This is a genomic window from Eubacteriales bacterium (assembly GCA_041390245.1).
Taxonomy (GTDB): Bacteria; Bacillota; Clostridia; order Christensenellales; family JAWKQI01; genus JAWKQI01.
The window spans coordinates 57672-173014 of record JAWKQI010000002.1; the positions used below are offsets into that span (position 1 = coordinate 57672).

A 115343-nucleotide genomic window follows, 5' to 3' on the forward strand; every position below is an offset into this window, starting at 1 on the left:
CACTACCTTCAAAAACCTATACTGTAATCGACGGGGTTTTAAGTTTTTCATACTGCAAAAACACCGGCATTTCATTCAGCTTTTTAGATAATATACCCACTGTCTTATTGGTGGTTTTGATACTGATGATTTTAATCGGAACCATTATATGCTTAATCAAATTTAAAAAAGAAGGCCGTTTATTTTCTATTGGTCTTGCATTTATAATTAGTGGGGCCGTAGGTAACTTGCTTGACAGGATATTTAGAATAATAGAACTGGACGGCGTTTCAAAAGGATATGTAGTAGATTTTATACGTTTTGACTTTATGACATTTCCCGTATTCAATTTTGCGGATATTTGTATAACCACAGGCACTTGCCTGCTTATTATCTATGGCATCATAGAGATGAAAAAAGAATTTAAAAAAAAGAAGCTATTAAAACAAAATGGCAAATGATTTAACTATAGAAAAAAGAACAATACTTAGCAATGATTTAACTATAGAAAAAAGAACAATACTTAGCGCTGAGACTATAAGGCTAGATACCTATTTGGCCCAAGAGTTTAAAGACTATTCACGTTCTTTTTTTAAAACGCTTATTTTAGATGAGCGCGTTTATGTAAACGGTAATATAGCCAAGGCCAACCATAAGCTGCGTGAAGGCGATGAGGTTGAAGTCCGCTTTAAAAAGCCGCAGGAAATAGATTTAACGCCGGTAAATATTCCGTTTGACATAGTTTATGAAGATGAATATTTAGCAGTAATCAATAAGCCCAAGGGGCTGGTGGTGCATCCTGCGGCCGGCAACTATACGAATACACTTGTCAACGCCCTGCTCTATAAAATAAAAGACTTATCAGGCATAAACGGCGAAATACGCCCGGGAATAGTGCACCGCTTAGATAAGGATACTTCAGGGCTCATGCTTATAGCCAAAAACGATTTTGCACATAAGTCCTTAGCCGACCAGATAAAAAACAAGACTGCAAGCAGAAAATACTTGGCCATAGTTCACGGCAACATAAAAGAAGACGAGTTTACAGTAGATAAACCCATTGGCAGGAGTAGGTCGGACAGGAAAAAGATGGGTATAGTATCTAACGGCAGAAATGCAGTAACGCATTTTAAAGTGCTTAATCGGTTTATAAACTATACTTTAGTAGAGGCACAGCTCGAAACCGGGCGGACGCACCAGATAAGGGTACATCTAAAAAGTATTGGGCATCCTGCCGCAGGGGACAAGGTTTATGGCCCTAAGTCCGTCGCGCTTACAAAAACAGGGCAGCTTTTACATGCGTACCAGATAACTTTTTTACACCCTAAGACAAATGAAAAGATGACATTTACAGCCAAACCTGAAAAAGAATTTGAAAAAGTTCTTAATGATTTAAGAAAAAGTAATAAATAGTTAATAAATTTTTGTGGACAAAGCTCAATACATGTGCTATTATTAAATAAAAATTTTCCTTTAAATTGGTACAGAGATACCGGTAAGGTTATAAATGAGTATATTTATGTATGTTTAACCTTGCCGAAAAGCAAGGTTTTTTTTTGAGAAAGGTTTGCCTTATGAATGAAAAAGCTTATATAATGGATGAACAGGCAGTGTTTCGAGCGCTAAAACGCATGTCACATGAAATAATCGAAAGCAATAACGGCGTAGACAACCTTGCACTGATCGGCATACAAAGAAGAGGCGTGGTTTTAGCTAAGGCAATACGAAATTATATAAAGGAATTTGAAGGTGCTACAGTGGACATGGGGGTACTGGATATAACGTTTTATAGAGACGACTTATCATTAACAGCAGTACATCCGGTATTAAATTCTACGGATATTACTTTTGATATTAATAACAAAAATATAGTTTTAGTTGACGACGTGTTATTTACAGGAAGGACGGCAAGGGCTGCAATGGAAGCAATAATAGACCTTGGGCGTCCTAAATTTATAAAACTGGCCGCCCTTATCGACAGAGGGCACAGGGAGCTCCCGATAAGAGCTGATTTTATCGGTAAAAATGTCCCTACTGCGACAAATGAAATAGTTTGTGTTATGGTTAATGAATTCGACGGTAAAACAGGCGTTTATATTGAGAAAAAAGAAAATTAAAGCTTACATCGTATTGTAAGCTTTTTTATAAACAAAAATATTAAAATGGTGGTTATATGAAACTTTCATCAAAAGATCTGTTAGGGCTTAAAGATCTGTCAAAAGAAGAAATAGTGCTTATTTTAGACACGGCCACAACTATGAAAGGCCTTTTAAAAGGCAACGCTAAAAAAATGCCGCATCTTCAGGGCAAGTCTATTATTACACTGTTTTATGAAAACAGCACCCGTACAAAGACTTCATTTGAACTTGCCGGAAAATTTTTGGGGGCTTCGATGAGCAGTATATCCGCTTCCGCTTCAAGCGTCCAAAAAGGCGAGAACCTGATCGATACGGGAAAGACGCTGGATGCAATGGCAACGGATATAATCATAATGCGCCATCCGATGTCCGGCTCTGCTGCGCTTTTGTCTCAGTATGTCTCGGCAGGAATAGTCAATGCCGGAGACGGCATGAACGAACACCCGACGCAAGCACTTTTGGACATGTATACTATGAGGGAAAAATACGGGAATCTGGAGGGCTTAAACGTCTCTATATTCGGCGATGTGCTGCATAGCCGCGTAGCCAGGAGCAACCTGTGGGGGCTATCCAAGCTGGGAGCAAACGTAACGTTTTGCGCTCCTTATACCTTTTTGCCAAAAGATATAGATAAAACTAAAGCTAAAATCACATCGGATAAATTCGCGGCTGCAAAAGGAGCGGACGTTTTAATGGGTCTTAGGATCCAAAAAGAAAGGCAGTCCGGTGGGTTGTTCCCATCCGCAAGTGAATACAATGCTAAATTCGGCATAGACACCGAAGTTTTAAAACTTGCTAAAAAAGATGCGATAGTCATGCACCCGGGCCCAGTTAACCGCGGAATCGAGATAACGTCTGAAGTGGCAGACTCAAGCCAATCTGTGATAAACGAACAGGTTACAAACGGGCTTGCGGTTAGAATGGCTCTACTATACCTTTTAACTCGGAGGAATATAAATGAGAATATTGATTAAAAACGGTACTTTAATAAACCCCATGGGAAAAATCAGCGGAGACGCAGACATTTTAATCAATGGTTCTTCAGTTGAAAAGATAGGCAAAAATATAAATACCGCTGCTGATAAAGTCATCGACGCTAAAGGAATGCACGTTTTCCCGGCTTTCAACGATATGCACTGCCATCTGCGCGACCCAGGGCAAGAATACAAAGAAGACATAATTTCAGGCACCAAAGCGGCAGTTGCCGGGGGCTTTGCCTCCGTTGCATGCATGCCGAACACGGTTCCCGTTATAGATAACGCTGCACTTATATCCTACATAGTAAATAAAGCAGACCAAAGCGGGTATTGCAAAGTATATCCCATAGGTGCGGTAACCAAAGGGCAAGACGGCAGTGAACTTGCTGAAATGGCAGCTATGATAGATGTCGGCGCCGTCGCTTTTTCAGACGATGGGCACCCCGTCTTAAATGGCAGGATTATGAAAAACGCGCTTCTTTACGCAAAGAGCTTTGGCGCTTTAATAATATCCCACTGTGAGGACTTAAGCATAAGGGGAGAAGGCGTTATGAACGAAGGGTACTACTCCACAATTCTTGGCTTAAAAGGCATATCAGCATCTGCAGAAGAAGCAATGGTAGCAAGGGAAGCCTTGCTGGCACGTGATACTGATTCTAAAGTCCATATAGCGCATATATCTACAAAAGGCTCGGTTGAAATAATACGCCTTGCCAAGAAAAACGGTATTTCAGTCACATGCGAAACATGCCCGCACTACTTCAGCATGGACGATTCTTGGGTAAAATCTACTGACGCAAATACCAAAGTTAACCCTCCGCTTAGGAGTAAAGAGGATGTTTCCGCGATAATCGAGGGGTTAAAAGACGGAACTATAGATGCAATAGCAACGGATCACGCTCCTCACCATAGGGATGAAAAACTAATTGAATACGACATGGCAGCATTTGGCCTGTCCGGGCTTGAAACGGCATTTTCTTTGGCAATAACGAACCTTTACAATAAAAAGGCACTTACACTTAACGAAATAACAATGCTTTTATCCTATAACCCGGCCAAGCTTCTAAATGTAGAAGGCGGTACCGTTGAAGAAGGTAAATCCGCCGACATAACCATAGGAGATTTAAACGAAAGTTATATCCTAAGCGAAGAAAATATGTACTCAAAGGGCAAAAATACGCCGCTTATAGGCAAAGAATTAACGGGGCGGATAAAATACACGATAGTTAACGGAAAAATAGTTTTTGAAAACGGAAACATAAAATAAGCAGGAGAAATAAATGCGAATAGACGACCTTATCGTAAAAATTAAAGATACCAAATGCCCGGTTTGCTTGGGACTGGACACTGCATATGAATACCTGCCCGAAGGCTTTTTAAAAAGCGGCGGTAATGCATTTAAAAAAGCGGCGGCCGGAATCTTTGACTTTAACAAAGGCATAATCGATGCAACTTGCGATTTGATACCCTCTGTAAAAGTACAGGTAGCATACTATGAAAAATACGGAGTCAGCGGTATGCAGGCCTTCTTTGATACTATTGAATATGCGAAGAAAAAAGGGCTTATAGCAATAGCCGACATCAAAAGGAACGACATCGGCGCAACGGCTACAGCATATGCAAACGCATATTTAGACGGCACAGATATAGACGGGGAAGATGTGCTAGCTTTTGATGCCGATTTTATAACAGTAAACGCATACCTTGGCGCAGACGGCATCAAACCTTTTATAGATGCATGTAAAAAGACCGGAAAAGGTCTTTTCTGCCTGGTAAAGACATCTAATCCATCTTCCGGAGAATTTCAGGACCTTACGGTAAACGGCAAACACTTATATGAGCTGGTCGGCGAAAAAGTAAGCGAGTGGGGAAAAGACCTTATTGGAAAATATGGGTTTTCGTCTGTCGGCGCAGTCGTTGGGGCTACTTATCCGAAACAGGCCAGCGAGCTTAGAAAGCTTATGCCAAAATCATTTTTCTTGATACCGGGATACGGTGCTCAGGGGGCAAGTGCAGACGATATAGTAGCAAGCTTTGATAAAGACGGCCTTGGTGGGATTATAAATTCCTCCCGAGCTATATTACTTGCATATAGAAAAGATAAATATCCAAACCTAAGTTTTGATAAAGCCGCAAGGCAGGCGGTTATAGACATGAGAGAGGACATACTGTCTAGTTTTAACAAGAATAAGATAAACTTATAAGTTTTTTAGGAGATGATACAAATGGCTTACTTAACATTAGAGGACGGAACGGTATACAGCGGCACCTCGTTCGGCGCAAAGACAAATGCTTTCGGCGAAGTCGTTTTCAATACCGGGATGACAGGCTACCAAGAAGTTTTGACAGACCCGTCGTATTGCGGGCAGATAGTCACTATGACTTATCCGCTTATCGGCAACTACGGCGTAAATGTTGAAGATGCGGAATCTAAAAAGCCGCAGGTGAGAGGCTTTATCGTGCGGGAGATGTGTGAAAACCCAAGCAACTGGAGAAGCGAAAAGCCCCTTGAAGAGTACTTGATCGAAAACGATATACCAGGAATTCAGGGAATCGATACGCGCGCCTTGACAAGGAAGATAAGGGAATTCGGCACGATGCGCGGGCTTATTTCTCAGGAGATGCCAACAAAAGAGGATATAGAAGAAATAAACGAATATTCCTTTTCAAATCCTGTCGATATAGTAACATGCAAGAAGCCATATAAATTGGGGACAGGCAAAAGCGATAAAAAAGTTGCGGTTTTAGACTTTGGGCTTAAACAAAATATATTAAGAAGCCTTTTAAGAAGAGGCCTAGATATCTGCGTTTATCCAGCCAAGACCTCTACCGAAGAGATATTAAAAGGCGGCTACTCCGGCCTGATGCTGACAAATGGGCCCGGAGACCCCAAGGACAATGAAGAAGTTATTGAAAATATAAGAAAGCTTTATGGTAAGCTGCCCATTTTCGGTATATGCCTCGGGCACCAGCTCTTGGCCTTAGCAGCAGGTGCTGACACTAAGAAATTAAAATACGGGCATAGGGGGGCTAACCACCCGGTTAAAGATTTAAAACGCGACAGGGTGTATATAACCTCTCAGAACCACGGTTATACGATAGTTGAGGATGGCCTCCCTAAAAATATGGAGGTTAGCCATATAAACCTAAACGATAAAACTATTGAGGGCATTAAATTCACCGATGCGCCCGTCTTCTCCGTGCAGTTTCACCCCGAAGCATCGCCGGGGCCTGAAGATACAGCGTATTTATTCGATGAATTTGTTAAATTGATGAACGAAAGGTAAGCAACATGCCAAGAAAAAAAGATATACGAAAAGTACTGGTTATTGGATCTGGCCCTATCATTATCGGCCAAGCTGCGGAATTTGACTATGCAGGCACCCAGGCCTGCCGTGCACTTAGGGAAGATGGGGTCCAAGTCGTTTTAATTAATTCAAACCCTGCAACGATAATGACGGATACGGCCATTGCAGATAAAGTTTATATAGAACCTTTAAACGTAGAGGTAATAAAAAATATAATTTCAATAAATAAGCCGGATGGATTACTTGCAACATTGGGCGGGCAGACCGGCTTGAACCTCGCCATGGAGCTGTTTGAATCCGGCTTTTTAGAAGAACAAAACGTCTCTCTTCTCGGAACTAACATAGAGTCTATAAAAAAGGCGGAAGACAGGGAAGAGTTTAAAAAACTGATGCAGGAGATAGGCGAGCCTGTTATAGACAGCGTCATCATATCCAAAGTTGAGGAAGCACTTGACTTTGCGGGCAAAGCAGGCTATCCGCTGGTTATCCGCCCTGCATATACCCTTGGCGGCACAGGCGGCGGCATCGCATACAATGAAGACGAGCTTATAGAAATCACCAGGACGGGGCTAGACGCAAGCCGCGTTACGCAGGTTTTATTGGAAAAATGCGTTTCAGGGTATAAAGAAATAGAATACGAAGTTATAAGGGATGCAAAAGGCAACTGCATTACCGTTTGCAACATGGAAAATATAGACCCGGTCGGCATACATACAGGGGACAGTATAGTCGTTGCTCCTTCGCAGACTCTAAGGGATAAAGAATACCAGCTGCTTAGAAGCGCAGCTATAAAGATAATTAATGCCCTGAAGATAGAAGGCGGATGCAACGTACAGTTCGCCCTTGATACGGACAGTATGAAGTACTACGTTATAGAAGTTAATCCAAGGGTCAGCCGTTCTTCTGCGCTTGCTTCAAAAGCAACGGGGTACCCGATAGCTAAGATAGCTACCAAGATAGCTATAGGCTATGGGCTAGATGAGATCTTAAATGCGGTTACAGGCAAAACTTATGCTTGTTTCGAGCCGACACTAGACTATGTAGTAGTAAAATTCCCTCGCTGGCCTTTTGATAAGTTTACTACGGCAGACAAAACGCTTGGCACCAAAATGAAGGCGACAGGGGAAGTAATGTCCATAGGCTCTAATTTTGAGGCGGCTTTCTTAAAGGCAGTCCGCTCCCTTGAGCTTAATTTTTACTCTATGGAATTTCCGATTGCAGAAAAATTAAGCAAAGACGAATTGATTGAAAATATCAAAAAGCAGGATGACGAACGCATATTCTTTATAGCCCAGGCTATACGCCTAGGCATTTCGCTTGAGGAATTATTTGATATCACCAAAATAGACATGTGGTATCTAAACAAATTTAAAAATATAATAAAACTTGAAGAACAGGCCAAAAAGATGTCTTTTAAAGACCTGGATAAAGACACTCTACTTGAATATAAGAAACTAGGTTTTTCAGACTTTGCACTTGCCAAATGGTTTAAAACATCTGAAGATGAAATTCGCGCTTTAAAGAAAAAGAAAAACATCTGGCCTTCATATAAGATGGTAGACACCTGCGGAGCCGAATTTGATGCTGTAAGCCCTTATTACTACTCTACATATGAGCATGAAAATGAGGCCGCTAAAACTAAAAACAAAACCGTAGTAGTTTTAGGCTCCGGCCCTATACGTATCGGCCAGGGCGTAGAATTCGACTATTGTTCGGTCCACTGCGTCATGGAGCTTAGAAAATTAGGTTTTGACACAGTTATCATAAACAACAACCCTGAAACGGTCTCAACTGATTTCGATACATCAGACAGGCTTTATTTTGAGCCGCTAACGTCTGAAGAAGTGCTAAACGTATTAGAACAGGAAAATCCTTTCGGTGTCGTGGTGCAGTTCGGCGGACAGACGGCAATAAAACTTGCAAAGGCAGTTAAAGACCATGGATACAGTATCTTAGGTACTTCTCTTGAAAATATAAACGCCGCAGAAGACAGGAAGGAATTCGACGCGCTTCTAGAAAGGCTAAATATCAAACGCCCGAAAGGAAAGACGGTATTTACCGAAGACGAAGCTGTTGCAGCAGCTAAAGAGCTTACATATCCGGTACTTGTCCGCCCCTCATACGTCTTGGGTGGCCAGGGCATGGAAATAGCCTGGGATGAAAAGGGTATAAGGGAATATATGCGTATAATATCTCGCGTCCATCAGGAACACCCTATTTTAGTCGACAAGTATATGCTGGGCAAAGAAGTGGAAATAGACGCGATATGCGATGGGGAGGATATCCTTATTCCAGGGATAATGGAACATATAGAAAGGGCAGGCGTACATTCTGGAGACAGCATATCAGTCTATCCACCTAAGACGCTTTCCTCAAAACAGCAGCAGAGGCTTAAAGACATAACAGAGCAAATCGCTCTGGCGCTTAATGTAAAAGGTCTTGTGAATATACAGTTTATAATCTACAACAATGACATATACATCATTGAAGTCAACCCGCGTTCCAGCCGTACCGTACCTTATTTAAGCAAAGTAACGCTGGTTCCTATGATCGAGCTTGCCGTTAGGTCTTCTCTTGGCGAATCTTTAAAAGACATGGGATATGGAACAGGCATCTACCCAAAGAGAGGGATAACGGCAGTTAAAGTACCGGTATTCTCATTTGAAAAACTTCCGGACCTAGAAGTTACTTTGGGTCCTGAGATGAAGTCTACCGGCGAAGTGCTGGGTATCTCAAAAGATTATTCAGAAGCTTTATTAAAAGGACTTATGGCTGCCGGCCTTTCTTTCCCGACAGTCGGCGGAGCAGTGTTATTGACAGTTGCAGACAATGATAAACAGGAGCTGCTGCCTTTGGCCGCTATAATCAACTATTTAGGTTATGATATATATGCAACACCGGGAACGGCAAACCTGCTTAATTTTAATTATATACCTGCAAACAGTGTAAATAAGATAAGTGAAAAATCGCCCAACATAAAAGACCTTATAAAGAGTGGAAAGATAAAGTTCATTATAAACACGCCGACAAAGGGTAGAGATGCCAAAAGAGACGGATTTAGGATAAGAAGGATGGCAGTTGAGAGAAGGATCCCTTGCTTTACGTCGCTTGATACGGCACGCGCCCTTCTTGAGAGCATGAAACTTGAAAAAACGGAAAAAGATATAGTACCAATTAGCCTGGATGAAATAAGGGAGATAGAAAATGGCTAAAATGATATGCGCCTCAGTGTTTCATAACAAGCGTATCGCAAAAGATATCTTTGAATTAAAGATGTACTCTAGCGATCTTAAAAATATAGGCTTTGTCCCGGGGCAGTTTGTTAATATAAAGATACCAGACAGCCCTGACCTAATGCTTTTAAGGCCAATGAGCATAAACTCTTATGACGCCTTAAACGGTTTTGTTACGTGCGTTTACCAAATAGCAGGGGAGGGGACGCGCAGGCTATCGTATATTCATCCAAAAGACAATATAGACATATTGCTGCCGCTTGGAAACGGCTTTAACATAAAGCAAAGTTATAAAAAGATACTTTTAATCGGCGGCGGAGTCGGTGTGTCGCCTCTAAGGGCGGTTGCCGAAACTAAAAAGGCCTCCTTTGATGCGGTATTAGGCTTTAAGTCTAAAGATTACGCCTGCCAGTTAGATGAATTTAGCAATTTAACTGATAATTTGATAATTGCAACGGAAGACGGCAGTATGGGCGTAAAAGGGTTTGTCACCGATGCGCTAAACACTGTAAAAGAAACCGAATACGACGCTGTCTTTATATGCGGGCCTCGGCCTATGGCCGGCGCTCTTAAGAGATATTTTTCAGCCAGCAAGCTAAAAGAGATATTCATCTCAATGGAAGAAAGAATGGGGTGCGGAACCGGCGGATGTGCGGTCTGCGCTTGTAAAATAAAAAGGGACGGGCACGAAACTTATTTAAAGGTATGCAAAGACGGCCCGGTATTTTCCCTGTCCGAGGTGGTATTATGAGCGTTGATATGTCTGTTGAATTTTTAGGATGCACTTTTTCAAACCCTATAGTAGCTGCATCCGGTACATTTGGCTTTGCCAAAGAATATGCGGATTATTTTGATTTGTCGCTTATAGGCGGAGTATCGCTAAAAGCGCTTACTTACAATGAAACCATAGGAAACCCTCCGCCGAGGATAGCAGAAGTTAACAGCGGTATTATAAACAGCGTAGGGCTGCAAAACCCGGGCGTAAAAGCTTTTGTTAAAGACATATGGCCAAATATATCCAAAATAAAAACAGTTAAAATAGCCAACATTTCAGGCTTCAGCAAGGAAGATTACCTAAACGTTATAGAAGAATTAAATAATTGCGACATAGATTTATATGAGTTAAACATATCTTGCCCAAATGTGGCGCACGGCGGCGCGTTTTTCGGCAGAGACGAAAAAAAGGCTTATGAAATAGTCAGTGCTGCGAAGAAAAAGGCGGCTAAGCCGCTTATCGTAAAGCTTATGCCTATTTTGCCTTCGTTGGATGCCGTTGCCATAGCGGCTGAGGAAGCGGGAGCAGATGCGCTCTCTTTGATAAACACTCTGCCTGCAATGGCAATAGACGCAAAAAGCAAAAGGCCGGTTTTGGGAAATGTAACCGGCGGCTTATCCGGCCCTGCAATAAAGCCTGTTGCCTTAAAGCTTGTATACGAAGTCTCTAAATGCGTGAAGATCCCTATAATCGGGGGCGGGGGAGTCTTTTCCGGCGAAGATGCGGCCGAGTTCATGCTGGCTGGCGCCTCGCTCGTATCGGCAGGCACGGCTACTCTTGCAGACCCGTATGCCGTATTAAGGATAGTTGATGAATTAAGAAAATACGCTTTAAGCCAAGGTGTAAAACAAATAAAAGAATTAACAAACGCATTGATAGTGGGGTAACATTATATGACTAACGAACAAAAAATTAAAATTTTAAAAGAAATTGAAGTAATGCTGGAAGGGCACTTTTTGCTGACATCCGGCCGCCATTCCGACAAGTATATGCAGTGCGCTAAATTATTTCAGTATCCTAAATATGCCGAAATGTTCGCAAAAGATTTATGCGAGAATTTCAGAAATGATAAAATAGATGTTGTAGTTGGGCCTGCCGTTGGCGGAATTATCCTTGCATACGAAGTATCGCGCCAATTGGATGTGAAAAACGTATTTGCAGAAAGGGAAAACGGTGAAATGTGCCTGCGGCGCGGTTTTGAAGTGCTGCCCGGGCAAAACGTATTGATAGTAGAGGACGTTGTTACAACAGGTGGCTCTGTTAAAGAAGTAATATCTTTAATGAAAGAATTAGGGGCAAACATCTTAGGAGTCGGTAGCGTTGTAGACAGAAGCGCCGGCAAGACGGATTTTGGCTATCCGTTTTTTGCGGTGCTATCTATGGAGGTAAAATCCTACGCACCTGAAGAATGCCCAATTTGCAAAAAAAATCTACCGCTGGTTAAACCCGGCAGTAGAAATTTAAAATAACTGGTCTTATAAATCTAACATCTGCGAAATAGTGTTTATAGCTAAAGCTGTATCGTCGCTGTTTACGCAGATGGAGATTTTAGTTTCGGATGTAGCTATTAATAGGGCAGATATCTTGTTCTGGGTGAATGCCCCTAAAACTTTTGCAGCTACACCAGATTGTTTAGCCATTCCTTCGCCTTCAACCGTTATCTTCGATACGTTGTTGATAGTAAAGATTTGGCTTTTATTTATCTGCTTTTTAATTATCTCAACAGCCTTGTTTAAATCACTTTTCTTTAAGGTGAACGCAATATCAACTATATCATTTTTAGGCGGAGATTGCGTTATTATATCTACAAATATCTCCTCGGCTGCTATTGCACAAAAGATATCCGATATGCATTTGGGTTTAAATGGCATACCGGTTATAGAACACTATAGCTTGATCTACATCGCAAAAAACGTTTGTAAGTTCGCTTTGTTCGGCTAAAATATCTTTCATACCATAAAGCCCCGGAGCTTTTTCAGAGATAAACTTAGCAGCGCGAATAGCTCCAACGGCAAATATCTGCTTTGAAATAGCAAAGTGGTTTATTTCCAAAATCTCATCGTTACCAAAGAACTTGACTTGATGCTCTCCCGGTACAGTACCACCGCGTACTGAATGTATGCCTATTTCATGGTTGGTTCTTTTATCGTTTCTTGAGTGGCGGCCATACGTATAGTCCATAGTGTTTAAATACGCCTCATTTATACTGTTGGCGATAGATAAGGCCGTCCCGCTAGGGGAATCTACTTTTTGATTGTGGTGGGTCTCTATTATTTCAACGTCGTAAGAATACCCCAGAAAAGAAGCAGCCTTTTTGCAAAGTTCCATCTGCAAGTTAACGCCAAGCGACATGTTAGACGCCATAAATATGGGTATAATGTTAGACGCTTCCTCTATTATTGCCAGTTCGTCTGCATTGAAACCTGTCGTTGCAATTACAATGGACATATTTTTACGTTTACAGTATTCAATGTTGTTTGGCAAAGCCTCTGGACGTGAAAAATCTATTAATACATCGGCAGGCAAATCACATTCATTTATATTTTCATATACGGGGAATGGATTTTTATGCGCTGACGTAAATCTGTCTATTCCGGCTATAACTGCAATATTTTCGTTAACAGATATCGTATTTGCCAACACCTGGCCCATCTTGCCGTTAACTCCGTTTAAAATAACTCTAATCATATGTTTTCTCCACTGTTAATCTAATTTTTACTAGTTTATCTTACCTAACTTAGCTAACTCCACTTTTAATTTATCTAATTTATCATAAGACATGTCGCAAAGGGGAAGCCGCAGTTCTCCCATGTCAAATCCCATCAATCTAAGTGCAGTCTTTACAGGTATCGGGTTTACATCGCTAAAAAGCGCAGCCGACAACGGGTTTAACATAAACTGTAATTTCTTGGCCGTATCTAAATCTTTATTTAAATATGCTGTAGCCATATCATGCACTTCTTTTGGCGCTACATTAGCGGTTACGGATATCACGCCCAGCCCGCCTACGGACATTATAGGTATAGCGTGGTCATCGTTGCCTGCATAAAGGTCTATTTTGCCTTCGCATAATCTTGCCATCTCTACTATCTGGGTTATATTGGCGCTTGCTTCCTTAATTCCTACAATGTACTTGTTCTCAGACAGTTTTAAAAGAGTATCCGGTGTAATGTTAAGCCCGGTACGAGAGGGGACATTATACACAATAGTCGGCAGTTTAGAAGCATCTGTCATAGCGTTAAAGTGCTTTATAAGCCCTGCAACAGAACACTTGTTGTAATAAGGAGTGACGGCTAAAATGGCGTCTGCACCTAGTTCGCTTGCTTTTTTTGCCATTTCAACACTTGATACCGTATTATTTGTCCCGGCTCCTGCAATTATAGGTATGCGGCCTGATACACGCTTAACCGTAAAGTCTATTACTGCACATTTTTCGGCAGTTGTCATAGTAGACGGTTCGCCTGTTGTTCCACATACTAAAATCGAGTCTGTTTTGTTGTCAATATGAAATTCTATAAGTTTAGCTAAAGTGTCAAAATTTATTCCGTCCTTGGTAAACGGAGTAGATAGAGCAACACAGCTTCCTTTAAAAACGCTCATTTCTTAAAACCCCCTTAAAACTAAAAATTATCCCTGCTGGCGAATATATTCCTCGGCTATCTGAACAGCGTTGGTAGCTGCTCCTTTTCTTATGTTGTCTGCAACCACGAACATGTTGATTCCGTTATCAACACTGTAATCCCGTCTTATACGCCCGATAAAGACTTCGTCGTGATCTGTTGCAGTTATCGGCATAGGGTAGACGTTGTTTTTGATATCATCTGCTATTACTATACCAGGTGCGTTTCTTAAAACATCTGTTAATTCGCTTAATTCAAAAGCGTTTTCAAACTCAACGTTTATCGCCTCGCTGTGTGAATTGAACACAGGCACGCGCACCGTAGTAGCTGTTACTTTGATAGAATCGTCTCCTAAAATCTTATGTGTTTCTTTTACCATCTTTATTTCTTCTTTTGTATATCCGTCGTCTAAAAACACATCTATCTGAGGCAGTACGTTGTTGAAAATAGGGTAGGTGAATTTCTGAGGAGCCTCGCCGCATATCCCTTTTTCCAAATCCATCCAGCCGCCTCTTCCTGCACCTGATACAGCCTGAAACGTAGTATAGACTACACGTTTTATTTTATATTTATCATGCAGTGGTTTTAATGCAACAACTGCTTGTATCGTTGAACAATTCGGGTTGGCAATTATCCCTTTATGTAATTTTATATCGCCAGGGTAACTTCCGGAACCACTCATAGAGGAACTCTCTGTCCATGCGCCATGCACTTGAATTGTCTATAACGACGGCAACCGTTCTTGGCAAAAATAGGGGCAAAATGTTCGCTTGTAAGCTCCCGACTGAAAAGTGCAATATCGACTTTATTATTAAGAATATTATTTTCGGAGTAAGCTCAATTACCTCATATTCTTTCCCCTAAAAGAGAGCTTTTACCTGCGCTTCTTGCGGATGCAAATAAACAGTACTCGGAAACAGGAGTTTCCTTTCTTCTAAAACCTGTAAAAACTTGCGGCCAACCATTCCTGTTGCGCCGACTACTGCGACCTTATATTGCTTCATGTAAATATCCCTCCGAAAAGATATATAAATAAAAAAACAGCATATTCGTGCTGTTTAAAACTTAAAAACAAATAAAAATTCATATCTAAATTTTAAATACAGCAGCGCTCCACTTAATTAAAGTGACAGTTATACAACTGTTCGTTGTATACCCAGGCAATATCTAGCGTTATCAATATACCTTCGGCATTATTTCCTTTCCTGCATATTACTAAAACGGTTAAACGCCACCTCATAATATGGTACTTTTAAATAATGCACCTCTTAACTGTACAAATATATTTATTTTCAATAAATTATAGCACCCGTCGTTAAGATATGTCAATCTTTATAACTATAATTGAAATAGACACTTTAATAATGTATAATAAAAAAATCAAATTAAATTTTTATGAGGATACCTATGGATATAAATGCTTTAGCCTCAGAAATGAAAAACGAACTTGTAAGAATCCGCCGCGATTTACATAAAATTCCCGAGACAGCATACAGCGAATTTAAAACAAATGAGTATATAATGAGATACTTAAATTCACTTAATGCTGATATCGTTTCCAAAATCGCAAAAACCGGAGTTAAAGCTGTCTTTTATTCCAAAAATGCTACAAAGACTATAGCTATACGTTCAGATATAGACGCTCTTCCGATAACTGAAAACACCGGGCTTTCCTTTGCTTCCATAAATCCGGATTTCATGCATGCCTGCGGGCACGATGCACATATGGCTATGGCACTCGTAACAGCCAAAATAATCAGCAAAATTAGGGACATGCTTTCATGTAACATGGTATTTTTATTTCAACCTGCCGAAGAATCCACAGGCGGAGCCGAACTCATGATAGAAAGCGGCGCGCTTTCAAGCCCTAAAGTTGATGAGATATATGCATTTCATGTTTGGCCGGACGTTCCACTTGGAAAAGTCAGCATAAAAAAAGGCGCAGTAATGGCTAACATGTGTGATTTTGATATAGACATACACGGAAAAAGTGCACATAGTTCAAAACCGGACATAGGAATAGATGCAATTGAATATGCGGCTCACTTTATTGCTTATTGCAAAGATATAGTTAAAAAAGATGAAAACGCAGTTTTAAACATAGGAAAAATTAGTGGTGGAAACAGCAGAAATATAATAAGCGACTTTGTACATATGGAAGGCACTCTCAGGTCTTTTGACGAGGATGTTTTTAATAATTTGCGAAAAAATATTAAGGACAAGCTGTCTAGCCTTGAAAAATCCGGCCATGTAAAGACCAAATATCTTGAAAATACTTTTTTCCCGGCAGTTGTCAATCCAAATGGATTGGCAGATAAAGTAAGTGCTTTACTGCCAAAAGAGTTGCTTTTCGATGTAGAACCAAGCATGGCTTCAGAAGATTTTGCTTATTATCAAAAAGCTGTTCCAGGGCTTTACATGTTTTTAGGCATTGGAACTAACGATAAAACCTTAACGCTGCATTCTAATGACTTCAACTTTGATGAAAGCGTATTGGAGTTAGGGCTTTATATATATTTACATATATTATCGGAGTATATAAGTGGCTGATTCCTACTCTTATTTATCTAAAATATATGATACAATGATGCACGACGTAGACTATGATGCGTGGTCGAAATATATAGCGTCTTTTATAAAAGGCGAATATCCGGATAAAAAAATAAATATTTTAGAAACGGCATGCGGCACCGGAAATATAACGTGGAGACTAGCAAAAGAAGGATATAGCGTCATAGCTTCAGACATAAGCGAAGAAATGCTTGCTAAAGCCGCTCAAAATTTAGCGGCAAACGGGCAAAAGGCTGTGCTTATTATCAAAGATATGCAGAATATAACGCTTAACCACAGTGTAGAGGTAATTATAAGTGTGTGCGACGGAATAAATTACTTGAACGCACAGCAGGTACAAAGGTTCTTCAAAACTGCATATGCCAATCTAAAAGAAGGCGGTATATTGCTGTTTGACATCAGTAGCGAGTTTAAGTATAAAGAAGTTATAGCAAACAACGTGTTTTGCGATGAAGATGACAGTAGTGCCTATATTTGGAAAAATACACTAAATAAAAACTCCTGTGAAATGGACGTAACGATCTTTATAAAAGAAAACGATGTATTTAAACGGTTTTCAGAACAGCACAAACATTATATTCACAGCGAAAAATATTTAAAAGCAAGGCTTTTAAGCGCCGGCTTTTCAAAGGTTAAAACCTTTGATTGTTTTACCAAAGATATGGTAAAAGAAAATTCTAACAGAATACAATTCCTCGCTAAGAAGGGGTAGACATAAATGGCACAATTAATAAAAACACTCATAAATCTAGATGCCGTTGTGGTTGCATGCGACACAACAGATATATGCGAGCATGCAAGGCAGATTCATGGCCTGACATATACTACAAGCGCCGTTTTAGGCAGAGCTTTGACTGCAGCTATAATAATGGGCAATTCACTTAAGAACGCCGATACAAGCGTAACCTTAAATATAAACGGTGGTGGCCCTGCGGGCACTGTAATTACCGTTTCCAACAGCGAATGCGAAGTTAAAGGATATGTGACTAATCCTGCCGTTTCACTCCCGCTTAACGATAAGGGAAAATAGACGTTTCAGGCGCAGTAGGCAGCCATGGGTATTTGACCGTTATTAAAGACCTTAAACTAAAGGACCCGTATATAAGCAGGGTAGCTTTAAAATCCGGTGAAATAGCCGAAGATTTAGCAGCATATTATGCTCAGTCCGAGCAACAGCCAAATATAATATTTTTAAGTGTTATAGTGTCTCCCGGCCTAAATATAAAGGCAGCCGGAGGTATAGCTGTCTTTTGCTTCCGCATGCCTCGGAACAGACCATTTCGGAAATTGAAAACAGAGTGGATAAAATTTCAAACTACTCTAACATGCTTCAAGACAAGACCCCAAGTGAAGCCCTAAATGAGATTTTTAACGGTCTTCCGGTAGATTTTATTGAGGAAGTTACGCCAAAGTATAAATGCAGCTGCAGTAAAGAGCGCCTTAAAAGCGTGATAGTATCTATGGGTCAAAAAGAAATCGAAGACATAATCAAAAAAGATGGAAAAGCGGAAATAATTTGCAAATTCTGTAATAAAAAATACAATTTCAATAAAGAAGAACTTTTATCTTTATTGAAAAAAGCTACAAGTGAGGAAAACAAACTTGAAAGTTAAAAGCGGAAATGTAAGAAAAGCGGAAAATAAAATATTGTCTTTCAACCAGCCTGCACAGTTTTTTATACGGTTAGCAGAGAAGCACCTTGACAAAAATGACTTTTTAGATGCGCTTTACTACTATAGAAAAGCTTCCGATATAGAACCTGGCGATATAGACAACCAGATCGCTATTGCCGAAATTTTAACGGAAATAGGGCATTTTGAAGAATCCAATAATCTATTTTTTAAGCTTTTGAGAAGAAACAGCTATATAATACCAGAATGCTATTTTGGCATAGGATGCAATTATATGGAGCTTGGAGAATTCGAGTTGGCAAAGGAAAACTTCCAAAAGTACCTTGATAAAGACCCTGACGGCGAATTCTATACCGATACCATGGAATTTTTGGATGTATTAAAAGACGAACTGCAAAACAAAGAAATCATAGGTCCTATAGCAGATGTCGCTAACTTAAATAACCTTCAGTTGTCTATTACAGGGAAAGATTTTATAGACAAAGGGGAATACGACGAAGCAATTAAAATACTTGAAAGTATTACTGATATAAACGATTTTTTATATGCAAAGAATAACTTAGCTCTTGCTTATTTTTGCAAAGGGAAATATGACAAAGCGGTAAAAATAACTAAAAATGTATTAAAAAAGCAGCCGAGTAATGTCTATGCGACCTGTAATATGGCAATGCTCATGAAAAAAACGGACAATTTAAAGGAGTATAAACGCTATCTTAATTTAATATCTAATTTTTCAGTCCAGCAGCTAGACGAAATGCAGAAAATTGCACTTACATTTTGTGAACTGGACGAACACAGGCTTGCAAATATAAGTTTAAAAAATATACTTACGTTAAGCCCGTATGACAAAAAAATAATGCATTATACAGCTGTTTCCTATTACAATATCGGCTCTATCTCGGAGGCAAGGGAGCTTTGGCTAGACATCTTAAAGATAGACCCGTTAAACAGCATAGCAAAATATTATATAAGGCTTGTATCAAACCAGGATGAATGCCGCAAAATACCTGTGCTTAACTATGTTTATCAAGTCCCATTCGAGGAAATAACTAGTAGAGTCAAACTGCTAAACAGGTATATGGGATATTCAAAAGATGAATTAAAGAAACTGTGGAGTGAAAAAGGGTCTTTAAAAAGTATACTTTTATGGGGGCTAGAACATGGAGACAACTATATAAAACATGCTATTTTGGATATGGTAGGATCTTTTGAAGACAGCGAAGCTGAGGATATACTTAGAAACTTCATTTTAAGCCACAACGAGCTCGACGACATAAAGAACGAAGCGCTTTTTTTACTTAAAAAAATGGATGCAAAAGAGCCATACAAAGCTTATTTAAACGGTTCGGTAGTAGATGTAAAAGTAGGGGTATTAAAAACTCGGTCCGATATACCAAACACCTATAAAAGAGTGTTTGAACTGGCTTCTGAAAAGACCCAGGTACATGAAAACGAAAAGATCTTAAACAGTATTCTAAAGGCATGGCAGGAATATATAAAGACTTTTGATAAAGAAAAGCTGCCGATAATAAGAAAACCGGAATTGTGGGCAGCTGCCCTGGAGTATCTATGCTCGGTTTCTCAGAAAATAAGCACAGACCTAGATGAGATATGTTCCAGATACGGTGTAAACAAAAATTCGGTTGTAGAGAGATTTGTATACCTAAATGCTCTTGATTTGTTATAATTATAAGTATGGATATTATAGATATAAACGAAAAACTCAATACGTATCTAGATGAAAAGTTGTCTGACATACTAAAAGATGGCCAGAACAAAACGGAAGATGAACTAGAAGAACTAATAGATGAGCTGACTGATAGATGGATTAACCGCCCTCATCAATGGCTTGATAATAAAACATTATCGGAGTACTTTTCTCAGTTTAACAGCGCAGAACAGCTATCAGGTATGTTTTTAAAATATCTGGCAGCTTCATACGAAGTGCCGGATGTTTTGATATACAAAATGATAGATAAAAAAGAGGAAGTCTATCCGTTGCTTACGTTTGCTTTAAAGCAATTTCTCAACGCTGGAGAAGACAAAGAAAACATATGTATTAATATAATATCATTTTTCAACGAAGCTCAGTTGTCCCATCCTTTCGACCTTTACCTAGACAAACTGAAAAAGTCCTCTAAACAGTCTGACTTAAGCGAGCTTATAGTAGACTGCTTTAAAGAATCTTCCGGTGAATTTACAGACAAATTATTCGATGCGTATTATCAAACAGACGAACCTTATGTAAAACTTTGCCTGATAGATATAATTTCATATTTCCCGGGCGATGAACAAACAGTGGAAATGATAGGCAACAGGCTTTTAATAGATGAAAACAACATAGCGTTTTTGGCTAATTGCCTGTCACGGCAATCCGGTGATCTGGCCCTTGATTTTTTAACCAGGGCACTTAATAAACCGGACTTGTCTTACTACGACTATACCGCAATAAAAGATGCGATAGAAGCTTTAGGAGAAGAAGTAAACGCAGACCGTACATTTAACGGCGACCGCGATTATGAGGTATTGAAAGAAAGGGGAGAATGAAATGGCATGCCTGACACTTGAAGACATACGCAGCAATGAAAAAATCAATTACTTGGTTAACTATGCAAACCGTTGTCTTGAACAGATAGGTTATACGGATCATGGCCCTCGGCACGTCGGATACGTAAGCCGTATAGCAGGCAAGCTCTTAAGCGAGCTTGACTACCCGGAACGCAGGGTTGAACTTGCCAAGATCGCCGGGTGGGTACACGACGTTGGTAACATGATAAACAGGAACGAACATGGATTGACCGGCGCAACTATGCTGTTTTCCGTTCTAAACGATTTAAATATGGACATAGAGGACGTATGCGATATTTGTTCAGCAGTCGGCTCACATGAAGAGCAGATGGGTAAGCCGGTAAGCGACATATCCGCCGCATTAATAATAGCGGACAAGATAGATGCATACAAAGCAAGGGTACGTGCAAATAAATACGATCCTAACGATATCCACGACCGTGTAAACTACTCTATCCAAAATACAAACGTGATAGTTGATAAAAATAACAAGACCATAATGTTCGACTTTACCATGGACGCTACATCATCTATCATGGAATTTATGCAATTATACTTAACCCGCATGAAAATGTGTGAGGAAAGTGCTAAGTTCCTGGGATGCAGCTTTATACTCAAAGTAAACGGCACAACTGCTAACAGGCTCATCTCCGTAAAAGGGAGCAATAATGTTTAGATGCTTTGCTTCTTGTTCTTTCGGCCTGGAATCCGAAGTTGCGTTTGAACTTAAAAAAGCAGGCTTTTCAAACGTTAAGTCTTGCGATGCGCGCGTTTATTTCGACGCAAATGAGGGAGACATTTTTCACGCCAACTTGATTTTAAGGACAGCGGACAGGGTTTACATAGAAATAGGCAAATTTATCGCTAATACATTCGATGAACTTTTTAATAAAACGGCATCTTTGCGCTTTGAAGATTATATTCCAAAAGATGCTGCTTTTCCAGTTACGGCTGATTCCGTAAAATCGGATTTAAAAAGCGTTTCTGATATACAGTCTATCTGCAAAAAAGCAATAGTTGAAAGGCTGAAACTGAAATACCATATCTCACATTTCCCGGAATCCAAAGAAAGATATAACGTATATGTAAATATTTTAAAGGATACTGTCACCGTTTCGCTTAATACGAGCGGAGAAGGCCTTAACAGGAGGGGATACCGGATAAAAAATGTTGCGGCTCCAATAAGGGAAACTTTGGCCGCTGGTATACTTCTTTTATCAAGATATAAAGGCGAAAGTAACTTTCTAGATCCGCTTTGCGGTTCAGGCACAATTGCCATAGAAGCCGCATTGATAGCAAAGGGGATACTCCCGGGCGCCAAGCGTTCGTTCGATATAGAAAATTGGCGGGCTTTTGACTTAACTAAACTCAAAGAGCTGCGTTATTCAAAAAAAGATTTAAATAAAAACGTCAAACTGCAAGCATTCGACATAGATGAAAAAGCTGTATACGCCGCACGCGCCAATGCTGCAAGTGCAGGAGTCTTAGGTGATATAGAATTTAAAGTACGCGACGTATCAAAGCTAGAGTTAAAAAATTTTTACGGCAATATCGTCTCAAATCCGCCTTATGCGATAAGGATAGGGGAACAAAATGGGGTAAGAGAGCTATATAAAAATATGGGGAAGGTACTGCTGCCCAACTATAACAGCAATTTAAGCATAATATGCGCAGACGACGAATTCGAACGCTACTTTGGTAAAAGGGCGGATTCAAAGCGCAAACTTTACAACGGAAATATACGCTGTACTCTATTTAAATACAGAAAAAATGCTAAATAATGCGTTATTTCCCGACTATATTATATAAATTTAATTGACTAATCAAATAAAACAGTTTATTATATCTAATATAAAATTCGAAAGGAGTATACTAAATTGACTGAAGGTTTTGCTGAAAGCTTAGGCACGTTTATACCGATTATATTGATTTTCGTAGTATTTTTCTTTGTATTGATATTCCCGCAGAAAAGGCGTGAAAAGAAAATAAAGGAAATGCTTGCAAACATAAAGACGGGTAACAAAGTTAAAACGATTGGTGGTATTTATGGCAAAGTCGTTTCTGTTAAAGATGACTTGATCGTTGTAGAAACAGGACCGGATAAAGCCAAACTTGTATTTGTGAGAGGCGCAATAGCTGCTGTCGATACATCAGACGAAGAAATGGATCTAATCGAATCAAAAGACGTAAAATAAGTTTAAAGTTTAAAAAGGAGGCTTTTTAGCCTCTTTTATTATTCCAAATTATTGATTAATTGTAATTGATTTACCGTTGCTGATACAGTTGACATCGCCGTTCCTGGTCAAGTATACTTTCGTACCTAAATCATCTAAAATCTTCATTATTTTTTTAGACTCTTTATTTTTATCAGAGCAGGTTATCACTGCATATTCAGGATTCACTGCATTTAAAAAATCCTTGCTCATCTTATTATAATCTCCATGATGGGGGACTTTTAAAAAAGTATGTTCCAGGTTCCCCTGGCTGATAATCTCGGTAAGCCTGTCTTTATCTGCATCTCCGGCAAATAAAAGGCTCATATCCCCATGCTTTAAACTTGTTACGAGTGAATAATCGTTGTCATCGTCGTAATTATTTTCTTTAGGCGGATATATGGTAAAATCAGCGGAATCAAGGGTGAATTGCATATTTTCAGTTAAGTTGACAATCGGGATATTTTTATTTAAAACCGCCGAAGAATATTGTATATATTCATTGCTGGTTTTATCGTAATCCGGTTGAATCACCTCACCTACACCTATACTGTTAACTATATAGGGGGCACCACCGATATGATCGTTGTCGAAGTGGGTTATTATTAAATAGTCTATATATCCGATATTATTGTCAATCAAATACTCAAGTATCGTTGAACCGTCATCCGTTTCTCCGGTATCTATTAAAACGCAGTGGCTGCCGGTATCTATCAAAATAGCGTCTGCCTTGCCGATGTCAAAGATTTCTATTTCCACAGTGCTAAGTTCAGTAGTCTGGCTGCTGCATGAGTATAACGTAAATATTCCTAATAACATTGAAATTATAATTGTGATTTTCATTAGTTTTTTCATTTTAAGCCCTTTAAAAAATCAAATTGTATTTTTAATTCATAGTTTAAATTTTAATTTCAGCAATTTCCCGCGTAAACATATTTTAAATGCTTTGCGGCGATATCTTTAAGCCTGTAAATAGTTTCAACTGGGGTAGGGGATTTATCTGCCATTTTATATTGCGGAAAAAACCGGCTAATATGCAGAGGGATTTTATAATCAACCGTTTTAAGCCACTTGGAAAGTGCCTCCATCTCATCATCGCTGTCATTTTCGCCCGGTATTATAAGTACGGTAACTTCTACGTGGCAATGCTTATCCGCAAGCGAAATAGAGCGTTTGACTGTCTCAAGGTCGCCTCCTACCATGTCGTAAAACCTCTTGGTAAACCCCTTAAGGTCTATGTTCATCGCATCTATATAAGGCAAAAGCTCTTTTAAAGGCTGAGTACATATTGTCCCGTTAGTGACTAGGACGGTTTTTAATCCTTCTTTGTGTGCAAGCATAGCACAGTCGCGGACATATTCGTAGCTTATAAGAGGCTCGTTATACGTAAAGGCAATACCGATATTTCCAATAGGCATAAGCTCTTTAGCCTTCATTACCAGTTGCTTAGGCGATACGTAAACCGTTTCAATAAATTCATTTGCCATGGATATATCGTTATTCTGGCAAAACGGGCAGTTTAAATTACACCCGTAACTCCCAACGGACAAAATCATGCTACCCGGGTAAAAACGCATAAGGGGCTTTTTCTCGATAGGATCTAGCGCCATAGAAGTCAGCTTTCCATAGTTATTGCAAGTTATCACTCCGTTTATATTTGAACGCGCACGGCAACGGCCGGTATGTCCTTCTTTTATATTGCAATGATGCGGGCACAAATCACAGATCAAGTATGTCTCACCACCTCGAAACGAAATAGCCTGACCGGTTCTTCCGGCCTTATGTCTGCTTTTTGTTTTGAAATGGCAATTTGCTTTTCAACGCTGTTTACTCCTTCAAGGTTGGGGAGTAACAGCCCGCGCCTGCCTCCGTTTTGCACTATGACTCCATAGCGCTTGACATCTAGCTTATCCGGAGAATCGATTTCTTCGGTTTCTCCTAAAACGTCTACACTATAGGTAAGTTCACCTAATTCATCTTCTCTGACAGTGTCAAACCGCGGATCATCTACCGCGGCAGATATGGCGTTTTGCATTATCTCCTCGGCTACACTGCTCCTGGTTGCTGCAGTTGTGCCTATACAGCCTCGAAGCTGCCCGTATTTTTTAAGCGATACAAATGTGCCAGCCCTGGTGTTAAGCATTTTTTGAGGGACCCAATGCGGCAAATACGCACGTTTGCCTGTTTTTATATATGTTTCAAGGCTGATCCTGGCAAGGCGGACGTATTCATCCTCATTTGCTTTTTCATCATTTAATTTTTTTCTTTCTATCGCTTCATAGCGTGTTCCGAAATCTTTCGTTTTATCTTCTCCTGTAACCTCAAACAACGCAACAGCATAACCTACGCCGAACGGCCCTTCGTAGGAAAGCAGTTCGTGTGTGACAGATTTACAATCTAATGCGCCGGCCATTATCTGAAAAGATTTAAGCCCGCATTCGGCCGCCGCTTCTGCAAAAGCGGGGGAGAAACTAAGTAAAGGCAGAAAATTTCCTGCTTTAAACGCATTTACAAGCTGTTTATCGAATTGCGGGCCTTCAGGTGAAAAACCGTATGGACCGTCTTCCTTAAGCTTATGCGATAAATCGCCACTGGCTATAATCACTATTTTGCGCCCAAGATTATTACAAGCTTTGGCAATGCACTGGCCGAACCTGTAGTGTTCAATAGGCGAAAAGCCAGACAGCCCGATTCGCACGATTTTATATTTAGAATAAACCTTATTTAGGAAATAAAGCGGTATCATAGTCCCATGGTCAAGGGAAGCGTCTCGTTCTCCGAGCGTCCCAGCGCCTATGCCTTCCTGGGCGGCCGTCTTAGAAAGCTCATCTACAAACTCAGTATCGTAATCTACATCGAACTTAACGTTTGGTGCACGGAATACGCCCATATTTCCGGAAGCCGAGCTGCCGGGGGATATATGAAAATAATCCCTGTACATTATAGAATGGGGGCTGGTTATAATTATAGTATCGGGCTTTAATTGGGCGATACGTTTCATGGCTGCCATATAAGCATCTGCCGTTTTTTTGATCTTCTTTTCTTCGCCTCGTCCGACCTCCGGCAGTATGATAGGGGGGTGGGGCACAGCTACTGCTGCGAGAATAGGCATGGTATCAACTCCTTTTTTATCTTTTATTGGCAAAAGCAGTTAATAAAACTATTTTTAATTTTGTCCGGATTATAAATATTTTAACTCAAAATCTTTATAGCAATATTATATCACGTTTTTATGTTAAAGATTTTTAAACAAAAAAGAACCCTGTAAACAGAGTTCAATTGATATTAATATGGAGCTGGTGAGGGGACTTGAACCCTTAACCTGCTGATTACAAATCAGCTGCTCTGCCAATTGAGCTACACCAGCAAATAAAGTTATCAAAATTTAAAAATTCGGGTTTAAAATGGTGGGGCCTCAGGGACTCGAACCCCGGACCAATCGGTTATGAGCCGACCGCTCTGACCAACTGAGCTAAGGCCCCAAAAAAGGATAAATATAAACCCGAAAATGCCCTCGTTACCGCAAAAGTATGGTCGGGGTGGAGGGACTTGAACCCCCGGCCCCATGCTCCCAAAGCACGTGCGCTACCAAACTGCGCTACACCCCGTAAAGGTTTTTTGCGACGAATATTAATATAACGTATTTAAATTTGGTTGTCAATATCTTTTTACAAAATGCCAAAAATATTGTAATATAATTTGAGGTATGTTTTAATATTATCGTATTTAAAATGCTAAGGATATAACTGATGTTTAATAATAATTTATTATATCATATTTCAACTTACGGCTGCCAGATGAACGTTCATGAAAGCGAGAAAATAGCTGGCATATTTGAGAAAAAAGGCTTTGTTAAAGCGGCTTCTAATGATGTAGCGGATATAATCTTATTCAATACCTGCTGCATAAGAGACTCTGCAGAAAAAAAGATTTTAGGCAACTTGGGTGTTATAAAACACATAAAAGCGCATAACCCTAAACTTAAGGTCATCGTATGCGGCTGTATGACCCAGCAGGAAAATACAGCTAAAAAACTAATTACGCGGTTTCCGTTTATAGATGCTGTTTTAGGTACAAACAGCATACAGGAACTTCCGGGTGCAATAGACAAGCTGTTTAGCGATACTGGCAAGATCATAAACGTATATGAAACAAAGGAAATATACGAAAGCAGCGAAGTTAAAAGAAACACTTACCCGCTATCTTATGTGAATATCATGTACGGCTGCAATAACTTCTGCTCTTACTGCATAGTCCCTTATGTGCGGGGAAGAGAGAGGAGCCGCAAAGAAAAAGACATTATAAACGAAATAGCGGGGCTTAAAGAAGCAGGATATAAAGAAGTAACCCTTCTTGGTCAAAACGTCAACTCCTATGGCAATGATTTAAATGATGGGAGCAGCTTTGCCAAGCTTTTGGCTGAAATAGATGAAAATACAGGGATAGACCGGTTAAGGTTTATGACTTCACACCCAAAAGACTTGTCAGATGAACTTATATATGCGATAAGAGATGTAAAATCCGTATGCAATTACATGCATCTGCCGATACAATCAGGCAGCGACCGCATTCTTGGCCTTATGAACAGAAAGTATACTAGGGGAGACTATTTACGCCTGATTGAAAAACTAAGGAAAGCAAACCCCAGTATAGCCCTTTCAACGGACATAATAGTAGGTTTCCCTTCTGAAACTGAAGAGGATTTTAAAGATACTCTAAATTTGGTAAAAGAAGTCGGTTTCGATTCGGCCTTTATGTTTAAATATTCAAAGAGGACAGGCACTAAAGCGGCAAACATGCCTAAACAAGTATCAATGGGGGACAAAACATTAAGAATAAATGCCCTTGTCGAGCTTCAAAAACAGCTTTGCTTTAAATCTAATTTAAAAGATGTAGGCAGGGTGTTTAAAGTCCTTGTCGAAAACACTAGCGTAAGAGACGATACACATTTTTGCGGAAGATCGGATACAAACAAAATGGTTAACTTCTTTTCGGATAAAGACTTGATTGGAAAAATAGTCGATGTTGAAATAACGCAGGCCAAACGCACAACGCTTTTTGGAAAACTGGTATAATCAAAAAGTAGTATTGGGGGAAATGACATGAGCGAATTAACGCCTATGATGCGGCAGTATATGGACCTTAAGGAAAAATACAACGATGTTATTTTGCTTTTCCGTTTAGGCGACTTTTACGAGATGTTTTTTGAAGATGCCAAAATCGCCTCAAGAGAACTTGAAATAGTCTTAACAGGGCGGGACTGCGGCCTTGCTGAGAAAGCGCCGATGTGTGGTGTGCCTTACCATGCAGTAGACGGTTATATAAACAAGCTTATCTCAAAAGGGTATAAGGTAGCTATATGCGAACAGCTGACAGACCCGGCAGAATCTAAAGGCCTTGTCGAGCGGGATGTCACACGCGTCATAACCCCGGGTACAATAATAGAATCTTCTATTTTAGATGAAAAAGAAAATAACTATATAATGAGCGGCTTTTTGTTTGACAATAAAGTCGGCTTTTCTTATGCCGACATATCTACAGGCAGCTTCTTTACCGGTGAAATAACAACGGACACATCTGAAAACAGCGTAGAGAGTTTTTTAAACGAAGTAATCAGGATACAGCCAAAAGAGTTTATATTAAACGATGCGCTTTACATTTATGAAAACAAAATAAACAGCCTTCTTAAGCAGGACAATATACTGATAGAGTGTACTTCCTCTCTTGGCATAGAAAAAGAATTGGCTAAAGAAGCGCTTTTAAAGCATTTCGACGTTGAATCGCTTGAGTGTTTTAGTATAGAGGACAAGCCGTATTCCGTATATGCTGCTGGCGCATTGATGCAGTATTTAAAAAAGACACAGAAAAACGATTTAAACCATATAACGGATATAAAATACTGCTACGACAACACGTATATGATACTGGACGCTTCGACACGCAGGAACTTAGAGCTTACAAGCACGATAAGGGAAGGCTCAAAGAAAGGTTCCCTTGTTTGGCTGCTTGATAAAACCAAAACTGCAATGGGCTCGCGTATGATAAGAAACTGGCTGGTACAGCCGCTGCTTATAGAAAAACATATAAACTTAAGGCTTGATGCTGTAAATGAGCTTTTTGAGGAAAACACAAAACGGGAAGAGATACGCGATGCGCTTAACGGCGTTTATGACATTGAGAGGATAATAAGCAAAATATCTTATGGCAGCCTGGACGCGAGAAACTGCATTTCACTAAAACAGTCCCTTCAAAAGATACCTGCCATAAAAAAAGCAATTAGCACTTTTGACAGGGACATGCTCAAAAACCTGTCTGATAAGCTGGATTTATTAGAAGACATAGTAAAACTTTTAGAAGACTCGATAGAAGAAAACGCCCCGGCAGGGATAAAAGACGGCGGGATAATAAAATTGGGATATAACGCTGAGATAGACAGGCTTAAAAACATCTCGCAAAACAGCAAGGAGTATATTTTAAAGCTAGAGAAAAAAGAAAAAGAAGAAACCGGTATAAAGAATTTAAGGATAGGCTACAACCGTGTATTCGGATACTATATAGAAGTCACACGCTCCAATGCAGACGTCGTGCCATACAGGTATCAGCGCAGACAGACGCTTGCAAATTCCGAAAGGTTCATAACACCCGAATTAAAGCAATTAGAAGACGAGATAATATCCGCAGAGGAGACGTGTAAGAAAATAGAGTATTTAGAGTTCGCTAAGATACGTGCGATACTTTGTGACAACATTTCTAGAATACAGCAAACGGCAAATGTTTTAGCGACCATAGATTCCCTTGCCTCGCTTGCAAAATGCGCATACGACAACGGCTATGTACGCCCGCAGATTACTGACGACGGGCACATAAAGATAGCAAAAGGGCGCCACCCTGTCGTTGAACGCATGGTTTCGGATTTCGTTGCAAACGATTCTTTGATGGATACCGCTGAAAACAGAATGATCATTATAACCGGCCCCAATATGGCAGGAAAAAGTACGTTTATGCGCCAAATTGGTTTAATAACCCTTATGGCTCAGATAGGCAGCTTCGTACCGGCCGAGAGTGCGAATTTATCTATAGTAGACCGTATCTTTACACGCGTCGGCGCATCCGATGATTTAGCTTCAGGGCAGAGCACATTTATGGTCGAAATGAACGAAGTGGCAAACATCTTACACAACGCTACCTCGAAAAGCCTTATAATCCTAGATGAGATAGGCAGGGGCACGAGCACATTGGACGGATTAAGTATTGCCTGGTCTGTTGTTGAATTTATATGCAATACAGACAACATCGGCGCAAAAACGCTTTTTGCAACGCATTACCACGAACTGACAGAACTGGAAGGGCTGCTTCCCGGCGTTAAGAACTACTCCGTTATAGTTAAAGAATACGGAGATGATATAATATTTTTAAGGAAAATAAAGCGAGGGGGGACGAATAAAAGTTTCGGCATAGAAGTCGCAAACCTTGCAGGGCTTCCTAAAGAAGTTATCAACCGCGCCAAAGAGATTTTAAAGAAGCTTGAGCAATCGGACATAAATAATATAGATATTTCCTCTGCAGTTGCTGATAATAATGATAATCCCCATCAGCTAGCAATGTTTTCCGAAAACGCTGAAAAAGAAATTTTAGACGCTTTAAAGAATGTAAATGTCGACAGTTTGACACCTTTGGATGCGCTTAACTTGATTAGTGAATTAAACATACGCGTAAAGAGGATATAGGTATTTAAAAAATGGGAATGATAAGACTTTTAGATGAAAATACAATAAACAAGATAGCGGCAGGCGAAGTCATTGAGCGCCCGGCTTCTATCATTAAGGAACTGGTGGAAAACTCTATAGATGCCGGCGCTAACTTAATTACCATCGAGATAGAGAACGGCGGGATAAAAAAGATCCGCGTTATGGACAATGGCTGTGGAATGGCACCAGATGACCTATCTCTTGCATTCGAGAGGCATTCTACAAGCAAGATAAGCGATTTTACAGATTTAAACGATCTGAACTCCCTTGGTTTTAGAGGCGAGGCTCTGTCAAGTATAGCCGCAGTTTCTATGGCAACTTTAAAAACAAAACGTTCAGTTGATGAAATGGGGGCACAGATAGAAGTATCAGGCGGCAAGGCAGGTGATGTCAAGCCATGCGGCCTTTCTGCCGGCACTTCGATAATAGTTGAAAACCTGTTTTATAATACTCCGGCTCGGTTTAAATTTTTAAAAAGCGTTGCCGCAGAAGCCGCCGCGATAACGGATTTAGTTTCAAAACTTATTTTATCCCATCCGGATATTTCATTTAAATATATAAATAATGGAGCTACTGTTTTTCACAGCTCCGGAAACGGGGATATAATGAATGCCGCTTCGTGTGTATTCGGCAGGGATATTTTAGACAATGTATTTAGTTTAGAATATGTCTTAAATGGGATTCACGTCTTTGGTTACTGCGGTTACCCGCAGTTTTCACAAAAGAGCAGGAGGTACCAATCCGTTTTTGTGAACCGGCGGTTTATAAAAAGCCAGCTTATAGCCTCAAGTGTACAAAACGCCTATTCTGAAAGGCTTCTAAAGGGGCTCTTCCCGTTTGTTTTGCTTTATCTGGATATGCCGGCAAATTATTTCGATGTAAACGTTCACCCTAAATAAGTTGTCTGTTAAATTCAGAGATGAAAAGTCCGTTGAATACTGTATATAGCGCGGTTTTAAACGGCATTAACAGCATAAATATATTTGGTTCAGTAAAAAACGCTAGCCTCAAACCGGATGGAAACGAAAAAAGAGATATTAAAGTATTTTCTGAAACGGTGGGGGAAGAGGAAGCAAAAGAGTGATAAAGAAATTCCTGCTGTTTCTTATAATAGCAACTTAAAGGCTATTATTCCAGACTTAAAGCCGGTATCCTCACTAAACAAAAACACTAAACAAATAGCCATGTCCGATGAAGATGCTTTAATAGATGCCCTTTGAGTTTTACAAAGGCAAAGATGAAACGGATTTAGAACAGCCCTTTTACCGAAACTGAAAAAGAACCTGTTTTATTAAAAACCCGCCTGTAGATAAAGTTCTCAAGAAAAACAGGACATGTTCTTATCCTACGAGATTATGCAAGTGTTTGATTCTTATATCATGTAGAATCCGGAGATGATTGTTTATCATAGATTTCATGCGGCGCATGAATGCTATATGATAAAACGCTTGTCGAACTTAAAACAGCAGTGCATTCTCAGCCGCTTTTGATGCCGCACATAGTCCGCGTTACACACGAGGAAAAATATAATAAACGATAACCTGGAAGCCTTTTCAAGCCTAGGATTTGATATATCTGATTTCGGGGCACTGGAATACCGTGTTTCCGCTGTGCCGTATATCTACGAAAACGATAATTTATCTGCGATGTTCAGCGACATCTTATCTGCCTTAAAGGATTTAGGCCATAAAGACATGGTGTTAAAAAGAGACTGTATGCTGCAGCTGGTATGCAAAAGCGCCAATAAAGCGGGGCATAAATTGAGCGAAAAGGAATAGGCACTCTTGTTAAAACTATGCGGACAGCAAAAAATACCTACTTGTCCTCATGGGCGCCCAATTGTGACAGTTATAAGAAAAAATGAGCTTGAAAAAAGCTTTAAACGTATAGTTTAGCGGGAGAAACGATGGAAAAACCAAACGTCATACTAGTCGTCGGGCCAACCGCCTCAGGCAAGACGGCGCTATCCATTAAAATAGCAAAGAGCGTAAACGGGGAAATAATCTCCGCCGATTCCATGCAGATATATAAACAGCTAAACATCGGCACTGCAAAGCCCTCCGAAGAGGAAAAAGAGGGGATACCCCACTATCTTATAGATGAGGTGGACGTAGATGCCGATTTTTCAGTATCCGTTTTCAAAGACAGGGCTTTTAAATTAATCAACGATATCTTAAACAGGGGTAAAACGCCTGTAATTTGCGGAGGTACCGGGCTTTATTTGAACTCTGTCACATATAAATTGGATTTCGGCAAGACCTCCGCCAACGAGCCTTTAAGAAAAGAGCTTTTAAAAATCGCAGACGAAAAAGGCGCTGATTATTTACATGGCTTATTAAAAGAAAAATCGCCGTCTGCCGCTTCAAGAATACATCCTAATAATATAAAGAGAGTGATAAGGGCACTTGAGCTTATCGAAAACGAAAAAGAAGAACTTGAGTTTAATTTTCAAAAAGAAAATAACGAGTATAACTTTATAATGATAGGCATTAAAATGGACAGGGAAAAGTTATACTCAAGGATTAACGATAGGGTGGATGAAATGGTCTTATTAGGGCTTGTTGACGAAGCCTTTGATATATATAAAAAATACGGAGGAGAGTCTAATGCTTTTTCCGCTATTGGATATAAGGAACTGGTTGACTATTTTAACGGTAATATAAATTTAAACGATGCTGTTTTAAACATAAAACAAGCGACCAGAAGATATTCAAAACGCCAGATCACTTGGTTAAAAAGAGACAAAAGGATAAAATGGTTTAATCTGGATTCCTATAAAAATTTTGATGATTTTACCAATGATATAATAAACTACACAAAAAATTTACTTGATACGGAGAAAAATATTGGAAACTATTGATATCTATACAAATAAATTCGGAGTCAGCAAAAGGGTGTTTAATTTCGTGAGCGAAATAGAAAGTCAACTTAAAGAGGCTTTTTTTCATTTCGACCACATACGTGAAGTAAACCAGCTAAAAGTTATAAAAGCTTTTAAAGACGAGCATATTTCGGCCCGGCATTTTAACCCGTCTACAGGATATGGCTATTCAGACGATTCAAAGACAACTCTGGGTGCGCTTTTTTCTAATATATTCGGCACCGAATCGGCTATAGTAAGCCCTCTTATAGCCTCCGGTACACATGCGCTTTGCCTATGCCTTTTCGGGCTGTTAAGGCCGCTAGACTGTATGATTTCAGCAACCGGAAGGCCATATGATACTATACTTGACACCATAGGGCTAAACGGCAAAAAAGGCCAGGGTTCGCTTATGGACTGGGCCGTTTCATATAAACAGGTTAATCTTTTAGAAGACGGAAATGTAGACTATTTTAAGTTAATAAACAACATAAAGATAGATCCTAATATAAAACTTGTCTACATACAGCGTTCAAGAGGTTATGAATGGAGAGAATCCATTAAAATAAAGCAGATAAAAGAACTTGCATCGAGCATTAAGAAAGTACGCTCCGATGTGATAATTATGGTAGACAACTGCTACGGCGAATTCTGTGAAGAATTAGAACCTACGGACGTCGGCGCAGATGTTGTTGCCGGCTCGCTTATAAAAAATCCCGGCGCAGGCATAGCTCCGACAGGCGCTTATATAGCAGGAAAGACAAAGTATATAGATATGATAGCAAACAGGCTCACGGCACCCAGCCTAGGCACTGAAATAGGCTCTTATGCTGCTTCCTACCTGCCTTTTTATCAGGGCATATACTTTGCACCCCGAGTGGTTTTCGAATCGCTTAAAGGGGCGGTTTTGAACGCTAAAGCCTTTGAAACTCTGGGATATGCAGTTATGCCCGGCGTCAGCAATTCAAGGACGGATATAACCCAATCTATAGCACTTAGAAATAAAGAACTACTATTAAAATACGTAACCGCAATACAAAACGCCTCTATAGTAGATAGCTTTGTAACTCCGGAACCATGGGATATGCCCGGATATGAAGATAAGGTAGTAATGGCGTCAGGAAGCTTTATTCAGGGGTCCTCAATTGAACTGAGTGCAGATGCTCCTATTAAACCGCCTTATATCGCTTATGTACAGGGTGGATTAAGCTATGAAAACTGTAAATTGGCTTTAATGCTGGCTTTAAATGACATGAATTTAGTATTTTAACATCTATATATTATATATCGTTATCTTTATCTAAATCTATAGCTGTCGCGGCTAATTTCCGCTTATTCTCGGTTATAGCGGCATAGTGTTTTCTCGTTGTATTTACGTCCTTATGTCCAAGGACATCAGCTACAAGGTAAATATCCCCGGTATTGTTGTAAAGAAGCGTCCCATATGTGCTCCTTAATTTATGCGGTGAGATATTTTTAAGCGGAGCAGCTATCTTCGCATATTTTTTTACGAGATTTTCTATGCTTCTTACGCACATGCGTTTTTTCTGTATGGACATAAAGAGGGGGGAGGAGAGGGTGTAATCACTACTGGCCTTCCTCTCGTCTAAATACTCATTTATAACGGCAGCGGTTTGCTCGTTAAAGTATAAAATAACGCGGTTTCCGCCTTTTCTGGTCACTATAAACGCATTTTTCTTAAAATCCAGGTCTGAAATATTTAATCCAACTAATTCGCTGACTCTTATTCCTGTGGATAAAAACAGCGTTATTATGGCCGTATCTCTTAATTGGGTAATTTTATGGTACCTTTTTTGCGCATCTGTTAAATTCTCACCGTTTTGTACAGCCGATATTATCTGGCTTATTTCTTCTCCGCTCAAACGTATTATAGGCTTTTCATGGATTTTCGGAGTCTGTATCAATGTAGATATATTTCCCGTAAGGATTCCTTTTTTATAATAGTATTTGAAAAACGAGCGCAGGCTTGCAATTTTTCTGGATTTACCTTTATCACGATTCTCGCGCATTTTATCTTCTTCATTTGAATAATAGGTCAGGTATTCAAAATAAATCTCCAAATCTTTTAATGTGATTTGATTTAAATCGGTAGCCTCAAGTGTAAGTATACTTTTATCAGAAAAAAATTCCGTTTCATTTTTCAGGTAATTAAAAAAAATACGAAGGTCGTACGCATAGTTAAGCCTTGTTAAAACCGATGTGGTATCTTCGGTAGATCTAAAAAAATCTACACAAAACGGCGGCAGTTCTTTAAGTACATTTCGTAATTTTTCTGTTTTTAAAATATTCTGCTGAGCGTGGTAGGAGGTATCCTTAGCCATATTGACCTCTAAATTTGTATTATTTTACTAATTATTATATTATACGCTCATTGCATAGTCAATACTATTCGCAAAACTTGTGTTTTGCGAATAGTTCTATATCGGTATATCAGGGTGTTTTCCCTATATTGTTCTTTACCTGTGTTTGGGCCAGCTTGTCGCACCTGTTGTTATAAACGTTGTCAGAGTGCCCCTCTACCTTATGCCAATAAACTTTCCTTCCTTTAATCTGATTTAAAATTTCTTTCCAGATATCCTGGTTTTCAACAGGTTTCTTCTGAGAGTTTTTCCACCCATTGTTTTGCCAGGCGAGTATCCATCCGTTTAAAAACGCATTGCAGACATATGCGCTGTCTGTGAATACATCTACGCTGCAATTATTTTTATCGATAGCAAGGAGACCCTTTAACACGGCTAAAAGTTCCATCCTGTTATTTGTAGTCTCGCTTATAAACCCGCTGCTTTCCATAGATTGTTCCTTATCGTTTAACAGGATAAAGGCCCATCCCCCCGGCCCCGGGTTATTGGAACACGCTCCATCTGTATAAAGATAGTATTTGCTCATTTTATAAATCATACTTTACGAAAGCTCCCTGGATTTATCCGCGCAGCTCTTTACCGCGTCCATAACAGTGCCTTTAAAGGAATTTTCTTCTAGCACCTTTACTGCTGCTATCGTTGTTCCCCCTGGAGAACAGACATTAGTTTTAAGCTGCATAGGGTGTGCATTAGTATCGAGGATTACCTTGGCCGCCCCCATCACTGTCTGCGCGGCTAATAAAACAGCTTTATCGTAAGGCAATCCCAACAGTAAGCCCGCATCGGCCATAGCGTCTATCAGCATATATGCATAAGCAGGCCCGCTCCCGCTGACAGCGGTTACAGCATCCATCTGTGCTGCAGTTGCATAAGATGTTTTTCCTAGGGACTCAAAAATAGATTTTATAAGCTCCATGTCGCCTTCAGAAATGGTTATCGGCATCTCAAATACCGTCATCCCCTCTCCCACCAAAAGCGGGGTATTAGGCATTATACGGAGCAAGTCTATTGGTTTGCCTAAGATACTTTTTATCTTCTCCGCACTGTATCCTGCTACTATGCTTACAAACGTCTTTCCGGTAATATCTATTTTAAAAATATCCGCAAGAACGTTTTTTATGACATTTGGCTTCACACAAAAGAAAATTATATCGCTTTCAGATATCAGTTTTTGAATTTTGTCAGAAGTATTTACTTTAAATTTATCTTCGATGTTTCTTCTTTGCGCTTCGCTTATATCAAAGACGCTTATGTTCTTGGCAGGGATTATCCCCTTTAAAATTATGCCGTTAATTATGGCGCTTCCCATGTTTCCCCCGCCTATAAAACCTAATTTTTTTTGTGTATCCATATTCAAATTACTCCTATTGACTATAATAAATAAATATAATATAATTTGAAAGTGTTGTAAAGGGGAGTAGCTCAACTGGCAGAGTGGCGGTCTCCAAAACCGTAGGTTGCGTGTTCGATTCGCGTCTCCCCTGCCAATTATATTTTAAAAGAAGCTGAGGCAAAAAATCAGCTTCTTTTTTCATTTTCTCTCATTAAGTATGTTTTTTTTATTTAAGACATATTTTTAATTATCATTCTTAACGAGGCAAATATGATTATTAAAAATATATTCAGCAAACACATACCGGAGACTATCTTGCTATTTACGATATTTTTATCGTTTCTACTGTTTTTTAGCGGCCAATCCTCCCCTGCCGGCTCTATCACAAGTGCAGACGGGCCTCTTAAACTCCCTATCATTATGTATCATGAGATCAAAACTTATAAGCTGGGTAAGGATGTAATAAGCCCGTATGAATTCGAAAGCGACCTTAAGTATTTAAAGGACAACGGCTATAATACGATAACGATGTCCCAGTTGATAGATTATGTATATTACGGTGCCGCGTTGCCTGAAAAACCCGTAATATTGTCCTTTGACGACGGTTATTTAAATACGTATAACTATGCCTATCCCCTTTTAAAGAAATATGACATGGAGGTAGTGCTATCCATTATTGGTAAAAATACCGATGATTTTACAAAAATCCCAGATAGTAATCCAGATTATTCACACGCAACCTGGGCCCAGTTATACGACATGTTTTACTCAGGATGTGCTGAAATACAAAACCATACCTATAATATGCACTCTATAACAAGTAAAAGAGTAGGATGCATGCAGGCTAACTCCGAATCACTTGAAGAATATGAAAAAGTATTGACAGACGATATCTTAAAACTGCAAAACGAGGTGTTCAGCATAACTGGCATGCTCCCGAATACTTTTGCATACCCTTACGGCGGATATAACGACAACACAGATGCAATTTTAAAAAAAATAGGATTTAAAGCAACTTTGACATGTGATTATGGAATTAATCTAATAACGCACGACCCTGAAATCTTGTTTGACCTAAAAAGGATCTGCCGTTCACATGGGGACACTATAGAAAATATCTTAAAAGAAGCGCTGAAAACTATAAGATAACCCTTTAAAAATTTTTCCAATAAAAATGCCGCTAAATTTAAAGCGGCATCTGATATTTTTAATTTACGCTTTTTTAGCGGCTTTTAAAGCCAGATTGAGCGCATGTGAAGCAGAAACGTATCTTATGTATTCCCTTTCGTTTTCAAGCCCGCGGTAAAGAGTCAGTTCAATTACGTCCGAATAGTTTTACTGGAAACCGCCACATATACAAGCCCAACCGGCTTGTCGCTGTCCCCGCTTTCCGGCCCTGCGATACCTGAAACCCCCAGACCTATATCCGCATTAGCTATCTTGCGTATGCATTGTGCCATTTCAACAGCGGTATTATATGAAACTGCCCCGAATTTATCTATGGTATCCTTATTTACACCAAGAATATTAACTTTAGCGTCATTAGAATAAGTACATATGCCCAGTTCAAAAACTTTGGAACTCCCCGGTATCTCTGTAATACGCTTGGATATAAGCCCTCCCGTACAGCTTTCGGCAGTTGCAACCTTTAAATTCTTTTCGGATAAGGCCTTAACAAGTGCGTTCTGAAGGCTATAAGCGTCTATGCCATAAATGTTTTCTGCACCTATTATATTAGTTATATCTTTTATATAGGGGTCTATGATTTCATTGGCTTCTTTTTCTGTATCAGCACATGCAGTTAATCTAAGCAGCATCTCGCCTTCTTTAGCATATGGCGCTACTGTAGGATTTTTCAAATCCAGTATTAACGGCCTTAGCATATTTTCAACCATTGCCTCGCCTAAGCCAAATATATTTATGTTCTTTGATACAAACGTTTTTCCTGATTTTTTCTCTAAGTATGGTAAAACCAAATTATCAAACATCGGCTTCATTTCCCTTGGCGGGCCTGGCAGTAAAATTGCAGTTTTTCCGTTCTCTTCTAAGATTATCCCGGGTGCTGTGCCATAATCATTTTTTAAGACTATAGCCCCCTCAGGTATCATTGCCTGTTTTTTGTTGTTTTCAGAAACCGGCCTGTGTATGCTTTTAAATAAATGCTCTATCCTGTCCAGTGATTCTTTATCTAAATACATGCTTTTATTAAAATAATCTGCAACCGTTTCTTTTGTCAGATCATCATATGTAGGTCCAAGGCCGCCGGTAGTTATAAGTATATCCGCATTTTCAAATGCATCTTTAACGCTTGATATAAGCCTGTCATGGTTGTCCCCTACTACGGATTGATGGTATAAGTTTATGCCAATTCTGGCCAGCTCTTTTGCTATGTAGCTTGCGTTGGTGTTGACTATATCGCCAAGAAGCAGTTCAGTACCAACGCATAATATTTCTGCTGTCATTAAATTATTCCCTTCTTAAATTAATGTTTGCTTTTTCTTTGGTTTTTATAATTAGACATATTGTCCTGCATCCATTTTACAGTATCTTTTAAAGTATTTACTATCGGGCGTGGCTTAAACCCAAGTTCTTTTCTCGCTTTGGCATTTGAAAAATTGCAGTTTGATTTAAGCGTAGATATCGAATACGAAGTAAAGAGCGGCTGGCGGCGTGCTATTTTATAATATAGCTCGGCAAACGGCCCCGTCATCTTTGCAAACGCATACGCAAGCTTGAATTTAGGCGCCTTCACGCCGGTTATGTCTTCAAGATAGTCAAGCAGCATTTTCACGGTGACTTTTTCTCCGGACAGGATATAGCACTCCCCTGCTCTTCCGTTTTTTTCTGCTAAAACAATGCCCTTAGCAACGTCCCTCACGTCTATGAAATTATATGCCCCATCTATATAGGCATACAGTTTTTGTGCCATAAAGTCCAAAATAAGCTGCCCTATATTAGAGAGCTTGAAGTCATAAGGTCCTATAACGCCGGAAGGATGGACAACAACGGCATCGAGGCCTTTTTCAACGCCTTTTAATACAATGCAAGTTGCCATTGCTTTTGTCTTGGCATATGTGCCTTTTACTTTATCCGGCTCAAATTCTTTAGTTTCCATAATCGTCATGTTATTTTTCAGTTCGCGTATAGCGTGTACAGAGCTTGCGTAGACAAGTTTTTTGACATTTTGTTCAAGGCAGACGTCTACGATATTCCTGGTACCTTCAACGTTGACTGAATACATGAGTTTTTTCTTACCGGAGCCTATCCCGATTATGCCGGCAAGGTGAAAAACAGTATCCACACCTTTCATTGCGGTACGGACATCATCTATATTCCTTACATCTCCATAATAAATTTCAACACCCAGTTTTTCAATCAAAGTGCTGTCATCGTTTTTTAATATCAATACACGAATATTATAGCCGTTTTTTAAAAGCTCTTTTAAAAGTGCGCTTCCGATATGTCCTGTTGCACCTGTTACTAAACACAACATATTAAACACCTCTTTAAATTATAATCTTTCTCAATATATATTATAGCCTTATGTGTAAGATATTTATCAAAGTTTTTATGTATAAAAGATAAATTATTTATTAACCTTTTTTTGTTCGATATCAAATGGCCAAACGGCATCTTTGGGCAGCGGTTTTGTTAGATACATCCTATTTAACACGAACTCCAAAACGCTGTTTGGCAAGATAGCCTTTAAAAATACCAGTAGTTTATATTCAAAACAAACAGTATACACGGCGCGCGGATTTCTCTTCTTTATGATTTTTATAATAGTATTAGAAACTGTCTCCGGGGGTTTACCGTTAAGTTCATCTCTAACCATAGAATAAATAGCTCTTTCAGCTTCGGTTTTGTAAGCTGACGTATATATATTTTTTATAAATTTCCTGGATTTTGTAAATCCTGTTTTAGTATCTCCCGGCTGTATTATCGAGCACTTTATTCCAAAAGATTTAACTTCCAGCCTTAAGGACTGGGTAACAGACGTCAAAGCGGCCTTTGAAGCACTGTAAATGGATTGGTATGGTATCGCGATATCCCCCGCTACCGAGCCGGTATTTACTATAAGCCCTTTCCCATTTTCCCTCATATATGGCAGTACAGCGCGGATGACGTTTAAAGTGCCGAAAAAGTTGGTTTGCATTTGATATGAAATTTCATTTAAAGTCATATCTTCAAGCGCACCCGCTATGCCATTTCCAGCGCAATTAATTAAAATACTTATATGCCCATGTTCAGATATTATGCTATCAACGGCCGAAGAGATACTTTCTTCATCGTTAATATCCATCTTTAGCATTTTTATACCCTCATTGTTTAAAGAAGGATTCCTAGATGTTCCGTATACTATAAATCCAAGTTCCAAAAGCTTTTTAGCCGTAGCTTTGCCTATCCCAGAAGATGCACCAGTAACTAACACAACATCGCCGTAACAGTTTTTCATATTTTTGACCCCAATGCTTTTACGTTTTTAAGATATTATAATTATACATTTGTGTATATAATAAAACAATGCATTTAAATCCTTTTATTAAATAAAAAAGCAGAGGATTTCCTCTGCTTTTTTATTTAATAAATTTACTTAAGTATTTTGATGCTCCCGACAAGCGGTAAAGCTTTTCCTGTACCTTGCGCTGCATTAATGATACCTATGATTTCAAGTACTACAATCCCTATCCAAACGATATAGGATAAAATACTGACAACTGTAACTAGCCCTAGCGACAATGTAGCCCACGCAATATTATAAAGTATTGCAAATAAAATAACTGCTGCAACTCCAATGATTGCAACTATCAGCCCTTGATTAGCATGGAACCTTGCAAATTTAGAATTTGGCGCCGCTAAAATAGGTACTAAAACTAGTATACCTAAATAAGACAGAACAGCCATGACCTTATTTTGCTCAATATCCGAAGCTTCGAATCTTTCTTGTTCGCTCATATTAGTTCCCCTTTCTATGTTTGATTTATCTTTATAAGATAAATTTATTACTTTATGCCTATATCATGCCTATAGTGCATATTTTCAAAGTGAATCTTTAATATGTTTTTGTAAGCTTTTTCTCTGGCTGATTTAATATTTGAATCTTTTGCAACTACACCTAAAACCCTTCCGCCTGAAGTTAATATTTTATCGCCTTTTTTAACTGTACCTGCATGATATATAATTATATCATCATCTACTTCATTTAGTCCAGATATTATCTTATTTTTTTTGTAAGAGACTGGATACCCGCCTGATGCAAGCACAACGCATACACAACATTTATTCTCCCACTCTATATTTATATCTTTTAAATTGCCATCTATTATTGAATCGACAATAGTAAGTAAACTGGTCTTTAAAAGCGGAAGTATGACCTGGGTCTCCGGGTCTCCAAAGCGTGCATTATATTCAAGCACGCGCGGCCCGTCTTTAGTGAGTATTAAACCGAAGTAAAGCACGCCTTTAAACTCTCTGCCTTCTTCCCTCATCGCATCTACAGTACGCTGCATTATATTTTGTTCGAAAAAATCTTTGATTTTTTTAGTGTACTTAGGAGATGGTGCAAAAGTGCCCATGCCGCCTGTATTTGGCCCGCGATCATAATCGTAAATTCTTTTATGGTCCTGTGCGCTTATCATAGGTACAACTGTCTTCCCATCGCAGAATGTGAGGATAGAGACTTCCGGCCCCGTTAAAAACTCTTCAACAACGACCCTTTCCCCTGCTGCTCCGAATACCTTTTTTTGCATCATGTCGTTAATGGCATTAACCGCCTCTTTAACCGTTTTGCAAATTACTACGCCCTTACCCAGCGCCAGCCCGTCTGCTTTGATTACAAGCGGCATTTTAGACGTTTTAACATAATCTAAAGCCAACTTATAGTCATCAAATACCTCATACGCCGCAGTTGGTATGCCGTATTTCTTCATAAGGTCCTTTGAAAAGGCTTTGCTGGCTTCTATTATTGCAGCTTCCTTTGTAGGCCCGAACGCTCGTATGCCCTTTTCATTAAGCCTGTTTACGAGCCCTAGAGAAAGAGGGTCGTCGGGCGCTACGAATACTAAATCGAAATTCTCTTTTACTGAATAGTCTGTAATTGCATCTATGTCCGTTGCTTTTATATCTACGCACTTGGCAACTTTGGCTATCCCGCCGTTTCCCGGTGCACAGTATATCTCGCTTACTCTTTCATCTTCAAGTAATTTTAAAATTATGGCATGTTCTCTACCGCCGCCACCGATAACAAATATCTTCATAGTTTCTCTCCAATTAATGTTTAAAGTGCCTCATACCTGTAAATATCATTGCGATACCGTTTTCATCGCATGCTTTTATAGAATCTGCATCTCTTATAGACCCGCCCGGCTGTATAATTGCGGTTACACCCGCTGCCGCTGCTTCCTTAACACAGTCGTCGAACGGGAAATAAGCATCCGATGCTAAAACAGCACCTTTAATTTTATCTTTATTGCTACGTTCAATTGCCGCATCAGTCGCCCATATTCTGGATACCTGCCCCGGACCGATGCCCAGCGTGGTCATATCTTTTGCAACCAATATGGCATTTGATTTTACGTGTTTTACTATTTTCCATGCACACATCAAATCTTTTAATTCTTCTTCGCTTGGGCCTCTCTTAGTTACTACCTGTATCTGACCGCTGCAAAGCTCCCTGTCTGCATCTTGGAGCAATAGCCCTCCCATAACCTTTTTAAAATCCATTTCCAAATCCAAAGTCTTTATGTTTCTTTGTTCTAAGCTTATGCCTTTAAGCTCTAAAACACGAAGGTTTTTCTTTTGGCTTAAAATTTCAAGTGCTTCTTTCGTATATGAAGGGGCAACTATTATCTCCAGAAAGATCTTGGCCATTTCAGCCGCTGCCTTAGCATCTATCTCAGTATTTGTGGCTATTATTCCTCCGTAAATGGATACCGGGTCACTTTCATAAGCCTTCATGTAAGCATCATAGATATTTCCTGCACATGCTACGCCGCAAGGGTTGGCATGCTTAACTGCAACTACTGCAAGCTTGTCAAATTCCCTTAACAGCTCTAAAGCACCGTTCGTGTCGTTTATATTGTTAAAAGAAAGCTCTTTTCCATTCAATTGTTTTGCATCGACTAAAGAATACCCAGTTGTTATCGGGTCTTTGAAAAATGCTGCACGCTGATGTGGGTTTTCGCCATATCTTAGATCATATATTTTTTCGAAAGTAAGCGTCAATTTTTGGGGGAACTCACTTATATCGGCTTTTTTACGCATATAGTCTGCTATAAGCGCGTCATAAGCCGCAGTGTGCTCAAAGACTTTTGCCGACAGCTTGAATTTCAAGTTCGAAGTAACATCCCCTTTGTTTTTGATTTCATCTAAAACCCTGCCGTAATCTTCTGCGTCAACAATAACGGTTACGTCCTGCCAGTTTTTCGCCGCAGCCCTTAGCATAGAGGGGCCGCCTATATCTATATTTTCTATTGCTTCTTCAAGGGAGACATTTGGTTTTTTGATGGTCTGCTTAAATGGGTATAGGTTTACAACTACGATGTCTATGGTGTTTATATCAAGCTCTTTTAACTGTTTCATATGTTCTTCGTTTGAGCGTATCGCCAAAATACCTGCATGGACTTTTGGATGAAGCGTCTTTACCCTGCCGTCTAAACATTCAGGAAACCCTGTTATTTGAGAAACGTTTATTACTTTAACGCCATTTTCCTCTAATGTTTTCTGCGTTCCTCCCGTTGAGACGATTTCATAACCAAAGCCTATTAGACCTTTTGCAAACTCAACGATATTAGTTTTGTCTGATACACTTATAAAAGCACGTTTATTCAATTTATTACACCTCTTTCAAAGAATTTTTGATAGTTACGTTCCGCCCATCTACAAGCAGTCTGTCGTCTACTAATAAAGACACGGCTTTTGGAAGCAGCCTGTGCTCTAATTTCATGACGCGCTGCTGTAAAATTTCGGGAGTGTCCCCCTGTAAAACCTCCGCAGCTGCCTGAAATACTATAGGTCCGGTGTCCATTCCTTCGTCTACAAAATGCACCGTAGCTCCCGTTACTTTAACGCCGTATGCTAATGCAGCCTCATGCACTTTTATACCATAGTGACCTTTCCCACAAAAAGACGGGATTAAAGATGGATGGACATTTAATATTTTATTTTTATATTTAGATACGACCTGTTTGCTTAAAATTGATAAAAACCCGGCCAGAACTATATATTCCGCGCCAAATTCATTTAATGTATTTAGCAGTTTAGTATCATAATCTTGTTCTGATAAAAACTCTTTTTTGTCTATGACTATGCTCTTTATGCCGTTGTCCTTTGCCCTCTCAAGAGAATACACACCGCTTTTTGATGATATGACACAGCATATTCTTGCATTTATTTCGCCTCTTTTAATAGCATCTATTAATGCCTGTAGGTTGGTACCGCCACCTGAGACCATAACGGCAATGTTCTTTATTCGCAAAACGAAATACCCTCCTTATCAGTCACAGAGCCTATCTTATAGGCTTTTTCCCCAAGGAGGCCTGCCTCCGAAATTATCTCTTGCACTACGGACTCATCTACCGCCAATACCATGCCTATACCCATATTGAAGGTATTAAATGCCTGTTCGCGCGTTAGTTCGGCTTTTTTAACCAGATAGTCTATTATCGGGGGTGCTACCCACGAGCCGGTATCGATTTTAATGCCAGTTCCTTTCGGCAGCATTCTTGGTATGTTCTCTATAAAGCCGCCGCCCGTAATATGTGATATGCCTTTTATATTAAATTTCTTGTTTAATTCAAGTATAGTCTTTACATATATCTTTGTCGGTCTCAAAAGCGCTTCTCCAATAGTCTCATTTGACTTTGGAAGTTTTTCGTCTAGCGCCTCTCTTTTCATAGGGACCAGTTTCCTGACGAGCGAATACCCGTTTGAATGTACTCCGGAAGAAGCAAAGCCTATAAGTGCATCGCCGCTTTTTATACTTAAGCCGTCTATAATTTTGTCAATGTCCACTTTGCCTACACAAAAACCTGCTATATCATATTCGCCGGCAGAATAAAAATCCGGCATTTCAGCTGTTTCCCCGCCGATAAGTGCACAACCTGCCATGACGCATCCGTCTGATACGCCTTTTACAATCTGCGCGATGTTTTCAGGCAACAGTTTCCCCGTTGCTATATAGTCTAAAAATAAAAGCGGCTTTGCCCCAGAACAAACTATATCATTTGCGCACATAGCGACGCAGTCTATACCTATCGTGTCGTGTTTGTCTAGTGTAAAAGCCAGCTTCAGCTTGGTGCCGACACCATCTGTCCCGGCTACCAAAGCAGTATTATCATCTAACTTATAAATACCTCCAAAGGAACCTATATCAGTTAAAACGTTGTTATCAAATGTCTTCTTAACATGTTCCTTCATCAGGGCAACGGCCTTGTAACCTGCATGCACGTCTACCCCTGAATCTTTATACGTAATCGCCATTTTTTAGCTCCTAATCATTTTTCTAGTGCAAATTTATCCTCTCTGAATTTGCAGTCTTCCACGTCTATCGGATAATTGCCGTTAAAACAGCCGACGCAAAGGTTTAGTGAGGATCCTTCTACCGATTTAAGCAAGTCTTCAATGCTTAGGTAGTAAAGCGAATCTGCCCCTATTATCTTTCTTATTTCCCTAACGTCATGCTGCGCGCCTATTAATTGATCACAATAAGATGTATCTATGCCAAAATAACATGGGAATTTTATCGGAGGAGAACTTATGCGCATATGAACTTCTTTTGCTCCTGCCAGCCGGAGCATCTGAACTATCTTTTTGCTTGTAGTTCCGCGGACTATAGAATCGTCTATTAAAACGACTCTTTTGCCACGCACGTTCTTTTTAAGTACGTTTAATTTTATTTTAACGCTTCTCTCGCGCAAAAACTGTTCCGGCTGAATAAAAGTCCTTCCTACATACCTGTTTTTCGCAAACACATCTTTATACGGTATCCCAGACTGTTTTGCATATCCAAGCGCCGCAGTTGTTGCAGAGTCCGGAACACCGGCGACGACATCCGCTTCTACCGGATAAGCAGCCGCCAAAAGTGCGCCCGCGTTTTCCCTTGCCTGGTATACATTGATACCGTCTATGTCGGAATCCGGGCGTGCAAAGTAGACATATTCAAATATGCAAAGCGCAGAATCCAGCCTTGCTGCCATCATCTTAGAATGAAGCCCGGTTTTGTCTATTACGACCATCTCACCAGGGTGTATATCCCTTATGAACTCCGCGTCTATAGAATCAAATGCGCAGGATTCAGATGCGATCATATAGCTGTTATCCATCTTTCCCAAGCAAAGCGGACGTATGCCAAGAGGGTCCCTTACGCCTATAAGCTTGTCCTCAGTCATAATGACAAGCGCGTAGGAACCACGGATTTTTTCCATAGTTTTCTCTATTGCATTTATAATTCCGTTGCTGCTGTTTCTGGCGATGATACTTGCTATTATCTCTGTGTCCATTGTCGTTTGGAAAATGGCTCCGTCTTTTTCCAGTTCGCTTCTTAAATTAGCCGCGTTTACAAGATTACCGTTATGTGCCAGCGCCAGGCTCCCGTCGCGAAAACCTATTACCAGCGGCTGAGCGTTTAAAATACTGCTTTTTCCGCACGTAGAGTACCTGACATGCCCGATTGCAATGTCCGCACCGTTAAGCCCATGCAGGTCGCCCCTGAAAACCTCGTTTACAAGCCCCATGTTTTTATAATGGGAAATAGGCTGCCCCGCTTTAGTAACGGCTATTCCCGCGCTTTCCTGGCCTCTGTGCTGCAAAGCATATAATCCAAAGTATGTAGCTTCTGCCGGGTCCATACAATCGTCTGCCTTAAAAACGCCAAATACCCCGCATTCTTCATTCATACTGTCAAACGCTGGTTTAATCCTCTCATAACACAATGATGAATTTTTACAACGTTTCATTTTATTTATGCTCCCATTAACCTATGTAATATTTCCTGATAAGCTTCTTCAACTTTTCCTAAATCACGCCTGAATCTGTCTTTATCCAGTTTTTCTCCCGTTTTTTTGTCCCAGAAACGGCATGTGTCCGGAGATATCTCATCGGCTAAGATTATTTTTCCGTTATTTCTGCCAAATTCAAGTTTAAAATCTATAAGTTCTATTCCAAGGTCATCTAAATATTTACTTAATACTTCGTTTACCTTAAGCGAATATTTAGCTATGGTATCCATCTCTTCTTTGGTCGCAATGCCCATTGCTGCTATATGGTAATCATTTATCATCGGGTCGCCGAGTTCGTCGCTTTTATAGCAGTACTCTAAAACAGTGCTCTTAAGTTTAGTTCCTTCCGGATATCCGATACGCTGGGCCAAGCTTCCGGCTGCGATATTTCTAACAATGACTTCTACAGGGACTATTTCAACTTTTTTGACTAGCGTCTCCCTATCGGAAAGCTCCTCAACATAATGTGTAGGTATCCCATTTTTCTCAAGCAGTTTAAACAGATGGTTGGATACTTTGTTGTTTATAACTCCTTTGCCTACGATGGTGCCTTTTTTAACACCATTAAAGGCCGTTGCGTCGTCTTTATAGTCTACGATAAAAAGCCCCTCATCGTCTGTTTTAAAAACTTTTTTTGCTTTACCTTCGTAAATTTGCTCCAGTTTTTTCATACCCCTTATATTACCTCCTGTATTTCTTTGTCCTGAATGTGAACTTTTTTAGCTAAATCTTTTTTATATTCTTTAAGCTTTGGAACAAGCTCAGTATACTTTAAAGACAATATCTGAAGTGCTAGAACTCCGGCATTTTCTCCGCCGTTTATAGCAACTGTGGCAACGGGTATCCCCTCCGGCATCTGTACCGTTGATAAAAGCGAATCCAACCCGTCCATAGTTGAGGATTTTATAGGCAATCCAATTACCGGCAATGTAGTATATGCTGCCATAACGCCAGCTAAATGCGCTGCCTTGCCTGCCGCGGCTATTATAACTTCTATTCCGTTAGCATAAGCATTTTTGGAAAAATCATGCGCTTCATCAGGCGTCCTGTGTGCTGACATAACCTTTGCAATAACCTCAACACCAAACTCCTTTAAAACATTTATCGTTTTTTCAAGCACAGGGAAATCACTTTTAGAACCCATGATTACAGCAACTTTCATAACAAAATCTCCTTATCAAGCATTCTCTTTTTACATATTAAGTTTATTAAAGTTGATATTTATTGTCAACGAAATTGCCCATAAAAATGAAAAATAATAGGCATAAAGTTCGTTACATTTAGAACTTTATGCCTATTATGCGGTTTTAACGTTCGGATTACTCCCACTCTTCCAGAGCGGCACTTCACTATGGGCTCATGCTTCATTATCATTCGCATTCCCCTCATGTTCAGTGAGTGTTCCGTTCGCTTCTTCCGCCTTTAAGGCGGCGCTCATTCCCACTCTATCGTTGCAGGCGGCTTGCTCGTGATGTCATATACTATCCTGTTGATATGCGGTACTTCGTTAACTATGCGGTTGGATATCTTTTCAAGGATATCATATGGTATCCGCGCCCAGTCTGCAGTCATCCCGTCTGTGCTGGTCACTGCACGAAGGGCTAGCATATAATCATATGTACGCTCATCCCCCATTACACCTACGCTTCTCATACCTGTCAGCACCGCAAAGTACTGCCATATAGTATCGTTTAAAGATTCCTTTTCCAGTTCTTCCCTGTAAATAAAATCCGCCTCTTTTAAAATATCCAGTTTTTCTTCTGTTATATCGCCGATAATCCTGATGGCAAGCCCCGGCCCTGGGAAAGGCTGGCGGTATACCATGTGTTTTGGCATATCAAGCGCATCGCCTAAAGCCCTTACTTCGTCTTTGAAAAGTTCCCTTAAAGGCTCTATTATTTCTTTGAAATCGACGTGGTCCGGCAGCCCGCCGACATTGTGGTGGCTCTTTATGGTAGCCGCATGCCCGAACCCGGATTCTATTACGTCAGGATAGATAGTGCCTTGAGCCAAAAGTCTGTCCCGCCTATCTTTTTTGCCTCTTCTTCAAAGACGCGGATAAACTCCTCGCCTATTATCTTTCTCTTTTTCTCAGGTTCCGTAACTCCCTTTAGTGAGTTTAAAAACCTGCCTTTTGCATTTACGCGTATTAAATTCATATCGTACTCGTTTTTAAATACGCACTCAACCTCGTCTCCTTCATCTTTTCTAAGCAGGCCGTGGTCGACGAATATACAAGTCAAATTTTTACCGACAGCACGGTTAAGTAAAACCGCTGCGACAGAAGAATCTACCCCGCCGGAAAGCGCTAATAATACACGCTGGCCTTTGGTTATATCTTTTATCTTTGCAACAGAGGTTTCTATAAACTTGGAAATGGTCCAGTCACCTGAAACATTGCAGACATTATATAAAAAGTTTTTGATTATCATACTTCCGCAGTCCGTATGCATAACTTCCGGATGGAACTGAACGCCGTATATTTTTTTTGAAGCATCTGCAAATGCGGCTATAGGGCAGTTTGCGGTTTTAGCTATAACTTCAAAACCTCCTGGCAACGCCTCTATATGATCTGTATGGCTCATCCAGCAAAAAGAATTTTGCGGAATGCCTTTAAAAAGCGCAGAATCGCTGTAAGTTATCTGTGTGCGGCCATATTCACGGTTTTTTGCTTTTTTGACATCCCCGCCAAGAGCAATGGATAAAAGCTGCCCGCCATAGCAGATGCCAAGTATCGGCACGCCCATAGAAAAAATCTTCTCATCGCATTTAGGTGCGTTTTCAGCATAGACGCTGCTAGGCCCGCCCGTAAATATGATTCCCTTTGGATTATATTTGCTGATACGCTCAAAGCTTGCATTATAAGGCAGTATCTCACAGTATACGTTATGTTCGCGGACACGTCTCGCAATAAGCTGGTTATACTGCCCGCCAAAATCCAAAACTAAAACAGTTTCGTGCATTATTCCTCTACCTCGTAGTCTATTACCTTCATGATATTGCATACGGCCTCGTCATAAGGCAATTCGTATTCTTTAGCAACCCTAACTACGTCTTCATATTCTGGCTTAAACCTTTCGATTCCGAATCCAGACGCCTTCTTTATCCTTACGTCTCCGTAAGGTGTTTCCTGTGATATAACTTCACGCGTTAAAACTTTTCTGTCCATAATAATTGAACGAACGCCCAAAGTCGTTGTATTTTTAAGTATCAAAGTTTCGAATTTATCTTTTAAATTAGTAGTACAAATGAGGCTTAGTTTATAAGCAGGGCGGGATTTCTTCATATAAATAGGCGTAAAATATACGTCTAGTGCCCCTTGCTCCATAAATTCATTTATGCATGCGCCTAAAGCTTCAGGGGTCATATCGTCTATATTAGCTTCGATAACGGCAGCTTTATCCGCAACCGCATCGTTATCTACTTCGCCCATAAATACGCGGAGTACATTTGGCATTTCTTCAAAATCGCTTTTGCCGATACCGTAACCGATACTATCCGCAATTATAGAAGGAAGATCCATTGCACAATATGCAAAAGTCTTTAATATAGAAGCGCCTGTAGGAGTGGTCCTTTCCCCTTCGCCCTTTGCATAGTACTTTAGCCCTTGCAGTATCTCAGCAGTCGCAGGTGCCGGGACTGGCATTATGCCGTGAGCGCACTTAACAGTGCCGGAGCCAGTATTAATTGGCGAACAAATTATCATTTCTGGTTTTATGATATTTAGCAATACAGCAGTACCGACGATATCGACGATAGAATCGACGGCGCCGACTTCATGAAAATGTATCTCTTCAACAGTAGTCCCGTGGACTTTCGCTTCGGCTTCAGCCAACGTTTTAAATATGCTTTTTGCTATTTGTTTTACTATGATCTCAAGGTCAGACTCTTCGATTATCTTATTTATATCGCTGAGCCCTCTGTGGTGGTGTTCTTCATGTTTGTCCTCTTCATGATGGTGCTCATGATTATGTTCTTCGTGGTTATGATTCTCTTCATGATGATGGTGGTCATGATCATGGCCATGCGGTTTTACTATGACCTCTACAGATGTGCCGGAAATTCCTTTTTTTACGGCCTTTTTTATATCAAGCTCAAATTCATCTCGAATACTTAGCTTGTCCATCTCCTTTAAAAAATCTTCCTTCGCCCCAGATACATCTAGCAGCGCGCCCAGTGTCATATCTCCGCTTATTCCTGAAAAACAGTCAAAAAATAATGCTCTCATAAGTTTTTCTCCTTCAACAAATTATTAATCAAAGATGCTTGGTATCCCGCTCCGAAACCATTGTCGATGTTAACTACTGAAATGCCGCTTGCGCAGCTGTTAAGCATAGTTAACAGAGCGGACAACCCTCCGAAATTAGCGCCGTAACCTACGCTTGTCGGTACTGCGATAATAGGCCTATTCGTAAGCCCTCCTATAACACTTGGAAGTGCACCTTCCATTCCAGCTACTGCTATTATTACCATTGCCTCTCGTAACTTAGGCGTATTTTTAAGCAATCTATGTATTCCGGCAACTCCTACATCGTAGAGCCGTTCTACTTCGTTTCCCATAGCCTGAGCAGTTATCACTGCCTCCTCTGCCACAGGGAGGTCAGACGTTCCTGCACATACTACTAAAATTTTGCCCCCTGAAGTTTCCTGCTTTTCCTTAAAGCAGACCATCATATTGGCAATTTCAGAATACTCAGCGTCAGGATCTATCTTCTTTATTTCATCTGCTGCTTCCTTGCTTATGCGGGATAGCAGAATATTTTTTGTACCGTTTTCGTTCATCGCACGTACAATACATGATATTTGGTCTATTGTCTTGCTTTTGCAGTATATGACTTCGGCAAAGCCTTTGTTTCTCTGCCTTAAATTATCTATTTTTGCAAATCCCAAATCCTTATATAATAAATTTTCCAGCTGGCATTTAGCCTCGTCAAAATTTGTTTTACCTTCCTGAAAATTTTTAAGTATTTCGTCTATCATATCAAAAACTCCTACTTAAGATTGCATACTTCCCCGTTTATATCCTTCTTTGGATAAAGAGACATTTTTATATCCAATCTTCTTTAACTTTATTAAAGCTTCACCTAAATGTTCTTTTTTAAAATTTTCTATATCTTCTTTTAAAAGCTCTATTACTGCATTATCGTCTATCGTTCTTACGCGAACTAACTTAACGCCGAAAGATTTTATATACTCTTCAGCTTTTTCTATTTTATTCAGCTTTTCTTTGGTTATCTTTTGCCCGGTTTTAATTCTTGTGGCAAGACATGCATCGGCGCTACGTGCCATCTTTTTAAACCCTCTTGACTTAAGCTCATCCATTATCTCAGATTTTTCAAATCCCACCTGCTTAAGAGGGCTTATAACGCCAAATTCAAAAAGTGCCTTCATGCCTGGGCGGTAATCCCCTTCATCTGACTTATTGGTACCGTCAAACAACACTTCCAATTTTAATTCATCAAGCTTTGAAATGGCATAGCCTAGAATTGCTTTTTTGCAGTAATAACAGCGCTCAGTATCATTTACTACTACATTATCATCGTTAAGTATATCAAAACCAATGATTATGTGCTTGGCATTTAGCATCTTGGCTCCTGAAACTGCCGTTTCAATCTCGCTTTTAGAAACAAATGGCGTTTTTAACGTTATCGCAGTTACATTGTCTTTTCCGATAGCGTCTATAGCTGCGCTCAGTAAAAAGAAGCTGTCTGTCCCGCCGGAAAACATAACGCCGCAGTTTTTATATTTCTTTATAAACTCTATAAGTTTAAGGTATTTATTCATTAGTACTTTACCGAACTGTATAGTTAGGCGCTTCTTTTGTTATGTAAATATCATGAGGATGGTTTTCCTGCAGCCCTGCGCTTGTTATTCTTACAAATTTAGCCTTTTCCTGCAGTTCTGCTATAGTCTTCGCACCGCAATATCCCATGCCGGAACGCAACCCGCCTATTAACTGATATATAGTATCTGAAAGAGTCCCTTTATACGGCACACGCCCTTCAACGCCTTCAGGTACAAGCTTTTCAGGATCGTTTTGCCCTTCCTGGAAATACCTGTCTTTAGAGCCCTGCTTCATAGCTCCGACAGACCCCATTCCACGATAAACCTTAAAACTTCTTCCTTGGTATATCTCCGTTTCTCCGGGGCTTTCTTCTACTCCTGCAAACAAGCTGCCTATCATGACTACAGATGCTCCGCCGGCCAAAGCCTTGGTTATATCTCCAGAATATTTTATTCCGCCGTCTGCGATTATAGGCACACCGTATTTAGCCGCCTCGGCTGCGCATTCGCATATTGCTGAAAACTGCGGTACACCTATACCAGCTACAACACGCGTTGTGCAAATAGAACCAGGTCCTATACCTACTTTGATGCAATCTGCCCCGGCTTTTACCAAATCTGCAACAGCAGATGCAGTAGCGACATTCCCAGCAATTATAGGCAAGTCCGGAAATTCCGCATGTATTGCTTTTACCGTATTTATTACGTTTATCGAATGCCCGTGCGCCGTATCAACGGCAATAACATCTACTTTTGACTTATAAAGTGTTTCTACTCTCTCAAGTGTATTTTCAGAAGTGCTTACAGCGGCACCAACCAATAACCTGCCGTTTTTGTCCTTAGCGGAATTGGGATATTGTATTGTCTTTTCTATGTCCTTTATAGTAATTAAGCCTTTTAAATATCCTTTCGAATCTGTCAACGGAAGTTTTTCTATCTTATGTTTTCTAAGTATCTCCTGAGCTTGGGCTAAAGTCGTCCCCATTGGAGCTGTAACTAGATTTTCAGAAGTCATTACTTCTTTTATTTTCTTAGAAAAATCCGTTTCAAATCTGAGGTCACGGTTAGTCAAAATACCTACTAATTTTCCGTTTCCTTCTGTTATTGGAACGCCGGAGATACGGTATTTTGCCATCAATTCATTGGCCTCTTTCACCAAATGTTCCGGGCTTAAAGAAAAAGGATCCGTTATGACGCCATGTTCAGACCGTTTAACGCGGTCCACGTCGCTAGCTTGATCCTCTATACTCATATTCTTATGAATTATTCCTATTCCACCTTCGCGCGCAATTGCAATAGCCAGCCTGCTGTCTGTTACCGTGTCCATTGCTGCGCTTGCCATCGGAATGTTTAAAACAATATCTCTTGCAAGTGCGGTTTTTAAGACAGTCTCTGTCGGAATTACCGAGCTTGGTTGCGGAACCAATAATACGTCGTCAAATGTTAAGCTTTCGGGCAAAGCATCCATTTTCATATAAAACCATCCTTTCCTCAATTAAAAACTTATATTTAATCTATGATACAACTTTTTAATCCATTTTACAACACTTAATATTCTATTCCACGCTTTGATTTTATCCCTTTTTTGTAGTAATGTTTTACGTTTTTCATCTCAGTAATCAAATCCAATTTTTCGTATAATTCTTTTGGCAAAACCCTGCCTGTAATTACTACATTCGTATTATTATTGGTATTTTCAAGTGCTTTTATTAAATCTGAAACTTCGATTAATCCAATTTCTATTGCACCTAAAACTTCATCTAATACAATAAGGAAATATTCCCCGCTTTTTAAGTCTTTAGCTGCTGCTTTAAAACCGTTAAGAGTCTTTTCCTTTAAAAGCTGTTTTTCAGCGTCTGTCATAGAAAAATAAAATCCGCTTATACCATAACAAAATATATCTGCATGGCCTCTTAAAAAAAGTGCTTCTCCGCTTATAAATTGTTTCAAAAACTGATGAATAGATACCTTTTCGCCATGCCCGAGCGCACGTAACGCAAGGCCGAATGCAGCAGTGGTCTTTCCTTTTCCGCAACCGATATATGCATGAACAACATTTTTTTCCATACGATTTTCTCCGCACATAAAAGCTTTATTTTTGTTTCATTATACTATAAGGGAGAAAAATATGCTAAATGTAATTATAAAATCAACGATACTTTATTTATTTGTAATTTTATCTATGCGGTTAATGGGAAAAAGGCAGATGGGCGAGCTCCAGCCGTTTGAATTTGTCATATCCATTATAATAGCAGACATGGTGGCCACCCCGCTTGCTAATTCTGGTATTCCCATAACTTACGGCGTAATTCCTACTATAGTGCTTCTTTCTATGCATTCCCTTTTGACTTTTTTATGTATGAAAAGCGAAAAAGCACGGGCATTTTTTTCAGGAAAGCCATCTTTTATCATAAATAAAGGTATGCTAAATAAAAAAGAGCTTAAGAAAAACAGCATGGATATAAATGACGTCTTAGAAGAAGTGCGTTCAAAAGAAGTTGTAGATATAAATGACATTTACTATGCCATACTTGAGACCAACGGCAAGCTGAGTGTTATTCTGCGCCCGGATAAATCACCGTTAACTCCAAAAGATATAAATTTAAAACCGCAAAACAAAGGCTTTTATTATGCAGTGATTCTAGATGGGAAAGTGCACAAAAAAAACCTAGATGCTGTTAACCTATCTGAAGATTTGCTTGTCAATGAAATCAAGAGGCATGGAATAAGTGATGTTTCAGACGTTTTTTATGCAACTGTAAACGAAATTAATGAACTTTACCTGCAGACAAAAGACGGAGTTAAAAAGACCATGACAGTGAAGGCAGACAGAAGCAATGTTTAAAAAGATCTTGATAATTGCCCTTTTTCTTGGGACAATAACATTTGCGGTTTTACAACACGTCTACATAAAAAATACAAGCGATGTGTTCCTTTCTTATTGCAAAGAGGCAATAATGTATGTAAACGCAGATGATTTTGACTCGGCGAAAGAAAAAATGGAGTTAATAAACGAACAATGGGAAAAATCCGAAAAAACTTTAGAAGCTTTGATAGAACATACTGAAATCGACAATATCGAGAGGTCTTTAAGGCTGGCTGCATCTTACCTGGAAAGCGAAGAAAAATCTATGTTTTTATCCGAGGCCCAGGTATTAACCTTCTTATTCGGGCATATCGAATATATAGATAATATCGCTTTAGAAAATATCTTGTAAAATCCTAATTATAAAGTTCCCTTAATTTATTGAATGTGTTTTCTAATTTCATTCCCCTAGATGCCTTTATCAAAATAACGTCGCCCACGGCAATATACTTGTTAATATTTTTTAGCAGCTCGTTCTGGCTCTCAAAATAAAATGTTTTTCCTTTGCAGTTGAAAACCGCTCCATCGTATATATTTTTGGAAAGCTCACCTACCGCTATTATTATATCCATATTTTTTTCGCAGGCATATTGGCCTATTTCAAAATGGTATGCTTTGCTGTTATCTCCAAGTTCAAGCATGTCGCCTAAAATACATACTTTTCTTCCTTTAGCCGTTGCCAAAACGTCTAGTGCCGCCTTCATCGAAGCAGGGTTTGCATTATAACAGTCATTTAATATGATTATCTTGCCTAAGTTTATTATATTCATTCTATTTCCCGTCGGAATGAAGTCCTTTATCCCGGCTTTTATCTGCTCTATGCTCAGATTAAGTGCTACACCGGCTGAAAATGCCGCCAGGGCATTATAAAGCATATGCTCACCTGGAGATGGTATAAATATATCAGTTAAAACCTTGCCTTTGGAGCCTATTATAGCGCTTAAGCCTAAAAGCCCTATATTCCGCAGCCCTCTTGCATATATAAAATTGCTTTGTTTTTTGCCGAATGAAATAATGTCAAGCCCTTTGCCTTTAAGTGTCGGTAGCAAATTATCATCGCCATTTATGATTATCGTACCGTCTTCTCTCATATAATCGAGCATTTCGGATTTAGCTTTTAAAACGCCTTCTTTAGTACCTAGGTACTCAAGATGTGACTCCCCAATATTTGTAAATATGCAGATATCCGGCCTTGCCATCTTGGCAAGATTCCTTATTTCGCCAAAGTGGTTAGTCCCCATCTCAATTACCGCTACCTCATGTTCTTTTTCCAATCGAAAAATCGTTAACGGCACACCTATCTGGTTATTAAAATTGCCCTTGCTTTTTAACACGTTATACTTTTTGCTAAGCACACAAGCTACAAGCTCTTTTGTCGTAGTCTTCCCTACGCTTCCGGTTATACCAACTACTTTTATTGAAAATAAGCTGCGGTAAAACTCTGCTAGGTCCTGAAACGCATTTAGTGCCGACTCAACTAAGATATACGGTTTATCTGTATTCAGGACTTTCTCAGAAAAGCAGCATAAAGCTCCGTTTTCATATGCCGAAGCTATAAAGTCGTGTCCGTTAAAGCGCTCTCCCTTTATGGGTATGAACAAAAAGCCTTTTTTTATTTCACGGCTGTCTATACTGACACCCAAAATATCAGACTCTAAGTATTTTAAATTTCCGTAATACTTTCCATTAACAGCTTTTAAAGCTTCTTTCAATTTAAATTTAAGCAATATCTTACTCCTGGTTTTTCAAAAGAGATAACTTAATTATTTCTTCGCATAATTCTTCGTATGAAATGCCAATATTCAATGCCTCCTGCGGAAGAAGGCTGGTCGGTGTCATGCCAGGCAAGGTATTTGCCTCGAGGCAGTATATGTTATTATCCTTATCAAGTATAAAATCTATCCTAGAATAAACTTCTAATTTTAAGACCTTATTAACCTTGCATGCGGCATCCTGCATGTTTTTAGCTGTCACATCATCTAAATCGGCAGGGCAGACTTCCTTTGTCCATCCCTTTTGATATTTATGCGAATAATCATAAAAACCTTCGTTTGGTATTATCTCGATTATAGGAAGTACTTTATCTCCCAAAATGCCAACTGAAAACTCCCTGCCTTCTATATACTCCTCTATAAGCACTTCGTTTTCGTATTTAAATGCTTCATCAATAGCCCTATTAAGCTCATCTTTATTCCTAGCTATAGATATTCCGATGCTGGACCCTCCGGAACAAGGCTTTATGATACACGGCATCTTTATACCGCCTATAATGCTGATGCTGTCCTTATCCTTATTGGTTATGACGATACCCGCAGCCGTAAGCACGCCGTTAGCTAAAAGAAGTTGCTTTGTTAGCGCTTTGTTCATGGCCAGCGCACTGCCAAGATAGCCTGTGCCCGTATATTTTACCTTGATAACATCAAATAATGCCTGCAGCCTTCCGTTTTCGCCGTTCTCGCCGTGCAGCCCCATATATACGATGTCAGCAGCTTTACATAACTCAATTACGTTAGTGCCGATATCCCCGAATATGCTTTCGCCCCTTGTTGCTTTTATTGTTTCAATATCCGGAACCTCTGTGCCGATATCCGTTTTTAAAAGCTCATCTCCCCTTTTAAAAACATCTTCTATACTGCTGTTAAGATTCTCCGTTCCTAAAAAAACATCAACTAAAATAGCGTTATGCCCCGCCCTTTTCAAAGCAGCACATATCAGGCTTCCGCTTGATATAGAAACATCCCGTTCTGTACTTAATCCACCCGCCAATACAACAACATTCAATTATGTCAACTTCCTTTACTATAAATTTGTATTTAAAACCCCATAAAAATCATATGTAAACAGGATAAAATATTATCCTACCTTTTTGCCGAAAAATTCAGCCGTGCTTTTTAACTTTTTCATTATAACATCAAACTGTGCTGGAGAAAGCGCCTGCTGCCCATCAGATTTCGCGTGCGACGGATCATTGTGTACCTCTATTATAAGCCCGTCTGCTCCGGCGGCAATAGCAGCAAGTGACAGAGGTTCCACCATCCATGGTATCCCGGCAGCATGGCTTGGGTCTATTATGACCGGCAGATGCGTCTTTTCCTTTAACATAGGTATCGCAGATATATCAAGAGTATTTCTATATGCCGTCTCAAACGTTCTGATTCCACGCTCACACAATATTATATTTTCGTTTCCCGAAGCCATTATATATTCCGCGCTCATAAGGAGCTCCTCTATTGTGTTAGCAAGCCCCCTTTTTAAAAGAATAGGCTTTTTTATGCTCCCTAACTGCTTCAAAAGTTCAAAATTCTGCATATTGCGTGCGCCGACCTGCAAAACATCAACGCCCTCAAAAAGAGATATGTGCGATGCATCCATTATTTCCGTAACAACAGGGAGCCCTGTTAGCTTTTTCGCTTCCTGTAACATGTCAAGCCCTTTAGCTCCCATACCCTGAAAAGAATAAGGAGAAGTCCTCGGTTTAAAAGCGCCACCCCGAAGCAAAGTAGCGCCAGACCCAAGTACGTCTTTTGCTATACTAGAGATCTGCTCGTCACTTTCAACAGAGCAAGGCCCTGCAATCACTTGAAAATTCCCGCCGCCTATCTTTATTCCGTTTACATCGACGATAGTATCCCTCGGATGAAATTTCCGATTTGCATTTTTATAAGGTTCTTGTATTCTCTTTACATCTGCGACTATATCTTTTGCAAGTATACTTTCGATATCAACTACAGATGTATCGCCGATAAGGCCTAAAAGCGAAGTGTGTTTCCCCTGAGAATAATGTATAGTAAGGCCCATAGCCTCTATCTGATTTATCAGTTCTTTTTTCGCGGTTTCATTGGCATCCTGTTTTAATATAATAATCATAATGCATCCCCCCGACTTCAATAAAAATGCCGGTTCCTTTTAAAGTACCAGCTTTTGTATAATAAATTAAACAGTTTTATGGTATTTTCAAAAAACTCAAGACATATTTTTTAATATATTAATATACACATTAATTAAAGTCAAGTATCGCCAGAAAATGAACATAAAAATGACTAAACTTTTAACTTTTTTTTAATTTTTTTTATGTTATTTCTTGTCAGATAAGTATTTTTAATGTAAAATAAAATAAATATATATAAAACAAAGAACTCTGGTTTATATTATGGTATTAAAAGGAGGAAAATAAATAATGTATTATAGTTATAATTATGGTTATTACAATGCTTTAGCGGCCATACCTATTATTCTTTTTATTTTAAGCATCTGTGCATTTATCGCTGCTCTTGTTTTAATTATAGTATTTTTACCGGAAAAAAACCGCAATAAATATACGGGTTTTGCGGCCAAACTGTATAAATTCTTAAACTTTGAAAGCCTGTGGATTTCACCGATCTTAAAAGTCCTTTTTATGACAGTATCAGTTGTATTTCTAATCGGTGGCTTGATCATATTATTTATCGAACCTTTAGTAGGGTTAATGATGATAGTATCATCTGTGGTAGTAAGAATATTATTTGAAGCTAATTTTATTCTCTTGTCAATGAGAGACTACTTAGGAAGAATATCCAAACATTTTGAGAACGAAGATAAACCTGAAGAATAAAAACAAAGAAATCATTTTTACTCGTACACAATTTATATTTTTAAAATAAAATAAACAAGAGTTTTTTTGTTCTTTAAAGAAACTAAAAAGCATGGCCAGTATCAAACGCCATGCTTTTTAATATTTCTGTCAAAAATTAATCTTCCAGCTTTTTAAATACGCTTTTAGGTTGGTTGCATATGGGGCACCTATATGTGTCCGGCTCTTTAGTTATATCGCCTTCGTAAATATATCCACATACAGTGCATATATACCTTACGCCGCTTGCAGCTTTTTTATTTTCTGCTGCCTTTGGCTTTTCTTCTATATAAGTAGGTGCGTTTTTCGGGGCACTCCCCTTTACTACTTCATGGTAGTATTTATAAGTCATAGGAGTTAAATCTGTAACTTTATCTCCATCAACTATATTGGCAAATATAACGACGTGTGTCCCCATATCGTGCATTGAATTAACTTCGCAAATAAGGTACGAACAAATGTTGTTATCAATTACCGGAAGATCACTCTTAACCGTATATTTAACTGAACCAAATTTATCCGTATCCTTGCCCGAATAAAACCCGAGGCGCCCAATCACTGTACTTTCAGTTTTTTCAGACAAAATGGATACAGCGAATCTTTTTGTTTTATCGACCACGCCATAAGTATAGTTATTTTTGTTCAAGCTGATCGCAATAATCATAGGTTCACTCGTGATTTGAAAAACCGTATTTACAATGCAGCCTGTAAATTTTTTCTCGTCTTTAACGCCTATAGCATAAACCCCGTAAGATATGTCTCTTAAAACTGATTTATTCATGTGTTTTACCTCAATAATTTTCTGCTCTTAGCTCAAAATATGCACGTGGATGTGAACATACCGGGCAAATTTCAGGAGCGGTTTTGCCAACATGTATATGTCCGCAGTTTGAACATTTCCAAATCACTACTCCATCTCTTTCAAATACTTTCCCTTCGTTTAAGTTTTGGAGCAATTTAAGATATCTCTCTTCATGTATTTTTTCGATCTTAGCTACCCTTTCAAAAAGGCCGGCGATTTGTTCGAATCCTTCTTCTCTTGCTTCTTTTGCAAATGTAGCATACATATCAGACCATTCGTAATTTTCACCTGATGCAGCATCAGCCAAGTTCTGCTTCGTGTCTCCTATGCCACCGGTAAATAGTTTATACCAAATCTCAGCATGCTCTTTTTCATTTCCTGCAGTTTCTGTAAAGATAGCAGCTATTTGGTTGTATCCCTCTTTCTTGGCTTGTGATGCATAAAAAGTGTACTTGTTTCTCGCTTGTGATTCACCAGCGAATGCAGCCATTAAATTTGATTCTGTTTTTGTTCCTTTTAAATCTTTCATAAGTCTCTTTCTCCTTTTTTTAAAATTAATTTATTAAATGCGTTTTTAACGCAGGCAAACTAAATACAATCCCTACATTTACCGTAACATATTACATTTAACTCTTCAACCAATGCAATATCATCTTTATTAAGTGCATTTTTGTTTATTTCTATATATGATTTTGGGATATCAAAAGCTTTACCGCATACTTTGCATATCATATGGTAATGCGGGCTGTCTTTACGGTCGAACCTGTCTGGCCCATTTGGAACTTTTATCCTATCTATTAATCCTTTTTCTACAAGTAAATTCAAATTCCTGTATACAGTACCTATACTAAGCTGCGGATTTTTAGGCTTAAGCTGATTGTAAAGCTCATCCGCCGTAGGATGGCTCCTGTTATCTTTCATTGCGTTATATATAATTTCTCTTTGTTTTGAATATATCATATTAAAATCCTTAAGAATGATAATTATTATTATATTTAATTATACTCAAAAAAACAGCATTGTCAATATGCTATGCAAAAAATATTTTCCCTATTCTATAAATGATAAAGGAGAGCCCCCATGCAACCGAAGTCTGAAATAAAATCATTTTAAAAGTCAGCCATGCACTGCCAAGTTCCCTTTTCGCAACTGCGATAGAAGCTACGCAAGGCGAATACAGCAAAGTAAAAACCAGAAATGAAAATGCACTTAATGGAGTAAACAGCCCCATCAATGCCGTAGATAAAGTTTCTTTGGTACAGTTAAGCAGTATACTCAACGTGCTTATTACAGTTTCTTTCGCAGCTAATCCCGTTAAAAGCGCGGCGCATATTCTCCAATCACCAAACCCTAACGGAATAAAAACAGGTACAAGCAAAATACCTATATAAGAAAGTATACTAAAACGGCTGTCAGAAATAAAATTAAAGTTCCAATCAAACGATTTTAACAGCCATATAACAATAGAAGCAAGCAGTATTATAGAAAAAGCCCGTTTTAAAAAATCCTTTGTCTTTTCAGACATATGTGTTAGCACCGTTCTTAAAGTCGGTATTCTATACGGAGGTAATTCAAGCAAAAATACCGAAGACTCACTCTTATCTTTATAAAACTTGCTTAATATCTTAGCAGATAAAACCCCTACCAATATGCCAATTAAATACAGTGAAGCCATGACAATAATCCTGTTTTTACTAAAAAAAGCAGCAGCAAACATAGTGTATACAGGAAGTTTGGCGCTGCAAGACATAAATGGTATTATAAAAACCGTAATTTTTCTATCCTTTTCCCCTATCAATGTGCGTGTTGCCATTATCGCCGGTACACTGCATCCAAAACCAAGCAGCATCGGCACTATAGACTTTCCGGAAAGCCCTATCTTTGCAAAATGCGCATCCATAAAATATGCAATCCTAGCAAAATATCCGCTTCCTTCTAAAATAGAAAGCAGAAAAAACAACATCAAAATAGTGGGCAGAAAAGAAACAACACTGCCTATACCGCTTATTATGCCATCTACAATTAAAGAATTTAATATTACAGAAAGGCCTATATTATTTAAAAATACGTCTGTTTTTTCAGATATGCTAGTGATAAGTCCGCTTAAAATATCACCTAATTTTTGCGTTATACCGCCAAATGTAAAGTAAAATATAATAAGTATGATAATTAAAAAGATAGGTATTGCAAAATAGCGGCTTGTAAAAATTTTATCCAGCTTCTTTGAAAACTCCTTGGCCTTTAAAACATCTCCTAGAAAAATATTTCCAGAGCATATTTTTTCTATAAACCTATATCTCATATCCGCTAAAGCGCAAAACCTGTCCATCTTTATTTTATTTTCTAATTCTAAAACTTTTTCCTCTATTTGCTCTAAAACGCCTTTTCTTATCTCCAGATGTTTTAAAAATTCCGTATCCTTCTCTATCAATTTTGTAATTGAGTATTTTTTCGGGTAATTTAACCTTATACTATTTTTCGTTATGATTTCTTCAATTTGCTTATAAAGGCCTTCAATTTCCCTGGAAATTATTTTAGGCATTGGTTTTTTTCTTGATACACTTAACTGCTTTACTTTTTCAATTAAAACATCTATACCTTTATTTTTCTTTGCGGAAATCGGTACGATGGGAATATCAAGCTTTTTTTCAATCGATTCCGCATCTATTTTACCTCCGGCTGCATCTATGTCATCCATCATGTTAAGAGCAATAACGATAGGTATATCTAGCTCTAAAAGCTGAATTGTAAGATAAAGGTTCCGCTCAATATTAGTTGCATCGATAATATTTATTATCACATCCGGACGCTCGTTTAATAAAAAATCCCGGCATAAAATTTCCTCAGGCGTATATGGCAAAAGAGAGTATATACCCGGCAGATCTACTAATATGGCATCTTTTAATTTTAAAACTCTTCCTTCTTTTTTCTGAACGGTAATTCCCGGGAAATTTCCAACGTACTGTTTACTGCCTGTAAGCCTGTTGAAAAGCGTTGTCTTTCCGCAGTTTTGGTTCCCTACAAGCGCCAATAACATAAACTAACCCTCATGTATCTTAACTACTTCTATTATCTGAGCATCTTTGAGCCTCATTGTTAACTCATATCCCCTAACAGAAATCTCGATCGGGTTGCCGCCAGATGCAACTCCGCTTATGACTATACGTGTATTCGGGGTCATCCCCATATCTAATATCCTTCTTCTAAGCGCTCCTGTCCCGTGTATTTCCTTTATCACCACAGGGATACCCACACCAACTTCATCAAGCCTCAAAATATCACCTTCTAACACAATATACATAATGTATATGCTGTTAAAAACAGGTTATACATTCATATAAAGCAGCATGTAAAGGCATAAAACTTTACGCCCCACTTTGGACTAATTTTTTAGGAAAAAAAAGAAATGCGAGAAACTTTTTAAGTTTCTCGCATGATTTTACAGCCACTTCTTTGGCAATGGCTGTAATGAGAAGGGAACTTATTCAACAAAATGCGAAAAGTATTTTGTATAATTACAATACACTTTTTTGAAAAAAAATACAAGCCCTTTTTTGAAATTTTTAGGAAAAATTATAAACAAAGAAGCTCTAAACAATAGTTTTAAAGCTTTTTATTTGATATAAATATTTATTTTCTATTTAACTCCCATCTCCATGAGTCTGTACACATATCATCTAAGTTAAGTTTTGCTTCCCAATTAAGAATTTTTTTAGACTTGTCCGTTTTGGCAAAACATACTGCGATATCACCTGCTCGCCTGCCGTCTATCACATAAGTTAGTTTTTTGCCGGAAGCTTTTTCAAAGGCCTTTATAACTTCAAGTACGCTATATCCTCTCCCTGTTCCTAAGTTAAAAGCTTCAATACCCGTATTTTTATTGACGTAATTAAGCGCACTTACATGGCCTTTTGCAAGGTCTACCACATGTATATAATCCCTTATACCAGTTCCATCCGGCGTTGGATAATCGTTTCCAAAAACGTGCAGTTCTTCAAGTTTTCCGGATGCTACTCTCGTAATATATGGCATTAAGTTATTTGGTATACCGTTTGGGTCTTCACCTATTAGCCCGCTTTTATGAGCTCCTATAGGGTTAAAGTACCTAAGAAGAGCTACAGCCCACTCCTTATCTGAAACGCATATATCTCTAAGTATCTGTTCTATCATATACTTGGTCCATCCATAGGGATTTGTACAACCAAGCGAAGAATCCTCATCAAGAGGCATTTTATTGTCGCTCCTATATACAGTTGCAGAGGAACTAAATATAAACTTTTTAACGCCATATTCTTGCATAGTTTCACATAAGGCAAGTGTTGAATCTATATTATTTTTATAATATAAAAGAGGTTTTTCAACTGATTCTCCAACAGCCTTAAACCCTGCAAAATGTATTACGGCATCTATTTTATTTTCATTAAATATCCGTTTAAGCATAGCCTTATCAGTTGCATCGGCATGGATACAGCGCACTTTTTTGCCTGCAATTAAACCAATCTTATCAACTATTTCCGGCTTACTGTTAGAAAAATCATCTACAATTAATATGTCATATCCGCTTGAAATCAGTTCAATGCAGGTATGGCTACCTATAAAGCCTGCCCCTCCGGTTACAAGTATCATGTCTTTTCCCCTCTTTAAGTATAGTTATTTCTTTTTCGTTTTAACTTTAATATTTTTAGTTACATTACCAACGAGCTTTAAATCTTCTTTTGAAAACCCTTCTGTACTTTTTTTCATGAACACAACTTTTAAAGTGGATATCAAAAGGCGTACGTCCATTATTATTGAACAATGTTCTATATAAAGCAAGTCCATTTTTACTTTATCCTCAAGAGATGTGGTATACTTGCCGTAAATTTGCGCATAACCTGTAAGCCCTGCCTTAACTTTTAACCGGTACCTGAATTGTGGGAATACTTTACAGTATTCTTCAAAAATTTCCGGCCGCTCCGGCCTTGGGCCGACAAGTGACATATCTCCGGTTAAAATATTAAATAACTGAGGTATCTCATCTATACGTGTTGCCCTTATAAACTTCCCTATTTTAGTTATGCGTGAATCGTTTATATCTGCAAAACGCGCTTCTCCGTCAGGCTCCGCGCTTTCTATCATGCTTCTGAATTTTATTAAAGTAAAGGTTCTGCCATTTCTAGTAAGCCTTTTTTGCTTATAAAATATCTGCCCTCCGTCCTGAAGCTTGATTGCAAGTATAGTTAGTATCATAATAGGGCTTAAAATTATTATACCGATAAATGAAAGGGCTATGTCCATAAAACGCTTGATTGCAAGCTGTTCCAGTGCAAACCCCCTGTTTTTACACATATAAATCAGCGAATCTTTGATTTGTATTTCATGAGCATTATTCATTAAAATATATTGCATTGTAGGTACTATATAAAGCCTCTTGTCTTTCTCAAAACAGTATGAAATAAGCTTTACACGAAGTTCTTCTGCAATGTCTCCTAATATTACAGCGGAATGTTTATCTATCTTGCTAATAAGATATTCATATTCCTCGCTTTCTTTATATATAGCGCATATCTTATATCTCTCTTTTATACTTTTAAATTTCTTGACTATCGCCTTGTCCTTGTCCGAGGCAGAATAAATAACTATGCAGTCCCTTGCAGGATATAGTTTAAAATATATTTTATTTGCAGCCAAATAAAGTATGCACGAAATAACACATTGGAATATCGCAAGAATGCCCAACGGAATCGGGTTTAACATAGTCTTTGCAATTAATGACAAGACGAAATAAGTTATAAGATTTGTAATAAAAATAGCAAGTATATAAGAACATACGATTTCGTACAGCCTTAAAATACCTATTCTAAAACAACCGTACGATCCAGCGAATAACAATAATATAATTAAGTATAAAAATACAATTATATAATTCCCTTTATAATAGAAAAGTACTTCATTATAGTATTCAAAAAGTACAAAAACATAAGCAGCCAAAGTGACTGCTATAATTAGTAGTTTGTTTATAAATAATACTGCTTTTCTAAAGCTATGTACGATTGTTTTAAACAAAGACATCTTCTCCTAAATGTATATATAAAATATAAATTTCTCAACAAAAAAAGTATATCATTTTACAAAAATGTTATCAAGATATTACAGCTTTTTTACATAATAATTCACAATAATTTAACAGATTACTTTATTATCAAAATCTATATTTAAATAATGCTTTTTAAAAACTTTTTATTATTTTTTATACTATGAGCATCGTTATCTTATTGAAATTAAGTTCTTTCGTACGGTTCTGGATAGTAAACCAATCTATAATAGTTAATATCCCGCATACTCCTGCTGTTAAAAGCTTTAAAACCCCCATACCGGTATCACCTATCATAAATCTGTCTATTCCAAGAGACCCTAAAAATATAGAAATAAGAAGCATAGTAGTTGGATCTTTTAGTTCCATAGAAGTAAGCAGCATAAACTTCTCATCGTCTAAACATGATAGTTTTTCTCTTAAGAAAAGAATTTTTTCTTCCGGAAAATATTTGTTATTTGTCATAATATAAAAATCAACTTTTTCCTTATCCATGCGGGATCCCCCTAATTATATTTATACTCTCACACTATAATAAACTTTTTTGCTTGTCAACAAAACTTTACATTAAAATACAAAATTTACTAGATAATCCACCCATTAAAAAGCCTTATAAAATATACGGTAATAAATAAAACTGCTCCTAAAATAAGGATTATCTGCTTTGTTTTTGTGCTTAAAAATTTAAGCATTTTAGTGTCTTTATGTATACCTATAAACAGTAGTATAGGTAAAAGCCAGAAAAGTGGATGATGTAAAAATGCGCCCTTAAAATCCAGATTGAAAAAAGATACATAAGCTCTCATGGCACCACATGCCGGGCATGGTATACCCGTTACCCATCTAAACGGGCAGCCGATGTTTAGCGCATCGATTATCAAAATATATGCCGTACAAGTTAATAGAATAATTATATGTTTAAATATAATCTTTTTTGTTGTACCCTTTTCACCCAAATGTCTTTTCATATTTACAGCAAGTTAATAAATAATACCTGGTTATTCATAGATGTCTATGCACTGCTTATTTTCCAGTATAGTATTGACAAAGTCTCGCACTCTTTGATGTTCCGGATGAATTATATAAGAAGCTAGTGTCTTCTCATTTTCAAACAGGCTGGTTAAAACTATATCACAGGTACTTGTCTTAAGCGGATTTATATCTACTTTTAAAGAAACTATTTCGCCTATCTTATCTGTTAAAGCTTCTAGCTTTTCCTTTGCCTTTGCCGCATTTTCCCTGTTTTGTTCACTTGTAAAATTTTTTTTAAAATTCCATGCTACAATATGCCTTACCATATTAATTCTCCTGAAAATATTTATTTAAATATTATAATTTAAACCAATCCTTTTTTCATTTCTTTTTGGGCTAGCTTATTAGTGTTTATAGATTTCCTATATACTACAAAGCGGCAGAATAAAAATTCTGTTATAAAGTTTATAAGCATAGTCCCTGCAAGCACTATATATTCATTTAATCCAATACCCGTCAGCTGATCACCCCACCAGGTAGATAACGGTGTAAATACACAGTAATAGCCAATTACCTTAAGCATTGCCTTTGGGAAATTGGCGATAGATTTAAATGTATATCTTCTGTTGATAGTAAAATTATAAACTACAGACAATATTAGTGCGATAAGATAACACGGCCAGTATTTTAAATCGGTAAGTTCCGTTAATAAAGTAAAGCTTAAGAACTGTACAATACCCGCCGAAGCAGAAAATGCCGCAAATTTTATAAATTGTATTGCATTTTGTTTTTTAGTAAGAGTGACTTTAGTCTCTTTTTCCATTACTTTATTCCTAACAAGGATATTTATTTTTATAATTACTACAGTGTATTATATCATGAATATTAATATCATATATATAAATACTTTAAAATAAAGATATATTTTAAGGTTCTTTCAAACTGCTAAGAGCTTATCTTAGCATATAAACGGTAAGTGCCATTTGTAGTTAAATACACAGGATCTGTATTATATATATTCCCGTCTGAAGGATTATAATAGACACAAAACTGAAGTGTACCATCGCTATATAAGTTTATTGTATTCCCATCGAGTGTATATTGAAAAACCGTAGGCATACCGTCATTCTCTCCGGTATCTTCTCTCACATATTGGAATGACGCTGTGCTTTCTGTAAAAGTCAGATATGAAATCTCACCTTGATTATCTACATGGTATGATATATACCTCCCATCGTCCCCATATCCGTCGCCCCAGTAATCCGTACCCTGCCAAACGCCTATTAAGATCTGGTTTAAATCGCCAGCTATAACGTCGTCTGAAACTTCCGGTGAAACTATGGCAGAAGGCTTTGTAGAAGCGCCTGGTACATCTATGTCAACATCTGCAACGTCGTCAGCGGTCAATTTAGGGAATCCATTTGGTGTGGTTTGCAAGTCTATACCGTTAGCATTAGCCCAATACTGTAGATCAGCATAGTCCATACCATAAAGCTCTTCATTTGAAAGATTTTTATTTTTAATATTAAATCCAAGCACCTCATCATTTTGGAAAAGTGCCAAAGTACTATCTGATAAATATCCAAGCTGCTCAATAGCATTGCCGGTTAAATTGCTTAACCCGAAAATCGCGGCTAAAGGCTTGCTTCCTTTGCGCAAATCTTTAACGACCGCAGCATAATCATTGCCTTCTCCATATGCAATTGTTGCACCGTCTTCATAAATCTCAAGAAAAAGGTCGGCTCCCGCTGCGATAATACCCGCACCTTCTAGCAGGCTGTACGTTGCGGCAAATCCTCCCTGATACGCGATAGTACTTGCCATAAATCCAACCTTTGCAGCATCTTTGATAACTGTAGCAGCTGTCTCGCACTTTTCGTAAAAGCTTTCCTGCTCATAAGCCTCTTTTGTTATTTCAGACTGCGTATTTTTTAATACGCTGTACGCCGTTTTAGCATCAGTACCTAAAAAATTTGCGAGTGCTTTTATCCTCTGGCCGGCAGGTGCAGCGTCGAATACCGCATTGATTTCATTTCTCGTATATGCATTTGCCTCCCTTAATGTAAAGAGGCTTCCTACCGCATCTTGAAACGTATTGTTCTGCGTGCCCGATGATGTGTTTTCAATTACATCGTTACATATTAAATCTAATTTAGTACATTGCTCGTCGAGCTGTTGCCAAAGTGAGCATGCTTTTTCCATACCACGGTACCAAGTATCATAATCTATCTGCGTATTATCAACATTTAGTACCTTATATGTCAAAATCTGCGCATCATAATAAGTATCGGTAAGCGATATTGTCTCTTGCTGCAGTGTCTCAGAGAGCATACTACTGTCCGGTCCCTTTGGGAGCAATAGGATTACAGAAACAGCTATAACGATGAATGCCGTAAAGCTGGCTAGTATACCAATAAGCAGCTTTTTGCTGTTATTTTTATGTTTTTCCGGTTCTTTATTTTTAAAAGATACAGCGGAATCATTTAAATTAGTACCGCAGCTAGAACAAAAACTGCTGTTATCAGAAATTTTTGCCCCACAATTTTTACAATACATGAGCCCTCCCAGATATATATTAAATTTCCATTTGATAATTAAGATGATTTGAACTGTAAATAAAAATATAATAACAAATTATTAGAAAAAAGTCTATATTTTTACAAATCATATTATACTTTAAACAATTTTTTTATAATTTTAACAGCTTTTACTTAATTAGCACTTTTCGGCAACAAAACTATTGATAAATAATTCTTGAATATATATATTTTAAAGTCTATACTTTATTTAATAGGAGAATTATATGAAAACATTAGTGATATTTTATTCGTTAGAAGGAAATACAAGATTTATTTCTAAAATAATTGCAAAAGAACTTAATGCAGACATACTGGAATTAAAAACGAAAAAGGAATACCCTTCCACCGGGTTTAAAAAATACTTTTGGGGCGGTAAAAGCGTTGTATTTAAAGAGAAGCCGGTGCTCATCAACGATAAAGTAGATTTAGGCCTATACGATAACGTTATAATAGGAACACCGATTTGGGCCGGCACCTATGCCGCACCGTATAATACATTTCTAAAGGAATATAACTTCTTCGGCAAAAAAATCGCATTGTTTGCCTGCCAAGGCGGAGGCAGCACTAAAAAATGCTTCAAGATGTTTAAAGAAGCGCTTGACGGCAACCAATTTATCGGGGAAATAGATTTTATGGACCCGCTTACAAATGATAAAGATACTAATGCTAAAAAGGCAGCCGATTGGGCCAAAGGCTTAAAGTTTTAAATTTATAAAAATAAAAAAGGCAGGAACCTCTGCCTTTTTTTACTCGCCATGAAGCATTTCTTTCATCTTCATTAGCCTTGTCAAATTCCCGCGTTCGTTTTCATCGAGTTTCATAACTATATATTTGATAGTCTCTTCAAGCTGTGGAATCAATACATACTCAAGAGCGTTTACACGCCTCCTGGTTTTCTCTATTTCATCTGCCAGCATATCGCATGTCTTTTCAATACCTGCTAGTTTCAACATGTTCGGCAAAGCGTCTTTAAGTGCTACGATTGAAGTATCGAGTTCGCCGGACGTGCTTAAAAACCCGTAAGGCAAAAATGCGTCGCTTCTGGATACCTCTTCAAAAGTAATTCTCGGCACATCTATACTCATTATATTTTTCTTGCCTGCCTTTACCGTTATTTCACGTGCAGGAAACATAAGCGCTTCCTCCATCTCTTCAGGTGCCATAGCAAGGCGCGCCTTTAAAAATGCGTTGAGTGCTCTTATTAAAATCTCCTCCGTCTCTTCACGAAGGCGCTTATTTTCTTTTACAAGCTCAATAAATTGGCGGACCATTTCGTCACGTTTGTCTTTTAAAAGCTTATGCCCGCGCACGGCGACTTTTAAACGCTTTTTTAAGCGTGTAAGCTCCATACGCGTAGGGTTAACCCGAAGCAGTGCCATAGCTTTATTCCTCTACTTTTTCGCCCAAGTATTTTTCTATATATTCGTCTCTTATTCGCTTTAATTCAGATTTAGGCAAGATACTTAAAAGCTCCCAGCCCAAATCAAGAGTTTCTTCTATCGTGCGGTCTGTTTCGTATCCCTGCGAAACATATTCAGCCTCAAATGCATCGGCAAATTTAGCATATAGCTTGTCGTTATCAGATAATGCCGCTTCGCCTAGTATTATTGACAGTTCTTTTGCTTCTGCCCCCCTTGCATATGCCGCGAAAAGCTGGTTCATGGTATCCGCATGGTCTTCCCTCGTTTTGCCCTTGCCTATGCCTTTATCTTTAAGGCGCGAAAGAGAAGGTAAAACGTCTATCGGTGGGGTCACTCCTTTGCGCAAAAGTTCACGCGAGAGTATTATCTGGCCTTCTGTTATATAACCTGTTAAATCCGGTATCGGATGTGTTTTGTCGTCTTCCGGCATAGTCAGGATAGGTATCTGTGTGATAGACCCTTTTAAGCCTTTTATCCTTCCTGCACGTTCATACATGGTAGCTAAGTCTGTATAAAGGTATCCGGGATAACCTCGTCTGCCCGGGACTTCCTTTCTTGCAGCCGATACTTCACGCAGCGCTTCTGCGTAATTCGTTATATCTGTTAAAATTACCAAAACGTGCATATCCTTTTCATATGCCAAGTATTCAGCCGCAGTCAATGCCATACGCGGCGTGGTTATACGTTCAATCGCAGGATCGTTAGCCAGGTTTATAAACAACACCGTCCTGTCTATTGCTCCTGTTCTTTTAAATTCTGAAACGAAGAAATCTGCCTCTTCAAAAGTTATGCCAATGGCAGCAAATACAACGGCAAAATTAGCTTCTCCGCCTATTACCTTAGATTGCCTTGCTATCTGCGCTGCAAGCTGCGCATGCGGCAGACCGGAGCCGGAAAAAATAGGCAGTTTTTGCCCACGGACAAGAGTATTTAAACCGTCTATTGCAGATATGCCCGTCTGTATGAATTCCGAAGGGTAATCACGTGAAGTCGGATTGATCGGCTGGCCGTTTATATCAAGCCGTTTTTCTGGTATTACAGCCGGTCCCCCGTCTTTCGGGGTCCCCATGCCATCAAAAACACGGCCAAGCATGTCATACGATACTGCAAGCTCTATGCCACGCCCCAAAAGCGTGCCTTCGAACTAGATATCTTAAGCCCCTGAGAGCTTTCAAAAAGCTGGACTAACGCTTTATCTTGATTAATTTCTAGGACCTTGCCACGGCGTATAGCACCGGATGGCTCTACTACTTCCACCAGCTCGTTATACTTTACGCCCTCAACGCCTTCTACCAACATAAGAGGCCCGACTACCTCGCGTATAGTGCTATACTCTTTAAGCATCTTCGTCGCCTCCTTTAATAAGCGCATTTATTTCATCATCAAGCTGCTTGCTTACTTCATCGTATTTTGCCTTGAATTTGTCTTCTTCAACATACTTCATACGCCCTATCGCTTCACGGACAGGCAGCTTGCTTAAATCAGAAAACTCCGCGCCCTCATTCAGTGCCTTGTTTGAAAGTTTAAAATATCTAAGAATTATTTTAAGCATCAGGTCCTGTTTTCCAAGTGAAGTATATGTATCTACTTCATTAAAAGCATTCTGCTGCAAATAATCCTCGCGAATCGAACGTGCAGACTCTAATTTAAGCCTGTCATATACTGAAAGCGCGTCCACACCGACAAGGCGGACTATTTCTTCTAATTCCGATTCTTCCTGTAATAGCCTTAGCGCATCTCTCTTATTTTCCGTGCTGTTATTATCTACGTTTTTATCAAACCAATAAGACAGCCTGTCTCCATAAAGCGAATACGATAAAAGCCAGTCTATTGCAGGGAAATGCCTTCTATAGGCAAGCTGTGCGCTTAAGCCCCAAAAGACTTTTACTATACGCAGTGTAGACTGTGTTACCGGTTCGGATAAATCGCCTCCCGGGGGTGAAACCGCACCGATGGCCGTGATTGCACCCGTTCTCCCGTCACTGCCTAAGCAGTTTACTATCCCGGCACGCTCATAAAACTCTGCTAAACGTGAAGATAAATACGCGGGGTACCCCTCTTCACCCGGCATCTCCTCCAGCCTTCCGGACATCTCGCGCAAAGCCTCTGCCCAGCGTGAAGTGGAATCTGCCATTATCGCCACTTTATAACCCATATCGCGGAAATATTCCGCAATAGTAATCCCAGTATAGATAGAGGCCTCACGTGCTGCAACCGGCATGTCAGAAGTATTTGCAATTAGCACTGTACGCTTCATCAGCGGTTCGCCGGAACGCGGGTCCTTTAATTCCGGGAACTCCATTAAAACATCCGTCATTTCATTGCCGCGTTCGCCGCAGCCTATATATACGATTATATCGGCATCCGCCCATTTTGAAAGCTGATGCTGGACAACTGTTTTGCCGCTCCCAAAAGGCCCAGGGATAGCAGCTACGCCTCCCTTTGCTACCGGGAAAAAGGTATCTATTACCCTCTGCCCCGTGACCATAGGCTCTGAAGGCGGCATCTTTTCCTTATACGGGCGTCCCCGTCGTACCGGCCACTTTTGCAGCATGATTATCTCTTTTAAACTGCCGTCTGGTCTGCGTATCTTTGCTACCGTATCCTTTATAGTAGCTTCACCATCAAAAATCCATTCAAGAGTGCCTTCTACCTTATGTGGTACCATCACCATGTGCTTGACTATCGTCGTCTCCTGTACATAGCCAAGTATGTCCCCCATCGACAGCTCAGCGCCTACCTTGGCAATAGGATGAAACTGCCATTTTCTTTCCCTGTCTAGCGCATGTATGTTAACGCCTCTTTCAATCCTGTCACCAGACTCAGCACGTATCTTATCTAACGGGCGCTGTATCCCGTCGAAGATAGATTCTAAAAGCCCAGGTCCAAGTTCTACCGACAATGGGTAACCAGTTGAATATACCGGTTCTCCAGGCCCCAGCCCGCTTGTCTCTTCATAAACCTGTATAGAAGCCCTGTCGCCTCTTAACTCTATTATTTCTCCAATGAGACGTTTCTCACTGACTCTTACCACATCATACATTTCAGCTTCGCCCATTCCTTTTGCTATAATAAGCGGCCCCGAAACTTTTATAATCGATCCTTCCATAAGAATTGCTCCTACTTTCCTAAAATCTATTTGCCTTCTTTATTTGAAAAAAGAATGTCCATACCAATGGCCTTTTCTGCATTTGATTTTAACTTTGCCATTCCAAATCCTGTCGTTCCGTAATTGCCGGGTATGGGTATGATAGCCGGATAAGCTACATTCTTATATCTATCTATAGCTTCTTTTGCATTCTTAGCAGTTCTCTCAGTAATAAATATAACTGCATACTTTTCCCTTGCCAGCTTGTGTATAAGCTGGGGGGCCTCTCCCGCTGTTGCGCTATATGTATCAATGCCCAGCGTTTTGAAGCCCATTACACTGTCCGCATCTCCTATTACACCGATCTTAGCCATTTAAATTCTTCCTTAAATCAATATTTATGAATACATTTCTTTTATTCTGTCAAATACAAAGCTCTTGTCTTTTCCATTTAACTTTGCCGTCATAATAATACGGATATTATCCGCTTCACGCTCTTTTGCCAATATATAAGATATAGACGGCGCAATAGAAAACACATCGTTTTTATGTTCCTTTATAATATTTAAAAGGTAATCGTCCCTTGCTTTTTCAAATGCGTAAAGTGAACCGCTCTTCTTAAATTCTTCAAAAGCTGTTTTTAGAGGCTTCTCATAGCCTTGCCGCGCTAAATAACCGGCTACAGAATCCCAATCAGTGTTAAAGAGATCTAGAAACATCTTTTCGCCAATTTTTCCGCCTTTTATCAATACCTTGAAAAGCATATCTTTGCCTGAATTTAATATACGGAGGCGTATATATGAAAGCACATTTGTAAAATCTATATATGCTGTTATATATTCCTTAATAAAATCTTCTTTTACGTCTTTAACTATGCGCAAAAGCTGAGTAGCATAGGCCGCATCTAAATATAACCCTATCAATGATACGTCTTCTTTTACGGAAAACTGCCGGTCTAGCAAAAGCAGCGCTTCTTTCATTTCCACAGGCAGGCTGTTATATTTTTTACCTGTAATTGCAGTTTTTAAAATTTCTGTCGGTATCGTACCGTTTTGCCTTAAAGCTTTGCTTGAAAGCGGCTCTTTTTTTAATAAAAGTTTTAACAGTATCTTTAGATTATGGTAATCCGTCTTTAAAAGATATAAGCTAAACGCCTTTTCGTCCGGTGCTATTTTAGCTGTATATTCGTAAGCATCTCTAAGCTCTTTTCTAATAAGGGCTTCGAAGTTAGATGACGTTTCTCCGAGTCCATATCCAGTATCAGCTAAGGCTTTATATGCTTCGTCCGCACTGTTGGTTTCGGCAATACGCATAAGTTTTTCTTTAGTTAAGAGTTTAGTTTCCTTTACCTTTAAACTTGCACAGGCAAAAGGGTAACTTTTATATGTCATTTTTATACCTCAACCAAATAGAATCTGCGCTAATAGCGATTCTGTTTTATCGCGCAGTTCTTTTATAAGCGTTTCAAGCGAACAGTCTATGCTAAGGTCTTTGCTTTTAAGTATGAAACCGCCTTTTAATTCCGCTTTTTCTCCACTTAATTTTAGTTTCCCTTCTTTGCCGCTTAAATTAAGCTCATCATTGACAGTATCTAAAAATTCCCTGTTGATATAACATTCTTCTTTAGATAATATAACGCTTTCGTCCCCTGTGGTTACCGTTTTCAAAAGAAGTTTTTTCATAAGCTCTAAGTATTCTTCTTTACTTAAATGCAAAAGTCTTTGAAACGCTTTATCATATGCCTCGTTTAGCATACTCCTCTTTGCTGCCAAAAGCTCTTTTTTAAGTTCCAGTCCGTAAACTGCAAGTATACGCCTTTTGCTTTCTTCGCCGGTTTTCTTAGCTTCTTTCAAAATCTCTTTTGCTTTGTGGCCTGATTCCCTGTTCGATTCTTTTTTTAATTCTTCAGCCTTAAGAGTTGCCTCCGCTAAAATATCTTTAGCTTCTTTTTCGGCTTCCTCTATAATGCTTGAAATAATTTTATCGGCTCCAGTCAATTTAATACACTCCAAATCTTATCAACCAACCTGCACAAGCAATATTATCAGCATAGATATAAGAAGTGATAAAACTGCGTATGTCTCGACCATGATACTCATTGTGATCGCCTTGCCCTGCTCTTCTTCTCTTTTACCTAAAAGAATAATACCGGCTATTACCGTCTTACCCTGTGCGATAGCACTAAATAGACCAACGATACCTATAGGCAGCGCTCCTGCAAAGAGTAAAAACCCTTGAGTTGGAGTAATGTCGATTAAAGTACCGCTAAGTAAGCCTACTTTCATAACTATCATGAAAGCCACTAAAAGCCCATAAATACCCTGCGTACCTGGAAGTAGCTGAAGCACAAGGCCCTTACCGAACTTTTCCGGTTCTTCAGATGTTAACCCTGCCAAAGATTCGCCAGCAATCCCAACGCCGATTGCAGAGCCTATTCCGGCAAGCCCGGCAGCGATTGCTGCTCCAATAAAAGCAATAACTTGTCCTAATTGAATTTCCATTCTTTATAATCCCCGTATTAATATGCTAATTATTTAGCCTATAATTTTTTATTCTAAAAGCAAGCGGCTTATATGGCTTTCCGCCGTCTTCATAAAACTTCGAGAAAAATTCTATATACATGAGCCTGCATGAATGTACATAAGCGCCAAGCGCATTTATACCTATATTGAAAGAATGCCCTACTAAAAATACTGCTGCGGCTAATATATATAGATACCATTGCCCCATCAGCAGCCCCGCTATAGTATTAAAGACCATAGCTATTACTCCGGTTGCAAGCCCCATACCGAAAATACGGCTGTAAGACAGTACGTCGCTTAAATATCCGGACACATTATAAAGTGAGGCAAGGCCTCCAAAAAACTTTTTAAGTATGCCCTTATTTCTTCGTCCGTTTGTCAAAACTATACCAACGGCACCGGACAAAGCCATGTATTTCCCTACTAATGAAATCAGCCCTCCAAAGGCCAGCATAGGCAGCCCCCATATCAAAAATAGCCAGAATATCTTATCGCATACGGCATCTGCCCATCGCCCGCGTTTAAAAGATATAACCGCACCGGTAATAAGCCCTGTAGACACATGAAGCATCCCAAGAGCAAGGCAGAGTACCAGCATCGTCATCGGTTCTTGTATCGGGTTAAACCATAAAGCCGGCAAGGAAAACCCGAACCACCCTCCGTAAAGCGCACCCCATATGAATGTCGATATACCCGTCATAGTTATAATACCAAGTATCTTTTTAAACATTCCCGCAGGTTTCATCATCCTTTGAAGCACTATTGCCAATATGGACAGTACAATGCCGTATCCAGCATCTGAAACCATCATTCCATAAAATATGAAATAAAAAGGCGCTAAAAGCGCAGTTGGGTCAAGTGCACCCGGTGCAGGAAGTGAATACATCTCAAGAACCGCCTCGAACGGGCGGATCAGCTTGCTGTTTACAAGCGCCACAGGATAGTTTTCACCGTCTTCCGGGTCTTTAAAGTCTATATAATATTGCCCTGTTATTTTTGCTAAAGATTCCTCTACCTTTTTCTCATTGCCTTTAATAACCCAGCCCTGCAAGACAAATGTTTTTGCCGTTCCAGACAAAGAATTGACAGCTTTTGCACGGTCTAGCTCAGCCAAATAATAATCTTCCATACACTTTAAAGAATCTATTTCTTCGATAAACGGAACCGTCTCCTCTTCAGTCTTTACTATAGCATCATTAAGCTTAGCAGCCTCGTTTTCAAATTCATTGATTATATTAACAGGTGTTTTTATGTAGCCTTGAGTATAAAACTCACTGAAATATGCTGTTTTTAAATCGCTTAAAAAGCTATCGGAAACGCTTTTATGTGCAACAGCAAAAATAGATGTATGTTCAAAATCATTGTCTAGCACTTCTATTTGAACCAGCCCATCATATTTATTTAAAATATCTTCGATTAAATTACGTGAAGAGGTGTTTATAACTCCTAAATACATTTTCGTAGAGGCGGTTTCTTTAATAGATCCCATAGGCGCATCCAATGAAATATACAGCTTTAAAGCGTTTATTTTATTCATTAACCTTGCCCTATTTGCACGTAAATTAAGCAATCTGTCGTCGATTGCCTTAATACTGGCAATTATATTTTTAACTTCTGGTTCATTGGAAATGAAACTGTCTAATTTGTCAACTGTAATGGCAGGTTTTGCCTTGATAATGCTTTTTTTTGATTTGTCGTACTTGCTTATAAATGATATAGCACTGCGTACTTCTGTAAGCTCTTGCTCTATCTCAGATACTCTGTCATATCCTACACTAGTAAGATCTTCATCGACTTTTTCTTCAATTATGTGTACGTTACCCATCAGCTGTAACGATTTTAAGATTTCTCTATGGTTTTTCTTAAGTGCAATTAGAGTCATCTTCTTCATTTCAGCAACAGCCATATATTAAACGATCCTCCCTAAGATGTAATTTATTGCCGAGTCCATATTACTGTCAGTATCTTTTTTTATTTGCTCAATGGCTTTATCCATTTGTATTCTCATTTTAAGTTTTTCTTGTTCGGCCTCGTTTTCAAAAGAAGAAATTATTTTAGTAGCCTCTTTCCTTGCTTTTGAAATTTCTGCATCGGAATATTCTTTTAATTGTTTTTCGGTAAGCTTTAACAGTTCTTTGCCTTTTACTGCCGCCTGCTTTTTTATTTCTTCTGCCTTAGATTCTGCATCTTTTATCGCCGTAATAACCTCTAAAGCCATGCTTAACCCTCCGATTAAATTTTTATAATGACGGTTGATAATATTAGTAATAAAACTTTGATATAAATAGCCTGATCTTTAAATAAAAATCATATCATATATAAGATATTATATATAAACCTCAATATAAAGATATAATAATATATATCATCAAAAAATACAACGTAATTTAATACTTACTGAAAAACTCATACATATCTTTGTAAAATAAAAACCGCTTTATTAAAAGAAGCGGTTTTTAAACTATTAAAAATTGATAAACATTCACACTTTTATCGCTTTGTTCATTACGTCATAGTAATGCTGCATTATGTCTTTTCTCGTTACTATACCTATGAAAAGGTCCCGGTCGTCTGTCACTGGAATAAAATTCTGGTTCATAGCTGCAAGCAATAAGTCTTCTATAGCTGAGTTTACATTTACAGGTGAATATTGCCTCCCTTTTAATATGTCTTTCACGCAGAACTGTTCCCTTATACGGTTGTCAAAAGCACAGTGATCAAGTATTGCCCAAAGAAGGTCCCCTTCGCTTAGCGTACCTACGTATTTACCATCATCACTTATAACAGGTATAGCGGTATAACCGTGGTATCTTACCTTTTCTAATGCCTGTCTTAAAGTATCGTGTTCGTATATGTAAGCAATGTTGCTCTTTGGTCTCAAAAAAAACAATATGTTCATGGCGCTCCTTTCTTCCTGCGCATCATTGATTTTTAAATATTTTTCTAGTTTATTTTATGATTAAAAATCATATTTTGCCAAGCTAAAAATGCCGGCACCTTTATCATTATTATATCAAATTATATTTACTTATGAAATCTTTTTATAGCATGCAGCTTATATAAACATTGACCAACATATCTATTTTACTATATTATAAATATTAAATAATTTTTAAACGGTAGATTTAAAATGATAATTGCAATTATTGCCATAGCTATTTTGCTAATAGCATTATTCTGTTGGTGGCAAAACAACCGTCTCGTTATTACACGGGTCGAATATAAAAACTATAAACTGCCTGCAGGGTTTAACGGGTTTAAAATGCTCCATTTATCAGACCTACATAATAAAACCTTTGGCAAGGGCCAAACAAGGCTGCTTAAAAAGACACATGAAATTTCTCCCGACATAATCTTTATAACAGGAGATTTAATAGACGCCAGGCATAAGCTTAATATAGATGCGGCGATGGCATATGTATTAGAGGCAGTTAAAATTGCGCCGGTGTATTTTGCTGCCGGCAATCACGAAAAAAAATCTAATGTATATTTAGAACTTAAAAAAAGACTTAAAGAAGTAAATGTTACGGTACTTGATGATACTTACACCTTTATTGAAAGAAATAAAGATGCTTTATGCCTGCTCGGCGTAAAAGACCCTAGATTTTCTTCAGATGAAATTTTTGAGAACAACTTAAAGGCTATAGTAGATAAATCAGGTGGCGGTTTTAAAATCCTTTTATCTCATAGGCCAGAAAAATTGCCACTATATTCAAAGCTCAAAGTTGACCTCGTTTTTTCAGGGCATGCACATGGAGGCCAAATGCGCCTGCCGTTTATAGGCGGGTTGTTTTCGCCACATCAAGGTGTTTTCCCAAAATATACAAGCGGCCTTAAAAAAGATGCAACCACTTCATTGGTAATTAGCCGGGGGCTTGGAAATAGCCTCTTCCCGCTAAGGGTTTTTAACTATCCGGACTTGGTTGTTGTAACCTTTAAAAAAGATAATCAATAACCTCTTTTTATTCTACAGACCATGCATATATCAAAGGTACAGTCAGATATTCTTCACTTACAGATGTATATGAATAAAGATATGCTGTACTTCCCCAAACGCTGACATACTGCCCTTCATATACTTTAGATTCGCCTTTGCTCATCCAATAGCTAACGCTAATTATCCTGTTTGAATCCTCTACGCCTTGATCGTATATTAAAAAATTACAATAGTATTCTTCGTCTTCCCAATACTCATAAACATAAAATACCGTTCCGGATACTTTTACCTGTAAATTGTTCTCATATAATGCACTGTTATAAATATCAGGATAAGATGCTTCTATGCTTTCATATTTAAAAGAATATAATCTCTCATAACGCTGATCGAAGGTTTCCTGAATAAACCCATCCTCAAAATTACCGCTAAATATTACTTTGCCATGATAATCATATAACGTACCCTGCCCGTTAAAAGTACCGTCTTCGTAATATCCTTCATACTGAAGAACATCCTTAAAATACTCCTTGCCTTCTCCGTTCAACGCATCATTTTGATAAAGCCCTGTTTCAACAAATCCATCGTCCCACGTTGTCTTTCCTTGGCCGCTTAAGTGCCCGTTAACCCAGTAACCTTCATAAGTCCAGTTTGAATCGTCTGATTTCATACAATAAAACGATCCGTATCCATTTGGTAATCCGTTTGAAATACTTCCCGTATATGTACCGGTGCGCTGGCCAAAAGTAAAATCTAAAGTCGTTTGCTGATCGGTAACATATTCCTGTGCAGCAGTTTGTTGCGTATAGGTTGGAGTTATTTGTTCAGTGTATACTGGAAATTGCAATTGATAACTGCATGCTGACAAAGCAAGTATAGTAAACAAAGATGACAAAATAAAAAGAAACCGTCTCATAATAATACCTCCTGTTTAATTCATTTTTAGAATTTAATATGCAAGTATTACCTCATATTTTAAGTATATCAAAAAAAAGCCTTGTAAACTACGCTATTTTTTAGAAAAAATGTAATTTTTTTAAATGTTAGTAAAAATATTCAATCGAAAATAATTATATTCGATTCCCTGCCTTTTTCTCAAAATTCCAACACCATGTTGCGTTATGTTCAACATTGGATTATAATTATCACATCGAACAATTTTATAGTTATAAAAAAGTTTATTGAAGGTGAACAATATATGAAAACAGAAAAGACAGACCGCCGTGTTAAATTAACAAAACAGCTAATTAAAGAAAGCCTGGTTGAACTGATGCAGGAACAGCCAATTTCCAGAATATCAGTAAAAATGTTGTGCGAAGCTGCCGATATCAACAGAAGCACATTTTATGCGCACTATACTGATACATACGACCTGCTGCGTCAGATTCAATGCGATGTTATTTCTGAAATCTCAGAATATATATCACAAAGTGCTTTTTCTGAACAATCTCAATTAACTGTACAGGCAATGTCACATATATTGGAGTATGCGAAGGAAAACTCGAAGTTATTAAAAGTTTTGCTAAGCGAAAATGGTGATTTTAACTTTCAAAAAGATATTATGCTCCTTGCACAGCAAAAAACAATTAATGAACTTAAAACTATGGAAAATTTAGATAAAAGAATTTCTGAATATCTGCAACTTTTCACTATTACAGGTGCTTTAAGCGTCATGGAAAAATGGTTAAAAGACGGCATGCAGGAATCAACACAAGAAATGGCTCAAATGTGTTCTACATTACTTTATAATGGCCTGTCAGGATATTTTATACCGTAATAACAAAACTATCTGCTAAAAAGCCGCAGTGTCTTCTGTGGCTTTTTTTATTTACAAAATATTCCGTAATTGCATTTCTTATTTTTAAAATTTTATTTTATAAATTTTAAATTTTTATGAACTTCCAACAGGATCATTATTTGTGTTGCGATAAATACAATTTGCAGTACATTGTTGGTTGTTAACCAACAATGTGTTTTTTATACTTGATAAGGGAATAACATCTAGTAAATACTAAAAGGTGAAATGATTATGGGAAAATTTGCAAGTACAGTTGTCAGACATAAGAAGACAGTAATTATTATATTTTCGGTCATTACGTTAGTTTGCGCATTTCTATCAATGCTTGTAGAAGTCAATTATGATATGGTTGATTACTTGCCTCCTAATGCCCAATCCACAACCGCACTTGAAATAATGAACGAAGAGTTTACACAATCAACGCCTAATGCAAGCGTCATGATAAAGGATATTTCTATCCCGGAAGCTATAGATTATAAACAAAAATTATCTGAATTAGATGGTGTAAATGATGTACTTTGGCTAGATGATGCAATAGATATCAAAGAACCCTTGGAAATTCAAGATACAGATACAGTAGAGCAATTTTATAAGGACGGTAGTGCCCTGTTTTCCGTAACCATTGAAGAAGGTATGGAAAAGGATACTTGCGGAACCATCCGGGAGCTAATCGGTGAAGACAATGCACTTACCGGCGAAGCGCCTAATACTGAATATCTGCAGCGTATGACCGGTTCAGAAGTATTAAACGCCATGGCGATCCTTTTGCCCATATTCATATTGATTTTAATCCTGTCTACTACTTCATGGGTAGAACCTCTTTTATTCCTTGGTGCGATCGGCATTTCAGTTGTTATTAATATGGGGACCAATGTCTTTTTTGGTGAAATTTCCTTTATGACAAATTCAGTAACCCCTATTTTACAGTTGGCCTGTACCCTAGACTATGCTATCTTCTTGCTGCACAGTTTTGACAATAACAGAAAAAAATACGCCGATGTGAATAAGGCAATGCGCAATGCAATCAAAGAATCGTTCCCAACAGTAGCTGCAAGCGCGGCCACCACCTTATTTGGATTCTTGGCTCTTGTATTCATGAATTTCCGCATTGGGGCAGATTTAGGTTTTGCTTTGGCAAAAGGTATAGTCTTAAGCTTTATTTCGGTTATGGTTTTCCTACCGGCACTTACTCTTTTGATATATAAAGCTATTGACAAAACTAAACACCGTGAATTTATGCCAAGTTTTAAAAAAGTAAATAAAGTACTATTGAAACTATCTATGCCCATACTGATTTTGGTCATCATATTTATAGTGCCTTGTTTTTTGGGGCAATCGCAAACTAACTTTACTTATGGAGTTTCCGCATCGCCAAACAGCCGCAGCGGGCAGGATGAAGCAGCTATTGAGGAAACGTTTGGCCAATCTACAATAACGGTTTTGCTGGTCCCCCGTGGCGACGTTGTTAAGGAAGAAGAACTTAGCCAGGATATAGAAAAACTGGACCATGTAACTGGTGTAATATCATACACGACCACTGTCGGTACAGCAATTCCGGTTGAATTTCTCGATAAGTCTATTACCGAACAGTTCTATTCTGAAAATTATGCCCGAATAATCATATATACCGATACACCAGAAGAAGGTGACATTGCCTTTAATACCGTAGAAAATATTCAAAGCGTTGCAAAATCTTACTACGGAGACACGGCTTATACAGTTGGGCAAAGCGCTAACTTATACGATATGAAGACTGTAGTACAAAAAGACAATATGCTTACCAACATAATTGCCGTTATAGCAATTTTCATTGTACTAGTTTTAACCTTTAAATCGGCTACGCTGCCATTTCTTTTGCTGCTTACAATTGAAAGCGCTATCTGGATTAACTTATCTATTCCATACTTTACCGGGACTTCTATAAATTATATCGGTTATTTGGTATTAAATACAGTACAGCTTGGCTCCACGGTTGACTATGCTATCTTACTAACAGTCAATTATATGAGAAATAGAAAATTAATGCCGCGTAAAGAAGCTATCTCCCTCTCGCTAAAAGAAAATTTCAGGTCTATATTGGTTTCAGCAACTACGTTGGCAGCGGCAGGATTTACCCTGTATTTAACATCGTCAAATCCCATCACATCTATCTTGGGTATGCTGCTTGGGCGCGGAACATTGCTTTCAATGCTGATGGTCGTCTGCTTCCTGCCCGGGCTCCTTATGATATTTGACAAGGCAATCGGCAAGACTACATATAAGGCAGAGTTCTTTTTAAAGAACAAAAAACTAGATGATAATGACTTTGAGGAGAATCGTAATGAAATTTAAAATATTTAAATCCATCGTATCTGTATTTGCGGTAGCTGCATTGCTGCTATTTCCAACTCCAACAACTATTTCTAAAGCCTCCGAAAATACGGTTTACTCTTCCACTGCTGCCTTAAATCAGGGGGATGCTACGATAAGTAATAAAGAAGAAGTGGTTTATGCCACCCTTGGTTCAGACGGAAGTGCTAGCGCTATTTATGTAGTAAACCACTTTGATGTAACCAAAGCCGGAACTATTACGGATTATGGGAATTATACTTCTGTTGAAAATTTAACCACCACCGATCCGCTAACAAATAATAAAGACTCAGTTTCATTTAGCACAAATGAAGGTGATTTTTACTATCAGGGTAATATGTCATCTACAGATCTTCCGTGGATATTTAATATATCTTACTATCTTGACGGAGCAAAAAAAGAGCCTCAGGAGCTCGCAGGCGTATCCGGAGATATTGAGATGCACATAACTACAGAACAAAATGAAAAAGTAAATTCCATTTTCTATGAAAATTATATGCTGCAGATATCCATTACGCTGGATACGGAAAAATGTGAAAATATCAACGCCCCTGGCGCCACTATTGCCAGCTCAGGTAAAAACACAATTATAACCTATATAGTTATGCCTGGCAAAAACGGCGATATCACTCTTACTTCAAGTGTGAACGATTTTGCCATGAGTGGGATTCAAGTATCTGCAATGCCACTTAACATAGGGATCGAATTACCTGATACCGATGAAATGGTAGATGAAATGGCCACTTTGTCAGATGCGATCAGCGATTTAAATGAAGGTATAAAGGATTTTAAGGATGGCATAGCAGATATGAATGAAGGCATAGCTAAACTGAAAGATGGCTCTTCAGAATTTAATGAAGGCCTTTCACTGTTAAGCAGTAGTTCCGCTCAACTAGTACAGGCATCAAGCCAAATCAACTCAGCCTTGGCACAAATCGTATATTCACTTAATAACTCGTCCAGCGGGTTCGATCTCTCTGCTCTTTCCCAGCTTCCCAGTGCACTTACCCAGCTCTCAGAAGGGCTTAGTGATATTTCAGGAGGACTGACCCAATTAAAAAATAGCATAGCCGATGCTAACGGTGCCTTAGATACTGCTATTTCCGGTATCCCGGATATCTCACAATCTGATATAGACGCGCTTTCTAATTCGTCTGCAATAGCTGGCCTTAGCGAATACCAAATGAATACGTTTAATCAACTATTACAAGCATATACTGCTGCCCAAACAGTTAAAACAGTGTATTACGGGCCAAACGGAAATGATGGCGTAAAAACTGCTTTTGGTTCTGCGGTAACAGGCCTTGAAACAATGGCCGGTTCTATAGATACGATATCCCAGTCTTTATCAGACATGTCTACACAAATAAGTAACGCTGATATCTCTAATCAAGTTCAACAGCTTATAGACGGTTTAACTGCCTTATCAAACAATTACAGCCAGTTCCATTCAGGATTAATCGAGTATACAGACGGAGTAAATGAGCTCTCTTTAAACTATGATACACTCAACGATGCACTTGCCTTACTATCTAATGGAAGTGCAGATTTGTATGCAGGAGTAAAAGAACTATATGATGGTTCAAGTGAATTAAATGATAATGTAGCTGACCTGCCGGAAACATTGCAAGCGGAGATTGATAATCTTATTAAAGACTACGATAAGTCAGATTTTGCACCTGCCTCCTTTGTTTCAGAAAAAAATGAAAATGTCTCTTTAGTTCAATTTGTATTCAAAACCGCTGATATTGAATCAGAACAAGAAACGGTTACAAACGAATCTGAATCGGATAATGCTACATTTTGGGATAGGTTTTTAGCGCTGTTTATTCCAAATGATTAAGTTAGTTAATAGTAAAGAGATGTATTATTATAACCCTCTTTACTATTTATATCTTTGCGTTCACAAAAAAACAGCTTTAGCTGTTTTTAAATTGCTTGTACCTTTGAACCATGCGGATTCTGTGATTCCAGATAGAGATAACTTCTTTTCATACCCCTCTTTCATTTCCATTAACTAACTTTTCAGTTTCCAATTCGACATATAATATGGTATTTCTTTAATATCTGACAACTATTATCAAGATATAATATATGGTATAATATTGAAACGAAAGGTGATCAATTATGAGAGACGATTTCTCAGCAAAAACAAAAGATATCCTTGCGCGACGAGTTGGGTTTAAATGTAGTAATCCCGATTGCAGAAAAACCACAAGTGGGCCAAGTAATGAGGGGCAAAATGAACATATTAATATCGGTGTTGCCGCTCATATTTGTGCTGCCTCTCAAGGAGGCCCACGCTACGACGATAATATTTCATCAGAAGAAAGGACATCTTTTAATAATGGGATATGGCTCTGTCAATCTTGCGCTAAAATGATTGATGATGACACTGAACACTTCTCCGTCGAACGACTTCGAGTATGGAAAAGCACCGCCGAACAATTAGCCCTTGTAGAATTAAAGAGCACTCCTTCATCACAATTAAGAATTGAAGACAAAAAAATAATCAAGTTCTTCGCCCAGTGCTTTGACCGCCCTGCATTTCAACATCCAATAGTTCAAGAAGGAAATATGGAGAATCTTGAAAAGGCTATTGAAGATACTATTATCGCATTAAATACTGGAGTTCTCAGGGACAGAGAGGGACAGATATTAAAGATTAACGAAGGGAAATCCTCAATAGTTAATCCCCTATGGCGAGAAAAAGTCGATACAATAGTTGATATGCTTGTCGCTATAAGTCATAGGTTACTTATAGCAAAAAAGGACAAGGTATATTGGCAACAAGGCAATTGTCTATATTGCTTCGATGACTTGGGGATTCAAAAATGGTTTGATTCAACGAGATTTGAAATCATAAAAATATTCTCTTCTATTTGTGAAGAGGCTGGACTAAACGGCCTTCAATTTCCACGACATAGGTATAGATGATAAAGAAAGAGACTGAATATAGGCTATCAGAACAAGAACTTTTCTAATTCTATCTTGAGAGTCTCTCAAGTTCTGTTATATCACACATCTCTTTTATAGATAAAGAAAAAGTCCCGATTAATTCGGAACTTTTAATGGTTTGGTCTGGGTGACAGGAATTGAACCTGCGACCTCTTGAACCCCATTCAAGCACGCTACCAAACTGCGCTACACCCAGCCGCTCTTAATGTGCTCATTAATTCTATCATTCGCAAATTATCATGTCAAGATTGGGCATTACTTACAAAATGCAACGTACATTTTATCAAAGTTCTATATAAATATATGAAAATTCTGTTAAATTTTTGGGCAAAATACACTATATCATTTGTGATTTGTCATATTTATGTAAAATAAAAATTAAAATGCTTTTCAATTTATGTTTTTGGTATTATAATATACGAGTTACAGCAGCCGCTAATTTTTTTACGGCTGCTAATATCAGAAACATAAAAATATTACAAAACATTATAGGAGTGAGATGATGTACGAATTCAAATTAAAAACCGACAAAGAAGGCTTTTACGACATAACTGACAAAGTCTTTGAAGCGGTAAAAAAGAGTGGTAAAACGGATGGTATCTGCGTGGTTTTTTGCCCACACACTACAGGTGGTATTACCATAAATGAAAATGATGATCCGGACGTTACAAAAGACTTATTATATACTTTAAACAAGACTTTCCCAAAGACCAATGAGCACCGCCATTTGGAAGGCAACAGCCACGCACACATGAAAACCTCTTGTGTAGGCAGCAGCGAGACCATAATAATAGAAGATGGCAGGCTGGTTTTAGGCACATGGCAAGGCATATACTTTTGCGAATTTGACGGGCCAAGAGACAGGCGCTTTTTCGTAAAGGTGATTTAAAAGGTAATTAATACATAGATAAAAAAGATGCATGTTTAAACATGCATCTTTTTAATATCTTATATTTTTAAACCGCTTGATTATAAACTGTGCACTAAATCCTGTAAAAAGCCCTGTTACTACTGAAGATATTGTAAGTGCCGGCAGGTACCATAATATTTTAGTTGTTCCCAGAAGTATAACAGCTATGGCGATCTGCCCAATATTATGTGCTATAGCTCCAAATACACTGACCGCCCATATTTGGTCCTCTTTCAATACCTTACTCATAATGCACATGACTAAAAAACAGCATATCCCCCCTGCTGCACTATAGAAAAACGAAAAAATCTGGCCAACCAGAAGGTTGCCTATCAATATACGTAATGCAAGAACTATTGCAGCATCTCTTCTGCTCAATATGTAGATAGCAAGAAGTGTAACCACGTTTGCAAGCCCTATCTTAATCCCCGGGATTGCAACTAAAGTTGGTATCTGTGCTTCCACGAAATACATGATGAGTGCAAGGGCGATCAAAATAGATAACGTTGTTAATCTTTTTACGTTCATATCTTACTGCCTTTACTTACCGGATACGGCGTCTATATCTTCGTCGCCTTCCTCAATGCTTATAACCACCCTATTAGGCAGGCAGACTATAGGATACATGCCGTTTGTAATAGCGCCCTGCTTAACACATAACTTATCCGGGCAGTCTGCACTATACATGGATATCCTGCCTTTTTCCACCAATACCTCATTTCCCGTACCAACCTCTATTATATATGGAGATTCTACGGCATTTAAATCTATTTTTTGTACTAGCACGCCATCTTTATAAATCGTTGCTATCTTGGTTTCATACGTCTTGCTGTTCCCAATTAAAATAGCCAAAACCGAAAGTATTATTAAAAATGCAAATATAATTACAAGCGTTCTATTCGACAATTTCATATAAGCTTATTTCAACCCCACGAAAGTTTTCTTCGCTTCTGTCCCCATAAAAGTAACTGTTACTTTTTCATTTTACCATCTAAATCTTAAATATGAAAGCTGCAATTAAACTGATGATTTTAAAGCTTAAGCCCTTCTTTTATACCTGCCAATTTATTATTGCAAATAAAACCGATATATGTTAAAGTATAGAAAATTAAATGTACCTATGGGGGAGTAGTTTACGTACTGAAAATGTACGTTTCAAGTCAACATCATGGTCTAAAAAGGCCTGGCTTGAATTAAATAACCAGACTCATGTGTAGCTTAAAAATGCTATACATGATTTTTTTATATAAGAGCATCTTAGATTAAGAAAGGATTTTTTCTCACATGAAATACTATTCCAAAGGCTTAGATGAAGTCTTGGCCGAAGTTAAAAGTGGCGATACCGGGCTTAACAGCGCCGAAGCTGCTTTACGCCTTGAAAAGAACGGTAAAAATAAACTGGCAGAACCAAAAAAGGTCTCTCTATTCTCCCGTTTTTTATCCCAAATGGCGGATCCTATGATAATCATATTGCTCGCCGCAGCTATTATTTCAGGCATCACTGCCGCTTACGCCGGCGAAACTTTTACCGATGTATTCATCATTTTATTTGTCGTCATATTGAATGCTATTTTAGGAGTATACCAGGAAAACAAAGCGGAAAAAGCAATAGAGGCCCTGCAGGCCATGTCATCGGCTACTACCAAAGTCCTTCGTGACGGGCACATTATTATCATAAAGAGCGAAGACTTAGTAGTTGGAGATGTCGTTCTCTTAGAAGCCGGAGATGCTGTTCCGGCAGACGGCCGAATTATCGAAAGCGCAAGCCTGCAAACCGAAGAAGCTGCGCTTACCGGTGAAAGCGTGCCAATAAACAAAATGATAGATACCCTTAATTTAAACGATAAAAAAGACATACCTTTAGGTGACCGCAAAAACATGGTCTATATGGGTAGCACTGTCGTTTATGGGCGCGGCAAAGTAGTCATAACTGCTACTGGCACCGATACAGAAATGGGTAAAATAGCAGATGCTTTAACTCAGGTCGAGCAGGGTAAAACTCCTCTTCAGAAAAAATTAGGCCAGTTAAGCAAAGTCTTAAGTTATCTGGTAATCGGAATCAGCATATTTGTCTTTGTATTCAGCCTCCTTAAATCCGGCGACTTTGCTCTAAGAGATATCCTAGATACTTTTATGATAGCCGTGAGCCTGGCAGTTGCCGCCATACCCGAGGGCCTTGTAGCAGTCGTAACTATCGTCTTATCTATAGGCGTTACAAATATGTCCAATAAAAATGCCATAATAAGGCGTTTGACCGCCGTTGAGACTCTTGGCTGTGCACAGATAATATGCAGTGACAAGACAGGCACCCTAACGCAGAATAAGATGACAGTCGTCGAGCATTTTGCAGACGATGAAATACTGCTTGCCAAAGCCATGGCACTTTGTAGCGATGCAGAACTCGATAAGGATGGCAACGCAACCGGAGAGCCTACAGAATGCGCTCTCGTAAATTATGCGAGCAAGCTCGGTTTAAACAAAAACAACTTAAAAACTGAAGAACCGCGTATAGGCGAAGCGCCATTTGACAGCATGAGAAAAATGATGAGCACCGTACATAAAACTGACATAGGATATGTGCAATATACCAAAGGTGCCCCTGATGAAGTCTTAAAACACTGCACCTCGTATATAAAAGATGGGCGTATCTTGCCGCTTACCAAAGATTTAAAAGAAAAGATCCTTTTAGAAAATAAAAATATGGCAGACAAGGCGCTAAGGGTCCTATGTGCTGCTATGCGCCATTTAAAAGAAAAACCGGAAAGCTTTGAAGCAAAAGATTTAGAGCATACTCTTACCTTTATCGGCCTTACCGGAATGATAGATCCTGTCCGCCCAGAAGTTATAGATGCTATAAAAGAGTGTAAAAGTGCCGGTATCCGCCCTATCATGATAACCGGAGACCACCGCGATACAGCTATCGCCATAGCGATGCAGCTTAATATAATCGATTCTCAAAATGAAGCCATTACCGGCGCCGAACTCGATGAAATCAGTGACGAAGAATTTGAGCTTACCATTGCTAAATACGGAGTTTACGCACGTGTGCAGCCGGAACATAAAGTCCGCATTGTCAATATGTGGCGCAAAAAAGGCTTTATAACCGCAATGACCGGAGATGGCGTAAACGATGCCCCTAGCATCAAAAACGCTGATATAGGCGTTGGCATGGGTATCACAGGTACAGACGTTACCAAAAATGTGGCGGATATGGTTTTAGCAGACGATAATTTTGCTACAATAGTCAATGCCGTTGCAGAAGGAAGGCGGATATACGATAATATCAGAAAATCTATACAGTTCCTTCTATCCTCGAATTTAAGCGAGGTTATAAGCATATTTATTGCAACTGTACTTGGTTTCGTCATCTTAAAACCCATACACCTTCTTTGGATCAACCTTATTACAGATGCCTTCCCCGCGCTTGCACTTGGCATGGAAAAAGCAGAGTCAAACCTGATGAGAAGAAAACCACGTGACTCAAAAGAAGGCATATTCGCAAATGGGCTTGGCGCAGACGTCGTATATCAGGGAATAATGGTTACGGTAATCACCATAGCTGCATATTTTATAGGCCACTATATAGAATCCTGCGTATTTGAAATAAGCAACAGCGCAGACGGAATGACTATGGCCTTTTTGGCTATGAGCATGGCCGAAATATTCCACAGCTTTAATATGAGAAGCCAGCGCGGCAGTATCTTTAAACTCTCAAATCAAAATGTATACCTGTTCTTATCTATGGCCGCAAGCATGATACTAACGGCCGGAGTTATATACGTTCCGTTCTTGTCAGAAGCCTTTGGCTTTGAAGAAATAAGCCTGTTTGAATATGCAGTCGCCATGTTACTTGCTCTATCAGTTATACCTACAGTAGAAATCGTGAAGTTTTTCCAGAGAAGCTATAAACGCAAAAGAAACCAAAGATTAAAATTGTCTAAAACTTAACGATAAAGTTTAAACTTCTTTAAAAACACTGCATGTAAAACCTGCAGTGTTTTTTGTTGCTTAAATCAGGTTGTCTTCCAGCGCATAAAGTCATGGATAATTTTACATATATGGAAATTATTTTATATTGATTATCATCGATTTATCATTTACCCTAGTGTCATGGAGGTGCGATATGAAAAAGATTATAGTGTCTATCGTTTTGTTAATGTCAATGCTGCTATGGACAACAAATGCTTTTGCTGCATCTACAGTAACGTACAAAGTGGTATCAGGCGACTGCATGTGGAAGATCGCCGTGAAATATGAAGTTGGTGTAAGCGAGATCATAAATGCTAACCCCCAGGTTCAAAATCCAAACTTGATTTATCCTGGGCAGATACTCAACATACCGACTATCGCTAACAATGTACTGGCATTTGAGCAGCGCGTTGTAGACTTAACAAACCAAAAAAGAGCCGAGAACGGCTTGTCCCCATTAACTGTGAACTGGGAACTGTCGAGAGTTGCAAGGTATAAATCACAAGACATGCACGATAACAAATATTTCTCACATACCAGCCCAATATACGGGTCTCCGTTTACCATGATGACGAACTTCGGCATCAAATATAGAACGGCAGGAGAAAATATAGCTATGGGTCAAACAACACCTGAGGCTGTTGTAAACGCATGGTGGAATTCCCCGGGACATAAAGCCAACATGTTAAACGCTTCGTTTACACAAATAGGCGTTGGTTATGTTCAGGACGGTAACTACTGGACACAGATGTTCATAGGTTAATTTTAAAAAAAGACCCTAAAGCCTAAATCTTTAGGGTCTTTTTTTATATTAAAAAGTGCTGTCTAAACTTATCTGTAAGCCTTTTAAATAACTGCGGCAAGCAATAGCATAGGCAGGTTATCGTTATAAATTTGGTTAAATTGCGATATAGGGAGCGGATTTGTTCCAAGTCCCACTTCAACAGTATAACCCGGCCTTGAAAACTCCTGTATGAACCAATCTTTATATCCTGCATAAGATGCTATCCCATAAGTCTCGGCCAACGAATAGCCGCTTGCTGCCGCCAGTGCTTCTCCGATTTCCTCGGCCTCCTCCGGTGCTAAGTTCATAAAGTCCCAGTAAATTACCTCTCCCTGGCTGTGATACGCCATTGCCAAAGAAAAATCATGGCTGTTAGTGAACTCCACCATTGCCCTGGTTTCCGGTTCAGATTCTGGATATGGCCCTGAGTACCTTGTCGGCCCTGGGCCTGTTATACCGTACATTTCCTCTGCCTCTTTGGATTCTTCCCATGCCGCATTATAATTATGGTTTAAGTCAACTCCCCTATTGTTTGCCTGCCACACTGTAGAAAAATCCGTACTGCCGTTGTTCCAGCGTATCAGATCATAATAATTCGGGTTACCCGGCTGTAATCCGTTCAATACCAGGTCCACCCCATCCGGGTTTACCATCGGAACTATATAAATACTGCTCGATTCCCATATTTCTCCTGGGTCATATCCTCTTATAGTTCTCCCTTGCGCATAAGCCGCTGCAAAATCTTCTATAAACTTCATTAACACTGGAGTTGTTATCCATTCAAGTGCATGGTGGCTGGCGTTGTAAAATACCTGATTTGGCCCTGTTCCTAACTTTAAATAGTAAAGGTTTCTTCCGGCAGAACTCTGCCCTATAACGCCCGTTTCTATAAACGGATAGCGTGCCTTTAGCCCCTCTATGTCTCTTTCCAAAACTTCATAAGTATAATCGATATTTGTATCGACTACGTTCACGCCATACGGAACTTTTATTTGCTGCCCGATTGTTAAATTACTTGGGTCTATTCCTGGGTTAGCTGCTGTAAGCAATGTAAGGTTAGTATTATACCGCCTTGCTATGTTGTATAAAGTGTCCCCCGGCCTTATCGTATATATATCATAACCAAGCAAATACCTTTCCATGACTTTATATGTATTTGCGCCTATCACTCCATCCGGTGTAAGGCCGAAATTTCTTTGAAAAGCAATTACCGCACTTTGCGTCCTCGGCCCAAAGTAACCGTCTATTGCTCCTACATCATATCCCATCTTTTTAAGTAAAGCCTGAATTTCCATGACATCCGTACCAGACATTCCCAACCGTAATGTTCTCATTAAAAACTCCATGCCTTTCTTTGACTTTTAATAATATTATCATGGGTATTTTATGCAAAATACATGTTTTTTGTGATATATATTTAATTAATACAAAAAATCTCAATAAAATATTTATTTATAATCATTTTTCAACAAATTTTTTTATTTTTTAAAAAAGTTTTGATATTAATTGTCAGTTTATTAATTATTTTTTTGCAAAAAATATTATTGAAGCTTTTTTGCTTTTTTAGTGAAAAAGCGGAAAGGAGGAGAGAAAAGTGGCATCGAAAAATCGTAAGTATGGTCCTGATCATCCTTGGACTAAGTTTAAAATGGAATGCGCCAGTGAAATCGGGCATTTGCAGTATTGCAAAGAAAACAACGACGAATATAAAGGTGATCTGCCTAGCCGTGTAAACGGCGAACAAGGCGGACCTATCGGCGGAGAAATGGTTAAACGTATGATTTTAATGGCAAAGCAGCAAAAAGGAATAACCTAAATTAAATTTAGCTCTTAAATCCACCCCCTATTTGGGGGTGGACTTTGTGTTTTTATTTTTCAAAAAATAATCTTTACTAATTCAAAACCTATAAAAAATCCAGCTATTCCAATAAGCAAAGTAATTATTATATAGAAAAATGCATTTACTTTTTTGTTTTTACTAAATAGGTTAAACCCTTCATACATAAATGTTGAAAAAGTGGTATATGCCCCGAGAAATCCTTCTGCCAGGAATAAATTTGTACTGTTTTTGATTTGAAGGGCAGTTAGAATCCCAAGCAATATTGCACCTGATATGTTTATTATAAAAGTGCCTGAAAGATAGAGAATCTTTGATTTTTTTAAAATAAAAATTCCGATTTTATATCTGGTTATACTGCCTAAAAATCCGCCCAAGCCGACTAAAATCAAATCCATTAATTGTCCTCGCTTTCAAAATCGCAGATCAAACTCAGGTCTTCTTTTATAGGTTTCTTAATAAATATTTTATCAGCCAGTTTAAACCCTAAATACGTAGATGTAAAACCAAATGTTACTGATGCTATTATATAAAGTAAAGCAAAGGAGTAATTCCCATCTGATATCAAAACAACTGTTTCCTTGCATATAGTGGCAAAGGTGGTAAAGGCGCCTAAAAAGCCTGTCGTTAAACCAAGTTGTAGATTAGGTCTCACTTTTAAGCTGTCAATAGCAGCTGTCAAAATAAATCCCAATAAAAAACAGCCGGATATATTTACAAGAAAAGTATTTACTGGAATGGCATTATTAACATCAAATACTGCTATTTGCTTTAACAAATATCTAAAAATTGCACCAATACTCCCGCCAAAACCCATATATATATATTTTTTCATTTCATTACCCTCTTAAATTTCAAAAATAAAAAAGCTAGTGACATCTGTAAGACTTAAAACAGAAGTCATCAGCTTAAAAGCAATTTGGCATTTGCCGGGGAGAACTTCTTTCCCTAAAGATTATTTTAAAATATTAAGTTACCTTTTGTCAACAAAGTTTTTAATTTTAATCCATATTTTCTGCAAGTACATAAATTTCATCTATATCTTTTTTTCTTAAAACCTTTACGGAAATAAGTGCTATTAAAAGTATCACCGGTATATTTAAAGCCAACCTAAGCAGCATGAACTTTAATCCCATAGAAGATGCCTCAAATAATAACATCGGTATCTTCGTAGTCGACCAGGCTCCTATGAAAACCAAAACATTTAAAAAGCTGCTTCCCTTTTTCATAAGCATTGCGGCAACCGGGAATGCGGCATAAAGCGGACCTGCCGCCGCGGAACCCAATACAAAGGCTATAAGGATACCGATTATATTGGATTTTTCACCTAATATCTTAATCATGGTTTCTTTTCTCACCCATACGTCTATCAATCCTAATAGGATAAATATAGGCGGGATGATAGAAAGCATTTCAATCAGGTTCTGCCAAGAAAGTTCAAATGATTTCCTTCCTATTTCCGGATAAATAAAAATCAATATAACATTTATAAAAAGCAGCAATATTGCTATTAAATACCTCTTTAAAATCTTTTTCAATGTAAAAACACCCCCATCACTATTGCGATGAAAAATGAAAATACAAAAGCCAGGCCATTTCTTAGAAGGGTTGCTTTTTTGCCAAAATATTTTATTTCAAGCGGCATAGTCATAATGCCGACCATCATCAGTGCAGATATGAACGCCGCAAGCTGCATATATCCCCCTCCGCTATGTAAAAGTGAGGCGGCGAGAGGAAAAGCTACATAAGCAGGCATTAACGTAATAGCTCCGATAACTAAGAGTATAGCTACACCAATTAGGCCAGACTCTTCCCCGATAAGCGCTGAAATAGTCTGTGCATTTAGTACCGCAAGTACTATCCCCACAATTATTATAATAGCTATGAACTGAGGCAAAATATTCTCAAATGACTTCCACGCCTTCTTTAACGCTAATTTTGTCTTTCCCCTGTCTTTAAAAAAAGATACTAAGAGAAATACAATAGCGCCGGCATATAAAATTATAGTAAATGCCATGATTATAACTCCTTAATAAGCTTTATCCCGGTCGGCTAAAAAAGTTTTTTAAGGGACTCAATATCATTTACAGTAACTAATTCATGGAGCTTGTCAAATATCTTTTTATCGTCCCAGTCCCACCACTTAAGCTTTAGCAGCAAGTCTGTCATCTCTTCATTAAACCGCTTTCTTATAAGCTTAGCCGGGTTGCCTCCAACTATCGAATAAGGCTCAACATCTTTAGTTGCATTTGAATTTGCAGCTATGATAGCACCGTCTCCTACTTTGACTCCCGGCATAATAGTAACGTTTTGCCCTATCCAGACATCGTTGCCTATTACAGTATCGCCTTTAAACGGCAGTTCATCAAGCGAGGGTGTGACTTTTTCCCATCCGCTTCTAAAGATACTAAAAGGATATGTCGTAATTCCGTTCATACAGTGGTTGGCTCCATTCATAATAAATGTTACGCCTTCTGCTATTGCACAAAACTTACCTATTATGAGCTTGTCCCCATAAAACTCATAGTGATGTGTTATATGGCTATAAAAATTTTCCGGGCTGTCGTGGTTATCGCTGTAATACGTATAATCTCCAATCTCGACATTTGGCCTTTTAGGTAGGTTAGCTATATAACATACCGTCTTTATATCCTCATTTGGATAAAGTTTGTTTTTATCTGCTCCAAATATCATAGATACTTCCTTCCCGTGCCAAAATGTCCTAGAATTTTAATAGTTTATTTAAATTTATTATATTTACGCTTAGTTTTCAAGCCTTTTTTGTTTATATAATTTTATATAATATAAAAAGCCAAGATGGCTTTTATTAATAGTTGACCCTTATAAGATAAAATTTAATTCCCGAATCGCTCCACCCAAGGTCCCACGGCACTCTGAACCTATCCGTATTATGGCAGTTGACAAGGGCATATCCCCTTGAATCCGCTCCTGTTATAATAGAAACATGTGTTACCTTTCCTTTTTTTACATAAGCTACTATGTCTCCTGGCAATAGTTTATATGAAAGCTCTAAAACTTCACTGTAAGTACCCGAAACTATAAGAGACCCCCTGCCGCTATATAATAAGTAATTCTTAAATGCTTGTGCGTTAAGCCATGCACTGCTGCCGTCTTTTGCATAATTCCATGTGCCGTTTTTCTTGAAATTTCCCGCCTCATAAAGTATCTGCGAGGCAAAATTGGCGCAATCACCTCCCAGTGAATTGTAGTTTTTATAATCTGAATTATAGTTAAATTCGTTTTCCCCGGAATCTGCTGCGCCAACGTACTGGTCCGCATACTTAATCGCAGCAATCCTGCTTTCTCCAATAGAAGAAAAATCTCTTGCCTCATTAGAAAGTATTAGTGCTGTTATGTCATCCGTCTTAAGTTTATCTAAGTTTAGTGAATCGGCAAATGGATCTGTATACCATTCCTTCGTTATTAGCCATGTCCCATCGTAGTTTGCTAAATCTATCTGGTGGTATGTCCCTATCCTCATAACGTTTTCGGCCGCCGGCCTGTCTTTATAAATATATTTATAAGTTGTAGATACCAATAAGTTAACGGTATATCCAGAGCCTTTTTCTTTAGACCATTTTACTGTGACATTAGAGTTGATATAAGTAAAAGTAACCCCTTGCTTTTCAGACCAATTAGCCAAATACTTTATTTTCTTCTCCTCATGGTCATAAGCATAAAGCCCATTCGTCTTATCTGTATCATAAAGCTTCCTAACGGTTTCTGAATCCCCTTTTAATATTGCTTCATTCCGTACGTTAAATATCTGGTCTATTAAAAACTGCACCCCGTCTTCATCTAAGCTCTCTATAACAGTAGTATAACTAAATTCCGGTTCGTCAAATAAAAATACCGCCATTACGGATAAAAAGATAAATAAAACTCCGAATGCAATGATATGCTTTGCTTTTAATACGAAAAACATTAATAAAATACCCCATTTGCTAAAAGCAAATTTTTAAAAAACAGACTTTACGTCTGTTTTGCCTATTATATAAATATTATCAATGCTTTAAATTTAAAACTTCAAATCATATCAGAAACTTTGGCAAGAGTCCTATTTATCTTTAACAATCTGTATACGGCTTTTGCCCTGGAAGGTTTGAAATATGTTTTTTACCTTCATTGTTTGCCAAAGCAGCATTTTTATGATTCCCAATGGGTTTCTTGCTTTTTTTATTAAACGTATCGTTTTTCATTTTATAAATCTTCCTTTTTTTAAAAAATAACTGCTACTTATATTATCTGCCATATATACGATTATATAAGTAACAGTATTTTCAATTACATAAACGGGTTTTTATTAATATCACTATTTTTGAGCTGTACATTTAGTTCTTTGTTTGCATCAATATACGCCAGTAAAACGTTTTTATAATTAAAAACTCCAAGGCTACTAAGTTCATCTATAAGCCATTTTCTGTCTTTTCCACTCATGGTTAAGTGTTCATCAAAAATTTCTCCATCTATAATTACGTTAATACACAATCCTCTGTAAGCTGTTTTAATATCCATGTCTTTTGGTGTAAGAGGCTGTTTCTCAGTTTTTAACTGTACGCTTAATTTACCGTTGGTCTCCAAAACTGCAAATTCGATATCTGCAATATTAAAAGCATTTTTAAGCCTGCATTCTTCAAGTAAATCATTTACATTTAATTTTGTCTTCTTTAAATTGTTTTCAAGTATTTTTCCATTTTGAATGATTACTGATGGCATGCCATCCAGCAATTTTCTTGCCCTGTAGCTTTTTAAAGTAAAGTAGGATAATGTAATCGGAAAAATAGCATAGATTATTATAGCTGTAATACCTCTTAAATAGCCAACTGATGGATCTACTGCAAATGATGCAGCGATTGAGCCAATTGATATGCCGGCAACATAATCAAAAAATGTCAGCTGTGATATCTGCTTTTTCCCCATTATACGCGTTAGTATAAATAAGATTATTATCGATACTAAAGACTTTAGTGCGGTTTTAAATAACTCATCTAGCATTTGCCTTCTCTTTAAATAATAAAATTTATAGGATAAATATAGCTTTTACATACTTCCTCTAGTCTGATCCGTTGTTTTTACATACCAGACATAATTATGCATTCGTTGGCACAGCTCCTGCATTCCTGTGCACATTTTTGACAATGCTCGTCTCTGAACATTGAGCATTCCTGCGTACAGGCATTACATACATCAGCACATAATTTACAGTGTTCCTTTGCAAATCTTGCATTTGAGGACATTCCCAGAGCAGACGTCTCGCACATCCTTGCGCATTCGGCTAGTATCTTTATACAGCTTGTCCTCTCTTGAACATCTGCCTCATTAAGGCAAGCCTCAAAGCATTCATAACAAGCCCGGCTGCATCTGCTGCAAGCGTCTATGCATTTTTGGTAAGAATCATTTATGTTAGTTACTACTCCCATTTTAAACTCCTTTAAAAATAAAATAACATTGTTATTTTCTTCTAAATCGGTCTTATTTATACGAATATAAAAAGAGCCACGATTTAGCCGTAGCTCTTTTAAAGATTTTATTTAACTTATTTTATATCGACAAGCACATTAAGTGAATCGATATAATAAGTTGGTTCTTCATAATCTGAATATTCTATGGAAACATATGTAAACATATATTTTACTTTTACCAAATTATTTTCATCAGTAAAGGTAAGCTCATCCTGAGTATATACCTTGCCTTCGGTATAACTTTTATCAAGCTCCTTGGCATATTCATCTAGCGATTTGCTGTATATGTTAGTTCCGTCTTTAGTTATAGTGAAAATATTATCTTCGCTTACATCTATTAAAACGTCTTCGTCCGAAGTAGATTCAATTTTCCCATAGTTATCCATATAGAAATAATCGTATCCGCTTACATCAAATACATTTTGCACATTTTCCGGGCTGATATAATGGCTGCCTTTATATCCGGGTGTAACGACGACTTCCGGGCGTTCAAACCCTAAAATCGAGGAATAGCCTTCGTCATCCGGTACTGTCTCAAGGGTGTGGACATCGCTTAACGAATGGTTATAATCGAAATAATCCAGTATAGCATAAATTTCTTGCTTGTCTTTGTCTGATACGTCTGTTCCCTGCTTTAAATATCCTTCAGTTGTCAGCATGTCATTTTTCTCAAGGAGAGAATAAAGACGTGCATTTTGGCTTGATTTCGATATATTAAACGCACTTAATGGCCCTAACACCGTTATCAGTGCTATTAATGCAAACAGCGTAGGAGCGATTATATTTAACCTTTTTTCCGGCTTTAGTATTATCGCTATGACTGTCATACACGTTACCCAGACAGATAATGCCAATACCATGTATCTTGCCTCTGTAAATCCATAAGCCCCGATTCGTATAAAAAGCCCTATAAACATAAGTATGATAGGCAAAACGGTAAATCTAGGATACCATTTGTCAAAAAATTTAAACCAAGAACTTTCTTTGGTTTGCGACCTCATGAAATAAAGCGCTAAAACGCCTATGGCCGTATACCATAGCACCATGTTTACAAGCATGTTGCTGGGCCAGCTCTGCATAAGCAGAATCCTTATAAAATACATATAAATTATAATCGTATATGCAGTTAAAAGCGGAAAGATGATATACCCTATCAAGACTTTCATAAGCTGCGAAAAAGGTTCTTTGTTAATATCAGCGCCCCTCTCCGGTACGCCTGCTAGAAAGAAAGACGGTGCAAAAAGTAGTGAGCATATAACTGCATTGTCTATATATGCCTTGTCGCCGATATTTACATTCAGCAGCTTATCAAGCATTAACAGTATTAAAGATATGCCGCCTATTAATATTCCTGTAAAAACTCCGGTTACAATACCCCTCCAGACAAGTTTCAGCGCAAAACGTTCGTCTCCCTCTTTCTTGGGCAGGTATGGAACCGCAACTATCATGACAACAGCAGCTAAAAAAACGCCCAGATACCTTACTGTAGTCTCAAGATCGTTAAAAAGAGGTTCTGGTAATAAAAAGAACAGATAAAGCACTAATAAAATGCCTAAGGATGCCCATAACGTACAGATAAGCCATATTGGCCTTGCTTCTTTTCTTTCAAAAAAGAGCTTAAGCGCAATGGAAGATGGTATCCCCAGCGCTAATATAGAAGATATTCTGTTAAGCCATGATATAGTATTTTGGCTAAGCGCCGCATCATTGTGTATTAATATCAGGGTTATAACCATAATAGCTAATGCACAGGCAACAGTTACAGGAAAACGAAGCATGCCCTTAAGTATGCTTTTCCCTATATTTTTTAACCAGTCAAGTAACTTTTTCATAAACATAACTCTCCTTTATACGAGACATTATAAGCGCATGGCATATAACCGTCAACTATTCTTTTAAATGCCATATTACTATATTAAGTATCAAAATATTATAGTGGAATTACTCAATTGAGCGGTTTTAGGGTCTTCATACCCGTTAAATTCTTCTGGGAATGCCTGCTGGTAAATTATTTTAACGTCTCCTAAATTCCATTCATCTTCCTGCACCTCAATTTCATAATAGTCTGCACTGTATATTTTATCTATCTTAATTTTAAGCGTGCTGTCGTCTACCCATTCTATTTCATTTTGGTATCCATAGGTTATAAGAACGCTGCTCTTATTATCACCGTTGATATCAGATATATATACTTCTTGGCTCACAGGATATATATCACTGTAAAAATAGTATTCTTCTACTGTTGCAATATAATTTCCGTTAGGGCTTTCAACTTCCTGCTCGATTTCAGCGCTGTAAGAAGTACTGCAAGAGTTCATACCTAAAAGCAATATCAAAACCAGAAAAATATCGAATATTTTCATATAAACCTCCGCCACTCTTTATAAAATCTATGTAATCTTATAAAGACTAAGTACAAATAAAGGTAGTGTAACTTAACTGCCGCTATTAATATTCTTGATTTGTTTTTCCATATACCTTCTCCTTTAATATTTAAACTATGCACTTAGCGCAAACCAGGTTTAAGTATATTTTTACATATATTATACTTCTTTTTCTGATTTTGTTAAGTTAGCAGGCTTAAATGGCCAGGACTTTTAATTTATATTTTAAATATAAAAAACATCCGGAATCCGGATGTTTTAGCTGTTATTTTATATCCTTAATGCCTGTTTCTTCTCTTTTTCTTTCTCTTCTTTATAGCCTTACGTATGCCAAATACCAATATAGCGACAATCGCGGCAATAATCGATATAACTAATATGCTTAAACTGAGTGAATTACCTGGCTTTTCTTTTACTTCTGAAAATGTAATGCTATCTACAACTGACTTTAAAGTATCTTCCTGTTCAGATGTAACAGCTCCGTCATAAGAGTATAGTATTATGCTTATCGCCTGGCCGTTTATAATTGTAAAATATTGTTTCGAATTAAGAGCAGTCTCGCTATTGCTGCTGGCAATGTCGAAACATATAAAACTCGCTTGTCCGTGTTCGTAAAAATCGTATCCGGTGTATTGTGCACCGACCTGATTAAGTGTATCCGCCTGTTGCTCCCCTTCAGCCAAGTCCTTCTTTTCTTCGTCTGAATAAAGGCTTAAATCGAAAATGTAATTTGTCCCTGAATTCTCAGTCATAGTGATTATTATCTGAGTGGAAGGGTCTATCTTTATCGCATCCAGATAAATATTATTTTCAGTAAACTGCTGACTTAAGGTTTCCTTATCCATTCCAATTTTATCTAAGTTAGGATCATCGTTACTAATATCTTTTGTAAAAACCATAAAATCAGAGGGTATATCTATACTCATATATAATTCATCTAAGTCATAACTGTTAGAAGCAAAAGCGGCTGGAATGAAAGTGCCAATAATAAGAAAAAATGTTATTAAAACTGTAAATACTTTTTTCATAATAACCTCTTTGTACATTATTAAGATGAAGCTTATGGCTACATATTATCACATAATTATACAAAATTACAAATAATCACTGCTTTTTTTATAAAAAAATCCAGTTAACATCATATAAACATAGATATTTACCAAAATATAGTAAATATAGGCAATTAAAAAGCGGGTAAAGTATTAAAACTTTAACCCGCTAGTAGAAATTGACATTAAATTAAAACTTTATTTAGACATTACAGTTGTTTTTAGCATATAAGTAATTGTAAAGGCCAAAGTGCCTGAGTTCATCAGTAATTATTTCGGTCATCATGTTTATATATTTTCTATCCTGCATTGCAAATAAAATTTTTCTATACTTTGCTACTGCCATTTGTTCCCCCATCAATGCCTTTTTAAGCCCGTCACAGTAGCTTGCAAGCTGCACAGTTGCAACATTATTATCCTCTGCAACTGTTTTCCCAGTTAACTCATAATACATTTGTTTAAACATCCTGTTATGTTTCATTTCAGCGTTTCTTATTTCTGTAATTATTCTTTTGTCTTCCATTGACGGAGCCATGCTAATTAGCGCCTCATAAAAAGCTGCATCTTCGCTTTCACCTTTTATAGCATCTTGTATTATCATAAGAGCTTCGTTCATATCTACCTGCATATTATTATACTGGTTATTTTGCGTTTGATTGGGCATCTCGTTGTACATCTGATCTGTCTGTCTTCTAAACTTTAACTGGTCATATCTTTGCGCGTAGTTACTAACTTTTTCTCTGGATGTATCGCTAAAAACATTGTTAATTCCTGGCCTATTATAATAGTACATTTTATTTACCTCCTCTTCATATATCAAATTATGCTATATATCTCTTATTTGTCATTAAACCTATGAAATGTCTTGAAATAAAAAAAACTTCTTAGAACTAAGAAGTTTTTTTATTTTATCAACCTAAACTTTATCCTTATTATTCCCTTTTTCGCCGCTGTTGCCGTTACTATTACTGCTGCTGTTTCCGTTATTGCTGCTGCTATTGTTACCGCTGCTATTGCCGTTGCTATTATCGTTGCTGTTTCCGTTATTTTTTTCTTTGTCTGAATTATTACTGTTTGAACTATTTCCCTTATTATCATTGTTATCATCTTCTACACTAGTATCAGAACTTCCCGCAGAAGACTTATTGCTGTTGCCATTATTTCCCGAATTATTTTTATCTTCATCCTTGTTGCTATTGTTACCGTTATTATTACCGTTGTTACTATTACTGTTCTTTTTAGAATTATCACTAGAATCACCGCTATCAGAAACTAATTCTGCGTTTTTATCATTTCCCTTATTATTCTTAATCTCCTTTACGGGCTTACCAGTCAAATCTTCTTCTTTATTAAACCCATTTCCTACAGACTGAGCATTAAACTTAGTTAATACTAGCTCACCAGGTGTAACGCTAAATTTATCGGCAACCTTTTTTAAGCCCTTATCAGTAACTTCGCCTTGTATATTTGCCTGTATATCATTTTGTTCTATTTCTTCATTCAATGCACTCATAGTTTTATTAAGCAGATCTTCCGCACAGTTCTTATTGTTACAAGAAGTTGTTACCATAAATTCTGCTATAGAGCTACTGTTTAAGTATCCTTCACTTATCAGCTCGCCAACCAGTTTATTAACCGCTATATCTATATCACAGCCAGACAATCTAACATCAGCTAATATAGATTCTGCTTCTTCATTCAATGCCTTGGCATCTATAACCCTGTTAAATATATTCATTTCAAGTTCTATGCTTGGGTTTACGTCTACCGTTACATAAGAATAAGGAGTATAGCAGGCATATGCTCCTCCGCCAAAAAGTATAACTACAAATGCAGCAGCTACTGTTATAAATTTTGTAAACACTGACCCTTGCTTTTTAGAGTAAGTTTCAATCCTCTGCCCTACTTTGTAATCTTTATTTTTTATTTTGATGAAATCGCCCGTGTTGTTTAGAATAACCGCATATTTCCCTCGGACTTCGACAACAACATTTCTCATATCTTAAGCCTCTTTAACAAATTTAACATACTCAGATAAGTAAGCATACTCTCCTAAAAGAATTTCTGCTAAACACACTATATAATTACGATGACGTTCTATTGTTTTTCGGGATATATTCGTAATAATCTCAACTCTTTGTATCGGTAAATGTTTAGTCTGTTTTAATTGGGTTTGAATGTCTGCAGATTCTATTATGCATTTAGCAGCCAATGCGCAGGCATGCTTAGTACGTTTATGTTTTGGAGAACACTTTACAATATCCATAAATCCAAAACCATACTTTTTAAGATCCGCCGTCAATGCTTCAATTTCAAGCTTAACAGGATCATCGTAAGCATTGTCAAATCTCAAGCTGTTTTTAATGTCTTCCTCATCCTCAGAGTCGTCGTTTAATGAAACAGTTTTTATATTACGTTCTTTTTTTCTTATGTCGTCAATTAACCTGCAACGTATTACGTTACTGGCAAATGGTAAAAACTTACCCGATTTGGGACGGAATCCTCTCACTGCTTCTGTAAATGCTATAATTGCAATACTCATTTCATCATCGTGCTCGTCGATATATCTGCCAACGGTACGTGATGCGCAAGAGGCAATAAACGGTCGGTATTCTTTAAGCAAACTCTCGAATTCGGTTTCGTCACATGCTGCCTTTAAAATTCTCTCGTTGATCCCCAATTTCCCTCTCCTGAACTCAAACCTCTCATTAATAATATTATTCGTAAACTAGTTCTATTTTTTTGAGGTCCAAATAAAAATTTTTAAAATATTTATATTTTAGCATTAATTTAACAGCATTAATTATATATCAAAATCTTCCATTTGTCATTTAATCACCATAAATTGGGAATTATTGGCTAGGCTCTTTTAAATAATAAATGGAGAAAGGCAGTGTTGCCTTTCTCCATTTATTATTTATTTTTTCTACTTAGATATTGAACGCCTCAATATCCCCATCTACGGTGCTAATTCCACCAATTCCGAACTTTTCAACCAGTACCTTTGTAACATTTTGTGATAAAAACCCGGGTAATGTAGGCCCTAAATGTATATTCTTAAAACCTAAATACAAAAGTGCTAACAAAACAAGAACTGCCTTTTGTTCATACCAAGCTATATTAAATATTATAGGCAAATCGTTTACGTCCCTTAATTTAAAGGCCTCCTTAAGCTTAAGGGCAATGATCGCAAGTGAATAAGAATCGTTGCACTGCCCTGCATCTAAAACCCTCGGTATTCCATTTATATCTCCTAAATCCAACTTATTGTAACGGTATTTTGCGCATCCGGCAGTTAGAATAACGGTGTTTTCCGGTAATTTCTTTGCGAATTCCGTATAATATTCCCTGGATTTCATTCTACCGTCGCAGCCTGCCATTACAACGAACTTTTTAATATTTCCGGCTTTTACCGCATCAACTATCTTATCTGCTAATGCAAAAACCTGATTATGTGCAAATCCACCTACTATACTCCCTGTTTCAATTTCTTCCGGTGTTTTTAACGTCTTTGCAAGTTCAATTATTTTAGAAAAATCCTTTTTCCCGTTTTTATCGGGTTTTATATGCATACATCCAGGATATCCGGCTGAATTCGTCGTAAATATCCTGTTTTTTATCTCTTCGCTTCTTGGCGGTACTATGCAGTTGGTTGTAAACAATATCGGCCCATTAAAAGACTCAAATTCTTCAAGTTGCTTCCACCACGCATTACCATAATTGCCAACAAAATTATCGTACTTTTTAAACGCAGGATAATAGTGTGCAGGCAGCATCTCGCTATGGGTATATACATCTACCCCTGTACCCGTTGTCTGCTCAAGGAGCTGCTCTAAATCTCTTAAATCATGTCCGGATATAAGTATCGCCGGGTTTTTCCTAACCCCGATGTTTACCTTAGTTATCTCTGGGTTTCCGTATTTTGAAGTATTAGCCTCATCTAAAAGTGACATTGCAGCTACACCGCATTCCCCTGTTCTAAGAGTAAGGGCAACTAGATCGTCTATTGATAGGTCGTCTTTATTAACTGCGAAAAGCGCCTCATAAATGAAGGAATAAATCACATTATTTTCTTTTCCTAAATTAAGCGCATGTTCGGTATATGCGGCTATTCCTTTAATACCGTAAATTATCATTTCACGAATAGAACGGATATCTTCGTCTTTTGTCGACAGCACACCGACATCGGCAGCCTTTTTGAGCATAGATTCCGTTGTAGTAACATTAAATGCAGCTGCATCGTTAAACTCACTAATTAAAGTCTTCTTTTTAACCTCATCTCTTAATTTAAGCATCTTTCTTATTTGTTTCTCTAAAGCTGCATTGTCAAAATTAGCATTTGTAATAGTCATAAACAGGCTATTTAACATCTGATTATTTAATTCGCCCAGCCTAGATACATCCATTTTGCTTTTGACTATAATATATGAAATCCCTTTTAGCGTGTATATAAGAAGATCCTGAAGTTTTGCCAGCTCTTCTGTCTTTCCGCAGACTCCACGAACTTCGCATCCTTTTCCTCTTGCCGTCTCCTGGCACTGATAACAAAACATACCCATAAAATTAACCCCCTTAGTTATATTTATTTTCAATCTTCAAATGGCTTCAAATAATTATTGTAAAAAAATTCCCCTTTAAGACCTTATAAATTTAAGTTAAAAACAATTTATCTTTCAGGTGCCGGTGCTTTTACGATAATAAATTCTAAAATATCCATACTCAAATTTTTAATATTCATTTTAGTGTCTTTAGGGATCTTTAATATATTACCTGAACCGTACTCATGCATCTCCTGCTCATTAAGCCCGATGGCTAGCTCCCCCATCAACACAGTCATATATATATTAGAATTTGAATAGTGTTCCGGCAGCCCCTCATCCTTATTTAGTATTACGTGTATATAATGTAAATTTTCATCTAAGATGATCTTTTCAACTGTTCTTTTATTAACACGAGACATTTTATATAAAGTTTCAATCATTTTAAAGCACCTCCCATTGTTTTGAACTTGACTTCATTGTATTATATATTTAAGCAAAAATATGTAACCGCTGTTACACTTTTAGTGTTTTTTAGGATTTACTATGGATTTATTTATTAAAAAACTCTTAAAAAATGAATTGTTCAATGGCTTCACGTTGCAAGAACTTAAAATAATACTTGAGCCTGATTCATGTATAATTGGGCGCTATAAAAAAAATTCTGTTATAATGCAGCAATACGACAAATGCAATTCCATAGGCTTTATAATTGAAGGTGAACTGTCTATAGAACAGCTCTCTTTATCTAGTGATACTATAAAAATCCGCACTTTTAAAAGTGGCGATTGCTTCGGAGAAGCGCTGCTTTTTTCACCTAAACCGTTTTATCCATACACCTTAATTACATTGACAGACACAGTCATACTATATATACCGTTTTCTCAGGTGGAAAGCATGCTCAAAAAAAGTTTTGCGTTTAATACCAACTACATATCGTCTTTATCCAAGAGAATCCTTATGTTTACAAATAAAATACAAATACTATCTCAAAAAAGTGTAAGAAAAAAACTTATCCTCTATTTCTCCAAAGAATCGATGCGGGCAGGAAGTTTAACCTTTAAACTCCGCCACAGTAAAACGGCAATTGCAGAATTAATAGGTGTTGCCCGTCCTTCCGTTTCCCGCGAGATAAAACAAATGAGCTCAGACCAACTGCTGGTCGTTAAACGTGATATCATTATAATTTTAAAACCGCAAAGTTTTAAGATCCACTTAAATAATGATACTGTTTAGTTAACTTAATAGTATTTTTAAATATTTGTTTTAAATAAGAACATATAATTTAAAAAATGATTTACTGCTAAACCATTTTATCTTATAATGGTTTTATTGTTTAAAGCTTAATGTTAATTAGGAGATTTAATAAGTGAGCGAAAAAAGTATAACCAATCCCACTGGTTCTAGAAATACAAATTCACTTTCAAAACGGGTAATCGCAAGATGGTTTCTTCAAGTCATTCAGGGAGCACTTATTGGCGTCAGTGCCATTTTGCCGGGCATAAGCGGCGGGGTTTTATGCGTCGTCTTTGGTGTCTATCAGCCGATGATGGAACTTTTAGCGCACCCAATAAAGACATTTAAAACCCATGCCAAATTATTATTGCCTATTTTGATAGGCTGGATACTTGGCTTCCTTGCTCTTGCACGCTTGGTAGAGTGGATGTTTAATGCTTCTTATAATATTGCTACATGGCTGTTTATCGGGCTTATAGCCGGAATGATACCTTCAATGTTTAAAGAGGCGGGCAAAGAAGGCCGCCCTAAAAGTGCCTGGGGAACACTCATTATAAGTACGATACTTATTTATTTGCTGCTTATTTTTATACAGCATGGTTCTCCTGTTAATTTGCAGCCTAACATATGGTGGTTCTTCGTCTGCGGCCTGCTCTGGGGTATATCCCTCGTTATTCCGGGATTAAGTTCCTCTTCTTTACTTATTTACTTAGGGCTATACCAACCTATGACCGCCGGAATCGCCGACCTTTCTTTAACCGTTATACTCCCTATGATTATAGGAATACTGTTTATTATATTCTTACTGGCCAGGGCTATTAACAGCTTGTTTAAAAATCATTATGCCATAGCGTTTCATATTATATTAGGATTCGTAATCGCATCGACACTTGCAATTATGCCTGTTGAGTATGTAAGTCTTGTAAATACTATACTTTGCATAGTATGCTTTGTAGGCGGTTTGTAATTGCCTGGCTTATGGACAAATTAGGTGATAAGTTAAAACCCAGCCAAAATTAATTGGGTTGCAATATTAGCTCTAAAATGATATATGTAAATTAGATATATCAAACTTTAATGATATATTTTAACAAAAACATCGTATTTAGCTGTTTAAGGCATATTTTACCAATTATTAGCAATACTATGTTTTTGCTGTGTATGTTATAATAATCGGAAATTTATTGTTAGGATGAATTTATATTGAATAGTATTACAAGAAGGTTACGTAAAATTCAACCGGTACAAATAATAGCACTTGGATTTATAGGCATGATACTCTTAGGAGGTATACTACTGTCTTTACCTATAGCTACCGTAAACAGGCACAGCATAGGATTATTAAATGCTCTTTTTACGTCCACATCTTCCATATGCGTAACAGGATTGACCGTTGTAGATACTGGCGTTGTTTTCTCGTTATTTGGCCAAATTGTTATACTGATTCTAATACAAGCCGGCGGCCTTGGTTTTATGACCATGGCAACATTTATATTTTTACTTTTAGGAAAACGTATTTCGCTTCGCGAGCGGATAGTCATACGTGAGTCTTTAAATGAAGATGGTCTTTCCGGCATGGTAATTATGATACAGCGCATACTTATCGTTACATTTATAGCAGAATTTATCGGCGCAGCACTGCTCTGTACACGGTTTATACCTACTTACGGTGCGGTTAAGGGAATATATTATTCAATATTCCACTCAATATCGGCATTTTGCAACTCCGGATTCGACCTTTTTGGGTATTCTAAAAGTTTTACCCCTTTTGCCAATGACCTTATCGTAAACTTAACTGTTATGTCACTTGTAATAATAGGCGGTATAGGTTTCGTAGTTATATTAGACATATCCAATAAAATAAGGCTCGGGCGCAGCACGAAACTTTCTCTGCATTCAAAGATAGTACTGATTGTTACAACTTTTCTTATTGTCTTTGGAGCGATCTGTTTTTATTTCTTGGAAAGCGATAATCTAAAAACCATAGGATCACCTGAGCTTACTTCATCTGGCAAAGTGTTTGCATCTTTCTTCCAATCTATTACTCCGCGTACTGCAGGTTTTAATACTATAGACCAAAATAGTATGGGCCTTGCCGCAAAAATGCTGACAATGCTGCTCATGTTTATAGGGGCTTCCCCTGCCGGTACCGGTGGTGGTGTGAAAACGTCTACGGTGGCGGTTATACTATTGTTGGTATTATCCATTGCAAAAGGCCAAAAAGATGTAAACGTCATGCATAAACGTATAGATACAAATGTGGTTTTACGTGCTATCGTAATCGTGATTTTAAGCATAGTACTCGTGCTTTCAGTAACTTTGATTTTATCTATGACTGAACAGCACATTGGAGTGTTCTCTTTTGAAAATGTATTGTTTGAGGTATTATCTGCTTTCGGAACAGTAGGCCTTTCCTGCGGAATTACTCCTCACCTTTCAATGCTCGGTAAGGTTTTAATAATGCTTACGATGTATGCCGGCAGAATTGGGATGTTGACGTTGATAATGGCGGTGTCGAATCGCCTTAACAGAGGGGATTCAAGAACCAGATACCCTGAAGATAAAATTATGGTTGGATAAAATTTAGAGGTGTTATATGAAAAAAAATTATGTTGTAATCGGTATAGGTAGATTTGGTTTTTCAGTTGCCCGCGCTCTTTACGATATGGGCCACGATGTTTTGGCTATAGACAGTAAAGAAGAAATCGTAGAGACAATAAGTCCCTACGTTACCCACGCCGTACAAGTCGATGCGGTAGACGAGCATTCGCTGAAATCACTTGGCATAAGCAATATGGATGCGGCTATAGTCGGTATGGGCGATGACATACAGGCAAGCATACTGGTAACTTTACTTTGCAAAGAACTCGGTGTCGATACAATAATAGCCAGAGCACAAGATGACCTGCATGGCAAAGTATTGGCAAAAATCGGTGCGGACAGAGTCGTTTTCCCTGAACGTGAAATGGGCGTACGTGTAGCTAAAAGCCTCACTTGCTCCAATATACTTGAATGTATAGATCTTTCCGATGAATATAGCATTGCTGAAATAGAAGTCTTAAAAGA

General features: G+C 38.2%; 115 protein-coding genes, 5 tRNA genes, 3 pseudogenes and 2 riboswitches (2 of these 125 cut by a window edge). Of the genes and pseudogenes, 46 read left to right on the forward strand and 77 right to left on the reverse strand.

Annotated features, from left to right (window positions below; translation table 11 throughout):
- The 11 genes from lspA to pyrE all read left to right on the forward strand — a co-directional run.
- Positions 1–440, forward strand: the 3' portion of a protein-coding gene (gene lspA, locus R2876_03330) for a signal peptidase II (GenBank protein MEZ4357650.1). It extends 79 nt beyond the left edge of the window; the window shows 440 of its 519 coding nt (coding positions 80–519); its start codon lies off the left edge, out of view; it ends in the stop codon at positions 438–440.
- Complete coding sequence (locus R2876_03335) at positions 430–1392, forward strand: RluA family pseudouridine synthase (protein ID MEZ4357651.1); 963 nt, start codon at positions 430–432, stop codon at positions 1390–1392. Before lspA ends, R2876_03335 begins: the two co-directional genes overlap by 11 nt.
- A 161-nt stretch (positions 1393–1553) precedes the next feature.
- Complete coding sequence (pyrR, locus tag R2876_03340) at positions 1554–2096, forward strand: bifunctional pyr operon transcriptional regulator/uracil phosphoribosyltransferase PyrR (GenBank protein ID MEZ4357652.1); 543 nt, start codon at positions 1554–1556, stop codon at positions 2094–2096.
- Positions 2097–2152: 56 nt separating this feature from the next.
- Positions 2153–3091, forward strand: coding sequence for an aspartate carbamoyltransferase catalytic subunit (locus R2876_03345; protein ID MEZ4357653.1), 939 nt, complete (start codon positions 2153–2155; stop codon positions 3089–3091).
- Positions 3075–4361, forward strand: coding sequence for a dihydroorotase (locus tag R2876_03350; GenBank protein ID MEZ4357654.1), 1287 nt, complete (start codon positions 3075–3077; stop codon positions 4359–4361). The genes R2876_03345 and R2876_03350 overlap by 17 nt, the downstream gene beginning before the upstream one ends.
- A 13-nt stretch (positions 4362–4374) precedes the next feature.
- Positions 4375–5298 carry an orotidine-5'-phosphate decarboxylase gene (gene pyrF / locus R2876_03355; protein MEZ4357655.1) on the forward strand — a complete coding sequence of 308 codons (924 nt, stop codon included), beginning with the start codon at positions 4375–4377 and terminating at the stop codon, positions 5296–5298.
- Between the two features lie 21 nt (positions 5299–5319).
- Complete coding sequence (locus R2876_03360) at positions 5320–6381, forward strand: carbamoyl phosphate synthase small subunit (protein MEZ4357656.1); 1062 nt, start codon at positions 5320–5322, stop codon at positions 6379–6381.
- Positions 6382–6386: 5 nt separating this feature from the next.
- Complete coding sequence (gene carB / locus R2876_03365) at positions 6387–9614, forward strand: carbamoyl-phosphate synthase large subunit (GenBank protein ID MEZ4357657.1); 3228 nt, start codon at positions 6387–6389, stop codon at positions 9612–9614.
- A complete protein-coding gene (locus R2876_03370; GenBank protein MEZ4357658.1) occupies positions 9607–10386 on the forward strand; it encodes a dihydroorotate dehydrogenase electron transfer subunit in 780 nt (259 codons plus the stop codon). The genes carB and R2876_03370 overlap by 8 nt, the downstream gene beginning before the upstream one ends.
- On the forward strand, positions 10383–11297 hold the full coding sequence (locus R2876_03375; GenBank protein MEZ4357659.1) for a dihydroorotate dehydrogenase: 915 nt from the start codon (positions 10383–10385) through the stop codon (positions 11295–11297). Before R2876_03370 ends, R2876_03375 begins: the two co-directional genes overlap by 4 nt.
- A 6-nt stretch (positions 11298–11303) precedes the next feature.
- Complete coding sequence (gene pyrE / locus R2876_03380; protein MEZ4357660.1) at positions 11304–11879, forward strand: orotate phosphoribosyltransferase; 576 nt, start codon at positions 11304–11306, stop codon at positions 11877–11879.
- 6 nt (positions 11880–11885) lie between these two features.
- On the opposite strand, the gene R2876_03385 is transcribed toward pyrE, so the two are convergent.
- The 4 genes and pseudogenes from R2876_03385 to R2876_03400 all read right to left on the reverse strand — a co-directional run bounded on the left by R2876_03385 (position 11886) and on the right by R2876_03400 (position 15034).
- On the reverse strand, positions 11886–12281 hold the full coding sequence (locus R2876_03385) for an ACT domain-containing protein (GenBank protein ID MEZ4357661.1): 396 nt from the start codon (positions 12279–12281) through the stop codon (positions 11886–11888).
- Complete coding sequence (gene dapB / locus R2876_03390; GenBank protein ID MEZ4357662.1) at positions 12271–13098, reverse strand: 4-hydroxy-tetrahydrodipicolinate reductase; 828 nt, start codon at positions 13096–13098, stop codon at positions 12271–12273. The genes R2876_03385 and dapB overlap by 11 nt, the downstream gene beginning before the upstream one ends.
- A gap of 30 nt (positions 13099–13128) precedes the next feature.
- Positions 13129–14010, reverse strand: a complete 882-nt coding sequence (dapA, locus tag R2876_03395) for a 4-hydroxy-tetrahydrodipicolinate synthase (GenBank protein ID MEZ4357663.1) — start codon at positions 14008–14010, stop codon at positions 13129–13131.
- A 27-nt stretch (positions 14011–14037) separates the two neighbouring features.
- Positions 14038–15034 (reverse strand): annotated as a pseudogene (locus R2876_03400) (aspartate-semialdehyde dehydrogenase).
- A 94-nt stretch (positions 15035–15128) separates the two neighbouring features.
- Positions 15129–15310: riboswitch (Lysine riboswitch) on the reverse strand.
- A 127-nt stretch (positions 15311–15437) separates the two neighbouring features.
- Here R2876_03400 and R2876_03405 point away from each other — a divergent pair.
- From R2876_03405 to yajC, 9 genes are all read left to right on the forward strand, one after another.
- Positions 15438–16580, forward strand: a complete 1143-nt coding sequence (locus R2876_03405) for a M20 family metallopeptidase (GenBank protein MEZ4357664.1) — start codon at positions 15438–15440, stop codon at positions 16578–16580.
- Positions 16573–17313 (forward strand): class I SAM-dependent methyltransferase, encoded by a 741-nt coding sequence (locus R2876_03410; protein ID MEZ4357665.1) that lies wholly within the window; start codon positions 16573–16575, stop codon positions 17311–17313. The genes R2876_03405 and R2876_03410 overlap by 8 nt, the downstream gene beginning before the upstream one ends.
- 6 nt (positions 17314–17319) lie before the next feature.
- On the forward strand, positions 17320–17631 hold the full coding sequence (locus R2876_03415) for an Hsp33 family molecular chaperone HslO (protein MEZ4357666.1): 312 nt from the start codon (positions 17320–17322) through the stop codon (positions 17629–17631).
- Positions 17632–17851: 220 nt separating this feature from the next.
- Entirely contained in the window at positions 17852–18214 is a 363-nt protein-coding gene (locus R2876_03420; GenBank protein ID MEZ4357667.1) for an Hsp33 family molecular chaperone HslO, read from the forward strand.
- Positions 18204–19919 (forward strand): tetratricopeptide repeat protein, encoded by a 1716-nt coding sequence (locus R2876_03425; protein MEZ4357668.1) that lies wholly within the window; start codon positions 18204–18206, stop codon positions 19917–19919. Before R2876_03420 ends, R2876_03425 begins: the two co-directional genes overlap by 11 nt.
- Before the next feature lie 8 nt (positions 19920–19927).
- Positions 19928–20779 carry a hypothetical protein gene (locus tag R2876_03430; protein MEZ4357669.1) on the forward strand — a complete coding sequence of 284 codons (852 nt, stop codon included), beginning with the start codon at positions 19928–19930 and terminating at the stop codon, positions 20777–20779.
- 1 nt (position 20780) lies between these two features.
- Entirely contained in the window at positions 20781–21476 is a 696-nt protein-coding gene (locus R2876_03435; protein MEZ4357670.1) for an HD domain-containing protein, read from the forward strand.
- Complete coding sequence (locus R2876_03440) at positions 21469–22581, forward strand: class I SAM-dependent RNA methyltransferase (GenBank protein ID MEZ4357671.1); 1113 nt, start codon at positions 21469–21471, stop codon at positions 22579–22581. Before R2876_03435 ends, R2876_03440 begins: the two co-directional genes overlap by 8 nt.
- A 96-nt stretch (positions 22582–22677) precedes the next feature.
- Positions 22678–22995 carry a preprotein translocase subunit YajC gene (yajC, locus tag R2876_03445; GenBank protein MEZ4357672.1) on the forward strand — a complete coding sequence of 106 codons (318 nt, stop codon included), beginning with the start codon at positions 22678–22680 and terminating at the stop codon, positions 22993–22995.
- Positions 22996–23043: 48 nt separating this feature from the next.
- Here the strand turns inward: yajC and R2876_03450 are convergent, their stop codons facing one another.
- The 6 genes from R2876_03450 to R2876_03475 all read right to left on the reverse strand — a co-directional run bounded on the left by R2876_03450 (position 23044) and on the right by R2876_03475 (position 26621).
- Positions 23044–23868, reverse strand: coding sequence for an MBL fold metallo-hydrolase (locus tag R2876_03450; GenBank protein ID MEZ4357673.1), 825 nt, complete (start codon positions 23866–23868; stop codon positions 23044–23046).
- 56 nt (positions 23869–23924) lie between these two features.
- A complete protein-coding gene (gene amrS, locus R2876_03455) occupies positions 23925–24743 on the reverse strand; it encodes an AmmeMemoRadiSam system radical SAM enzyme (GenBank protein MEZ4357674.1) in 819 nt (272 codons plus the stop codon).
- A complete protein-coding gene (gene amrA, locus R2876_03460; GenBank protein ID MEZ4357675.1) occupies positions 24740–26158 on the reverse strand; it encodes an AmmeMemoRadiSam system protein A in 1419 nt (472 codons plus the stop codon). The genes amrS and amrA overlap by 4 nt, the downstream gene beginning before the upstream one ends.
- Positions 26159–26304: 146 nt before the next feature.
- Positions 26305–26380: transfer RNA gene (locus R2876_03465), tRNA-Thr, on the reverse strand.
- Between the two features lie 38 nt (positions 26381–26418).
- Positions 26419–26495 (reverse strand) — tRNA-Ile (locus R2876_03470).
- Between the two features lie 49 nt (positions 26496–26544).
- Positions 26545–26621, reverse strand: a tRNA-Pro gene (locus R2876_03475).
- A gap of 141 nt (positions 26622–26762) precedes the next feature.
- Between R2876_03475 and miaB the strand changes: the two genes are divergently transcribed.
- From miaB to R2876_03510, 7 genes are all read left to right on the forward strand, one after another.
- The gene (gene miaB / locus R2876_03480; protein ID MEZ4357676.1) at positions 26763–28088 is read left to right on the forward strand and encodes a tRNA (N6-isopentenyl adenosine(37)-C2)-methylthiotransferase MiaB; all 1326 of its coding nucleotides are present in this window, start codon (positions 26763–26765) and stop codon (positions 28086–28088) included.
- 27 nt (positions 28089–28115) lie between these two features.
- A complete protein-coding gene (gene mutS, locus R2876_03485) occupies positions 28116–30740 on the forward strand; it encodes a DNA mismatch repair protein MutS (protein ID MEZ4357677.1) in 2625 nt (874 codons plus the stop codon).
- 11 nt (positions 30741–30751) lie between these two features.
- A complete protein-coding gene (mutL, locus tag R2876_03490; GenBank protein MEZ4357678.1) occupies positions 30752–31660 on the forward strand; it encodes a DNA mismatch repair endonuclease MutL in 909 nt (302 codons plus the stop codon).
- 117 nt (positions 31661–31777) lie between these two features.
- Positions 31778–31981 (forward strand): hypothetical protein, encoded by a 204-nt coding sequence (locus tag R2876_03495; protein ID MEZ4357679.1) that lies wholly within the window; start codon positions 31778–31780, stop codon positions 31979–31981.
- 351 nt (positions 31982–32332) lie between these two features.
- On the forward strand, positions 32333–32539 hold the full coding sequence (locus R2876_03500; GenBank protein ID MEZ4357680.1) for a hypothetical protein: 207 nt from the start codon (positions 32333–32335) through the stop codon (positions 32537–32539).
- Between the two features lie 128 nt (positions 32540–32667).
- Complete coding sequence (gene miaA, locus R2876_03505; GenBank protein MEZ4357681.1) at positions 32668–33621, forward strand: tRNA (adenosine(37)-N6)-dimethylallyltransferase MiaA; 954 nt, start codon at positions 32668–32670, stop codon at positions 33619–33621.
- A complete protein-coding gene (locus R2876_03510) occupies positions 33608–34891 on the forward strand; it encodes a methionine gamma-lyase family protein (protein MEZ4357682.1) in 1284 nt (427 codons plus the stop codon). Before miaA ends, R2876_03510 begins: the two co-directional genes overlap by 14 nt.
- Before the next feature lie 10 nt (positions 34892–34901).
- Here R2876_03510 and R2876_03515 read toward each other — a convergent pair whose 3' ends face one another.
- The 3 genes from R2876_03515 to proC form a co-directional block, all read right to left on the reverse strand.
- Positions 34902–35963, reverse strand: a complete 1062-nt coding sequence (locus tag R2876_03515) for a tyrosine-type recombinase/integrase (protein MEZ4357683.1) — start codon at positions 35961–35963, stop codon at positions 34902–34904.
- A 109-nt stretch (positions 35964–36072) separates the two neighbouring features.
- Entirely contained in the window at positions 36073–36528 is a 456-nt protein-coding gene (gene rnhA, locus R2876_03520; protein ID MEZ4357684.1) for a ribonuclease HI, read from the reverse strand.
- Between the two features lie 15 nt (positions 36529–36543).
- On the reverse strand, positions 36544–37353 hold the full coding sequence (gene proC, locus R2876_03525) for a pyrroline-5-carboxylate reductase (GenBank protein MEZ4357685.1): 810 nt from the start codon (positions 37351–37353) through the stop codon (positions 36544–36546).
- Between the two features lie 60 nt (positions 37354–37413).
- Between proC and R2876_03530 the strand changes: the two genes are divergently transcribed.
- Positions 37414–37489: transfer RNA gene (locus tag R2876_03530), tRNA-Trp, on the forward strand.
- Positions 37490–37605: 116 nt separating this feature from the next.
- A complete protein-coding gene (locus tag R2876_03535) occupies positions 37606–38484 on the forward strand; it encodes a polysaccharide deacetylase family protein (GenBank protein MEZ4357686.1) in 879 nt (292 codons plus the stop codon).
- 170 nt (positions 38485–38654) lie between these two features.
- Here R2876_03535 and R2876_03540 read toward each other — a convergent pair whose 3' ends face one another.
- The 17 genes and pseudogenes from R2876_03540 to R2876_03620 all read right to left on the reverse strand — a co-directional run bounded on the left by R2876_03540 (position 38655) and on the right by R2876_03620 (position 56183).
- Positions 38655–39797, reverse strand: coding sequence for a competence/damage-inducible protein A (locus tag R2876_03540; GenBank protein MEZ4357687.1), 1143 nt, complete (start codon positions 39795–39797; stop codon positions 38655–38657).
- Positions 39798–39817: 20 nt separating this feature from the next.
- Positions 39818–40828 carry an SDR family oxidoreductase gene (locus R2876_03545; GenBank protein MEZ4357688.1) on the reverse strand — a complete coding sequence of 337 codons (1011 nt, stop codon included), beginning with the start codon at positions 40826–40828 and terminating at the stop codon, positions 39818–39820.
- Between the two features lie 93 nt (positions 40829–40921).
- Entirely contained in the window at positions 40922–41791 is an 870-nt protein-coding gene (locus R2876_03550; protein ID MEZ4357689.1) for an SDR family oxidoreductase, read from the reverse strand.
- Positions 41792–41925: 134 nt separating this feature from the next.
- Positions 41926–42291, reverse strand: coding sequence for a hypothetical protein (locus R2876_03555; protein MEZ4357690.1), 366 nt, complete (start codon positions 42289–42291; stop codon positions 41926–41928).
- 47 nt (positions 42292–42338) lie between these two features.
- The gene (gene purD, locus R2876_03560; protein ID MEZ4357691.1) at positions 42339–43592 is read right to left on the reverse strand and encodes a phosphoribosylamine--glycine ligase; all 1254 of its coding nucleotides are present in this window, start codon (positions 43590–43592) and stop codon (positions 42339–42341) included.
- Between the two features lie 13 nt (positions 43593–43605).
- Positions 43606–45165: a bifunctional phosphoribosylaminoimidazolecarboxamide formyltransferase/IMP cyclohydrolase gene (gene purH, locus R2876_03565; GenBank protein MEZ4357692.1), complete on the reverse strand. Its 1560-nt coding sequence runs from the start codon at positions 45163–45165 to the stop codon at positions 43606–43608.
- A gap of 4 nt (positions 45166–45169) precedes the next feature.
- Entirely contained in the window at positions 45170–45811 is a 642-nt protein-coding gene (gene purN, locus R2876_03570) for a phosphoribosylglycinamide formyltransferase (protein MEZ4357693.1), read from the reverse strand.
- Entirely contained in the window at positions 45802–46815 is a 1014-nt protein-coding gene (gene purM / locus R2876_03575) for a phosphoribosylformylglycinamidine cyclo-ligase (GenBank protein ID MEZ4357694.1), read from the reverse strand. The genes purN and purM overlap by 10 nt, the downstream gene beginning before the upstream one ends.
- 14 nt (positions 46816–46829) lie before the next feature.
- Positions 46830–48230: an amidophosphoribosyltransferase gene (gene purF / locus R2876_03580; GenBank protein ID MEZ4357695.1), complete on the reverse strand. Its 1401-nt coding sequence runs from the start codon at positions 48228–48230 to the stop codon at positions 46830–46832.
- A 65-nt stretch (positions 48231–48295) separates the two neighbouring features.
- Entirely contained in the window at positions 48296–49003 is a 708-nt protein-coding gene (locus R2876_03585; GenBank protein MEZ4357696.1) for a phosphoribosylaminoimidazolesuccinocarboxamide synthase, read from the reverse strand.
- 5 nt (positions 49004–49008) lie between these two features.
- A complete protein-coding gene (gene purE / locus R2876_03590) occupies positions 49009–49494 on the reverse strand; it encodes a 5-(carboxyamino)imidazole ribonucleotide mutase (GenBank protein MEZ4357697.1) in 486 nt (161 codons plus the stop codon).
- A gap of 272 nt (positions 49495–49766) precedes the next feature.
- Positions 49767–51298 (reverse strand): annotated as a pseudogene (gene guaA, locus R2876_03595) (glutamine-hydrolyzing GMP synthase).
- Complete coding sequence (gene larC, locus R2876_03600) at positions 51295–52560, reverse strand: nickel pincer cofactor biosynthesis protein LarC (GenBank protein ID MEZ4357698.1); 1266 nt, start codon at positions 52558–52560, stop codon at positions 51295–51297. Before larC ends, guaA begins: the two are co-directional and overlap by 4 nt.
- Entirely contained in the window at positions 52557–53312 is a 756-nt protein-coding gene (larB, locus tag R2876_03605; GenBank protein ID MEZ4357699.1) for a nickel pincer cofactor biosynthesis protein LarB, read from the reverse strand. The genes larC and larB overlap by 4 nt, the downstream gene beginning before the upstream one ends.
- Before the next feature lie 15 nt (positions 53313–53327).
- The gene (gene larE / locus R2876_03610; protein ID MEZ4357700.1) at positions 53328–54116 is read right to left on the reverse strand and encodes an ATP-dependent sacrificial sulfur transferase LarE; all 789 of its coding nucleotides are present in this window, start codon (positions 54114–54116) and stop codon (positions 53328–53330) included.
- Between the two features lie 7 nt (positions 54117–54123).
- A complete protein-coding gene (guaB, locus tag R2876_03615; protein MEZ4357701.1) occupies positions 54124–55590 on the reverse strand; it encodes an IMP dehydrogenase in 1467 nt (488 codons plus the stop codon).
- A 74-nt stretch (positions 55591–55664) separates the two neighbouring features.
- Positions 55665–56183 (reverse strand): cob(I)yrinic acid a,c-diamide adenosyltransferase, encoded by a 519-nt coding sequence (locus R2876_03620; protein MEZ4357702.1) that lies wholly within the window; start codon positions 56181–56183, stop codon positions 55665–55667.
- A 61-nt stretch (positions 56184–56244) separates the two neighbouring features.
- Here R2876_03620 and R2876_03625 point away from each other — a divergent pair, with 61 nt between their 5' ends.
- Both R2876_03625 and R2876_03630 read left to right on the forward strand, forming a co-directional pair.
- The gene (locus tag R2876_03625; protein MEZ4357703.1) at positions 56245–56961 is read left to right on the forward strand and encodes a DUF421 domain-containing protein; all 717 of its coding nucleotides are present in this window, start codon (positions 56245–56247) and stop codon (positions 56959–56961) included.
- Positions 56954–57334 (forward strand): DUF4363 family protein, encoded by a 381-nt coding sequence (locus tag R2876_03630; protein MEZ4357704.1) that lies wholly within the window; start codon positions 56954–56956, stop codon positions 57332–57334. The genes R2876_03625 and R2876_03630 overlap by 8 nt, the downstream gene beginning before the upstream one ends.
- A gap of 4 nt (positions 57335–57338) precedes the next feature.
- On the opposite strand, the gene murF is transcribed toward R2876_03630, so the two are convergent.
- The 3 genes from murF to aroF form a co-directional block, all read right to left on the reverse strand.
- On the reverse strand, positions 57339–58709 hold the full coding sequence (murF, locus tag R2876_03635) for a UDP-N-acetylmuramoyl-tripeptide--D-alanyl-D-alanine ligase (GenBank protein ID MEZ4357705.1): 1371 nt from the start codon (positions 58707–58709) through the stop codon (positions 57339–57341).
- Between the two features lie 4 nt (positions 58710–58713).
- Positions 58714–59763, reverse strand: a complete 1050-nt coding sequence (locus tag R2876_03640; GenBank protein ID MEZ4357706.1) for a D-alanine--D-alanine ligase — start codon at positions 59761–59763, stop codon at positions 58714–58716.
- 72 nt (positions 59764–59835) lie between these two features.
- Positions 59836–60849 (reverse strand): 3-deoxy-7-phosphoheptulonate synthase, encoded by a 1014-nt coding sequence (aroF, locus tag R2876_03645; GenBank protein MEZ4357707.1) that lies wholly within the window; start codon positions 60847–60849, stop codon positions 59836–59838.
- Positions 60850–61159: 310 nt separating this feature from the next.
- Here aroF and R2876_03650 point away from each other — a divergent pair, with 310 nt between their 5' ends.
- A complete protein-coding gene (locus R2876_03650; GenBank protein MEZ4357708.1) occupies positions 61160–61573 on the forward strand; it encodes a hypothetical protein in 414 nt (137 codons plus the stop codon).
- A gap of 136 nt (positions 61574–61709) precedes the next feature.
- Here R2876_03650 and R2876_03655 read toward each other — a convergent pair whose 3' ends face one another.
- The 12 genes from R2876_03655 to R2876_03710 all read right to left on the reverse strand — a co-directional run bounded on the left by R2876_03655 (position 61710) and on the right by R2876_03710 (position 71994).
- The gene (locus R2876_03655) at positions 61710–62372 is read right to left on the reverse strand and encodes a flavin reductase (GenBank protein ID MEZ4357709.1); all 663 of its coding nucleotides are present in this window, start codon (positions 62370–62372) and stop codon (positions 61710–61712) included.
- A gap of 10 nt (positions 62373–62382) precedes the next feature.
- Positions 62383–62922: a rubrerythrin family protein gene (locus R2876_03660; GenBank protein ID MEZ4357710.1), complete on the reverse strand. Its 540-nt coding sequence runs from the start codon at positions 62920–62922 to the stop codon at positions 62383–62385.
- A 59-nt stretch (positions 62923–62981) separates the two neighbouring features.
- Positions 62982–63353 carry a transcriptional repressor gene (locus R2876_03665; protein ID MEZ4357711.1) on the reverse strand — a complete coding sequence of 124 codons (372 nt, stop codon included), beginning with the start codon at positions 63351–63353 and terminating at the stop codon, positions 62982–62984.
- A 70-nt stretch (positions 63354–63423) separates the two neighbouring features.
- Positions 63424–65430, reverse strand: coding sequence for a ferrous iron transport protein B (gene feoB, locus R2876_03670; protein ID MEZ4357712.1), 2007 nt, complete (start codon positions 65428–65430; stop codon positions 63424–63426).
- Positions 65431–65433: 3 nt separating this feature from the next.
- Entirely contained in the window at positions 65434–65667 is a 234-nt protein-coding gene (locus R2876_03675; GenBank protein MEZ4357713.1) for a FeoA domain-containing protein, read from the reverse strand.
- Positions 65668–66023: 356 nt separating this feature from the next.
- On the reverse strand, positions 66024–67019 hold the full coding sequence (gene galE / locus R2876_03680; protein ID MEZ4357714.1) for a UDP-glucose 4-epimerase GalE: 996 nt from the start codon (positions 67017–67019) through the stop codon (positions 66024–66026).
- A gap of 24 nt (positions 67020–67043) precedes the next feature.
- Positions 67044–68438 carry an exopolysaccharide biosynthesis polyprenyl glycosylphosphotransferase gene (locus R2876_03685; protein ID MEZ4357715.1) on the reverse strand — a complete coding sequence of 465 codons (1395 nt, stop codon included), beginning with the start codon at positions 68436–68438 and terminating at the stop codon, positions 67044–67046.
- A gap of 184 nt (positions 68439–68622) precedes the next feature.
- Positions 68623–68961 carry a TM2 domain-containing protein gene (locus R2876_03690; GenBank protein MEZ4357716.1) on the reverse strand — a complete coding sequence of 113 codons (339 nt, stop codon included), beginning with the start codon at positions 68959–68961 and terminating at the stop codon, positions 68623–68625.
- 89 nt (positions 68962–69050) lie between these two features.
- The gene (locus tag R2876_03695) at positions 69051–69434 is read right to left on the reverse strand and encodes a DUF2752 domain-containing protein (protein ID MEZ4357717.1); all 384 of its coding nucleotides are present in this window, start codon (positions 69432–69434) and stop codon (positions 69051–69053) included.
- Positions 69435–69464: 30 nt separating this feature from the next.
- Complete coding sequence (locus tag R2876_03700; GenBank protein ID MEZ4357718.1) at positions 69465–69764, reverse strand: Dabb family protein; 300 nt, start codon at positions 69762–69764, stop codon at positions 69465–69467.
- 38 nt (positions 69765–69802) lie between these two features.
- On the reverse strand, positions 69803–70261 hold the full coding sequence (locus R2876_03705) for a GtrA family protein (GenBank protein ID MEZ4357719.1): 459 nt from the start codon (positions 70259–70261) through the stop codon (positions 69803–69805).
- A gap of 122 nt (positions 70262–70383) precedes the next feature.
- Positions 70384–71994, reverse strand: coding sequence for a zinc ribbon domain-containing protein (locus R2876_03710; protein ID MEZ4357720.1), 1611 nt, complete (start codon positions 71992–71994; stop codon positions 70384–70386).
- Positions 71995–72241: 247 nt separating this feature from the next.
- Here R2876_03710 and R2876_03715 point away from each other — a divergent pair, with 247 nt between their 5' ends.
- Positions 72242–72724, forward strand: a complete 483-nt coding sequence (locus R2876_03715; protein ID MEZ4357721.1) for a flavodoxin — start codon at positions 72242–72244, stop codon at positions 72722–72724.
- Positions 72725–72763: 39 nt separating this feature from the next.
- Here R2876_03715 and R2876_03720 read toward each other — a convergent pair whose 3' ends face one another.
- The 10 genes and pseudogenes from R2876_03720 to R2876_03765 all read right to left on the reverse strand — a co-directional run bounded on the left by R2876_03720 (position 72764) and on the right by R2876_03765 (position 81947).
- Complete coding sequence (locus tag R2876_03720) at positions 72764–73396, reverse strand: V-type ATP synthase subunit D (protein ID MEZ4357722.1); 633 nt, start codon at positions 73394–73396, stop codon at positions 72764–72766.
- Between the two features lie 4 nt (positions 73397–73400).
- A pseudogene (locus tag R2876_03725) lies at positions 73401–74782 on the reverse strand (V-type ATP synthase subunit B).
- Positions 74775–76547 carry a V-type ATP synthase subunit A gene (locus R2876_03730; protein MEZ4357723.1) on the reverse strand — a complete coding sequence of 591 codons (1773 nt, stop codon included), beginning with the start codon at positions 76545–76547 and terminating at the stop codon, positions 74775–74777. Before R2876_03730 ends, R2876_03725 begins: the two are co-directional and overlap by 8 nt.
- A gap of 26 nt (positions 76548–76573) precedes the next feature.
- A complete protein-coding gene (locus R2876_03735; protein ID MEZ4357724.1) occupies positions 76574–76900 on the reverse strand; it encodes a V-type ATP synthase subunit F in 327 nt (108 codons plus the stop codon).
- A gap of 24 nt (positions 76901–76924) precedes the next feature.
- Positions 76925–77917: a V-type ATPase subunit gene (locus tag R2876_03740; protein MEZ4357725.1), complete on the reverse strand. Its 993-nt coding sequence runs from the start codon at positions 77915–77917 to the stop codon at positions 76925–76927.
- Between the two features lie 9 nt (positions 77918–77926).
- On the reverse strand, positions 77927–78523 hold the full coding sequence (locus tag R2876_03745) for a V-type ATP synthase subunit E family protein (protein ID MEZ4357726.1): 597 nt from the start codon (positions 78521–78523) through the stop codon (positions 77927–77929).
- A gap of 21 nt (positions 78524–78544) precedes the next feature.
- On the reverse strand, positions 78545–79027 hold the full coding sequence (locus R2876_03750) for a V-type ATP synthase subunit K (protein MEZ4357727.1): 483 nt from the start codon (positions 79025–79027) through the stop codon (positions 78545–78547).
- 25 nt (positions 79028–79052) lie between these two features.
- Entirely contained in the window at positions 79053–80954 is a 1902-nt protein-coding gene (locus R2876_03755; protein ID MEZ4357728.1) for a V-type ATP synthase subunit I, read from the reverse strand.
- Between the two features lie 3 nt (positions 80955–80957).
- The gene (locus tag R2876_03760) at positions 80958–81266 is read right to left on the reverse strand and encodes a hypothetical protein (protein ID MEZ4357729.1); all 309 of its coding nucleotides are present in this window, start codon (positions 81264–81266) and stop codon (positions 80958–80960) included.
- Between the two features lie 264 nt (positions 81267–81530).
- Positions 81531–81947, reverse strand: a complete 417-nt coding sequence (locus R2876_03765) for a CBS domain-containing protein (GenBank protein MEZ4357730.1) — start codon at positions 81945–81947, stop codon at positions 81531–81533.
- A 231-nt stretch (positions 81948–82178) separates the two neighbouring features.
- On the opposite strand from R2876_03765, the gene R2876_03770 reads away from it, so the two are divergent.
- A complete protein-coding gene (locus tag R2876_03770) occupies positions 82179–83003 on the forward strand; it encodes a metallophosphoesterase (protein ID MEZ4357731.1) in 825 nt (274 codons plus the stop codon).
- Between the two features lie 7 nt (positions 83004–83010).
- On the opposite strand, the gene R2876_03775 is transcribed toward R2876_03770, so the two are convergent.
- Positions 83011–83898: a hypothetical protein gene (locus R2876_03775; GenBank protein MEZ4357732.1), complete on the reverse strand. Its 888-nt coding sequence runs from the start codon at positions 83896–83898 to the stop codon at positions 83011–83013.
- Positions 83899–84180: 282 nt separating this feature from the next.
- On the opposite strand from R2876_03775, the gene R2876_03780 reads away from it, so the two are divergent.
- The 4 genes from R2876_03780 (at position 84181) to R2876_03795 (ending at position 90066) form a co-directional block, all read left to right on the forward strand.
- Positions 84181–84759 carry a TetR/AcrR family transcriptional regulator C-terminal domain-containing protein gene (locus R2876_03780; GenBank protein ID MEZ4357733.1) on the forward strand — a complete coding sequence of 193 codons (579 nt, stop codon included), beginning with the start codon at positions 84181–84183 and terminating at the stop codon, positions 84757–84759.
- A 252-nt stretch (positions 84760–85011) separates the two neighbouring features.
- Positions 85012–87111 carry an MMPL family transporter gene (locus R2876_03785; GenBank protein MEZ4357734.1) on the forward strand — a complete coding sequence of 700 codons (2100 nt, stop codon included), beginning with the start codon at positions 85012–85014 and terminating at the stop codon, positions 87109–87111.
- Entirely contained in the window at positions 87101–88972 is a 1872-nt protein-coding gene (locus R2876_03790) for a hypothetical protein (protein MEZ4357735.1), read from the forward strand. Before R2876_03785 ends, R2876_03790 begins: the two co-directional genes overlap by 11 nt.
- Positions 88973–89256: 284 nt before the next feature.
- On the forward strand, positions 89257–90066 hold the full coding sequence (locus R2876_03795; GenBank protein MEZ4357736.1) for an HNH endonuclease: 810 nt from the start codon (positions 89257–89259) through the stop codon (positions 90064–90066).
- A 140-nt stretch (positions 90067–90206) separates the two neighbouring features.
- On the opposite strand, the gene R2876_03800 is transcribed toward R2876_03795, so the two are convergent.
- Positions 90207–90283 (reverse strand) — tRNA-Pro (locus tag R2876_03800).
- Positions 90284–90586: 303 nt separating this feature from the next.
- Here R2876_03800 and R2876_03805 point away from each other — a divergent pair.
- Positions 90587–90976 (forward strand): secondary thiamine-phosphate synthase enzyme YjbQ, encoded by a 390-nt coding sequence (locus R2876_03805; GenBank protein ID MEZ4357737.1) that lies wholly within the window; start codon positions 90587–90589, stop codon positions 90974–90976.
- A 51-nt stretch (positions 90977–91027) separates the two neighbouring features.
- On the opposite strand, the gene R2876_03810 is transcribed toward R2876_03805, so the two are convergent.
- Both R2876_03810 and R2876_03815 read right to left on the reverse strand, forming a co-directional pair.
- Complete coding sequence (locus tag R2876_03810; protein ID MEZ4357738.1) at positions 91028–91525, reverse strand: Gx transporter family protein; 498 nt, start codon at positions 91523–91525, stop codon at positions 91028–91030.
- A 12-nt stretch (positions 91526–91537) separates the two neighbouring features.
- Positions 91538–91909, reverse strand: a complete 372-nt coding sequence (locus tag R2876_03815; GenBank protein ID MEZ4357739.1) for a NusG domain II-containing protein — start codon at positions 91907–91909, stop codon at positions 91538–91540.
- 372 nt (positions 91910–92281) lie between these two features.
- Between R2876_03815 and R2876_03820 the strand changes: the two genes are divergently transcribed.
- Both R2876_03820 and safA read left to right on the forward strand, forming a co-directional pair.
- A complete protein-coding gene (locus R2876_03820; GenBank protein MEZ4357740.1) occupies positions 92282–94945 on the forward strand; it encodes a cation-translocating P-type ATPase in 2664 nt (887 codons plus the stop codon).
- Between the two features lie 175 nt (positions 94946–95120).
- Complete coding sequence (gene safA / locus R2876_03825; protein ID MEZ4357741.1) at positions 95121–95729, forward strand: SafA/ExsA family spore coat assembly protein; 609 nt, start codon at positions 95121–95123, stop codon at positions 95727–95729.
- A gap of 83 nt (positions 95730–95812) precedes the next feature.
- Here safA and R2876_03830 read toward each other — a convergent pair whose 3' ends face one another.
- The gene (locus tag R2876_03830; protein ID MEZ4357742.1) at positions 95813–97084 is read right to left on the reverse strand and encodes a M14 family metallopeptidase; all 1272 of its coding nucleotides are present in this window, start codon (positions 97082–97084) and stop codon (positions 95813–95815) included.
- A 314-nt stretch (positions 97085–97398) separates the two neighbouring features.
- Here R2876_03830 and R2876_03835 point away from each other — a divergent pair, with 314 nt between their 5' ends.
- Positions 97399–97566, forward strand: a complete 168-nt coding sequence (locus R2876_03835) for an alpha/beta-type small acid-soluble spore protein (GenBank protein ID MEZ4357743.1) — start codon at positions 97399–97401, stop codon at positions 97564–97566.
- A gap of 59 nt (positions 97567–97625) precedes the next feature.
- Here R2876_03835 and crcB (R2876_03840) read toward each other — a convergent pair whose 3' ends face one another.
- The 17 genes from crcB (R2876_03840) to R2876_03920 form a co-directional block, all read right to left on the reverse strand.
- The gene (gene crcB / locus R2876_03840) at positions 97626–97985 is read right to left on the reverse strand and encodes a fluoride efflux transporter CrcB (protein ID MEZ4357744.1); all 360 of its coding nucleotides are present in this window, start codon (positions 97983–97985) and stop codon (positions 97626–97628) included.
- Positions 97985–98422 (reverse strand): fluoride efflux transporter CrcB, encoded by a 438-nt coding sequence (gene crcB, locus R2876_03845; GenBank protein MEZ4357745.1) that lies wholly within the window; start codon positions 98420–98422, stop codon positions 97985–97987. The genes crcB (R2876_03840) and crcB (R2876_03845) overlap by 1 nt, the downstream gene beginning before the upstream one ends.
- Before the next feature lie 52 nt (positions 98423–98474).
- A riboswitch (Fluoride riboswitch) is annotated at positions 98475–98545 on the reverse strand.
- A 43-nt stretch (positions 98546–98588) separates the two neighbouring features.
- Positions 98589–99125 (reverse strand): permease, encoded by a 537-nt coding sequence (locus tag R2876_03850; GenBank protein MEZ4357746.1) that lies wholly within the window; start codon positions 99123–99125, stop codon positions 98589–98591.
- Positions 99122–99604, reverse strand: coding sequence for a permease (locus tag R2876_03855; GenBank protein MEZ4357747.1), 483 nt, complete (start codon positions 99602–99604; stop codon positions 99122–99124). The genes R2876_03850 and R2876_03855 overlap by 4 nt, the downstream gene beginning before the upstream one ends.
- Before the next feature lie 35 nt (positions 99605–99639).
- Positions 99640–100278 carry a Vat family streptogramin A O-acetyltransferase gene (locus R2876_03860; protein MEZ4357748.1) on the reverse strand — a complete coding sequence of 213 codons (639 nt, stop codon included), beginning with the start codon at positions 100276–100278 and terminating at the stop codon, positions 99640–99642.
- A gap of 136 nt (positions 100279–100414) precedes the next feature.
- The gene (locus R2876_03865; protein ID MEZ4357749.1) at positions 100415–101533 is read right to left on the reverse strand and encodes an amidase domain-containing protein; all 1119 of its coding nucleotides are present in this window, start codon (positions 101531–101533) and stop codon (positions 100415–100417) included.
- Positions 101534–101675: 142 nt separating this feature from the next.
- Positions 101676–101807, reverse strand: coding sequence for a hypothetical protein (locus tag R2876_03870; GenBank protein MEZ4357750.1), 132 nt, complete (start codon positions 101805–101807; stop codon positions 101676–101678).
- 85 nt (positions 101808–101892) lie between these two features.
- Positions 101893–102603, reverse strand: coding sequence for a DUF421 domain-containing protein (locus tag R2876_03875; protein ID MEZ4357751.1), 711 nt, complete (start codon positions 102601–102603; stop codon positions 101893–101895).
- Positions 102604–102680: 77 nt separating this feature from the next.
- Complete coding sequence (locus tag R2876_03880; protein ID MEZ4357752.1) at positions 102681–103028, reverse strand: four-helix bundle copper-binding protein; 348 nt, start codon at positions 103026–103028, stop codon at positions 102681–102683.
- 116 nt (positions 103029–103144) lie between these two features.
- Positions 103145–104902, reverse strand: a complete 1758-nt coding sequence (locus tag R2876_03885) for a DUF4153 domain-containing protein (GenBank protein ID MEZ4357753.1) — start codon at positions 104900–104902, stop codon at positions 103145–103147.
- Between the two features lie 90 nt (positions 104903–104992).
- The gene (locus R2876_03890) at positions 104993–105433 is read right to left on the reverse strand and encodes a hypothetical protein (GenBank protein MEZ4357754.1); all 441 of its coding nucleotides are present in this window, start codon (positions 105431–105433) and stop codon (positions 104993–104995) included.
- Positions 105434–105732: 299 nt separating this feature from the next.
- Positions 105733–106482: a hypothetical protein gene (locus tag R2876_03895; protein ID MEZ4357755.1), complete on the reverse strand. Its 750-nt coding sequence runs from the start codon at positions 106480–106482 to the stop codon at positions 105733–105735.
- A 223-nt stretch (positions 106483–106705) separates the two neighbouring features.
- Positions 106706–107296, reverse strand: coding sequence for a ferritin-like domain-containing protein (locus R2876_03900; GenBank protein MEZ4357756.1), 591 nt, complete (start codon positions 107294–107296; stop codon positions 106706–106708).
- A gap of 123 nt (positions 107297–107419) precedes the next feature.
- Positions 107420–108502, reverse strand: a complete 1083-nt coding sequence (locus R2876_03905) for an anti-sigma factor domain-containing protein (protein MEZ4357757.1) — start codon at positions 108500–108502, stop codon at positions 107420–107422.
- 3 nt (positions 108503–108505) lie between these two features.
- Positions 108506–109183, reverse strand: a complete 678-nt coding sequence (locus R2876_03910) for a sigma-70 family RNA polymerase sigma factor (protein MEZ4357758.1) — start codon at positions 109181–109183, stop codon at positions 108506–108508.
- Positions 109184–109433: 250 nt separating this feature from the next.
- On the reverse strand, positions 109434–111062 hold the full coding sequence (gene hcp / locus R2876_03915) for a hydroxylamine reductase (GenBank protein MEZ4357759.1): 1629 nt from the start codon (positions 111060–111062) through the stop codon (positions 109434–109436).
- Positions 111063–111169: 107 nt separating this feature from the next.
- On the reverse strand, positions 111170–111484 hold the full coding sequence (locus R2876_03920) for a cupin domain-containing protein (protein ID MEZ4357760.1): 315 nt from the start codon (positions 111482–111484) through the stop codon (positions 111170–111172).
- 103 nt (positions 111485–111587) lie between these two features.
- Here R2876_03920 and R2876_03925 point away from each other — a divergent pair, with 103 nt between their 5' ends.
- The 4 genes from R2876_03925 to R2876_03940 all read left to right on the forward strand — a co-directional run.
- Positions 111588–112277: a Crp/Fnr family transcriptional regulator gene (locus R2876_03925; GenBank protein ID MEZ4357761.1), complete on the forward strand. Its 690-nt coding sequence runs from the start codon at positions 111588–111590 to the stop codon at positions 112275–112277.
- Positions 112278–112410: 133 nt separating this feature from the next.
- Positions 112411–113244, forward strand: coding sequence for a DUF368 domain-containing protein (locus R2876_03930; protein MEZ4357762.1), 834 nt, complete (start codon positions 112411–112413; stop codon positions 113242–113244).
- 236 nt (positions 113245–113480) lie between these two features.
- Entirely contained in the window at positions 113481–114857 is a 1377-nt protein-coding gene (locus R2876_03935) for a TrkH family potassium uptake protein (protein MEZ4357763.1), read from the forward strand.
- 16 nt (positions 114858–114873) lie between these two features.
- Positions 114874–115343, forward strand: the 5' portion of a protein-coding gene (locus R2876_03940) for a TrkA family potassium uptake protein (protein ID MEZ4357764.1). 199 nt of this gene lie beyond the right edge of the window; the window shows 470 of its 669 coding nt (coding positions 1–470); it begins with the start codon at positions 114874–114876; its stop codon lies beyond the right edge, outside the window.

Coding starts and splice junctions, on each gene's coding strand:
- R2876_03335 (MEZ4357651.1), top strand. CDS start 430: ATGGCAAATGATTTAACTATAGAAAAAAGAACAATACTTAGCAATGAT.
- pyrR (MEZ4357652.1), top strand. CDS start 1,554: ATGAATGAAAAAGCTTATATAATGGATGAACAGGCAGTGTTTCGAGCG.
- R2876_03345 (MEZ4357653.1), top strand. CDS start 2,153: ATGAAACTTTCATCAAAAGATCTGTTAGGGCTTAAAGATCTGTCAAAA.
- R2876_03350 (MEZ4357654.1), top strand. CDS start 3,075: ATGAGAATATTGATTAAAAACGGTACTTTAATAAACCCCATGGGAAAA.
- pyrF (MEZ4357655.1), top strand. CDS start 4,375: ATGCGAATAGACGACCTTATCGTAAAAATTAAAGATACCAAATGCCCG.
- R2876_03360 (MEZ4357656.1), top strand. CDS start 5,320: ATGGCTTACTTAACATTAGAGGACGGAACGGTATACAGCGGCACCTCG.
- carB (MEZ4357657.1), top strand. CDS start 6,387: ATGCCAAGAAAAAAAGATATACGAAAAGTACTGGTTATTGGATCTGGC.
- R2876_03370 (MEZ4357658.1), top strand. CDS start 9,607: ATGGCTAAAATGATATGCGCCTCAGTGTTTCATAACAAGCGTATCGCA.
- R2876_03375 (MEZ4357659.1), top strand. CDS start 10,383: ATGAGCGTTGATATGTCTGTTGAATTTTTAGGATGCACTTTTTCAAAC.
- pyrE (MEZ4357660.1), top strand. CDS start 11,304: ATGACTAACGAACAAAAAATTAAAATTTTAAAAGAAATTGAAGTAATG.
- R2876_03385 (MEZ4357661.1), bottom strand. CDS start 12,281: ATGCCATTTAAACCCAAATGCATATCGGATATCTTTTGTGCAATAGCA.
- dapB (MEZ4357662.1), bottom strand. CDS start 13,098: ATGATTAGAGTTATTTTAAACGGAGTTAACGGCAAGATGGGCCAGGTG.
- dapA (MEZ4357663.1), bottom strand. CDS start 14,010: ATGAGCGTTTTTAAAGGAAGCTGTGTTGCTCTATCTACTCCGTTTACC.
- R2876_03405 (MEZ4357664.1), top strand. CDS start 15,438: ATGGATATAAATGCTTTAGCCTCAGAAATGAAAAACGAACTTGTAAGA.
- R2876_03415 (MEZ4357666.1), top strand. CDS start 17,320: ATGGCACAATTAATAAAAACACTCATAAATCTAGATGCCGTTGTGGTT.
- R2876_03430 (MEZ4357669.1), top strand. CDS start 19,928: ATGGATATTATAGATATAAACGAAAAACTCAATACGTATCTAGATGAA.
- R2876_03435 (MEZ4357670.1), top strand. CDS start 20,781: ATGGCATGCCTGACACTTGAAGACATACGCAGCAATGAAAAAATCAAT.
- R2876_03440 (MEZ4357671.1), top strand. CDS start 21,469: ATGTTTAGATGCTTTGCTTCTTGTTCTTTCGGCCTGGAATCCGAAGTT.
- R2876_03450 (MEZ4357673.1), bottom strand. CDS start 23,868: ATGAAAAAACTAATGAAAATCACAATTATAATTTCAATGTTATTAGGA.
- miaB (MEZ4357676.1), top strand. CDS start 26,763: ATGTTTAATAATAATTTATTATATCATATTTCAACTTACGGCTGCCAG.
- mutS (MEZ4357677.1), top strand. CDS start 28,116: ATGAGCGAATTAACGCCTATGATGCGGCAGTATATGGACCTTAAGGAA.
- mutL (MEZ4357678.1), top strand. CDS start 30,752: ATGGGAATGATAAGACTTTTAGATGAAAATACAATAAACAAGATAGCG.
- R2876_03495 (MEZ4357679.1), top strand. CDS start 31,778: ATGGAAACGAAAAAAGAGATATTAAAGTATTTTCTGAAACGGTGGGGG.
- miaA (MEZ4357681.1), top strand. CDS start 32,668: ATGGAAAAACCAAACGTCATACTAGTCGTCGGGCCAACCGCCTCAGGC.
- R2876_03515 (MEZ4357683.1), bottom strand. CDS start 35,963: ATGGCTAAGGATACCTCCTACCACGCTCAGCAGAATATTTTAAAAACA.
- rnhA (MEZ4357684.1), bottom strand. CDS start 36,528: ATGAGCAAATACTATCTTTATACAGATGGAGCGTGTTCCAATAACCCG.
- proC (MEZ4357685.1), bottom strand. CDS start 37,353: ATGGATACACAAAAAAAATTAGGTTTTATAGGCGGGGGAAACATGGGA.
- R2876_03535 (MEZ4357686.1), top strand. CDS start 37,606: ATGATTATTAAAAATATATTCAGCAAACACATACCGGAGACTATCTTG.
- R2876_03540 (MEZ4357687.1), bottom strand. CDS start 39,797: ATGACAGCAGAAATATTATGCGTTGGTACTGAACTGCTTCTTGGCGAT.
- R2876_03545 (MEZ4357688.1), bottom strand. CDS start 40,828: ATGTTGTGTTTAGTAACAGGTGCAACAGGACATATCGGAAGCGCACTT.
- R2876_03550 (MEZ4357689.1), bottom strand. CDS start 41,791: ATGAAAAACTGTTACGGCGATGTTGTGTTAGTTACTGGTGCATCTTCT.
- R2876_03555 (MEZ4357690.1), bottom strand. CDS start 42,291: ATGAGCGAACAAGAAAGATTCGAAGCTTCGGATATTGAGCAAAATAAG.
- purD (MEZ4357691.1), bottom strand. CDS start 43,592: ATGAAGATATTTGTTATCGGTGGCGGCGGTAGAGAACATGCCATAATT.
- purM (MEZ4357694.1), bottom strand. CDS start 46,815: ATGGCGATTACGTATAAAGATTCAGGGGTAGACGTGCATGCAGGTTAC.
- purF (MEZ4357695.1), bottom strand. CDS start 48,230: ATGAATGAAGAATGCGGGGTATTTGGCGTTTTTAAGGCAGACGATTGT.
- R2876_03585 (MEZ4357696.1), bottom strand. CDS start 49,003: ATGAAAAAACTGGAGCAAATTTACGAAGGTAAAGCAAAAAAAGTTTTT.
- purE (MEZ4357697.1), bottom strand. CDS start 49,494: ATGAAAGTTGCTGTAATCATGGGTTCTAAAAGTGATTTCCCTGTGCTT.
- larC (MEZ4357698.1), bottom strand. CDS start 52,560: ATGAGAGCATTATTTTTTGACTGTTTTTCAGGAATAAGCGGAGATATG.
- larB (MEZ4357699.1), bottom strand. CDS start 53,312: ATGATAGACGAAATACTTAAAAATTTTCAGGAAGGTAAAACAAATTTT.
- larE (MEZ4357700.1), bottom strand. CDS start 54,116: ATGAATAAATACCTTAAACTTATAGAGTTTATAAAGAAATATAAAAAC.
- guaB (MEZ4357701.1), bottom strand. CDS start 55,590: ATGAAAATGGATGCTTTGCCCGAAAGCTTAACATTTGACGACGTATTA.
- R2876_03620 (MEZ4357702.1), bottom strand. CDS start 56,183: ATGGAAAAAAATGTTGTTCATGCATATATCGGTTGCGGAAAAGGAAAG.
- R2876_03625 (MEZ4357703.1), top strand. CDS start 56,245: ATGCTAAATGTAATTATAAAATCAACGATACTTTATTTATTTGTAATT.
- R2876_03630 (MEZ4357704.1), top strand. CDS start 56,954: ATGTTTAAAAAGATCTTGATAATTGCCCTTTTTCTTGGGACAATAACA.
- aroF (MEZ4357707.1), bottom strand. CDS start 60,849: ATGATTATTATATTAAAACAGGATGCCAATGAAACCGCGAAAAAAGAA.
- R2876_03650 (MEZ4357708.1), top strand. CDS start 61,160: ATGTATTATAGTTATAATTATGGTTATTACAATGCTTTAGCGGCCATA.
- R2876_03655 (MEZ4357709.1), bottom strand. CDS start 62,372: ATGAATAAATCAGTTTTAAGAGACATATCTTACGGGGTTTATGCTATA.
- R2876_03660 (MEZ4357710.1), bottom strand. CDS start 62,922: ATGAAAGATTTAAAAGGAACAAAAACAGAATCAAATTTAATGGCTGCA.
- R2876_03665 (MEZ4357711.1), bottom strand. CDS start 63,353: ATGATATATTCAAAACAAAGAGAAATTATATATAACGCAATGAAAGAT.
- feoB (MEZ4357712.1), bottom strand. CDS start 65,430: ATGTTATTGGCGCTTGTAGGGAACCAAAACTGCGGAAAGACAACGCTT.
- galE (MEZ4357714.1), bottom strand. CDS start 67,019: ATGATACTTGTAACCGGAGGGGCAGGCTTTATAGGTAGCCATACCTGC.
- R2876_03690 (MEZ4357716.1), bottom strand. CDS start 68,961: ATGGATAAGGAAAAAGTTGATTTTTATATTATGACAAATAACAAATAT.
- R2876_03695 (MEZ4357717.1), bottom strand. CDS start 69,434: ATGAAAAGACATTTGGGTGAAAAGGGTACAACAAAAAAGATTATATTT.
- R2876_03700 (MEZ4357718.1), bottom strand. CDS start 69,764: ATGGTAAGGCATATTGTAGCATGGAATTTTAAAAAAAATTTTACAAGT.
- R2876_03705 (MEZ4357719.1), bottom strand. CDS start 70,261: ATGGAAAAAGAGACTAAAGTCACTCTTACTAAAAAACAAAATGCAATA.
- R2876_03710 (MEZ4357720.1), bottom strand. CDS start 71,994: ATGTATTGTAAAAATTGTGGGGCAAAAATTTCTGATAACAGCAGTTTT.
- R2876_03715 (MEZ4357721.1), top strand. CDS start 72,242: ATGAAAACATTAGTGATATTTTATTCGTTAGAAGGAAATACAAGATTT.
- R2876_03720 (MEZ4357722.1), bottom strand. CDS start 73,396: ATGGCACTGCTTCGGGTTAACCCTACGCGTATGGAGCTTACACGCTTA.
- R2876_03730 (MEZ4357723.1), bottom strand. CDS start 76,547: ATGGAAGGATCGATTATAAAAGTTTCGGGGCCGCTTATTATAGCAAAA.
- R2876_03735 (MEZ4357724.1), bottom strand. CDS start 76,900: ATGGCTAAGATCGGTGTAATAGGAGATGCGGACAGTGTAATGGGCTTC.
- R2876_03740 (MEZ4357725.1), bottom strand. CDS start 77,917: ATGACATATAAAAGTTACCCTTTTGCCTGTGCAAGTTTAAAGGTAAAG.
- R2876_03750 (MEZ4357727.1), bottom strand. CDS start 79,027: ATGGAAATTCAATTAGGACAAGTTATTGCTTTTATTGGAGCAGCAATC.
- R2876_03755 (MEZ4357728.1), bottom strand. CDS start 80,954: ATGGCTGTTGCTGAAATGAAGAAGATGACTCTAATTGCACTTAAGAAA.
- R2876_03760 (MEZ4357729.1), bottom strand. CDS start 81,266: ATGGCTTTAGAGGTTATTACGGCGATAAAAGATGCAGAATCTAAGGCA.
- R2876_03765 (MEZ4357730.1), bottom strand. CDS start 81,947: ATGAACATATTGTTTTTTTTGAGACCAAAGAGCAACATTGCTTACATA.
- R2876_03770 (MEZ4357731.1), top strand. CDS start 82,179: ATGATAATTGCAATTATTGCCATAGCTATTTTGCTAATAGCATTATTC.
- R2876_03775 (MEZ4357732.1), bottom strand. CDS start 83,898: ATGAGACGGTTTCTTTTTATTTTGTCATCTTTGTTTACTATACTTGCT.
- R2876_03780 (MEZ4357733.1), top strand. CDS start 84,181: ATGAAAACAGAAAAGACAGACCGCCGTGTTAAATTAACAAAACAGCTA.
- R2876_03785 (MEZ4357734.1), top strand. CDS start 85,012: ATGGGAAAATTTGCAAGTACAGTTGTCAGACATAAGAAGACAGTAATT.
- R2876_03790 (MEZ4357735.1), top strand. CDS start 87,101: ATGAAATTTAAAATATTTAAATCCATCGTATCTGTATTTGCGGTAGCT.
- R2876_03795 (MEZ4357736.1), top strand. CDS start 89,257: ATGAGAGACGATTTCTCAGCAAAAACAAAAGATATCCTTGCGCGACGA.
- R2876_03805 (MEZ4357737.1), top strand. CDS start 90,587: ATGATGTACGAATTCAAATTAAAAACCGACAAAGAAGGCTTTTACGAC.
- R2876_03810 (MEZ4357738.1), bottom strand. CDS start 91,525: ATGAACGTAAAAAGATTAACAACGTTATCTATTTTGATCGCCCTTGCA.
- R2876_03815 (MEZ4357739.1), bottom strand. CDS start 91,909: ATGAAATTGTCGAATAGAACGCTTGTAATTATATTTGCATTTTTAATA.
- R2876_03820 (MEZ4357740.1), top strand. CDS start 92,282: ATGAAATACTATTCCAAAGGCTTAGATGAAGTCTTGGCCGAAGTTAAA.
- safA (MEZ4357741.1), top strand. CDS start 95,121: ATGAAAAAGATTATAGTGTCTATCGTTTTGTTAATGTCAATGCTGCTA.
- R2876_03830 (MEZ4357742.1), bottom strand. CDS start 97,084: ATGAGAACATTACGGTTGGGAATGTCTGGTACGGATGTCATGGAAATT.
- R2876_03835 (MEZ4357743.1), top strand. CDS start 97,399: ATGGAATGCGCCAGTGAAATCGGGCATTTGCAGTATTGCAAAGAAAAC.
- crcB (MEZ4357744.1), bottom strand. CDS start 97,985: ATGGATTTGATTTTAGTCGGCTTGGGCGGATTTTTAGGCAGTATAACC.
- crcB (MEZ4357745.1), bottom strand. CDS start 98,422: ATGAAAAAATATATATATATGGGTTTTGGCGGGAGTATTGGTGCAATT.
- R2876_03855 (MEZ4357747.1), bottom strand. CDS start 99,604: ATGGCATTTACTATAATTTTATATGCCGGCGCTATTGTATTTCTCTTA.
- R2876_03865 (MEZ4357749.1), bottom strand. CDS start 101,533: ATGTTTTTCGTATTAAAAGCAAAGCATATCATTGCATTCGGAGTTTTA.
- R2876_03870 (MEZ4357750.1), bottom strand. CDS start 101,807: ATGAAAAACGATACGTTTAATAAAAAAAGCAAGAAACCCATTGGGAAT.
- R2876_03875 (MEZ4357751.1), bottom strand. CDS start 102,603: ATGCTAGATGAGTTATTTAAAACCGCACTAAAGTCTTTAGTATCGATA.
- R2876_03880 (MEZ4357752.1), bottom strand. CDS start 103,028: ATGGGAGTAGTAACTAACATAAATGATTCTTACCAAAAATGCATAGAC.
- R2876_03885 (MEZ4357753.1), bottom strand. CDS start 104,902: ATGAAAAAGTTACTTGACTGGTTAAAAAATATAGGGAAAAGCATACTT.
- R2876_03890 (MEZ4357754.1), bottom strand. CDS start 105,433: ATGAAAATATTCGATATTTTTCTGGTTTTGATATTGCTTTTAGGTATG.
- R2876_03895 (MEZ4357755.1), bottom strand. CDS start 106,482: ATGAAAAAAGTATTTACAGTTTTAATAACATTTTTTCTTATTATTGGC.
- R2876_03900 (MEZ4357756.1), bottom strand. CDS start 107,296: ATGTACTATTATAATAGGCCAGGAATTAACAATGTTTTTAGCGATACA.
- R2876_03905 (MEZ4357757.1), bottom strand. CDS start 108,502: ATGAGAAATGTTGTTGTCGAAGTCCGAGGGAAATATGCGGTTATTCTA.
- hcp (MEZ4357759.1), bottom strand. CDS start 111,062: ATGGGTATGTTTTGTTATCAGTGCCAGGAGACGGCAAGAGGAAAAGGA.
- R2876_03920 (MEZ4357760.1), bottom strand. CDS start 111,484: ATGATTGAAACTTTATATAAAATGTCTCGTGTTAATAAAAGAACAGTT.
- R2876_03925 (MEZ4357761.1), top strand. CDS start 111,588: ATGGATTTATTTATTAAAAAACTCTTAAAAAATGAATTGTTCAATGGC.